The organism is Micromonospora sp. CA-248212 (assembly GCF_050948405.1).
Lineage (GTDB): Bacteria > Actinomycetota > Actinomycetes > Mycobacteriales > Micromonosporaceae > Micromonospora.
The window spans coordinates 7027501-7140330 of record NZ_CP192023.1; the positions used below are offsets into that span (position 1 = coordinate 7027501).

Genomic DNA, 112830 nt, shown 5'->3' on the forward strand with positions numbered 1-112830 from the left:
CATCCTCTGCGTCAAGGGCGAGGTCGTGCCGGTCGGCCGGGACAACGCCGCGCATGTGGAGGTGACCCGGGAGATCGCCAGGCGGTTCAACCACCTCTACGGGCCGGTCTTTCCGGTGCCCGAGCTGATCCCGGCCGACAACCCCAGCCTGGTGGGCACCGACGGCGTCGCCAAGATGAGCAAGAGCCGGGGTAACAGCATCGCGCTGTCCGATGACACGGCCACGGTGCGCCGCAAGGTGCGCGGGATGTACACCGACCCGAACCGGGTACGGGCCGACGTGCCGGGAACGGTGGAGGGCAACCCGGTCTTCGCGTACCACGAGGTGTTCAACCCGGACCGTACGGAGGTGGACGACCTGGCCCGGCGTTACCGGGCCGGGCAGGTCGGTGACGTGGCGGTCAAGGAGCGCCTGGTCGAGGTACTGGAGGCTTTCCTGAGCCCGATCCGGGAACGCCGGGCGGCGATCGAGGCCGACCGAGGGCTGGTCGACCGACTGATCGTCGAGGGCACCGAGCGCACCCGGCAGGAGGTACGCCAGACCCTGACGGAGGTACGCCGGGCGATGGGCCTGACCGGGACGTACCAACAGGTGCGCCGGCGGGCCGAGCGGAGCCGGCGCCGGACGGACGCGCCGGCCTGACGCGGACGTCTCGGGTCTTCCCGTTGTGACGGGGAGACCCGAGACGGTCCACCGAGGGCGCAGAATGCCAGGATGAGGGGAATTCGTCCGGTCGTGGTGGGTGCCACGCACCGGACGACGATGTTCGAGATCTTCTTCGACCTGGTCTTCGTCTTCGCGCTCACCCGGGTCATCGCCTTCATGGCGCAGCCGCCGACCGCGCTGCTCACCCTGGCCCAGGGACTGCTCCTGCTCCTGCTGCTGCTCTACTCGTGGGGGCCGTACACCTGGGTGGGCAACCTCGTCCGCGCGGACGTCGGCCTGGTCCGCGGAGCGACCCTGGTCGCGATGGCGGCGATCTTCGTGGCCGCCCTGGTGTTGCCGGACGCGTGGCGACAGGGTCCGGGGCTCGTCGACGCGCCGCTGACCCTCGCGCTCGCGTACGTGGTCGTCCGGGCGGTCCAGCTCGTGATCCTCGCCTGGGTGAGCGTGCCGATCCCGTCGCTGCGCCCGACGCTGCGCTACTTCCGCGTGCCCGTGGTGCTGGCGTGGTTTCCGCTGGTGGGCGGGGCGCTGCTCGGCGGGACAGCCCAGACGGTGCTCTGGACGGCCGCGCTGCTGGTGGACATCGGTGGCTCGCGGCTCGCGTCCACCTTCCACCCGTGGCAGCTGCGCAGCGTGGACCACTTCACCGAGCGGTTCGGGTTGGTGCTCATCATCGCCCTCGGCGAGTCGCTGATCTCCGCCGGCGCGGGGCCACGGACGATGACGCCGGTCGGTACGGCGGTGGCGGCCGCGCTGCTCGGCCTCGTCAGCACGGTCTGCCTGTGGTGGCTCTACTTCGATCGGCTGGCTCCCGCCGCACGGGCGGCCGTCAGCGACGTGCCACCCGACCGACGGGCCGACGTGGCCGGCGACGCCTACGGCATCGGGCACACCCCGCTGATCGTCGGCGCCATCTACTTCGCGCTCGGCATCGAGGAGGTGATCGACCGGCTCGCCGCGGACCCCTCCGACTCGGGCCCGCTGGGCTGGGCAGCCACGGGCGCCCTCTACGGGGGTGTCACCGTCTACCTGCTCAGCAGGCTGGTGCTCCGTCGACTGACCGTACGTGCCGTCCATCCGGCGCAGGTCGTCGCGGCGCTGCTGCCGCTGGCCATGCTGCCGGTCGGTCGTACCCTCGCGCCGTTGGCGGCGCTCGCCGTGCTGACCGTCCTCCTGATCGCGGTCACCTGGTACGAACGGCGGTTCGACCGGCGAGACGAACGGGCCGACCCGGCGCGGGCGACCCGTCCCTGACGGTTACCCTTCCCCGGTGACTCTGCCTCTGCCGCCCGGTGAGTTCGCCGCGTACCTGTTCGACTGCGACGGCACCATCGTCGACTCGATGCCGCTGCACTACGTGGCCTGGCAGCGAGCCCTCGACGAGTGGGGCTGCGAGTTTCCGGAGGACCTCTTCTACGCCTGGGGTGGCCGGCCGACCGCCGACATCATCATCGCGTTGAACGAGCGGCACGGCCTGGCGATGCCGGTGGCGACCGTCGTGGAGAACCGCGAGCGCATCTACCAGGAGCTGTTGCCGCAGGTCGCCGCCGTGCCCGAGGTGGTGGCGCACATCCACGAGGCGCACCGGCGGGTGCCGTTCGCCGTCGTCTCCGGCAGCACCCGGGCCGCGGTCACCGCGTCCCTGGAGGCGCTCGACCTGCTGGACCGGTTCGACGTGCTGGTCTGCGCCGAGGACTACACGCGGGCCAAGCCCGACCCGGAGGCGTTCCTGCTCGCCGCCCGGCAGCTCGGCGTACCCCCGGAGGCCTGTCTGGTCTTCGAGGACACCGACCTGGGCATCCAGGCCGCGACGGCGGCCGGCATGGCGTCGGTACGCGTGCCGCAGCAGCGCGCCGCCTGACCCTCAGGCGATCGTCAGCAGGAGCTTGCCGGAGTACGACGTCGTCAGGCGCTGGTGCGCCTCCCGCACCTTGCCCAACGGGAACTTCTCGGCCACGTGCACCACGAACGGGCCGGCCTCGACGAGTTCGTTGAGACGCCGCAACTGCCCGGGGTTGGACACGCCGTCGTACGCGCGAACCGTCATCCCGGGGCGCTCGCTCGGCTCCGGCCGCACCCCGTGGGCGTACGCCACGACTCCGCTGTCGGACAGCGTCTCGGTCAACCGGTCCAGCGTCTCGCCGCCGGCCATCGCCAGGATGCCGGCCACTCCCTCCGGGGCGGAGTCCCGGATCGTCGTGAGCACCTCGGCGAGGTCGCCGTGGCCGTCCAGGGACACGTCGGCGCCGAGCCGGGTCACCAGCGCCACGCCGTCCGCGCCGGAGGCCACCGCGATCACGTTGAGGCCCTGCCGCTTGGCCAACTGCACGGCCAGGTGTCCCTGACCGCCGCTCGCGCCGAAGATCAGGAGCCAGGCGCCGGCCGGCAGGGTGACGGTGTCCAACCCGGCCAGCGCGGTCAGCGCGTCGGTGGGCATGGCACCGGCGTGTTCGGCGGGTACGCCGTCGGGCAGCTTCGCGACGTACTCGGCTTTGACGACCGCGTACTCGGCGTAGAAGCCGCCCTTGGGCCGGGTGGTGGCGGAGGCGTAGACCTGGTCGCCGACCGCGAGGCCGGTCACCCGGTCGCCGGCCGCGATGATGGTCCCCGCGCCGTCCGAGCCCGGGACGATCGGGAGGGACGAGCCCTCCGGCACCAACAGGCCCTGCCGTTCGTACGCGTCCCACACCCCGACGCCGGCGCTCAGGACCCTGATCAGCACCTCGTCGGCGGCGACCTCGGGCACCGGGAGCTTGCGCAGGGTGATCACCTCCGGCCCGCCGAACTCGTCGAGGGCCGCGGCCTGCATCCGCTCTGGCACGTCCGCGTCAACCATGGGGGCTTCCTCTCCGGGCCGGCGTCACCGTCGCAGCATGCCGCCTCGCGGACGAATCCGAGCCGGTGCCGAGTGCCGTTCACCCACAAGGGCGACCGGGCCGGTTGCCTCCGGCTCACGGCCTGCCGCGCCGCGTCCTGCGACGCCCGGCCGTCCGCGCCGGGTGCTCAGGACGTCTGTGGCTGCGGGCCACGGAGTGCCTGCTCGACGGCGTCGCGCACCCGGGCGTCCTCGCGGGCCTTGCGCCGCGACCGGGCGCGGCGGCGGTACAGGTACGCGCCGACGACGGCGGCGATCAGCACGACGAGCGCCAACACCAGCGTCCACGGCAGGGCCCAGCCGTGTGCCGTCGCCTCGATGGGCTTGAGCGGGGTGGTGGAGCCCGACGCGTCGGTGAGCAGCGGGGTGACGGTGGCGGTCGCCGCGAGCCGGACGGCGGGCGCGACACCGTGCACCGGCACCGTGACGTCCCAGCTCTCGCCCGGGAGCAACTGCGGCGGCGCGGCGATGTCACCGGCCCGCGCGCGCAGGACGCCGAACGGCCCCGACACGGACACCGACTGCTTGGCGGAGAGGGCGGCGTTACCGGTGTTGTGGATCGTGTAGGAGACGGTCGCGTCGCCCTTGCCGATCGGGTTGGCCGATCCGTCGTACCTGACGTGGAAGTTCTCGACCGCGAGGGTCGGCTTCAGCTCGCCGCCCACCCGCAATGTGATCCGAATGCCGAGGCGACGGTCCACGTTGATGCCCTCGGCCTGGTCGGTCTGGGTCAGCGTGGTCAGGATGCCGCCGACGTGGTCGCCGGGCGTGGCGTTGGTCGGAACGGCGATCGTGAAGGGCACCTGGGCGGTCTTCCCGGGTTGGATCACGACGCTGCCGGCGCTCGGCTTGACCCAGGCGCCGACCGCCGCCGACTTCTTGTCCCTGGTCAGCAGGTCGAGCTGCCCCGCGTCGGTGGTGAAGCCGTCGGCGGCGTACACGGCGAGGGTCAGGGGCACCGGGCCGCGGTTGGCCACCACCATGGCGTCCTCGACGGTTCCGCCGGGGTTGACGTTGTAGCTGTAGCTGGACCGGGCTTCGCCGTAGCTGTTGGAGGCCGTCCGGACCGTCCAGGCGACGTTGCCGTCGGCCGCGAGGGCGGGGCCGCCGCCGACGCCGGCCGCCGCGACGGCGGCGAGCAGGGACAGCACGGTCGTACGAAGAAGTGTCTTCCAGCGCGTTACGGACGGTCGCATCTCAGGTCCTCGAAGTGATCTTGGTGGTGGGTGAACCGGCGGCGGGGTAGGCCCCGAAAGGTGCCTACCCCGCCCGGTGGAACAGGCTCGATCAGCTGCTCAGGGCAGTGATCGTGAGGGTGGTGCGGTAGCTGCCCTTCGCGATGCTGTCCGGGATCTTCAGGTCCAGGTCGGCACCGAGCTTGGCCCCGCCGCGCGGGTGACCCTGCACAGCCGCGCCCAGACCGCTGGAGACCGAGAGGCCCTTGCCCTGGTCGTCGAGGGACGACAGGACCGGAGTGCCGGCCGCCGCGCCCGCGCCGGCGTCGAGGACGTACGGGGTCCAGCCCAGGTACGAGCCGGAGAACGTCTTGTCGGCGTCGGAGAAGTCGCCGACGCTGGCCGAGATCGACCACGGGGCGAGCGAACGACGGCTGTCCGACACGAGGATCGGGTTGATCTTGCCGGTCGCCTCGAAGTAGCTGCCGTTGCGCTCCTGCGCGGTGCCCAGGTCGACCAGGCCGTTGTAGCCGTCGATGGTCCAGCCGAACTCACCCGGCGCCGGGTTGGGCACGTTGACCTGGATGGCCTGACCGTCACCGTGGTACGGGTGGATCGTGGTGCTGTCGACGATCGAGCCGACCGGCTGCCCCTCGGCGGTGTTGCCGCAGGACAGACCCTTCTCGACGGCCGCGTTCGGGGCCGCGCAGGTGCCGCTGCGGATGTTCTGGAGCACCAGCTTGTCGGCCTTGACCCCGACCTTGACGTAGCTGCGGACGTGCTCCTGGTTCTCCACCGAGTTGAACCAGTAGTTGCTCGGGTTCAGCGGGTCCGGGCCGAGTCCCTCGACGCCGGTGCCGGAGCCGTCCGGCTTCTTGATGTCGTAGTACTTCGAGCCGGAGGCCGAGTTCGCCGTCACGTAGAGGACGCCACCCGGGCCGGGGAACACGTCGGCGGCCCCCGGCTTCTCAGCCGGGTTCTCCTTCTGGCCGTTCTTGATCGAGTAGCTGCGGGTGTACACGTGGTCGTGACCCTGCAGCACCATGTCGATGCCGAGATCGGAGAACGCGGTCGTGAAGTCCTTGCGGCGGTTCTTGTTGTCCGCGTCGGTGGAGTGGCTCGCCGCCGAGTAGATGGAGTGGTGGTAGACGAGAACCTTCCACTTCGCCTCGGAGCCGTGCTTCTTCACGATGTCCGAGACGTACGCGACGTGTGCCGCGTCGCCGCCGAGCGAGCCGTCGGCCGGGTTGACGTAGCTGTTGCTGTTCAGGTCGATGAACAGCACGTCCTTGTAGACGTACCAGAAGTCACCGCCGGAGCGGGTCGACTGGTCCCCGTTGTAGTACTGGGCCGAGCGGTCCGTGTTCGGGGTGAAGTGGTGCTGCTCCCAGGACTTGCCGCCGACATCGTGGTTTCCGATGGTGGCGGCCGTCGGGTACTGCCGGAGCTGGTCCGGGGAGAGGTACGCGTTCCACTGGGACTCGTCGTTGGCGGACTCGACGTGGTCACCGCCGGAGACCAGCAGCTCGGTGTTCGGGTTCGCCGCGGTGGCGACCTTCAGGGTCTCGGCCCAACCGGCCTGGTCCCGCGCGACGTCGCCGGAGGCGCCGATCTGCGGGTCGCCGAAGAACAGGAAGTCGAAGTCGCCCTCGAAGTCCCGCGTCTTGAAGGCGTAGGTGGGCGACCAGCTTCCCTCGGCGCCGACCCGGTACGAGTACGCCGTGTTCTCACGCAGGTTGCTGATCGTGGCGTGCCGGTTGTAGCCGGTCGTGGAGGTGTTCGCGGCGCCGACGGCGTCGAAGCTGATCGCGCTGGCCGGGAACTCCCCGTTGACGATCTCGGCGGTCGGGGCGAGCTGGATCTTCTGGGCGGTGTCGGCCGAGGAGTACCAGGACACGATGCGCTGGGTCTCGTTGGCGCCGACGCCGAGGACGATGCCGGACACCGTGGTGGGGTCGGCGGCGCTGGCGGCGGTCAGCACACCGCTGCCGAGGGCCACGCCCACTCCCAGGAATCCGGCCACGACCCCGGCGACAACGCGCCGCCGCACGAGCCCGGCGGCCCGTGTCGAGGTGCTCAATGTCATCGACATTGTTCCCTTTTCGAATAGAGAAATGGATTGTTCCTCCCCGAGCACGGGGAAGCGAATCCAAAGCTTTCGTCGGCCGGTGAACCGATCATTAACGTGATCTTGCGAGCGGCTGCACTTCACGAACTGGTTAGCCGTACTCACGAGCCGGTGACGCGCTGAACAAACCAGATCAGGCCCATGATGGACACCCCTGCGGAAACCACACCGGTCGCCCAGAGACCCGCTTTCGGCGCACGGCGGCGCAGCACGAACAACAGCGGGAAGACGGCGGCGATAATCGCCAACTGGACGACTTCGATACCCACGTTGAACACCAGCAGCGACCACAGCAGCGTCCAGGACCACGCCTCGTCGATGCCGAGTGCGCCCGCGAAGCCCAGCCCGTGCACGAGGCCGAAGCAGAAGACGACACCGAGGCGGATCCACCCCCGGCGGTCCAGGCTGAGGTGACCGCGTCCGGTCGTCTCCAGATCCGTCGCGTGGTCACCACGCCGCCAGATCCCCCACAGGTGCCAGCCGGCCACGACGGCGATCGACAGCGCGATGACCGGCTCCACGACCCTCGCCGGCACGTCGACCAGGCCGAGGGCGGCGAGCAGGAACGTCACCGAGTGCGCCAGGGTGAAGCTGGTGGCCGCGAGCACGATCTCCCGCAGACGCCGCGATCCGGCGATCAGCGCCAGTAGGAACAGGATGTGATCAATCCCGGACAGCAGATGCTCGGCCCCCAACAGGAAGAACTCGCCGAACCGCTGGTAGGCGGTCTGGGCTGTCGAGAAGGACGGGTTGGCGGCGTCGAGCGCGGCACTGCCCGACCGGCCGTCGATCTGGTAGGTGACGATCGTCTTGGTGCCCTTGACGTACGCCTCGTCGTCCGGGAAGAGACCACTGCGCACCTCGTGCTCGGCGACCCGCTCGGAACAGGTCCAGTCGAGCAGCAGGTTCGCGTACGGCACGCCGTCCCGAACGCTCACCGTGGCGTCGCCCACCTGGGTGGGCCGACAGGCCGCGCCACGGGCGGTCACCGAGAGCCGGTCGGCGACGTAGCGCAGGACCGTCGGAGCGTGGGCCTTCAGCGCGGCGGCCTGAGCGTCCGGGTCCCCCGCCTCGAAGGCGGCGGTTCCGACCCGAAAGAGTGGGTCATCGTCGCCGGAGTCGGCGGCCGACACCACGAGGAGGTCGTATTCGAGGCCCAATTCGGCGCGGATGTGACCCTCGTCTCCGGCGGAGATTTTCGCGTACACGGTCGACGAAAAGCCGTGCGCGAACGCCGCTCCACCGCTGAAGAACGGAAGCACCGTCGCCGCGAATGCGACAACGGCGACGACGACGGTACGACGGATATGCCCCAGCATGCGGTTCCCCTCGGTTGGCCAGTGCACGCTGCACGTCGCGGGTGAACAAGAACCCGCCCGCCGACGAACCGATGGCGAACAAATATCCGCAGCGGCCGCTCGCGGATCGCGGGCCGCCGGATCTGGGATAGGAATACGAGTCGTACCCGCACCTGCCTCAGTCATCGGAGAAGGACGATCACCTTGCGCCCCCCGTTTCGGGCCGTCGCCCTGCTGGCCACGACCGCCGTACTCCTCGCCGGCTGCGGCTCCGGCGACGACTGGTCCCAACCCCGTCCCACGCCGAGCGCGCTCGGCACGCTCGGCCCGGGATTCGTCGACACCGCCGCGACGCCCGCGCCGGAGGCGACCATCACGCCGAAGCCCGGTTCGTGGGCCGACGTGCACCCGTCGAAGGACTACCGGGTGGTGCTGCTGACCGCCGGCACGGACGCGCCCACCAAGGCCCTCGTGACGGCGGTACGGAGTTGGGCCGACGACGAGCACCTCGACCTGCGCACGGTCGTCGTCGGCGATCCGCACGAGGCCGTCGCGGGCATCAGCAAGGCGATCGGCATGAACGCCGACCTCATCGTCACCGCGGGCAACGACCTGATCGACCCGCTGGCGTTGGTCACACCGAACCACCTGGACGAGAGGTTCCTGGTCGTGGGCGCCGAGCTGGCCGAGCCCACCCACAACGTCACCGCCGTCGACTGGGAGGGCGCGTCGTTCCGCGGTGAAGGGCTCGGCATGTCCTCGACGTACGACGCGGGCTCGTTCACCGCCGAGCGCTGCGCGGCCGCCATCCGGGCCGGCGTGGCCGCCGTGCTCAACGGCCTGACCGGCATCGTCGTCTGGCTCTGACCTCCCGCTGTGCTCGCCGCGGCAGGTTGTTTTCGCTGCGACCGGTTGTTGAGGTGGCGTGACGAGCAGATGTTATCGATAACAGCGACGGCACCCCGTCATCCGCTCTGCCGACCACCCGGTCCGCAGTGGCCGGTGCCCGCACCCTGCCCGGCCGGCAACCGTAGCCACCTGCTGAAGCCCTGGTCAGCGAGGTGATGAGGTCGTTTACGTGTCGGCGAGACATCGAGGTTGATGGTTTGGGAGCGCTCCCGTAACATACTCGAAGCGGCTGTTAACGCTCACCTAACAATCACTCCCACGAATGTGGAGGCCGCCGTCCCGTCAGGAGGGTGCTCGATGACCATATTCAGACCGACCAATCTCGGGGTCGTCTCGGCCGGTGTCGCGTTACTGGCGTCGGCGACGGTTGCCGTGGCGCTGCCGGCCGGCGCGGCCGCGGCGGGCTGCTCGGTGAACTACGCCGTGTCGTCCGACTGGCCGGGTGGCTTCGGCGCCAACGTCACGATCACGAACCTCGGCGATCCCGTGAGCAGTTGGACGCTGACGTGGTCGTACAGCGCCGGGCAGACGATCACGCAATCGTGGAACACCACCCTGACGCAGAGCGGGGCGGCGGTGACCGCGCGGAACGTGAGCTACAACGGTTCGATCGCGACCAACGGCACGGCGTCGTTCGGGTTCAACGGCTCCACGACGGGCAGCAACCCGGCACCGACGAGCTTCGCGCTCAACGGCGTGACCTGCAACGGCGGCACCACACCCACCACGCCGCCGCCCACCACGCCGCCACCGACCACTCCGCCGCCGACGACCCCGCCGCCCACCACGCCGCCACCCACCACGCCGCCACCGACGACGCCGCCGCCGAACACGTGCAACCTGCCGTCGTCGTACCGGTGGTCGTCGACCGGGGCGTTGGCGCAGCCGAAGTCGGGCTGGGTGTCACTCAAGGACTTCACCGTCGCCCCCTACAACGGCCGCCAGCTCGTCTACGCCACCACCCACGACTTCGGCACCCGCTGGGGCTCGATGAACTTCGGTCTGTTCACCAACTGGTCGGAGATGGGCTCGGCCAGCCAGAACACCATGAACAGCGGCACCGTCGCGCCGACCCTGTTCTACTTCGCGCCCAAGAACATCTGGGTCCTGGCCTACCAGTGGGGTGGCACCGCGTTCTCCTACCGCACCTCCACCGACCCCACCAACGCCAACGGCTGGTCCGCTGCCCAGACCCTGTTCACCGGCAGCATCACCGGCTCCGGCACCGGCCCGATCGACCAGACCCTGATCGCCGACGACCAGAACATGTACCTCTTCTTCGCCGGCGACAACGGCAAGATCTACCGCGCCAGCATGCCGATCGGGAACTTCCCCAGCAGCTTCGGCTCCAGCTACACGACCATCATGAGCGACTCCACCAACAACCTCTTCGAAGCGCCCCAGGTCTACAAGCTCCGCGGCCAGAACAAGTACCTCATGATCGTCGAGGCCATCGGCGGCCAGGGCCGCTACTTCCGCTCCTTCACCGCCACCAGCCTCAACGGCAGCTGGACCCCCCAGGCCGCCACCGAGAGCAACCCCTTCGCCGGCAAGGCCAACAGCGGCGCCACCTGGACCAACGACATCAGCCACGGCGAGTTGATCCGCACCAGCGCCGACCAGACCTTCACCGTCGACCCCTGCAACCTCCAACTGCTCTACCAGGGCCGATCGCCCTCCTCCAACGGCGTCGACTACGGCCTGCTGCCGTACCGCCCCGGCCTGCTCACCCTGCAACGCTGACCTGATCCACCACCCGCGGGGCGGGCCCGGCACAGCCGGGCCCGCCCTCGTGGCGGCGCAGCTCACGAGGACGACTTCCAGCGCGGGCCGTCGCGCACCAATCTGGCGCTGAGCAGGACGAGTCCGAGCAGGCCGACGAGCCACGCCGCCTCGACGAGCGCGGGTCGTACGCCCACCGCCTCGGGGAAGTACGACGTGGTCTGCAACAGCGCGATGACGCTCCCGTTCGGGTGGATGACGCTGATGGTCCGGTACGGCTGCGGGAGGAGAGCGGTCGCCACGGCACCGCCCGAGGCCGCGTTGCCGATCGCGATGAAGATCAGCCACGTCGGGACCACCGCCCACCGGCCGATCAGGATCACCATCAGCGTGCTGAACAGGCCGGTGACGGCGATCTGGGCGGCCAACGTACCCCAGAGGGCCGGCAGGGGCGCCGGAAGCGCCCCGAGGATCGGACCCACGGTGACCGCCAGCGCGATCCCGCCCACGACGGAGAGGCCGGCGAGAATGGCGAGCCAGGTCCGCAGCGGCACCCGGCCGACGTTGATCCGCAGTTGCAGGGCCGTCAGGAAGCCGAGCAGGGTCGCGGCGATCATCACGTAGAACGCGGCCAGACCCGAACGGTCGGTGTCGGGCAGCGGCCGGACGTCCGTCACGAGCAGTTCCCGACCACCCTGCTCGTTGAGCTGTAGAGCGGCGTTGCGCAGCACCTGGGCGAGTGTGTTGCCGGCGGCGCTGGCGACCAGCAGCCGCGACCGGCCGGGTTCCACCACCAGCGCCGCGTAGACCCGTTGTCGCTCGATGGCGCGCTGGGCTTCTCCGGCGGTCGGGTAGCTCTGGTACCGCAGCGCGCCGCGCATGCGCGACCGCAGCTCCTGCGCGACCCCCGCGTCGGCAGTCGCGTCCCCGACGAGCGCCGTCGGGATGCGGTTCGGCGGCGGTCGGTCCAACGCCAGGGTGTACGAGGCCACGAAGGCCACGGCCAGCGCGATCCCGACGGCCACGACGGTCAGCACCGTGCTGAGCTCACCGGGTTTGTGCTCCCCGTCAGCCGTGTTCTCCGTCAAGAGAGTTCCCCCTGGTTCGCTTCGCGGTAATGACGAGCATGCCCTCGTCCTGTCGCACCCGTGCCGCGAACAGGGTGATCACCTGCGAATCGAATGGGGAAAGGCGAAACCAAATGTCCACCGTACGGCTCGACGCAGGTGCCGATGATCTGAATTCGGTGCGCAGGACAGCGCGACCCATCGTCGACAAGGGATACTCTCCGGGCCCACGCCGATGGTCAATTGACCTCGCGAGCAAGGAGAACCCCACCTCACCATGCCTAGAAGACTGCTCTGCGTGCTGATGTCCGCCAGTCTCGCCGTTGGTACGGCGCTCGGCGTGACACAGCCGGCGCAGGCCGCCGATCCCTCCGTCGACGGTGGTGGCCGGGCGAACGCCGGCATCGCCCCGGGCGCGCGCAGCTCCGCGATGGCCAAGAGCGCCGCCATCCCAGCGGGTTACACGGTCCGGGGAATCGACGTCTCCAGCCACGACCACAACCTCGGCCCGATCAATTGGCCGGCCGTCGCGGCAAGCGGCGTCAAGTTCGCCTACGTCAAGGCTACGGAAGGTCGGACGTACCTCAATCCGTATTTCGCCGAGGACTACGCGGCGGCCAAGGACGCCGGGCTTCTCGTCGGCGCGTACCACTTCACCCGGCCGGACAAGCGCGACCCGATCAACGAGGCCAACTTCTTCGTCGACAATGCGAAGTTCGCCAAGGACGGTCAGACCCTCGTGCCGATGGTCGACATCGAGTGGCCGTACTGGAGCGGAGCGCCCACCTGTTACGGGCTCACCCCGACCGAGATGTCGAACTGGATCAAGTCCTTCACCGACCAGGTCAAGGCCCGCATTGGCCGGCCCCCGATGATCTACACGAACACCAACTACTGGAACCCCTGCACCGGCAAGAACGCGTTGTTCGGCGCGAACCCGTTGGACATCGCCGGCTACACCACGGCTCGTCCGCCGCTGCCGGCGGGTTGGACCACGGAGGCCATCTGGCAGTACGCCGCCGGCAACCCGAGCCAGCCCGGCAACTACAGCCAGAACGTCTTCAACGGCACCTACGCGGCGCTCACCAAGCTCACCAGCACGCCGGTGGCCGCGCCTCCCGTCGCCCTCCGCTCGCGGGCGAACAAGCGCTACGTGGTGGCCGAGAGCGCCGGCACCAAGCCGCTGATCGCCAACCGCACCACCGTTGCCCGGTGGGAGCAGTTCGACGTGATCAGTGCCGGCGGCGGTTACGTCGCGCTCCGCTCGCGGTCCAACGGTCGGTACGTGAGCGCGGAGAGCAAGGGAACGAAGCCTCTCATCGCCAACCGGACCAAGGTCAGCACGTGGGAGAAGTTCACCATCGTCAACAACTCGGACGGCACGATCAGCCTGCGCGCCGCGGCCAACGGCAGATATGTGGTGGCGGAGAGCAAGGGCACCAAGCCCCTCATCGCCAACCGGACGTCGATCAGCAGCTGGGAGAAGTTCGACCGGATCTCCCTCTGATCGCCGCCGCCTGCCCGGTGCCCTGATCGCGGGGGCGCCGGGCAGGCGGTTCCGGGGCTACCGCTGCCCGCCGTCGAGGTAACGCAGCACCGCGGTGACCCGACGGTCGGCGCGGTCGTCCGGCGGCAGCTGGAGTTTGGCGAAGATGCTCCGGATGTGCTTGTGCACCGCGCCGTCGGTGACGAACAGCCGCTCGGCGATCGCGGTGTTACCGAGCCCTTCGGCCATCAGTCCCAGCACCTCGCGCTCGCGGGGCGACAGCTCGCCCAGCGCCGTGTCCGTCCGCCGGTTGCGGGCGAGCAGTTGGGCCACCACCTCCGGGTCGATAACGCTGCCGCCGTCGGCGACCCGGCGCAGCACGCTGAGGAACTCCTCGACCCGGCCCACCCGTTCCTTCAACAGGTAGCCGAGGCCGACGGCGCCCACCGAGAACAGTTCGGTGGCGAACGCCTGCTCCACGTACGCCGAGAGGACCAGCACCGCGAGGCCCGGGCGACGTCGCCGGGCCTCCACCGCGGCCACGATGCCCTCATCGGTGTGGGTCGGCGGCATCCGTACGTCCACGATCGCCACGTCCGGCGCGTGCTCGTCGACGGCGACCAGGAACTCGCCCGGCGTACCCGCCGTGGCCACCACGTCCAACTCCTCCGCCCGCAGCAGCAGCGCCAACCCCTCGCGCAGCAGCGGGTCGTCCTCCGCGATCACGATCCGCACGGCAGCTCCACACGCATCCTCGTCGGTCCTCCCGGTGGGCTGGTCAGTGCCATCCGCCCGTCGTACGCCTCGACCCGCCGGCGGATGCCGGTGAGCCCGGAGCCACGCGCCTCGGCGGCGCCGCCGCGCCCGTCGTCCTCGACGGTCACCAGTAGCTGGCCCTGCTCACGACGGACGGCGACGTCCACCCGGCTCGCGCCGCTGTGCCGGACGACGTTGGTCAGCGCCTCGGCCACCACGAAGTACGCGGTGGCCTCGACCGATGCCGCGCAGCGGACGGCAACGTCAACCGTGAGCCGGCAGGGCACCGCGCAACTCGCGGCCAGGCCCGCCAGCGCACCGGCAAGACCTCGATCGTCAAGCACCGGCGGCAGGATGCCCCGCACCACCGTACGGAGTTCGCCGAGGGCCTGTTCCGCCGCGTCCTGCGCCTGCCCGAGGATCTCGTCGGCGCGGTCGGGGTCACGCCGCACGGCCCGCCGCGCCGCCCCCAGCAGCACGTTGACCGCGACCAGCCGATTCTGCGTCCCGTCGTGCAGCGACCGCTCGATGCGGCGCAGCTCCAGCGCGTGGGCGTCCAGCGCGGCGGCCCGGGTGGCGGTCAGCGCGGCCACCCGCAGCGACAGGTCGATCCCCGGCGGCGGAGGCAGCAGCAACCGGCCGGGCCAGGCCTGGACCCGGGCCAGCGCCGGACCGAACCCGATCGCGGCGACCAGCCAGCCCACCCCGAGCAGGCCCACCAGGAGCGCTTCGGACAGCTCGTCCACGCGCCACCAGACGATCCCCGGAGCGCCGTCCTCGGGTGCGACCAGCCGGTACCAGAGCGGAAAGGTGATTTCCTGGAGGGCGTTGAGCGGCAGGGCGAGGCCGACCAGCCCCGACAGCAGTCCGATGACCGAGTGCAGCATGATCCAGCCGACTTCCCGGCGGACGAACGGATCACGTGCCGCCTCCCGCAGCCCCTCCTGCACCGGCCCCGGTGCCGGGATCGGCGCGCCCCAGCGGGACAGCCGGGCGCGCTCCCGATCGGCCACCGAACGCACCGCGCGCAGTGCGCCGGGCACCAATCCTCGGCCCAGTCCGGTCAGGCAGACAAGCGCCACGACCGCCGCCCACAGCAGCGCGCCCAACGCGAGCAGGGCGGTGCCGAGCCCGCCGACGAGGTGTTCGAGGGCGTCGACGGATGCCCGGAACCGGCCTCGCACGTACGCCATCGCCGCCCACCTCCCGCGCCAACATAGGTCACGGTGGGCACCCTCGGCAGCGTCCGCGGCGGAAAGTGCAGCCTGCTGTACCAGCGGTTGTCGAGCTGGGGGGATCGTCGCCGTGGGTTACCGCTTCGCCGCCATCCCGCCAGATCTGATCGGCCGTTCACGCCGAAGGCGTACCCGAATTGGTTCTAGCCGGTGGCGACCGCCGCCCGTCGGACGGACCCGGCGCGGGCCGCCCAGCGCCCGTCCTCGTGGCGTACCTCGATGGGGTGCGCGAAGGCCGCCGAGACCTGCGCGGTCGTGACCGTCTCGTCGGCCGGGCCGGCGGCGACCACGCTGCCGCCGTTGATCAGCATGGCGTGGGTGGTCGTCGCCGGAAGTTCCTCGAGGTGGTGGGTGACCATGATCGAGGCGAGGCTGGGGTGGGTCTCGCGGAGCAGGTCGATGGTCTCGAGCAACTGTTCGCGGGCCGCGACGTCGAGACCGGTCGAGGGTTCGTCCAGCAGCAGTAGTCGCGGCTGGCTGATGAGCGCCCGGACGATCAGGGCACGGCCGCGCTCGCCCTGCGAGAGAGTCGGCCAGCGCTCGTCGGCCCGGTCGACCAACCCGAACATGCCCAGCAGGGAATCCGCCCGGTCACGGTCGTCCCGGGTCGGCTGCCAACGCGGCGGCAGGTCGATCGACCCGACGAGCCCGGTCAGGACGACCTCCCGGATCGTCAAAGGTGACCGCAGCGGATGACGGGGGTTCACGTGACCGATCGCCCTGCGGAGCTGCTGCAGGTCGACGCGGCCGAGTCGTTGACCGAGGATCCGTACGGTCCCCGAGGTCGGGTGGGTCAGCGCACCGCAGAATCCCAGCAGCGTGCTCTTGCCCGCCCCGTTCGGGCCGAGCAGCGCCCAGTGCTCGCCTTCGCCCACGGTGAGGTCGATGCCGTGCAGGATCTGCTTGCCGTTCCGCCGGAACGTCACGTCGCACAGTTCGACGACGGGAGACGGCGGGTGGGGCTCGGCGGTCCTGGGGAGCATGGGCCCTCTATCGGTACGGCGACGGTTGCCCTGCACCGTGCCACAGACCGGTCGTACGGGTCAGTGACCAGGGCCACCGCCGTCGTACGCGCCCCATCGGCGGTATCCCTCGACGGGCTCACTCGTTGGTAGCCGTGTGCCGCGCGCCATTCGGTCCGGATGTCCGGCGTCGTCGCGGCGGTGTGGGCCAACGACGGCAGCGGGGGCGGCGAAGCCATGACGAGGGCGGACCCGACCGGGCCACGACGCAAACCCAGCTCGTCGGCTCGGGCCACCCTCCTGGAGTTGTTCTTCGACGTCTTCTACGTGGCCGTGTTCGCGCAGTTGTCGATGCAGTTGGCCAATGATCCGACCTGGGCGGGGCTCGGGCAGCGACTCGTCCTGCTGTTGGCCGCCTGGTGGACCTGGTCGGTGACGGTGAACACCACCGAGTTCTACGAGCCGCAGCTCCGGGCGGTCCAGGGTGTGGTCGTCGGCACGATGGTCGGCGTGTCTCTGCTCGCGGTCGCCCTACCGGGGGCCTACGACGGGCGGGGCCTCCTCTTCGCCGCCGCGTACGTCGGCCTCCACCTGGCCCGGGGAATCATGCTGATCGTCGCGCTGCGTCCACGCCGGGCGCACGCGCGGGAGGAGCGCTTCCTCTTCTGGTTCGTCGTGTCCGGCGTGCTGTGGGTCGCTGGCGGCCTCGCCGAGCCGGGTTGGCGTACCGGCCTCTGGATCGGCGCGCTCGCGATCGACTACCTGGCGGCGGCGCTGCGCTATCCGACGCCACTGCGCGGACGGATACCGCTGGAGCAGTACAGCCAGTTGAGCGTCCATTTCGGCGAGCGCTATCAGCAGATCGCGATCCTGGCGCTCGGCGAGCTGACCCTGATGACCACGCTGACGTTCGGCAGCACCCCGTACACCCCGGCCCGCGCCGTCGCGTTCGCCGCCGCGATCCTCACGGCGCTGTTGTTCTGGCAGATCTACGTGTTGCAGAGCAACAAGCTCGTCGACCGCTCGGCGCACTCGCGCCCACGCCACTCGGTGTACCTCGCGCCGTACGTCTACGCCCTGGTGGTGACCGGGGTCATCGCCACGTCGGCGGGGGTGGACCTCGTACTCCACGAGCCGCTGCGGACCACCCCGGCGAGCTGGGTGGTCCTCATCGCCGGTGGGCCGGTCCTGTTCGTGATCGGGCGGATGAACTCCGAGTACGTACTCCTGGGCCAGCTACCGAAGTCGCGCCTGGCCTGGCTGGCGCTGCTGGTGGGCGCGACGCCCGTGTTGATGCTGCTCGACCCCGTCCTCGTCACGGTCGCCGCGGCGGGCGTCCTGGTCGGCATCACGCTCAGCGACACCTGGCGGCTTCGCGCCCGCGCCCTGGCGAGCTGAGGGCGCGGCTGCCGTCGAGGTAGACCAGATCGGGCCAATGAATCTACACTCATCTCTGTTAGCGCTCACACTCGTCCCAGTGCTGAGGCAGAACGCCGTGCCGATCCGACGATCGGCGCGAGCCGGGCCACGCCCGGCAGCCGGCGGCTGCTCGGTCCGGCCGGCCCCCTCTCGGATGTCGACTGCCCCGGGCGGCCCTACCGATCGGCCAACGCCCTCGGCCAGCTCTACCAACCAAGGGGAGATCCATGCGAACGAGGGCACGATGGCTCGCGACACTCGCCGCGCTCGGTGTCGTGATCGCCGGGGTGGTGGCACCCACCAGTCCCGCCAGCGCAGAGTCCAACGGTGGGGTACGCGTGATGCCGCTCGGTGACTCCATCACCGAGGGCACGCAGGTGCCCGGCGGATACCGCATCGGGCTCTGGCAGCGGCTCGCCGCCGGCCGGTACACGGTGGACTTCGTCGGATCGCAGTTCAACGGGCCAGCCAGCCTAGGCGACCACGACCACCAGGGGCATCCCGGCTGGCGGATCGACCAGATCGACGCGAACATCGTCAACTGGCTCAACACCCAGCGGCCGGCGACCGTCCTGCTGCACATCGGCACCAACGACATCCTGCAGAACTACAACGTGAGCACCGCGCCGAACCGGCTCTCCACGCTGATCGACAAGATCACCACCACCGCGCCCACCGCCGAGGTCTTCGTGGCGCAGCTCATCCCGCTCTCCAACAGCAACCAGGAGAACGCCGCCCGGACCTTCAACGCGGCCATCCCCGGCATCGTGCAGAGCAAGGTCAACGCCGGTAAGCGCGTACACCTGGTCGACATGCACAGCGCCCTCACCACCGCCGACCTGATCGACGGCATCCACCCCACCTCCGGCGGATACGACAAGATGGCCGCCCGCTGGTACAGCGCGTTGCAGTCGGTCCCCGGCAGCATCGGCAACCCGAGCAGCGGCGGCGACCCGACCACCACCACCACCACCCTCGTGGGTACGCTGTCCGGCCGGTGCGTCGACGTCCCCGGCTCCTCCACCACCAACGGCACCCAGGTGCAGCTGTGGGACTGCCACGGCCGCACCAACCAGCAGTGGACCTACACGTCCACCAAAACCCTGACGGTGTACGGCAACAAGTGCCTCGACGCCGCCGGCTACGGCACCTCGCCGGGCACCCTGGTCACCATCTACGACTGCCACGGCGGAACGAACCAGCAGTGGAACGTCAACGCCAACGGCACCATCACCGGCGTGCAGTCCGGCCTCTGCCTGGACCCCTACAACCAGGGCACCGCCAACGGCACCAAGCTCGTCCTCTGGACGTGCACGGGCCAGACCAACCAGCAGTGGAGCCGTCGATGAAGCAGCCGACACGATGGCTGACGGCCGGGCTCGCGGTGGTCCTCGGCCTGGCGCTCGCCACGACGACCCGGGACGCGGCGGTCGCGGACAGCCCGTACCAGCGAGGCCCGGACCCCACCCTGGCCAGCGTGGCCGCCACCCGAGGTCCGTTCGCCACGACGCAGGCGACCGTGCCGGCCGGAAACGGCTTCAACGGCGGGTACGTCTACTACCCCACCGACACCAGCCTGGGCACCTGGGGCGCGGTCGCGATCGTTCCCGGTTACTCCGCGCTGTTCGCCAACGAGGAGGCCTGGATGGGCCCCTGGCTGGCGTCCTTCGGATTCGTGGTGATCGGCATCGAGACCAACAGCCGTACCGACGGCGCCGACGCGCGGGCCACCCAACTGCTCGCCGCGCTGGACTACCTCACCCGGACGAGCCCGGTCCGCAACCGGGTCGACCCGAACCGGCTGGGCGTCATGGGCCACTCGGCGGGCGGCGCGGGCACCCTGCTCGCCTCGCTGCGGCGGCCCACCCTGAAGACGGCGGTCGGTCTCGCGCCCGGCACCCCCGGCAACAACCTGAACATGTCCAGCACGCAGGTGCCGACCATGCTCATCTCCGGCCAGAACGACGGGACGGTCACGCCCTCGTACGTCCAGGGCATCTACAACAGCCTGCCGGCAAGCGTCGAACACGCCTGGGCCGAGCTGGCCGGCAACGACCATCTCTCCTTCACCAGGTCGAACCCGACCGAGATGCGGCTCCTGATCCCCTGGCTGAAGACGTTCCTCGACAACGACACCCGCTACACCCAGTTCCTCTGCCCGCTGGCGGACAGCCGGGGCGTGTCGCGGTACAGCGCCACCTGCCCCCTGGTGCCGCCGGGTGAACCGACACCACCACCCACCACGGGTACGCCCACCACACCGCCGCCCACTACACCGCCGCCCACGACGCCGCCTCCGACGACGCCCCCACCCACCACGCCGCCACCCTCCGACGCTGCCTGCACCGCGGCCTACCACACGGTCAACTCGTGGTCGGGCGGCTTCCAGGGTGAGGTCACGGTGACCGCGGGCACGACCGCCGTCAACGGGTGGACCGTCCGCTGGACGCTGGGCAACGGGCAGAGCATCAGCCAGGTCTGGAACGGCACGCTGAGCACCAGCAGCTCGACAGTGACCGTCCGCAACGCCACCTACAACGGCTCGCTCGCCCCCGGCGGCACGGCCACGTTCGGCTTCCTCGCCACCGGTACGCCGACCAACCCGTCGCCAACCTGCACCAGCCCGTGAACAGCCGCGTGGCGGTCGTCGGCCTGGAGTCCGCTGACGACCGCCACGCGGGTCCGAGCAGTTGCCCGGTCAGCGCCGTCATGCCCAGCGGCGCGGTCAGCGATCCTCGTCGTCGAGCGGAACCGGTTCGAGCGCGGGCAGGGGCAGCCAGAAGACGGGGATCATCAGGGCGTAGATGACCAGCCCGGCGGCGGGGGCGACCGTACCGACCGCCGCACCGAGGAGAGTCAGCACCGGTCCCGCCAGGAAGCGTCTCCCCACGAGCCTGCCCGCGTGCGCGCTGACCCGCGGATTCAACAGCCTCGGCGCGCGCATCGCGTACCACCAGAGGGCGTTGAAGAAGATCGCGCCCAGGCCGAAGGAGCCGCCGAAGAACAACACGGCGAGCGGCTCACCCGACCCGTTGCGAAAGGCCGCCGCGAGTACGGAGGCCGCGAACGGCAGGAACGCAACGGTCATCAGCAGCACGGTGTTGAGCAGGAGCACCCCTCGATCAGCGGCGACGACCTGGTCGAACATGACATGGTGGTTGGTCCAGATCGACGCGATCAGGAAGAAGCTCAGCACGTACGCCAGGAACGAGGGCCACAGCTCGACCAGACCCCGACCGAGGTTGGAGGTGTCCTCGGGCGGGTGGATCTCCAGCACCAGGAGCGTGATGGAGATGGCGAAGACGCCGTCGCTGAAGAACACGGTCCGGCTGGGGTCCCGGAGAGCGCTGTCCTGTAGCGCAGCCTCATCCCCCGGTCGTGTCCGCCGCCGGAAGCGCCACCGCCTGGCCATCAGCCTGCCCGGCCGAACGGACAAAAAGCCATAGATTGGAGCATAGTCGGGAAATCGTCCCGTCAACCTCCGACGTCGGGTGGAGAGGGCTGCTCGGGGGGTTTACCCATCGCGCGCATCGCGTCCGAGATGGCGATGCCGGCCAGGACGGCGACGGCGGTGCCGGCCACGGCCAGCGGCGGCACGAGGATCATCGCGGGCGCGACGGCGACCAGCAGGAGGGCGCCGATCAGCCGGGAGCGGGACACCCGCGCGAACACCGCGTGCTCGACCAGCATGCGTCCAGCCAGGAACAGCACCGGTCCGCCGAGGATGGCGATGATCCAGGAGGCACCGGTGGGCCCGAACGGATGGGTGATCACGATTTCGTAGCCGACGGCGATCGCGACGGTGCCGACGACCATGAGCATGTGGGCGATGAACGCCTCCCGGATGAGGTGCGCCGGGTCACGGGCGGCCGTGAGCGCCCCGGGCAGCAACTGGCCCGCCTTGAAGAGGTACACCCGGAACAACAGCACGGTCGTGGCGAACGAGACGGCGAACGCCGCAGCGGCGCCGCCCTCCTGGAACGACGTGTCGCTGTAGGCCGATCCGGTGGTCAGGATCAGCTCACCGAGCGCGATGATGAAGAACTGTCGGTACCGCTCGGAGATGTACTCCGCCGACACCGGCCAGCCCGGTCGGCTGGAGATGTTCCACGGCGCGGGGTAGAAGAGCAGCAGCGCCGTACCGTCGATGGCGAGGGCGAGCGCCCACAGCACCGTCCGCGCCGCACCCGGCAGCAGCGCTCCGACGATCCACGGGACGGCGGACATCGAGAACCACAGGAGCACCCCCGCCGCTCGACTCTGCGCCTTCAGACCGCGCAACGCCGGCACGATGACGAGGCCACGGACGATGTGCACCGCCACGTACGAGCCGGCGAAGACCAGACCCCCGGCACCGAACGCCTCCGGCACCGCGACCGCCATCATCAGGGCGCCGAGCATGGCCGTGTAGACCACGAACTGGACCTGCGGCCGCTCGGAGTTGTAGAGATCGGTGACCCACGCCGTGACGAACCAGAGCGACATGAAGGCCATCAGCAACAGGAACGTCTCGCCGACCTCGGCGAGGACCATTCGCCCCTCGGTCAGGTCCTCGACGAGCCGATGGGAGACCCGGTTGAGCGCGAAGACGAACACCAGGTCGAAGAAGAGCTCCAGGAGGCTCGGCCGCTGCGGCTGCTCCGGCTTGCGAAGCAGCGTTGCTGCGCCTGTCGACATCCCGCCGCCCGACCTTGCCCGGATTCTTCACCTGTTGGGAATTGATACCACCTTCGGCGGCCCATCGGGGCCGGTACGACATACCGCCGCCCTTTGGCGTCACCACCCGAGGCGTCCGGACCACGGAGACCGGCTTCCGCTCAGTCGTAGAACACGATGAACGCTGATGCGGAGTCGTTCGGGATCTCGTCTCCGCCACCCCTGAAATCCACTCCACTGTGCGCGGGAACGAACGTGATCCTGCCGCCGCCACTGCCGGCGGCGAAGCCGTGCTCGAAGACACCGATCGTGTGATTACTGCCGTTCCACACGGAGGACGCTGAATCGTTCAGGTTTTTTCCGTTGGTGTACTGGTACCAGCGGAAATCGGCGAAGCTGGCACCGGCATCGACGGTCCGGAACGCCATGGTCGAACCCGTCCAGCCAAAGTTCTCGTAGAAGCAGACCTCCACATACTTCTCGGCGCACCTGTACACCGCCTGTGCGGCCGTCGGGGCGACCGTCACCGAGACCACGACGGCCGCGGTGGTAGCGAACGTAGCCGCGAGAGCTTTGCGCTTCTTCACGTCATCTCCAACAAGAAATAGCCGGCAGAAATTTGCCACGAACCTACGGGCCAGTTCTTGATTCCTTCTGAACATCCCGTTCAGACGAGCTGCGGCGTTCTGCTCCAGGGCTCCGGCAAGAGCCCGAAAGGCCCCGGGCTCGAACGGCTCGCCCCACGGGAACGTCCCGGTCGTGCAAGGCCCGGAGAGCCCCGCAGACGCTCGCCGTACGCCACCGGTTCCAACCCCGCACCGGTCCCGACGGCGCGCTATCACGACCAGGTCCGGTACGTCGTCGCGAGTGATCAGGCGGCAGCGCCCGCCTTGAGGCGGGCGGTGATGTCGACGACCCGTCGGGCCTGATGGCGGGCCGCCTGGAGGACCACCTCGCCGGGCGGGCCGTCGCCGACCACGTGGGAGGTGCCGTAGGGGTTGCCGGCCTGGAACTGGACGGGGTCGGTGTAGCCGGGGGGCACGATGATGCCGCCCCAGTGGCAGAAGGTGTTCGCCAGCGCCAGGAGAGTGGACTCCTGGCCGCCGTGCGCCGTGTTGGATGAGGTGAACGCCGAGTACACCTTGTCGGCGAGCTTGCCCTGAAACCACAGCGGGCCCGTCGTGTCGATGAATGCGCGTAGCTGGCTGGCCGGGTTGCCGAAGCGGGTCGGGGTGCCGAAGAGCACCGCGTCGGCCCAGTCCAGATCGTCGTGGCTGGCCTCGGCGATGTCCGCCGTCTCCTGCAGGTGCCGGTCCCACTCCGGCCTGGCGCTGACCGCCGCCGCCGGTGCGGTTTCGAGCACCTTGCGCAGTCGCACGGTGGCGCCGGCCTTCTCGGCGCCCTCGGCGGCGGCCTGCGCCAGCGTGTGGATGGTGCCGGTGGAGCTGTAGTAGATGATCGCGACATGCACGGGTTCCACGGTCGATCTCCTCCCTCTGCGGTTCTGACCGGTACGACGAGACAGCGCGAGAAGATGTGAGGCGACCTGCGACCGCACAATTCGCGGCGACGGTTCGTCGTAAGGGGTGAGCCAGATCGTTCGAAGGAGTCGGTGAACCCATGGCCCACCCACCCGAGCGGCTGCACGACCGGCCCGATCCGAGCCTCAGCGCGATCATCAGCGAGCGCCGTCAGCTGACCAACCTGGCGTACCGACTGCTGGGCTCCCTGGGCGACGCGGAGGACGTCGTGCAGGAGACCTACGCCCGCTGGTACGCCATGTCCCCCCGACAGCAGGAGGGCATCGACGCTCCCGGCGGCTGGCTGACCACAGTTGCCAGCCGCATCTGCCTGGACCTGCTCCGCTCGGCGCGGGTCAGGCGCGAGCGTTACGTGGGCGAATGGATCCCGGAGCCGCTCCCCGACCGGGCCGAATGGATCAGCGGCCGGTCAAGCGGCGACGCCGACCCCGCCGACCGGGTCACCCTCGACGAGTCGGTCAGCATGGCCTTCCTGGTCGTCCTCGACGCGATGACCCCTGCCGAGCGGGTCGCGTTCATCCTGCACGACGTCTTCGGCTACCCCTTCGCCGAGGTGGCCGCGATCGTCGGCCGTACCCCCGGAGCCTGCCGTCAGCTCGCCACGTCGGCCCGCCGCCGCATTCACGTGCCGCGGCCCGATGCGGGCTCGTCGGCACGACGTGCCGATCTCGTCCGGGCCTTCAAACGCGCGTGGGAGGCCAAGGACATCGACGCGCTCATCGGCCTGCTGGCGTCCGACGCCACGGCGACCGGCGACGGCGGGGGGCACGTCACCGCCGCGCTCCGCCCGATCGAGGGAGCCGAGCAGGTAGCCCGCTTCTTCGTCGACCGGCCCACGGCGGCGGCCGGCGTGACACTTCAGGACTGCACGGTCAACGGCCAGCCCGGTCTGGTGGCTCGGCGGTACGGCGTCCCGGTGTCGGTGATGGCGTTCGACGTCAGCGACGACCACATCCACCACATCTGGGCCGTACTCAATCCCGACAAGCTCCGCTCCTGGAGAGCGACCTGTTGACCACGGGTCCACTGTGGAGGTTTTGGGCGAGTGTCATGAGACTGTCATGTTTGGTCACCCGGCCGGGGGATACTTCAATCACGTTCGACTATCCACGGGGGATAGTGGTACGGGGGATCGGCTCAGCGGCCGAGTCAGTGCCGCCCGGCCACCGCCGCGCCGCAATGCCGGGTGAGATGATGATCAGGCCCGGTGTCTCCATGAGTTGCGGGGGACGACAGGACGTGCAGTCGCACACGCCAGGGCAGCAGTTCACGCAAGAAGGCGCTCAGGCCGGCTCGGTCGCGGGCTCACCGCAGGCGCCGGAAGTCGCCATCGATCGGCTGGCTCAGCTTTCGCAGGACCTGGAACAATTGGCCGAGGCGATCCTCGACCAGTGCGCGGATGTCAGCCAGCAAGATACCGAGTCCGATGCGGTTGAGCTGATCACCAAGGTGCTGACGCTGCAGACGCGCTCGGTCACCATGGTGGAATGCGCCGTCGCGCACGCCCGCTACCGAGGCGTCAAGTGGCGGCAGATCGGGGATCTGCTGGGCGTGAGCCGACAAGCAGCTCACGCCCATTTCAGCAACATCGTGCAGCAGCACCGGTGTCCCACGTGATCAGACCAGCAGGCGTGCGCCGGCCATGGCGAACAGGCCGGCGCCGAACGACCACAGGAACCGTCCGAGGCCCATGATGATGGCGACCGACACGTGCATGAGGATCGCGCAGACCATCCAGGCGATGAGCGGCCATCCACCGAGAATGAGGAAGATCGGGCAGGAGACCTCGATCAGGATCACGCTCCAGGCGGTGAGCCGCGTGATCGTGGGCCGGTTGAGCATGTGCCAGGCGATCTGCGCCGAGCCGAACCGCGGCGAGTTGACCGCCAGAGCGACCTGACGTCCGTGCCGCCACGCCGGCACCCGGAGCTTCGCCACGCCGCTCCACAGGTAGGCGAGGCAGACGTTCAGGGCGACCAGCCACGCCGCCCAGTCGGTCAGGGCGGTCGACGGCACCAGCCAGAGCACGCCGAGGCCGGCCAGCACGATCATGAGCATGATGTCCGCGCCGTCACCGAGCGGTTGGAGTGCGACCATCAGGTAACCGAGGATCAGAACGGCCGCCAGCCCTCCACCGGACAGGCACGCTCGCGGGTCGACGAGGAACCAGCCGCCGAGCAGGGCCGGCAGCAGGGCGATCATCCGGTGCGCGAGCACCCACCGCGGGCCGGCGGCGGCGTCCGGGCGCCGCCAGCGGGCCAGCCCGGGGAGCGCGGCGGTCAGCTCGGCGCCGGTCACCAGCAGGGCGATGCCGGCCACCCGGGCGGCCAGCGGGAACAGGTCGTCGGCGAAAAGACCGCTCGGGAACCATTCAGCTGTCATGACGGACCTCCGATCGGCTGCTTGCTGCGGGGAGGACGGGTTCGCGGGCGGACACGAAGATCGTGCGAGGCGGCGATGTGGTCCAGTACCCACGGGTCAGCACCAGCCGGAACTCGGCCCGGTCCGCAGTTGTGGGGTCGGCGGTCTGCAGCGCTGAGCGGCGTACCGACGCCATGACCCGCCGGTATGCGGGGTCGTCACGCATGTCGCGGCCGTCGGCCGCACCCCCGCTGATCAGCCGGTACGCCAGGATCTGCGCGCTCTGATCGGCGCGCTGGCTGGGCCGCCACATCGCGGACCACCAGCGCCAGCGGTTGCTCGTCAGCGGTGTCCAGGGGTGCTCGTCCGCGTCGGCCGAGGTGGCCGCCGCCGATCTGCTGTGCATCCGGTAGGACAGGTCGAGGTCGAACATGCCGAAGCGCTGAGCGAACAGCCCCCAGAACGGCAGGATCGACCGCAGCGTTGCGACCCCGATCCGGACCTGTCGCATCCGGCGGTCCACCGCCGGCACGAAGCTGATGATCGCGGCCGCGGTGTAGGCGGAGAACAGCAGCAGGAAGCACCACGCCAGGAGGTGACCGATCATCGCGCACCGACCGTGTCCGCCAGGGCCCGTGGGCCGGTGGCCTGGTGCCGGTCGCGCAACCCGGCCACGACGTCGGCCACGCGGGAGACGCCGCCGACCGCACGCAGCGCCCCCGTGCGCAGCACACCACCGATGTTGGCCTCCCCGGTGACGACGCCCCGCAGGGTGGCCGAGTCGGTCAGGATGCGGGCCCGCGGCAGGCACGGCCGGTCGCAGAACGACGCCTCGCCGGTCGCGGGGTCGATCAGCCAGGAGGACTGCCGGTCCTCGATCGTCACCAGCACGTGGTCCCGCAGGCGGTCCTGCTCGTGGGAGCAGAGCCGCGGGGCCGGATCGTCGCCGCCCAGCACGTCGGCCAGCGCAGTGACGGCAGACCGGTCCGGGCTTTCGCCCGCCGGCCCTTCGGACGGCAGGGCATTCCAGTCGGGTCCGACCTCCGGGTGGTCCAGCTGTCGCAGGCACTCGTTCATCCGCTGCATGAGGTCGGGCGGGATCAGGTGGATCGGTACGCGTCGTCCCGTACCCACGCTGTCGGCGGAGACCCGGTCGGTGAACGGCAGCTTGTGGTCGCCGGCGCCGATGTCGTGCTGTCCGGCGAAAGCCGACCGGGACAGGCCGGGGACGTCCTCGACGCCCAGGAATCCGGTCAGCCGGCGCAGCTCGCGGTCCGGGTCGCGGGCGAGGTCCTCGTACCGGACGCGCACCGTGCGGTCCGGGTTGCGTCGCTCGTAGCTCAGCAGCGCCTCGGTGTGATCGCACCAGTACCGCACGAGCGCGTGCACGGTGTTGCCGGGGGACTTCTGGACGTACTTCTCGAAACCGTACGCGGCGAAGCCCCAGCGGCTCGCGTCCAGGCCGGACATCACGAAGTCGAGGCAGTGCCGGTGCAGGGCGACGAAGCGGGCCTGCGGAAAGACGTCGGAGAGCAGCGGTGCCAGCCAGAGGTTATCGAGCGACTTGTCGCACCAGAGGCGCTTGTCGCGGGCCCGGGCGTACGCGCGCATCGGCCGGTCCACCGCCGTGCGGATCTCGTCGATCACCTCGGTCGGCAGCGGACCTCGACCACCGGAGAGGCAGACCTGCCGCCAGGCTCGTTCGGTGGTCTCGCACACCCGGGCCACGCTCGTCTCGGGTGGGCTCGCCAGCTCCGGATGGGCGTCCAGCAGAACCCGCAACAGGGTCGACCCTGACCGGGCGAAGCACAGGATGAAGACCGGGCCGTCGGTGCTGGTGCGCGGCTCGCTCGTCATGGCGTTACCTCCAGTCTGATCAGTTGACGGCGCTGACGTCGGTGAGGGACCGCGGGCCACCCGGGACGACCGTGAGCGGGGTGAGATCACCCGCGGTCATCCGCAGCGCCCGATCGCAGGCGCCGAGGACCGGCGCCGAATGGGCGACCACGATCCGGGTACCGGGCATCATCTGCAGCGCGGTGAGCACGGTCTGCTCGGTGCCCGGGTCCAGGTGGCTGGTGGGCTCGTCGGCCACCAGCAGGTCCGGCCGGGCCAGGAAGGCGCGGGCCAGGGCGAGGCGTTGCCGCTGCCCGCCGGAGAGGTGCATGCCTCGGCTGCCGATCGGAGTGTCGAGCCGCAGCGGCATCGCCGCGACGTCCTCCTCGACAGCGGCGAGCTCCAGCGCCTCCCATACCGCCCGGTCGGGCACGCCAGCGCGCCACGCCAGCACGTTGTCGCGGATAGTGCCAGAGAACAACTCCGGGTCCTGCGGTACGTAGGCATAGGACAATTCGCCGGGCGTCCGCCGGCCGCCTGCGTCGACGCGCACCCGGGTCACGGTGCCCGATCGCGGCTGGTACAGGCCGAGGAGAAGGTGGATGAGGGTGGTCTTGCCCCCACCGGTGGCCCCACCGATGCCGAGCAGTTCGCCGGGGCGCACCTCCAGTGACACGTCGTCGACCACATCGGCGCCGTCCTGGTGATAGCGATAGCTGACCCGCTCCAGCCGGATCGCCGCTCGGGCCGGCTGCCGGTCGGCGCCGGTGACGTCAGCGGTGTCCTGGCCGGTAGCCGTATCGCCGGCATGCGCGACCGGCGCCGGCGCTGCGCCGTCGATGATGTCCTCCAGCCGCTCCAGCTGGCCGCGGACCAGGAAGATGCCCTGCGCCCCGGTCACCAGGCGCCCGAGGGTAGCCAGGAACATGCCCGCAACGGTCAGCATGGCCAGGACGGAGCCGAGCCGTACGGTGCCGTCGGCCGCCAGCCAGACGCCGGTTAGCACGATGGTGATGGGGACGGCGAACTGCACGAGGCCGGTGAAGGCTTGCAGGGTCTGCAGTTCGGAGTCGCGCTTGAGGCCCCGGGCGGCCGACGCCGCGAAGGTCCGCAGCCAGCGTCCGGTCACCCCGGCTTCCAGCCGCATCGCCTTGATCACCGCGTAGTTGTTCACCGCGTCGACCGAGTTGATCTGAAGCTCGGCATCGGCGCGGAGTGCCTCCCGCTGGGCAGCCTCCACCCGCCGACCGAAGGCGACTGCGGCGCCCATCTGCAACGCGGCGCCCAGCAGCGCGATCACCGACAGGGCCGGCGAGACGGCCACCAGGGCGGCCAGATAGATCAGGGTCAGGGGCAGGTGCAGGCCGGCGGCGAGAAGCAGCAGGGTCAGGGAATCCCGGAGGGCGGCGTTGGCGGAGATCCGGGAGAGGATGTCCCCCGCCGCACGCTGCTCGAGGAATTCCAGGTCCTTGCCGAGGAGGTGGTGGACGAAGGCGGTCATCAACCGCGCGTCGATCCGGGCCCGTAGGCGCAGGACCAGTCCCGACTGCAGCAGAGTGCCCAGGAACTGCAGGCCCAGACAGCCGGCCGCCGCGACGCCGACCAGCCAGGGCGACAGGTGCCCCTCGCGGGCCACGGCGGCGTTGACCGCCTCGCGGGTGAGCAACGCCGGGCCGAGAGTGGCGGCGACCATGATCGCGGTGGCGGCGATCAACTGACCGCGCAACCCGCGAGAACTCCGCGTGATCACTCCCCGCAGGGACAACCGCGACGCGACGTCCGGCGACGAATGCTGCCGCCCGTCACCGGCAACGCCGAAGACGATCAGCGGCCCGGACATCCGCCGCGCAAGGGCCTCCGCATCGCAGCGTTGCCGGCCCTGCCCCGGATCGACCATCTCGACCTGGCCACCCCGCACACGGGTGAGCACCACGAAGTGGTTGCCGTCCACGTGCAGGACTGCCGGCATCGCGGTCGAGGTGACCGCGGCGCGCAGATCCTGCACGGCGTACGCCCGCGCGGTCAGTCCATGGGCGGTGGCCGTCGCTAAGATCCGGGCGACGGACGTACCGTCCCGGCCGCTACCGAGAGCGCGCTGCCAGAAGCCGGTCGAGGCGCTGCGGCCGAGAGCGCTGCCGACCATCGCCAGACAGGCCGCGGCGCAGTCCGACTGGGACATCTGCAGGATCGTCTGAACCCGTTTCGCCATCGCTGCCGCTACCTCCCGATCCGGTCCACGACCAGCACCAGCACTCCGAGCGCGAGCAGGATCCACACCGCGAGCGCCACCCACAGGCGGGTGATCGAGCGCTGCGCGGCCAGCCCACACAGCGCCGCACGTTCCACCCCGGCGGCGGACGCCTCGACGCCTTCGTACGGATCGGTGACGCTGTCACGCATCGCCCCGCGCTCCTTCCTCGACGGGCCCCTCCGGCGACCGGCAGCCGGCCGGCAGGCTGAGCGTCACGACGCGCGGAACGGCGCGTGGTTCCAGATGCCGCAGCAGACCAAAGCCGACGCCCGCGACGCCCGTGAACAGGCCCGGATCCGGCAGCGGCCGCGGCAGGCCCGTCCGCCAGCCGTGCCGCTCAGCGGCCGCGAGGAGTCCACCGAGGTGGACGCCGTACTCCTGCTCGCATCCGGCGGCTCGCAGCAGCTCCAGTGCTCCCATGGCGCCGTGGCAGAGGCTCTGGTCGTACCCGAAACCGTGCTCGACGGTCAGCCGGACCGCCAGGTCGATGTCGCGCTTCTCCTCGCTGTCGATCAGTGCGCCACCGCCGGCCGCCTCCTCGCCGAGTGCCAGTCGGACCAGTCCGATCCCGGCCCCGCCACGGCACCAGCTCTGCCGCTTGCCCTCCTGCGGCACTCCCTCGCGCGCCAGCAGGGCGTCGTGCCAGCCACCCGCGTCGGGACGGCGCTGCGAACGCTCGGCGTCGATGCACACCCGGGCGGCGGTGTCCCATCCGGCGCCGGGAAACAGGCCGGCTCCCCGACCGAAGGCGAGGGCCGCGCCGGACATGCCATGTGCCACGCCCGCCGGGATCTCCTCGGCACGCAGGACGGATTCCAGCTGCATCGCGGTCGATCGGAGGAACCGGTCGGCGGCCGCCGCGTACACCTCCGGGCCGAAGGCCGTGGCAAGCTCGGCCGCCGTGGCGGCGATTCCGGCGGAACCACCGAGCAGGTCCCAGCAGTCGGTCGGCAGCGGGGCCGGTGCCAGCCGGCCAGCGACGTCGCGGGCCCAGCGAGCCAGGCCGGGATCCCCGGCGGAGTGGCCGAGGCACGCCGCCACGTACACCGTTCCCCAGAGCCCGTTCAGCACGCCAAGCTGACGGTTGCGGGCCAGCTGCTCCAGCGTGCTGTGCTGCAGCACGGACTCGGCATCGACCAGCATCGCCGACCGGGCGGAGGTGGCCAGCCGGCTGCGTGATCCGGTGATCAGGTCCAGGTACCCCGCGAACAGGGCGATCCCGGCGACGCCGTCGTAGAGACCGAAGGGGCTCGGTCGCACGCCGAACATTCCGCTGGACACCTCGACACCGCCCAGCCACCAGGCTCGGCCGCGATTGTCGGCCATGTCGGCGGTCAGGGCGTCCCTGATGTCGGTCGCCGCGCGAAGGACGGTGTCGCTGTCCGGCGTTGCAGCGCGGACCGGGGAGTACGACTGCCGGTGCCGTGCATCGGCCGGGATGCGCAACAGTGACAGGGTGGCTCGGATGATCCCGGTCTGCACCCGCAGATCCTCGGCGGACAGCGAGCGCAGCCGCTGGCGGACCAGGTCCAGCCCGCTGACCAGCAGAGCCGACGAGTGCACCAGTTCGCCGTTGGAGAGCAGGTCGACATCACCCGCGCGGCGCTCGAACGTCGGTATGCAACCGTGCAGTAATCCGCGGCGTTCGCTGCCGAACAGATGGAGGGCGAGCTGCCGCTCGTGGGCGTTCGCCGGCCAGATCGTGTTGACGACTTCCTCTTGCTTGAGTGCCGACCGGGCGGCATCGGGATGGCCCAGCTCGTACAGCAACTTGCCGTACTGCCAGCTCGGTCGCACGATGTGCCGCACGCGGGCCCCGGCGAACCCGGCCAGGAGCTGGTCGAGGTGATCACGGTCGGCCAGGAACATTCGGTACGCAGCGACGAAACCGTCGGCGACCGTGTCCTCGTACCCGACCACCGGCACCACGCGGCCGTCGAGCACCGGCATGTGCGTCGCGTCCTCCGCCGGCAGGGACCGCATCACGAACTCGGACCGGCCGTGCTCGTCGACGCGCAGCTCGCGGATCTGCCGGGGCTGCCGCCGTTCGCCGACGGCGCCGAGCATCGAGAGGTCCAGGGCCGTCGGCAGGTCGCCGCGGTGGCCGGGTTCCGGCAGCAGACCGGAGTCCAGGACGGTGGTGGCCTTCACCCCACCCATCTCCTCGACACCGTCGCCACGGGTGCGGAAGGAGGTGGTGAACAGGCACTCGGGATCGACCAGGACGGGCGACCGGCCGTCACACAGCACGTTCTCGTAGTGCAGATCGGTCGCCCGCATCAGGTACGCCAGCGCAACGAGCGCTCCCGAGCGGCGATAGAAGGCCCGCACCTCGTCGGCCGAGCGAGCCGGCGACCACGCGACGAACTCCTGCCACCCGTAGCGACCGCGGTCCACCGATCGGGGAACCCGGGGGGCGAGTCCCGGCTCGTGGCTGTCCAGCCACTGCAGAACCGTGGTGAGCTGGACTTCCAGGGCGAGGCTGCGAGGCTTGTAGAGGAGCTGGGTGTCGTCGGCGAAGGTGAGCAGCAGCACCGCGCCCGGCTCGTGCAGGTCGCCCACGGCGCGTACGGCTCGCATCTGCCCGGCCTCGACCCCGCCGAGCAGCGGCGTGATGAGCGGACCGTCCGCGCGCAGCCTTTGCAGCATCTCGGTGAACGTGCGCAGGTATCCGTCGAGGATGTGCTTCACCTGGCGAAGCAGAGGGGCGTAACGGTCGGCGAATTCGGCTGCGGCGGGGCGGGCCGCGTACCGGACGGCCAGCGTCTTCGCCGCTTCCGCCTCGGTCCGCCGGGCAGTCGGCGCTTCTCCGGCCTTCCCGGCTTCGTCGACTGGGGCGTCGAGATCTTCTGCGGCCGCGCGACACGCGAGCCGGCGAACGTCGCCCAGCAGACTGCGGAGGTAGCGATCGGCCACCGTGGCCGCCGCCCCCTGACCCTCGGCGCGTCCCGCCTCGGTGAGGGCCCTGTGCAGGTCGGCGAGCCGGGGCCACAACGGCAGCAGTGGCCAGAGAACCGGCTCCTCGGTCATCCAGCCGACCGGCGACTCCGCCAGCGTATGCGGCAGCTCCGCAGGCCCGGATCCAGGCGCGTCACCCGCAGGTGGTGGGCTGCCGCCGACGGGAAGGGAGAGTCGGGTACGCAGTGCGTCCTCCGGCAGCGTCCGGAACGGCGGCACCGTGGACCAGCGCCGCATCAGGTCAGTCGACATGGAGCCTCCCCGCGTCATGGATGAGGACGGCCGCCCGCCCCGGTCGGGCCGGGACGGGCGGCCGGTGCACCGGACTACTCGGCGCAGCGCTTCCGCGCGATCAGGCGCAGAGGTTCGACGTCGTCGGGCAGACGACCGTCGGCGGGACGCTGCTGCTGCAGACGAAGGTGAAGAAGTCGAGGCTGTCGGCGGCGCCACCGACGATCGACTCCAGGTACATCTCGTCCAGCGGAGAAGCACCCGCCGGAACGGCCGGCATCGTGGCCTCCTCGGACCCTCGGTTCTGCCAGGCGTCCGTCATACCCTTGATGATCATTGCTCGTCCTCCCTTTCGTTCGTGCGAACAACGGAGACCCCAAGATATCCACAACAGTGACGGGCAACACCCCTTTGTGAATTACTCGGCATCCGCTCGACCGTCTGTCAAATTGGCATTGACGGACGCCTCTGGACACCTTGTCAAACAATTCTTGACAGAGCGGATCCGGCCCTCATTCCGAACGAGGCGCCCACAGATCCGGCCTCGCGTGCGAGCAAGCGGGGCGCGACGTAGGATCGTCCCTATGGGACTTGCCGGAGCAGGGATCGTACTGGGGGTGGCCGCAGTGGCGGCCTTGGCAACGATGCTGGCCAACGTGATCACCCGACACCGCCGACGGCGCCGCTGACCGCCGGCCTGCCCTTCTGCGGGCAGCGCAGTGTCGGAATCCGCGATACCCTTGGACGATGACGATCGTCCTTATCGTTGGATTGTTCTCACTGGTGGCTGGCGCCCTTCTGGCATGGCGCCCGATCGGGATGGCACGCCTGGTCGGCCACTTCGGCATGGTAAAATTCGACCCCGCAAGAACTACCGAGTACCGCACCGCCGGAATGGTGATGGCAGCACTCGGCCTCATCCTCGCCGTGATCGCATTGTTCGCCTGACCCGAGGCGCCTGCCCGCCGTTGCGGGCGCGATCCGGAAGGGTCGCCATTATCGCCTACTACTCCAACGTCACCTCCCCTGCCTGTACTTGTGGTGGGTTCGTCGGGCGCGGCTTGAGGATCTTCGTCGCCAGATCGACCAGGGGCAGGGTGCGCTCTGATGGGGAGCGCCACGGCGAGGACGGTAAGGACGGCCAAGGCGAGCATGGCCAGGGTGATAGACCGGTGCCAGCCGATCCGTAGGCGTCCCCTGTGGACAAGTTCTACTGACCAGCGGAAACACATGATCGAGAGCACCAAAACCCGCCGGGATTAGCGGGTCTGAACCGACCCCACCCGAGACCCTGTACGGATCTGAACTACAGAGATCCCTTCACCCTGCGGGCCGAGGTCTTCCCCGAGCCCTTCCGGACGGGCGCAGGCTCCCTACGGACCGGGGAGGCCGCCGGACGGGGCGACGGAGCGAGCTTCCGGAGACCGGCGGGCTGGACGAAGAGTTGCCGCCGGGCTACCGCATCTCCCCGGGTGTCCAGCTCGTACCCCTCGATCCAGGCCCACCCGTCGTACGTGATCCGGTCTTCCAGTACGCGGATGAGCCGGAAGTAGAACGGCCGGGAGAACTGGACGCTGGCCGCCTGCGTGAGGTGCAGCAGGTCACCACCCTTGAACGGGCGCACGCCCCACCGCCCGTCGCCACGCCCCGATCCGCGCTCGGGCCACCGCGACCCTCGGACACCAGCCGTCCGGGTGGCAGCGGCTACATCTCTGCATGCGGTGGTAATCGATCACCGTCCAGGAAAGCTCGACCTCGAACGGCACCGCGCTCACCGCGACCCCTCCCGCTCCGGGTGGGGTGGAGCAGGACGGGCGAACGGCCAGAGCTTCACGAGGTGCCTCCTACCTGGGCGAAGGTCTGACCTCAATCTAGTTCAACTTGTACAGTTCGTATAGCTGTTTCTATAAGTACAGAACGTTTGGTAGGTACCCAACGGCCCGCCCGTGCTAGGCGTCCATAAGGTGTCGATCATGATCGACGAGATGAGTCCGGTAGCGCTCTACATCCAGCTCGCGGATCTCCTCGCCAAGAAGATCGAGTCCGGAAAGCTCAAGCCCCGTCAGCCGCTCCCCTCCGAGGCCCACCTCCAGCAGGAGTACGGCGTGGCTCGCGGCACGGTCCGAGCGGCTATCCGCCTGCTGCGGGAACGGGGTCTCGTCGTGACGCTTCCAGCGCGCGGGACGTTCGTCGCCGAGAAGCCGTAGCCAGCACCACCATCACTCACCGAGGCGTCAGCCAGGTGCGCGGTCACCGATCGGGCGTACCGGTAAGCGGTCCCCAGCACGGCGGCGAAGCCGATGAGCACGGTGTAGGACCAGGCATCGCCGGGACCGGTCAGCTCGCCGTAGCGGTGCGCCAGGAAACCGACGAACGTCGCCGCGCCCAGCGCGGTCACCGCGACCACCGCGCGAAGGTCGGCCACCATCGCGGCGATGGTCGGGGCCGCCTCCGCTGGGGCTGGTCGGGCCGTCCGCTGCGTACGCCGCGGTGGTCACCGCACTTGTGGTGGTCAACTTCTCGCGCGTCGCCGGCGGGTTGCGGACAGGGCGGATGGTGAGACAGCACGGTCGAGCGGGGGCGGAATCGAGCAGGGAGCGACGGTGGGGATGGTGGTGGGTCCGGCCGCGGATTCGGGGTGTTGGTGACTCGACCGGGTCGGCAGTACCGCCAGCGCGATCAGCGCGCCGAGTAGGCCCGTCGCGGCGAAGCCCCAGGCTGGCACGGTGGCATCGATCACCGCCCCGGCCAGCGGGGCGCCGAGCGCAACCCCTACCACCATCGCTGAGCCGTGCAGGCCCATCGCCTCACCCCGTACGCTCGCCGGCACCAGCCTGCTCACGGCGTCGGCGGTGGCCGCCACGGTCGGCGCGGTGAAGGCTGCGGACGGCAGCAGCATCAGGGCCAACAGCCACCACTGGCCGCTGCCCAGGCCGACCGGAACGGTGACCAGACCGAGGACCAGGGTGAGGATCAGCGACGGCACCGGGCGGGACAGCGCGCCGTAGGTGAAGCCACCGATCAACGAGCACGACGCCCAGAGCGCCAGCACCACACCGGTCCAGTCGAGCTGGCCAGCATCACGCAGCACCGCCACCACCGACACATCGATGCCGGCGATCACCAACGTGCCCGCCGCGCCGCCGGCGAGCAGTCCGATCAGCCGTGGGGTCAGCCACTGCCGGCGCGGCAGTGCCGGTGCCGGCGTCGTCGCCTCGTCACGCGCCCGGGTCGGCGGGTTCAGCACCAGCAGGGTGAGTCCGGCCAGCACGATCCCTGCGCCGACGGCGTACATGGTCAGGGTGGGCGAGACCCTGGTGGCCAAGGCCACCGCCCCGGCTGGCCCGATCATGAAGCTGAGTTCGACCGACATCGAGTCCAGCGCGTACGCCTGACGGCGTTGGGTTGGCGGGACCAGCGCGGCGATCGACTGCCGGACCACGGAGAAGACCGGGAGGGTGAGCAGCCCGCCGACGAACGCGGCACCGAGCAGCACCGGGTACGGCAGAACCGGTGCCGTAGCCCAGAACAACGCCGAGACCGCTGTGGTCAGCAGCAGCATCGGCCGCAGGCCACGTCGGTCGACCAGCCGGCCGAGCAATGGCGCGCCGAGCGCCGAACCGACCGTCATCGCGGCCCCGACCAGCCCGGCTGCGAAGAAGCCGCGGCCCAGATCGAGGACGTGCAGCGTCATCACCACGGCGGTGGCCGCCACTGGCACTCGGGCCAGGATCGCTACCAGCAGCAGCGGCCGCAACCCTGGCAGCGCGAGCGCGTCCCGGTACGGCTTCACATCCAACACGGTCCGCACCTCCCGGGCCGCCCTTGCCTAATACGGGTAGTTCCTAGTTACGGCTTCGGCCGGGTGACCTCACCGATCCAAGGCGATCCAGTAGCGCCTTACTGGACCGTGCTCGGTGTCGCGGATGCCCTCGAGGACGCCGCCGTGGTGTTCGATCGTCCGGGCCGACGCGATGTTGTCGGCCAGGCAAGGGATGAGGACGCGATCTAGGCCCAGGACGACGCGAGCCTCTGTGAGCATCTCGCCGAGTGCCCAACTCGCCAGTCCTCGGCGGCGCGCGGACGGCCGGACGCCGTAGCCGATCTGGCCGATCTCGTCATCGAACTTGTGCCGGAGGGCGATACCCCCGAGTACGTGGCCGTTCTCGACGATCCACCGGGGTGAGCCGTGCTGTTCGTCCGGACACGGATCGCCGGCCGGATGGACCATTCGGACCCGCGCGTGCACCCAAGCGGCGAAGCCTTCGGGCGAGTCCACATCGTCGTCAGCCCTCAGGCCGAAGCCGTCCTCGTGAAGGCCAGGGCCCCAGTCGTCGCGGCATTTCAAGAACGCGGCGTGCAGGCGGACAGTCGGCAGAATCAACTCGGGCATGAGGTCACGTTATTAAGAGCCGGACCGCCGGGCGAGCCGCGTCTTACCAGAATTGATCATGCCCAGAAGGCGATCCAGCTCCATATAGTCCATGTGCTTCGACAGCAACCAGAAGGTGCCGTGCCGCCCTCCTGGGCAATGTCAGCCTGGTCAAGGACGCAACCCAGATGACGAAAGCCAGGCACTTGGTAAGCCCCACGGACGGCCATTTTGTGACTTGCGTCATACCCGAGTGGCCGTAACCGTCGGCGATCCTCCGACTCGCCGCCCGCGTGCGGTCAGCAGTTCGGCGGCCTGGGGTTTGTAGAGCCGCTGCTGCGGGCCTTCCCGACCAAGCCAGCCCACGCCACCCTCCGCTTCGGCGAGCCAGACGACCCGACCGCCGTCGAGCGGCGCATCGATATATGACCGCCCGATAACCCTCCTCAGAACAGAGTTCCAGACCGAACGTCAAGCATGTCCTGGGACGTATTCGTCAAGCGGGTGGTCGGACCAGACAATCACCGGTGGCGATTGTCCGCCGCCGACTGCCGCGCGCCACATGTCCGCCAGCTGATCTGCCACACCTCGGCGCACTGATCGCGGCAGAAGGTGAACCCGATTTCGCTTGCGCGTCCGCCGTGCACAGCGGCACCACGCGGGCTTGGCCGAAACGTATACATTGACCAGCGCCGGTTTGCTGTCGATGGATCGAGACGCCATGAACTACCCGACGCCGCCACCGTTTCCCCCGCCGCCACCGCCTCTTCTGCCCCCACCGCCACCGCCACCGCCACTGCCGCCGCAACCGGCACGGCCGCGACGGCTTTTGCTGCTGTTTGGTGGCCTGGCCCTGGCGTTCCTGCTGATCTGCACGATCGGCGCGCTTGTCGTGGTGCCCCGCTTCACCGGCAACCCGGGTGGCAAAAAGGAACGGGCCACTGAGGCGCAGGTGGCGGTGAATACCGCCGATCAGGAGTTGAGGCAGGCGGCTGAGCGGCTGCTCACCACGCCGGCGGTCCGCTACCAGGGGTCGTTCTCCGGACCGGACGGCGACCGCATCAGCATGGACGCCCAGGTGACAAACGAAGGCACGGTGCGGGGCAAGCTGATCACTGACGGCCAGACCGCCGAGATCCTGGACCTTGGCGATCGTACGTTCCTCAAGGTCGGCGAGGCGTTCTGGCGTAAGGCCGGGATCACCGACGGGCGCGAGAAAAAGTTTGCCAACCGGTGGGTGCGGGTCGCGGGCGACCTCTTTGGATTCGACTTCGGTGACGTCCTGGCGCCGGCTCTGCTCGCCACCGGCATGGTGCCGAGCATTGAGGAAAACGGCTATCCGCAGCAGGAGGAGTCACTCGGACTCGGCGTGGTCACCTCGGTGGATGGCGTCGAGGCACGAGCGGTGGTCCTCGACGGTGTCACGTACCTGATCAGTACGGCCGAACCGAAACGGCTGTTGGGTATGAGCACCACCCCGGTGGCCGAGTCGGGGAGCGGCTTTCAGACGATCGCGCACCGGGTGAGTGACGTCGAGTTGCGCGCCAAGCTGCAGGTTCTCACCGACGACCAGCGGCAGTTGCTGTTCGACGAGGTGAAACGTCAGATGGGCGTACTGGCGCAGTCCCTCGACAGCATCGTCCAGGTGTCGCTCACCGGCGACGCGAGCCTCAGCCCCTGCACCACCAACGGCTGCACCGCGAACCTGAAGCTCCGCAGCAGGGTGACGTCGGCATCCAAGTACGTGACGATCGACAAGCAGGTCACCGTCGAGGTGAACATCACCATGACGTTGGACGGCAGGCCGGTGCAGACCTGCCCGGAAGTCCTGATCATGAAGCCGAAGGACACCAAAACGGTACGGTGCCGCGCGTCGTACTACATCCCGCCGGCCCGGAAACCCAAGACCCACCAGGTGTATGCCGCGTACACGGCGGTCGCCCGGGCGGTCACCACGGCGGATGCCAAGAAGATGGCCGCTGACCTCGCCGACGAGATCAAACGCAACGGCACGTTGGGCGTCAAGCCGGCGGACAAGCCTCATGAGTACCTGCCGACCGGCGCGAACCCGCCGGCGCTGAACACCCGTCAGCAGCAGGCGAGGACCCGCGTCGAACAGCTCGCGAAGCAGGCTTGCAAAGACGTGCAGCGGTGGCCCGGAGAGTCCCCGCAGCACTGGGGCGACCGGGTGCACAAACGACTCGCCGAGCTCGTCGGTGCGGAACCGGCATCGGCCAACCTGTTCGCGGAGGTCGGCTACCGCAACGGTCTGCTCGCCAGGAGGTGGAAGAATCCGGTCACCGCACGAGAGGGCTGGGAGAAGGGCGCCAAGGCGCCGGATGTCGTGCTCGGCGTGGACGAACTGCGACCGGAACTCATCCTCGACCTGAAGACCGGCGCCAAGGGGCTCGAAACCAAGTGGTACGGGGACCTACAGAACCAGCTCCCGGCAAGGTATCGGAACGTTCCGGCGATCACCGTTCGATGCTGAGAAGGGGATGATCACGTGGATGTCGGCAGGTGGGAAAAGGCCGTCGACGCGTACCTGCTGCCCGCTCTGGGTGATGGCTGGCGTGCTGCGGAGGGCCGACTGGTGCGGGGGCCGGTCGGCTGGACCGCCCAGACGGTGCAACCAGTACCACCACTGCGCCGGCGGCCCAACTTCCAGGTCGAGGTGATCGTCTGGTTGCTCGCGGTGCCAGCGGCCGACGGCCACACGTGCTCACGGCGGCTGGAGGGAGTGTTCCCGGAGCCGGACGCCCTGGCCGGCTACGAACCGGTGATGGCCGACATCCGGGACGTCGTACTCCGGGAGGGCATCCCGTTCCTGGACCGCTACGGAGATGTCGAGGGCTTGCTCGCTTACCGACTGGAGTGGGAAGCCCAGGACGCGGAGCGTGGCCTGACCGACCCCGACATACGTGCAGCCGAGGAACTGGCCTACCTGCATGTGATCCGCGGTGACTGGGACGCCGCGCTGGCGGCTGCGGCGCTGGCTGAGGAGGCCGGCGAACTGAACCGTTCCCGCCCGCACCCGATCGCCTGGGAGGATGAGATCCTCGAACGCGTTCGTGCGGTGATCGCCCTCGGCCCGGACGGCGCCCGCGAGGCCCTCGCCCGCAACGCGGCCACAACGGCGGCCGCGTTGTCCCTGCCTTACTCCATGCCGCGTTGAAGCGCCAGGGCGAGCGGATGAGCGGCACCGAGGCGGATTAGAACGTTGCGGTACTTCGCCGCTGTGCGGGAACGGAAAGGGCCGTCTCGGTTTCCCGAAACGGCCCTGATCTTGTGCGCCCGAAGGGACTCGAACCCCTAACCTTCTGATCCGTAGTCAGATGCTCTATCCATTGAGCTACGGGCGCTCGTGCTCAGCCAGTGTACACACCCGGCTTTCGCGCGGAGACTCCGGGATTCGAACCCGGGAGGGGCTTTAAGACCCCAACCGCATTAGCAGTGCGGCGCCATAGACCAGACTAGGCGAAGTCTCCCTGGTGGCCCGCAGACCACCGCGCCCGAGGATACAGGTCGGCACCCACCGGGGGCAAAACGACTTCCGGGGTACGCCGACCCGGGCAGCGCGCCCCGGTATTTCACCGCTGTGCGGGGGCGTGATCGGGACTACGCTCCATCGATATGCAGGAGCAGCCGCCCAGCGAACCGACCCGCCAGGAGCCTGCTGAGCGCCCGCGTCGGCGCCCGGCGCGGGCCACGTTCACGCCGCCGCAGGCGACCGATCAGCCTGCCGAAACGGCACCGGCGGCACCGGCGAGCCCGCGTCCCCGCCGGGCCAAGGCGGCGCCGGTGATCTTCCAACCGCCGGATCCGGACCGTCCCCTGCCCCGGCAGACAGAGCCCGCCCCCGCCCACCCGGAGAGCACCCCGGTCAAGCCGCCCGCTGCCGCCAGCGACGCGCCGCACCCCACCAGGGAACCCGCCGGCACCGCGGCGCACCCCACCAGGGAACCCGCCGACGACACGGCACACCCCACCGAGGAACCCGCCGGCACCGGGGCGCACCCCACCAGGAAGTCCGCCAAGAAGGCAGCTCAACCCGCCCAGGGCGCAGCTCGACCCGCCCAGGACGAGGCGCTTCCCGGCGCGGCGGGAGAGCCGACGGGCCAGCCACCGAGGGCGCGGGCGCCCCGGCCCCGGAAGACCGCCACCAGCACGGCGGCCGTCGCACCGACACCACCTCCGCCAGCGCCGGTCATCCCGGATGCGACGCCCGTCACACCAGAGCCGACCGAGATCACGCCAACCCCTCGCAAGCGCGCCACGCCCACCCGTAGAGCCGCCACGGCGAAGGCGGGCGCACCCGCAGTCGCACCGGCACCCGCGCCGGAAGCGGCTTCCGCGATCACCCCCGAGCCGGCCGCAGCGGCGGTCCCCCCGGGCAACCCCGAGGCGGCTTCGACGCGTACCCCCGAATTGCCGGCGGTGGTCGCGCGCCTGCGCGACCATCCCGGTTTCGCTCCGGAGTTCCTGGCGATGGAGGCGGTGCGGACGCTCGGACCCGGCGCGGCCGAGTGGACGCGGCGGCTGCGGGACCGCTACCCGGACGCTCCGGCGGACGGTCTGGCCCGGCTGGCGACCCGGCGGTACGTGCGGGCGGCGGGCGCGGGAGGGGCGGCGGCGGCGCTGGCCGGTCTGTTCGCGCCGCTGGCGGAGCTGGTGTCGGTGCTCTGGACCCAGGCGAACCTGGTGCTGCACCTCGCGGCGGCGTACGGACGCGACCCGGCGCATCCCGATCGGGCCGAGGAGCTGCTGGTGTTGACCCAGGTGCATCCCGACGCGGCGAGCGCGCGGGCCGCGCTGCTCGGTGCGCGGGAGGCCGGTGATCCGGTGGAGGGGACGTGGCCGAAGGCGGCGGAGGCCGCCTGGCGGCTCGCCGCGCCGCTGACCGCGCAGGCCGGCGGGTGGGTGGCGTTGCGGTTGGCGTCAAGACTGGTGCCGGGGGCGGCGGTGGTCGCCGCCACGCTCGGCGACGCGGCGGCGGCCGATCGGCTGGCGGCGCGGGCGGTGGCCGCCTACCGGCCGCACCGACGCTGAGCGGTCACAACCAGTCGAACCACTCGCGGGGCAGCGACGCGTAGCCGACGAAGGCGACCACGTCGAGCACGGTGTGCGCGATGACCAGGGGCATCACCCGGCGGGTACGCAGGTAGAAGAGGCTGAACACGACGCCCATCACCGCGTTGCCGACGAACGCGCCGAAGCCCTGGTAGAGGTGGTAGCTGCCGCGCAGCAGCGCGCTGGCCGCGATGATCGCGGCGAGCCGCCACTGGAGTTGGCGCAGCCGGGTGACCAGGTAACCGACCACGATCACCTCCTCCAGCACGGCGTTCTGCACGGCGGCGAGGATCAGCACCGGGACCGCCCACCAGACCTTCGGTAGCGCCGCCGGCACCAGCGTCGCGTTGAGGCCGAGGTGCGCCGCCACCCAGAACAGGGCCAGGCCGGGCAGGCCGATCAGCGCGGCCAGGCCGGCGCCCCGGGCCAGATCCTGGCCGGGCCGCCGCGCGTCCAGGCCGAGGGTCCGCGCCGGGTCGCCGGGGTCCCGGCTGATCAGGTGTACGGCGAGCAGCACCGGAAGCAGCGCGAACACGATGCCGAGGAGCTGGTACGTCAGGTCCAGCCAGGGGCGGGCCGACGCGGAGGTGTTCAGGGCGGCGGTCTGCTTGGAGAGCGGGCCCTCGGCGGTCAGCTTCGCGATGATCGAGACCACCGCGTAGACGGCGGACTGGCCCAGGGACAGGCCCAGGACCAGCAACGTTTCGGTCCCCAGCAGCCGGCGGGACACCGGGCGGGTCAGCTCAACGGTCACCGCACCACTCTGCCCGACGGACCGGCCAGCGGGCAGGGCCGACCGGCCGGCATGAACCGATCGCACATTCTGTGCGACCGGTGCACACGCTCCGTGGAGATTCTATGGGTGCCCGATCCGCTGCCGTCTGGAGAAGGAGCACCGGTGGACGATGTCGCACGGTTGCTGAAGGAGAGCTGGACCCTGGTCGAGGAGGACCGGGAGCGGCTGACCGGGCACTTCTACGCTCGGGTGTTCCTGCTCGATCCCGCCCTGCGCCAGCTCTTCCCGGTGCAGATGGCCGGCCAGGGTGACCGCCTGCTGGAGGCGATCATCACGGCGATCCACACCGTGGACGACCCGGAGAGCTTCGACGAGTTCCTGCGCGCGCTGGGCCGCGACCACCGCAAGTATCACGTCGACGACCGGCACTACGCCACGATGGGCGTCGCGCTGCTCGACGCGCTGCGCAGCACCGCCGGCGACGGCTGGAACCTGGAGTACGACCAGGCGTGGCGGGACGCGTACGCGGCGATCGCCGCCAAGATGGTGGCCGGGGCGGCCGACGACGACAACCCGCCGTTCTGGCACGCCGAGGTGCTGACCCACGAGCGCCACGGCCCCGACATCGCCGTGCTGACCTGCCGGGCCCTGCAACACCCGCTGCCCTGGCGGGCGGGCCAGTACGTCAGCCTGGAGCTGCCCCGCTTCCACCCGAGGGTGTGGCGGAACTACTCGGTGGCGAACGCCCCGAACGACGACAACGTGCTGGAGTTCCACGTCCGGAGCCCCGGCGCGGGCTGGGTGTCCGGGGCGCTGGTCCGCCGGGTGCGGCCCGGACACCTGCTGCGGCTGGCGGCGCCGATGGGGTCGATGACCCTGGACCGCTCCTCCGAGCGGGACATCCTCTGCGTGGCCGGTGGCGTCGGGCTCGCGCCGATCAAGGCGCTGGTGGAGGAGTTGGCCACCTACAACCGGACGCGGTGGGTGCACGTCTTCTACGGCGCCCGGCAGGCGACGGACCTGTACGGGCTGGCCGGGTTGCAGGATCTGGTGGCCGCACATCCGTGGTTGTCGGTCACCGCCGCGTGCAGCGATGACCCGGGCTTCGACGGCGAGCAGGGCGACATCCCGGACGTGGTGTCCCGGTACGGCCCGTGGACCACGCACGACTGTTATGTCTCCGGATCGGCGCAGATGGTCCGGTCGACGCTGCGGGTGCTGGCCGCCGACGAGGTGCCGCCGTCGACCGTCCGCTACGACACGTTCGGCGATCTCTAGACGTTCCTCCCCCCACACCGGGGCGCGTGCCCCTGCCCCCTGGGGCGCGCGCCCCGGTCCCCTCGCTGTCTCAGTAGCGCCAGGGTCGCCCGGTCTCCCGGTACTCCTCGACCGGCACCAGCGGCACGCCCGGCGCCATCCGGTCCACGTAGAGCCGGCCCTGAAGATGGTCGATCTCGTGCGCGACGAGCCGGGCCATGCCGAACTCGAACGACGTGATGATCCGGCTGCCGTCCCACTGGGCGTGTTCGACGTCGAGCCGCAGCGGCCGGGGCACCAGACCGCGGTGGTCGAAGAAGGAGAGGCACCCCTCGTACTGCTCGTCGGTCTCCGGGTCGGCGTCGACCACCCGGGGGTTGAGCAGGACGACCGGTTCCGCCGAGCGGTCGGGGGGTCGGACGACGGCCGCGGCACGGCCGATGGCGAGCTGTGGGGCGGCGATACCGACCCCCTTGCTGAACGGGTGCAGCTCGTCGAGTCGGGCCAGCGCCATGATGAGGCGGTCCACGATCTCGCGGGCCGCCTGCTCCTCGCCGGGGAGGTCGAACTGTCGCACCGGCTGTCGGAGCAGGTCGTCGCCGCGCTGCACGATGCCGATCCCGCGCATGCGGTCGCTGGGGCGGACCCGGGTGGCGCCGGGGCCGGCGTCCGGCTCGGTGTCCGGCCGAGCCCGGAAGCGCCACTGCATCCGGTAGCGGGCGTTGAGCGGCGGGTCGTCGGTCTGCCAGTCGACGATCGCCCGGTCACCCTCGTCGTGCCGCTGCGGGGCCGTCCGCAGCGGGCCCTCCTCCGCCGAGAGCGAGGTCTCCACGCCCCAGATCTGCGGATCGAACGCCGCCGGCAGATCCAGGCGTACGGCGAGACGCCGGGTGGGCAGCCGGACGGCCCGCTGGAACCAGGGGCCCCACTTGTCGTGGCCGACGCTGTACGCGTACTCGATGGTGGTCCGGTCGCCGGGGTACAGCGGAAAGCGGCGTTCGCCGTTCTCGAAGAGGAGCCAGATCTCCTTGAACGCGTCCCGGTCGTGTTTCGCCCGCCAGTGCATCGGCTCGGAGTCGCCGGTGCCGTCGTCGCGTCGGGCCTGTAGTTGCAGCTCGGCGAAGGTGAGCGGGTGTTCCCGGTGGTGCCGGTTGGAGCGACCGGGATCGTTCGGGTAGCGGTCCACCGCGACGCGGACGAGGTAGCGGGTGACCGGCTCGGTGCCCGCGTTGTACAGCTCGCGGCGGATGACGCACCGGTAGCCGTCATCGGTGTGGGTGAGGGTGGCCAACTCCCGCTCCACCACGAGGCCGGTGCCGGGGGGCAGCCACTGGCTGGACAGCGGGGGTTCGCGCTGCGGTTGGCCGGAGCGGGCGTGCCGGAGGTCGTCGTACTCGCGGAAACGCTGCCAGATCGCGCCGCTGGCCTCCAGGACGGCCTCGGCGCGGCGGGCGAAGTCCTCGGTCGGGCGGTGTCGGCGCCCTTCGACGTGGCTCACGTAGGACGGGTCGAAACCCATCAGCACGGCCAGTTGTTTCTTGGAGAGGCCCCGCCCGGCGCGCTGGCGGGCAAGCTCGGCCGCAAAGGACTCGGCAGCCCGCTCGAGGGGTGAGGTCGTCATCGGCTTCCTCGCGGCCGGGAGTATCAGTTTCACGTTCCGTGGCCGAGCGCACACTCATCTGGCATGTTCCCGACACACCGCTTGACAGCTCATGTCTTGCCGCCTGTGACGGCGGCCGGCGGTGGCAACCCCCGCCGGGCGGCTGGAGTCCTTATCCCCGTGAGAGTTGATCCGAGTTTCGACAGCTTCGTCGAGCAACGGTCGGCGGCGCTGCTGCGGCTCGCGTTCCTCCTCACCGGGGATCGGGGCCACGCGGAGGATCTGCTGCAGACGGCCCTGCTGCGCACGATGCGTCGCTGGTCGAAGGCCCGCGAGGCCCCTGAGCCGTACGTCCGGCAGGTCATGGTCAACCTGTCCCGGGACCGGATCAGGGACCTGCTGCGACGCCCACGCGAGACGGCGCTGCCGGACAACCCCGACGCCTTCCGCTCCACCGATCCCGGATTCGACGGCGTCGGGGAGCGGCAGACGGTCGCCACGGCGCTCGCCCAACTTCCCGTACGGCAGCGACAGGTGATCGTGCTCCGGTACTTCGAAGACCTCTCCATCGAGCAGACGGCGGAGCTGATCGGCTGCTCAATCGGAACGGTCAAGTCGTACACCTCCCGGGCGCTGACGCGGCTGCGCGAACTACTCGGCGACCTTCACGAAACCGAAGAGGCAAGGACCCTGCGATGACCGCTCTCGACGACGAACAGCTGGGCCGCCTACTGGGCGACCGGCTCCACGAGGAGACGTACACCATGACCGCACCATCGAATCTCACCGAGACCCTGCACCGTAAGAACCGCCGTCGTACCCGGGCACTGGGTCTGGCCGTGGCCGCGCCGGTGGTCGCCGCCGTGGCCGTGGGCGCCTCGCTGGCGTTCACTCCCGGAGGCGTGGGAGGCGGCGGCGCCCCGAAGGAGGCGCCGGAGATGCTCACCGTCGGCTACGTCGCCGAGCAGACGGCCACCGCCCTGGGCCAACTACCGGGGTACGTCCAGCACGAGACCGCCAAGCACCAGGGCCGGGACGGCAAGCAGGCGAGCCTGATCGAGCTCTGGGCCGACCGCACCACCAGCCGCGAACGGCAGGACAACAAGATCTACTACGGCGACGTCCGCTCGTACACCGTGGCGCTGGACGGCTCCACCGCCGTCGAGCTGAACCATGACAAGAAGAAGTGGTGGACCTACCAGGTCTCCTCGCTCAAGCCGGCCGACACGAACCAGGTCCAATACCTACCGCCGTCGCTCAACCCCAAGGACCTCAAGCGCGCCGTCGACAGCGGGAAGGTGACGCTCGTCGGGAAGGAGCGGCTGGACGGCAGGCAGACCGTGCACCTGCAGTGGCTGGGCGGCCCGGACAGCGCCATGGACACGGCGAAGACCGCCGAGGAGTCCATGCAGATCTGGGTCGACGCGAAGTCCTACCAGCCGGTCCGGGTCGTCAACAAGGTGTTCACCGGCACCACCACCAGCGACTACGAGTGGCTGCCCCGCACGAAGGAGAACCTGGCGAAGGTCACGGTGACTCCTCCGGCCGACTACCGGAAGCTGCCGTGCACGCCCACGCCGGCCAAGGACTGCGGCTTGAACGATTAGGGCTCTTTCATAAGGGCCGGCTCTTGTGAAACAGGCCCTCAAGTCGCGTTTACGAGGCCCCGGATCGCGGTACGCGGTCCGGGGCCTCTCGGCCTGCCCGAACACGGCAGCCGCTGTCGCCCGGATTACAGAACACTCGGGTATGCCGGCGAGCATGGTTAGGCTAGCCTTAGCTCAGGACGGCATCTGACCGTCCGCCGGGGGAGGCTCCTCGGCCATCCGGACGGGGGACGGCTCAGGTGACTGCGGTGATGCCGAGGCGGGACGTGACCGCCACGCCGCTCGCCCCCGTCACGGCCGCGCTGCGGACCATGTTCGGCACCGACGACCTCCCCGGGCTCGCCCGAGGGCTGCTGGTCGACGACGAGCTGGGCTGGGCGCCCGCCACGACCCTGGTCGACGGCACCCGCCTGCCGGAGCTGCTGCGCGCCGCGAGTGTCCGCTGGGGCGGCACCCCGCACGCCTGCGCCGCGCTGGCCTGGAAGTCGTACAGCTACTGGACGGCGCTGCCGGTCGTGCTCGGTTGGGCCTCGGCCCGCCGGGTCCCGCTGCTCCACCCGTCCGACGTGCTGATCCACTTCGAGGACCACCGGCCCCTGATCACGCTGGGTCTGCGCCGCGGCACCACCGTGGCGGTCCTGCCGAGCGACCCGCTGGCGCTGTCCGGCCTGCCGGAGGTACGCGTCGTCGCGGGTGAGGCGGAGTTGCTCGCCGAGCTGCGGGCCTCCCTGCTCGACGCCCACCTGGCCCCGCTGATCGCGGCGATCCAGGCCGAGGTGCGGGTGGGCACCCGGACGCTGCTCGGCTCGGTCGCCTCCGGCATCGCGCACGGCATCCTGCGGGGTGCCGACGCGCTGCCCGGCTCGACGGTGCAGAGCATCGACACCCTGCTCGGCGCGCTCGACCTGGCCGACCTGGTCGAGCTGGTCCCCGGCCCGGCCGGCGAGCCCAGCGTCCAGCGCCGCACCTGCTGCCTGGCCTTCACGCTGCCCAGCCCCAAGGTCTGCCAGGGCTGCTGCGTCCGCCAGGGCTGACCCGCTTTTCAGTCGGTCAGCGACCGGACGTCCCACACCCACACGCCGCCGGTGAAGGTCGGCTGGATACCGGTCAGCTCGGTCATACCGCGACGTAGCTCCATCTCATGCTCGTGCGGTCCGAGGATCACCACGCCGGCCCGCCAGTAGCGCAGGTCGTCGACCGCCTTGACCCGACTCTGCGGGGTGATCGGCGGCACCGCGCCGGTACGGCGGATGGTGGCGAAGAAGCTGCTCGTGGGTCGCGGCGGCGCGGTGAACAGCGCGACCTTCGGCGGCTGGGCGCTCGGGCGGGTGTCCGGGCCGAGGAAGTAGCCCCGGGCCAGCGGCATGTCGAGCCGGGTGACGGCAGCCCAGCGCAGCGGCTCCGCGTAGGTGGTGTCCGGCAGCGGCAGGGTCACCACACTGCGCCCACCAGCCACGTACGGCCGCCAGGCCCCACTGGTCACGAAGGTGGGCACCGGATCCAGTTGGACCACCGGCAGCGGGGTGGGCAGGATCGGCAGCAGGGCCATCGTCAGCACGGTCGCGGTGGCGAAGCGGATCTGCAGCCGGGCCGCCGGTCGGGCGCGGGCCAGCTCGCGGGCGCGCTCGGCACCGTAGGCGAGCAACACCCCGATGATCGGGGTGATCGCCAGCGCCCACCGGGTCGGCACCACCGAGTGCAGGATCGGCAGGTTCTCCAGCGCCGCCCAGGGCCCCGGCACCCCGGTGCCGCGATTGTTGAAGCGGATCTCCCGGCCGAGCGAGAGCACCGCGAAGAGCAGCCCGAGCCCGGCCAGCGCGAGCACCACCGCCGAGTGCCGCAGCCACCAGACGAGGGCGACCACCAGCACCAGCAGCGACCAGCCGAAGAAGCTGTTCTCCTCGGTCGGGTTCTTGGCCAGGCCGGCGGCGGTGCGCGGGCTGCCGGCCAGCGACTCCCGGGAGTACGCGACGAACGAGGCCAGGTCACTGGAGTAGCCACGGATCAGGCTGGACAACCCGGAGTAGGCGCCGGGGCCGAAGAACTGCACGTACAGCGGGTACGCGAGCAGCGCACCGGCGACCACGGCGGCGACGGCCAGGCCGGCGAGGAAGCCTCGGGTCCGTGACCGCAGGGCGGGGCGAGCGAGGGCCAGCGCGCCGACGACCACGCCGAGCCCGATCGCGGTCATCAGCAGGATCTCCAGGTTGAGAAACGCCTGCCAGACGATCACCAGGGCGAGCAGCACGCCGTTACGCAGCCAGCGGCCGGGGTCGGCGAGCCGCAGCGTACGCCAGATGATCAGCGGGACGACGAACTGCGACACGATGTTCGGGTGGCCGTTGGCGTGCGACACCATGGCCGGCGCGAACGCGCAGAAGCCGGCGCCCAGCCAGGCCGGCCCCCGGCTCTTGACCAGGACGCGGGAGAGCAGGAAGTACCAGGCCGTGGCCGTGGCGATCATTCCGAGAGTGAGAAAGAGCAGGAATGACACACGTGGCCCGAACAACAGGGTGATCGGCGTTATTGGCAATGAAATGGATAATACGGACGTATTTGCCATGAGGTTGACGCCGTCCGGCACGTTCATCTGGTCCGAGTGGAACGGGTACGCGAATTGCGTGACCACCCGCGCACCGTGCGCCATCATCCATTCGAACTGCGACTGGTCCGAACGGTTGTCGCGCACTCCACTGCCCGGGTCCCACCAGAGACGCCCGGTGATCCAGAAGGCGAGCACCACGAAGCTCAGCACGGCGGCGAGATCGGCCCACTTCCCGTTACGGCGCAACCGATCGCCGTCGCCGGGCTCCTCCACCCGCGACGCGGTGGACGGACCGTCGCCGGGAGCGTCCGATTCGGGAGTAGTCATGACAATTCATAGGGTAGTCAGCGTATGACGGTGCCGTGACATGTTTCGAGGTACTGCCGTACTATGTGCCGGGTTCGCCGACCGCCGATCACGTGCCCACCCCCCCGACCCGCAATTCGGCCAACAGCTCCCCCGATTCCGCTGCCATCCAAGCGGATGATTCACTCTGTCGGTCCAGGCACGGGTCGAGTTCATATCGTGAGGAATCGACGCATGGCAGAAATCACTGGGGACCAGCGCGTCCAGTCCGAGGTGCTTGAGGGCCTGGCGATGGCCGTCAACCACCGTCGCTGGTTCGTCGAACTGGCGGTGCCGTACCTCGGTGACGACCCGATCGAGATCGGCAGCGGCCTCGGCGACTACGCGTTGGAATGGTCGCAGCGGCTGCCCCGGTTCACCGCCACGGAGGCCGACCCCGACCGGCTCGTGCAGCTCAAGGAGCGGCTCGCCAGCCAGGCGGGCGTCGACGTCCGGCAGATGCTGCTGCCGCACAACGATCGGGGAAACTACAGCGCCGCGGTCTCGTACAACGTGCTGGAGCACATCGACGACCACGTGGGCGCGCTGCGCAGCATGCGTGACCTGGTCCGACCCGGCGGCGCGGTGATCATCATCGTGCCGGCGTTCGAATTCGCCATGAGCCCGGCCGACATCGCCACCGGCCACGTCCGCCGCTACACGAAGAAGACGCTCGGTACGGCGATGACCGAGGCCGGCCTGACCGTAGAGAAGATCCACTACGCGAACGCGCTCGGGTTGATCGGCTACTTCATGGCCACCAAGGTCTTCCGGCTGATGCCGAAGGAGGGCCCCATGGTCAAGGTGTACGACACCCTGGTCCTCCCCGCCACCAAGGCCGCCGAGCAGGTCGTCCGCCCCCCGTTCGGCCAGTCCGTCTTCGCCGTGGCCCGCGTCCCCGCCTGACCCTTCCTACCCGCGCCGATCTTGCACTTCCTGTTGCCGTAACGTCCCCTTTGCGGGGGTATGTCGGCACAGAAAGTGCAAGATCGGCGCGGTGGGGTTACTCCTTGGTCTGGTGGGTGGGGCGGATTACCGCCCGCGCCAGGGTGTGGAAGGTCAGGTTGAAGCCGACGTAGGCGGGGCTCGCGTCGGGGGTCAGGTCCAGGCGGTCGACGTCGAGGGCGTGCACCGCGAAGACGTACCGGTGGGGGCGGTCACCGGGCGGCGGCGCCGCGCCCCCGTACCCCTGCTCGCCGTAGTCATTGCGGACGGAGAACGCTCCGCCGAGATCGGTGCCCGCCGCGCCCCCGGCACCGGTAGGGAGCTGCGTGACATCGGCCGGCACGTTCACCAGCACCCAGTGCCAGAAGCCGCTGCCGGTCGGCGCGTCCGGGTCGTAGCAGGTGACGGTGAAGCTCTTGGTCTCGGCGGGGAAGTCCGACCAGGTGAGCTGCGGCGAGACGTTCTCACCGCCGGCGCTGCCGTGCGCGTGCCGGACGTCCATCGGCTCGCCGTTCTGCACGTCGTCACTGGTCAGGGTGAACGAGGGAACGGTCGGCAGCAGCTCGTACGGGTCCGGGGCGATCGGTCGTTCCAGGGTCATCGGGACGCGTCCTTCCGGAGTGGGCAGATACCAGCCCCTTCATACCCCTTTCCACGGCATGGAACGACCGATTGGTCGGGGTGTGCCGGATCACGGGAGCGGGCTAGGGTGAGGCCCCTGAAGCGTTCCACGGGGGGAATTTCTTGCTCAGCATCTGGCGGGACTTTCTGGTCGCCGTCGTCGGCGTCCTGCGCAAACCGGACGAGCGGGCGCTCGCCGAGGAGCGTCGACGCGCCGTCGAAAAACTCGCCGACACCACGATCCGCGAAGCCCGACGGGACGAGCCCGAGGGAAAGTAGTCGTCGCCGTGTCAACGGGCCCAGGAAACGAAGCGCTCGTACAGCTCGCCCGCCGGGATGGCAGGCAGTTCAATCACCGCCACCGCGTGCAGGCTGCCGACGTACATGGACAGGCCGATCCGGTCCCGCCCGTAGGCCTCGGCCAGGCGGACTCGGGCCGGCGCACACGGCCAGGGCGTGTCCTGTTCACAGCTCCGGCAGGTCCATTCCGGGCGGCGTGGCACGTGGAAATCGGCGAGCCGGCCATCCAGCGCAGCGGCGGCCCGCTCGCCCTGGGCCGCTCGGGCTCGCACCGCCGCCGTGACGGTGGTCGGCACCTCCCCGATCATCGACCCGCACCGGTTTCCGGCCTATCGGCGGACTGGTCACGAGCCTGAGCCAGCAGCCGCGCCCGCGCCGCCTCCTGCTCCGCCCGTTGGATCGCCGGCCCAATGGCCGTCCGTGGTGCGGCGAGCGACAGCCACCGGAATCTCCGGCGCAGCGAACTAAAAGGCCAAACCATCGTGGCGTCCTCCCGCCTCAGGGCGTGGCGGCCTGGCCGCTGCCCCTCCGGGTCGACGGCTGCCCGCAACACCTACTGCAATCGCGAGGACACGCTATGGAGTTGGGAGAACCGCTGAGGGTACGAGACGTACCCAGCGACAGGACGTACCCCTAGAGTTCCGGCACCGCTATCCGGCTCTCCAACTGAATCGCCTCAGCCCGAATCGCCGCTGGCGCCTCCCGAGCCAGCCTCCCCGCCAGTTCCTGGGCGGCTGGCGAGTATCGAACGGTCTCCGGAGACGTGGTCTCGGCGAGACCCAGCAAGTGAAGTGTCGCCTCCTGCGCTCCCTCAAGATCAGCGGATCGGGCAAGCTCGACATAGTGTCGGCCGCGCCGCTCAGTCGACGGGATCGACGCCGGATCGAGCGAATGCGCACGCCTTTGGGCCTCATCCGGATCCCCTAGGTCCACTGCGCACATCACGGCGTACACGTCGACCAAGGGCCGCGACACCCGGGTGCGAAGGCCGATGAACTTCGCTGGTAGCGCCTGCTCGACCACCCGACGGGCGGCATCTAGATCCGACCACGCGCCCTGGTCACCGGTGCGGGCCCTCGTCAAGGCGGTACAGAGGAACAGGTCCGCTAACATCTCCGCCCACTCGGTGCCCCCATCGGCGACCCGGGGTTCGATCAAGGCGCGAGCCTCCCGCAAACGCTCCAACGCTTCGTCACCGCGGCCGACCGCCCGCAACAGGTGTGCCGCGTACCAGGTCGACTGAGCGATGGCGAGAGGGTCGTCGGCGTCAAGGGCCGCAGCCATGCCTCGATCAACGGTCAGCCAGCACAGCTCACGGTCACCGTGCCAGGCGAGGTATGCCTGTGCGAGATGATGCGCCTGGGCGAGCAGCGCGAGGCTTGCGCGCCGGTCGTCGCCGGTGTGCAGCCGAGCGGCGCGCTGGGTGGCGTCGAGTAGGCCGGGCAGGATGACGCTGACCTCCGTGCGCTGATGCCGCGAGGTGTGCCAGGTCTGCCACGCGGCATCCACGGCACCTCGCAAATAGTCAGGGGAGTCTGGCGTACCGGAGACGGTGATCTGCCAAGCGGTCAGTGCGCGACGAACGTCGCCGATGGCGGGATGGCTTGGGCGTCCGTCGAGCGAGAGGGTCACCTGCGGGCCGAACAGGTCGCCGAGGTCCCGCACGCCAAGGTGTGGAGCAAGCTGCTGAGCGGCCCGCAACGTCAGGCTTCGACGCCCGTTCTCCACGAACTTGACGGTGGTCGGAGAGAGCCCGGCAAGGCCGGCGAGTTGTTCGCGGGACAGGCCAGCAGCGCGACGAAGCCGCTCGACGCGCTGGCCGGGAGTGAGTTGCTGATCGGACATGGAGGCACCTCGCAGCATTGGGTACATCGCGTACCCCCGACCGTACGCCGCAATGAGGTGTCCGTCGATGGCCCGAGGATGCGGGTTACTAGCCCAGGACAACATCGCCACCTTATCGGCCTCAAGATCTGGCCAATGCGGCCATGGCCAGGCAGAACACTATCCAAGCCATCGACCGCCCAACGACACAGATGCGGCACAGGGATCGCTCGGCCAGGGCGCTGGCGTCGCGCTCGCGGAGCAGCCTTGTCGCACCCTCCTGCCACTCTCAGAAGGCGGGTTGGACACTGCTGCATGGGCGGCACTCCTAAGACCCCAAGCCGGTAAAGGCGTTTCGGGCAAAAGGACGGAAAGATGACCAACGGGGGCGATCGAGAATTCGAATCCTTAGACATCGTCCGCGCGGAGCTCGACGTTGAACGGACTGCGCAGGAGAAGCGCGCCGAGACTGTCGACAGCCGAGCCGGCCAAGTTCTTGGATTCGCCGGCGTGTTGGCCGGACTGGCACTCAACAGCAAGTCAGGATGGGCGCTGCCCGGCGCGGTGGTCGCAGCCGCTGCAGCGACCTTGGCGGCTTCGATCCTCCGGCCACGAATGCAGGCAGGGATATACCCACGGGGCCTCTACCTGGGCTACATCAACAAGAAGCCAGACTGCACGAAGCGCGTGGTCCTCGATACACGGATCGCAGATTACGAGAGCAACAAGGACCAGTTGGACATAAAACTCAACCGCTTGGATTGGGCAGTCCGGCTCCTAGTCCTCGCCATCACCCTGGTGGTGTTGGCACTCTTAGCTGTGATCCTCAGATGAGAAGGGGGAAAGAGATGTCCAATGAAAGACAAGATCAACAGGGTGGGAGCGGCACCAACGACTCGCCGAAGCCTGCGGATCCTCCCGTCGTCATTAAGCCGGACCCAACCATCAGTGAGATCGGCAGGCGAGACGACGACCGTCCGAGGCACTTCAAGACTCGATAACAGGAGCCCCGACTTCCATCTAACTGAATTGTCAAAGGTGGTTAATCGCATGTCGACAGGCTACGCAGAGGGACGGGACGGCGAACTAGTAGAGGCTCTCATCGCAGCCCTTGCAGAAGGCGGGGATGTGAGTCGGGAATGGCTATACAACGCAACTGCACCGCTGGCTCTTGCCTTCTATTTCGGCGAGGAATTCGATCGCAACCACGATCCGGCATTGAACCTCTCAGTGTTGCGGCGGAGGCTTGGCGAAGTGCTGCGTGTCGGAGTTACCGAAGATTTCTTGGTTAAAGCGGTCCGAAATGGGATAACCGAATTCTTCGAAAGATTCGCGGACACGGCGGAAGCCGACAAGAACCGGCAGGAGATCCGCAACAAAATCGACCGGGCGCTTACAGACCCGGCACAGTTTCAGGACTTGAAGGCATACATGCCAGGCGCGAGCCTCCTGAGTGATGAGGAGTTCCGGGAACGCCTAGGCAGTCTCGCCAATAAGATATCCCCTACCAGCGCCGATGAGGCCGTCGGACACTGGCGCAATATCGAGCTATGGACGGGACTGACGGAGAAGCACCTCCCTGACAAAGCTTTCGATTCATGGAGCAGTCAGAGGGTGCGCAAGTCGCGCCGTCAGACAAACTAATCGAGAAGGATGCCAAGCCCTTGATCCCATGGAGGGATTTGATGACCTTTACTCCAGACCTAGGTGACGTGCCGGGATGGATAAGTGCCTTATCCACCGTCAGCGCATTAGGCATTGCTGGCTACGCCGCGAAAGCTGCTTTCCATCAAGTGAAAGAGGCTCGAAATCTTCGGGAAGCTCAGGCGCAGCCCTTCGTAGTCATAGACTTTGAGCCCACGCGAGGGGTGGGGCACCCCTTCATGGACTTGGTGATCAAGAACGTGGGCCAGACAATGGCCCGCGATGTACGCTTCAAGTTCTCGCCAGAACTGCTGAGCACGCTGTACGAAGATCCAAGCGCGCCAACCAAGCTATCCGACCTTTCCGTATTTACAAATGGGATCGCTTCAATTCCGCCAGGCAGAGAGTACCGGATTCTCTTTGACAAGATGCCGGATCGATTCGCGAATCCCAAGATGCCACGCCAGTATGCAGTAGAGATTTCGTTTGGCGACTATAAGGGCGTGCCACAGGAACCACTGACCCAGATCCTTGACCTTGAAGTGTATTTCAGTGCTCTGATGATCTCAGAGCACGGCACTCACCACATCGCAAAGACCCTGCGGGCGTGGGCAAAGAAAAACGGAGTCACCCACTTTTAGCTCGGCCACTCCCGACGCGATGACATATCTGCGATAAAGCCCGGCATTCAGCCGCTTTCCCGGCCGATCAGCACAGCGGCTATCTCTCCCATGCTGGTGACCACCGCGCCCGCCCCGGCGAGCCGGAAAACTTCGACCTTCGCCGGTCGATTCGCGTAGCCGACCACCGCGACCCCGGCGGCTCGCGCTCCCTCGATGTCGGAGAGGGAGTCACCGATCAGCACGCACCGAGCCGGTGGCTCGCCGAGAGCGCGCACGGCTTGCAGAATCGGTTCCGGATTCGGCTTCATGCGGCCTGGCTCGGCGTACGCCCGCCCGACCACCGGCGAGACGTACCCCGCAATCCGGTGCGCTGTCAGGTAGGCCGCCACCGCGCCGGCCGAGTTGTTGCTGACCGCCGCCACCTGCATCCCCGCCTGGCGGGCAGCCACAATAACTTCCCTGCCGTACGGCGTGGGCTCGGCGGTCTCGACGGCCCTGCGTTCGGCCGCGCAGAGCGCATCCTCCACGCCCAATGGGCCGGGCACAGCGTGCATGTGCTGCTCAAGGTCTACGCGTCGTGCATCGACGGACAGGACGAGGCCGCACGTAGGCGGATCGAGGGAGCGCTAGGCACCGAGCCGACCGAAGGGCCGGAGAGCGCCGACACGTAGACGACACAACCAGTGAGACACGGCAGTCCCAAGCGAGACGAAGTGAGACTTACTCACGATCTATAGACATGCCCCCTGACCGGCGTTCGCGCTGGTCAGGGGGCATTTTTGCTGTCCAGATGGGCGGAGGGTGTGGGATTCGAACCCACGAAGACATCGCTGCCTTACCGGTTTTCAAGACCAGCGCCATCGGCCACTAGGCGAACCCTCCCGGACCGGCACCCGTGGGTGCGCGGCCGTGAACAGTCTGCCACGGCACCCGGCGGCCGGCTCGGCGTCCCTCCCCGAAAAGCGCCGGCCAGGCGGCAGCTCCAGCGTCCACTGTGGCGCTGATCGACTCGGGTCCCCGGAAACCGGGGCGTCCCGCGCGCCCGGATGCCCCGGTTTCACGGAAGCCGAGTTGACCAAGCCCGCGGACCGCCCGGTTTCCCGCAAGCCGGGGAACCAAGCCCGCGGGCCGCCCGGTTTCACGGAAGCCGGGGAACCAAGCCCGCGGACCGACTGGTTTCCCGCAAGCCGGGGGGACCAAGCCGACAGGGACCGCGTCGCCGCGAGGGGTGCGTCTGCGGCGGCGAGCGCGGCGGGTGAGACTGGGGATATGCGAGCCATCACCGTTCCGCAGCCTGGTGGACCCGACGCGCTGGTCTGGGCCGAGGTGCCCGATCCCGAGCCCGGCCCGGGTGAGGTGATCGTCCGGGTGCGGGCCAGCGGGGTCAACCGCGCGGACCTGCTGCAACGGCAGGGGCACTATCCGCCGCCGCCGGGCGCGCCCGCGTACCTCGGTCTGGAGTGTTCCGGGGTGATCGACGCGGTCGGCCCGGAGGTGACCGGGTGGGCGGTCGGCCAGGAGGTCTGCGCGCTGCTGGCCGGTGGCGGGTACGCCGAGCGCGTGGCGGTGCCCGCCGGCCAACTGCTGCCGGTGCCGGCCGGCGTGGACCTGGTCGACGCTGCGGCGCTGCCGGAGGTGGCCTGCACGGTGTGGTCGAACGTGGTGGGGGTGGGTCGACTCACCGCCGGCGACACGCTGCTGGTGCACGGCGGGGGCAGTGGGATCGGCACGTTCGCGATCCAGTTCGGGGCGGCGCTCGGCGCCACGGTCCTGGCGACCGCCCGGACGACGAAGCACGCCCGGCTGCGCGAACTGGGCGCGGCGCACACGATCGACTACCGGGACCAGGATTTCGTCGAGGAGGTCCGTGAGGCCACCGACGGCCACGGCGCGGACGTCATCCTCGACATTCTGGGCGCTTCCTACCTGGGGCGGAACGTGGAGGCGCTGGCCACCGGCGGCCGGCTCGTGGTGATCGGGATGCAGGGTGGCCGCAAGGCCGAGCTGGATCTTGGCGCGTTGCTGACCAAGCGGGCCAGCGTGTCGGCGACCGCGCTGCGCTCCCGGCCGCTGGCCGAGAAGGCGGGGATCGTGCGGGGCGTACGCGATGAGGTGTGGCCGTTGGTCGCGGCTGGCGCGGTCCGCCCGGTGGTGGACCGGCGGCTGCCGATGGCCGAGGCGGCCGAGGCGCATCGGCTGGTCGAGTCGAGCGACCACGTCGGGAAGGTGCTACTCACCCTCGGGTGAGGCGGGCGGCAGCATGAGGCGGGCGCCGGGGCCCTGGGCGGCGAGGGTGTCGCCGGGGTTGTAGAGCATGCAGCGTTGCAGGGACAGGCAGCCGCAGCCGATGCAGCCGTCGAGGTCGTCGCGGAGCTTGGTGAGCAGCCGGATCTTCTCGTCCAGCCGGCCGCGCCAGCTCGCGGAGAGGCGCTCCCAGTCCTGCGGGCTGGGGGTACGGCGCTCGGGCAGCGATTCCAGCGCGTCGCGGATCTCGTCGAGCGAGACGCCGACCTGCTGGGAGATCCGGATGAAGGCGACCCGCCGCAGCTCGGCGCGGGCGTAGCGGCGCTGGTTGCCGCCGGTGCGGTCGGCGCGGATCAGGCCGAGGCGCTCGTAGTAGCGCAGCGCGGACGGTGCCACGCCGGAGCGGACGGACAGCTCACCGATCGTCAACGCGTCCTGCATCACCGGGTCCTTGAGTTGAAGTGGACTTCAACTCAAGGTTACCGGCGATCAACGCGCGGAGGAGACCGCCGGGCGACGGCGGGCGCGCTCGCGACCGAGGATCCAGATCGCCTCGACGCCGTCCTTCCAGGTGATCTTCTTGCCCTCTTCGCGGCCCCGGGCCCGGTAGCTGATCGGCACCTCGTACGGGCGGATCCGGCGGCGCAGCAGCTTGCCGGTCACCTCGGCCTCCATGCCGAAGCCCCGCGAGCGCACCTCCAGCGACCGGTACAGCTCCACCGGCATCAGCTTGAAGCAGGTCTCCAGGTCACCGATGTACGAGTTGAAGAGGACGTTCGCCGCCATCGTGACGCCCTTGTTGCCCATCACGTACCAGAAGCTGTAGGCGCTGTGGCTGCCGAACGTGCGATTGCCGTAGACGACCGTGGCCCGCCCGTCGAGCACCGGGGCGAGCAGCTTCGGGATGTCCTGCGGGTCGTACTCCAGATCGGCGTCGAGGATGACCATGTATTCGCCCTCGGCGCTGTCGACCGCCGTCTTGATGGCCGCGCCCTTGCCCGCGTTGCGCTGGTGGGTGATCACCCGCAGGCGCGCGTCGTCGGCGCGACCGAGGACCTCGCCGGTGCCGTCACGGCTGCCGTCGTCGACCACGACCAGCTCGATCTCGCAGGGGTAGTCCACCGCCAACGCCTGCTTGAGGGCATCCGCGATGCGTTCTTCCTCGTTGTAGACCGGCATGAGGATCGAGAGCTTCACGGGAATCTCCACGGTGGCGACAACACGTCGGGCCTAGCCTAGCCTGGCTGGTCAGCCCAACGGTGGCCGCCACCGTCGGACAGCCGGCGTGGCGGTTTCAGCCCGATGGTGTTTACTTCCCGCCATGTCGGCTGCCGGCCCCCTGCTCGCGGTGCTCCCCGCCGCCTCGGTGCTCCTGCTCACGATCGCGTCGAAGCCGCGCGGGACGTCTGCGGTGGCCCCGTCCCGGCTCGCCGCGGTGCGCGCCGCGCTGCTCACCGGCGCGTACGCGGTGCTCGTCGTCGAGGTGCTCGGCGCGCTGCACGCCCTGACCCGGCCGGCGTTCGTCGCCGCCTGGCTGCTCTTTCTCCTCGCCGCCGCGACGGCGGTGGCTCTGCGCCGGCGACGCGACACCCCGGCCACACCGGCCGCCGCCGCGACGCCGCAGCCGGTGCCGGTGGGCGCGGCGGTGCCCGCCGGCGCCGCCCCGGACACACCCGCCCCGGCCGTCGACCACGGCCCGGTGGGCGGGCGCACGGCCGCACCGATCCAGCCCAAGGGAGTACGCGCCAGACTGCTCACCCGGGCGACCGAGAGTTGGCGTACGGCGGGTCGGGGCGAACGGCTGCTCGCGGGCGGCATCGGCGGCCTGGTGCTGCTGGAGCTGCTGATCGCGCTCTTGGCCGAGCCGAACAACTTCGACTCGCAGACGTACCACCTGCCGAAGGTCGAGCACTGGGTGGCCCAGGGCGACCTCGACTTCTGGCCCACCGCCATCCACCGGCAGGTGACCATCCCGCCCGGCGCGGAGTACCTGCTGCTGCACCTGCGCCTACTCACCGGCGGCGACGCGCTGCACAACCTGGTGCAGTGGGCCGCCGGGGTGCTCTGCCTCCTGGTGGCCGCGCGGATCACGGCGCAGCTCGGCGGCGGCCGGCGAGCCCAGTTGATCACCGCGTTCGTGCTGGCCAGCACCCCGATGGTCGCGCTACAGGCCACCAGCACGCAGACCGACCTGGTCTGCGCGGCGTGGGTGGCGTGCGCGGCGACCCTCGCTCTGGACGGTCTGCGCCGACGCACCGGCTGGGGAACCGTGCTCGGCCTGGGGGCGGCCACCGGGTTGACCGCGGTGACCAAGACCAGTGGTCTGATCGCGGTGGGCCCGCTGCTGGTGCTCTGGGGTCTGGCCCAGCTCCGGCTGGCCCTGGCGGCTCGGCCATCAGCCGCCGAACCGTCGGGTCGGGCGGCGACCGCCGGAGCGGCGGGTCGGGCGGCGACCGCCGGGGCGTCGGCGGGGCGGGCGCGGCCGGTGTTCCGCGTCGTCACCGGTTCGGTGCTGATCCTGGCGGTGGCGGCGCTTGTCGTCGGCCCGTTCCTGGCCCGGGTGACGGCCGAGTTCGGGCACCCGTTGGGCCCGCCCCGGCTGCGTGAGTCGATCCCGATGGAGCGGCACGACCCGGCGTCGATCCTGGTCAACGCGCTGCGCATCGGGCACACGGCCTTCGACACGCCGGTCGCGCCGCTGCGCACCGCCGGCGCGGACGCGATCATCGGCGGCGCGGAGGCGATCGGCGTCGACCCGCAGGACCGGGCGATCACCTTCGGCCGGGAGGTGTTCCCGGTGCCGGCCTGGTACCCGGACGAGGATCGGGTGGCGTTCCCGATCGCCGGGTCGGTGGCGCTGCTCGGCGCGCTGGTCGCCCTCGTCCGCCCGCGCCGGATCGATCCGGCGCAGGCGGGGCCGCTGCGGGCGTACGCCGTGGTGGTGCTGGCCGCCGTGCTGCTGCACACCTCAATGATCAAGTGGCAGCCGTGGGGCAACCGACTGATCCTCTACGCCCTGGTGCTCGCCGTCCCGCTCGCCGGCCTCTGGCTCGACGCGCTCCTGCGCCGCCACGCCGACCGGACGCCGGAGCCCGCCGACCCGGATCGGAGGCGACGCTCGGTGGCCGCCGTGGCGGTCGTCGTCGTGCTCGCCACCTCGGCGCTGGCCGGAGTGCTCGCGCTGTCGTACGGCTTTCCGCGCCGGCTCGTCGGCTCGGGCTCGGTCTTCACGACCTCGGACTGGGACACCCGGTTCCTGCGCCGACCCGAGTGGGCCGACGAGTTCCGCTGGGCCGCGGCGGCGGTCCGCGAGAGCGGCGCGCGCCGGATCGGTCTGGTCGAGCGGAACGACGACTGGGAGTACCCGTGGTGGCTGCTGCTGCGCCAGCCGGACGGCAGCTCCCCGGATCTGGTGTCGTTGCAGTCGGTCCTGCCGGAGCGACCGCCCGCCGACCCGGCCTCGGTGGACGCGATCGTCTGCACCGGTAGCCAGCCGGCCTGCGCCGAGCTGATCCCGGCCGGGTGGCGGTTGGAGTTCCGCGACTACGTCGGTTACGCCCTGCCCCCGGGACGCTGACAACTACGGCAGGCGAGGGCCCCGCACGTACGACGTGCGGGGCCCTCGCTTTCGGCTACTTGGCGCGAGGGATGAGGACGAGCCGGGCGACGCCCTTGTCCCCGTCCTTGGTGCCGGCGACGCCGACCGTCGTGCCGACCTTCACCTCGCTGGGCTGCACCGTCGACCGCTTCTCGACGACGCGCAGGTCCTCGCCGAAGGTCCACGTCATCGTGAAACCGTCGGTGGACTTGACGGTCATCGAGTCGCCGTCGACGGCGGTCACCGCGCCACGCTGGACGGCGACGGTCTGCGTACCGTTCTCCTTGGTCTGCACCACCGCCTCGCCGTGCAGGGTGTTCTTCCGCAGCAGCACGCGGGCCTGGTGGCGCTTGCGCAACTCCTCGCCGCGCTTCTGCTTACCCTTCTCGGCCGCCGTGGGAGAAGGTGCGGGCGTCGCCGGGGCGGCGAGGGTCTGCACGTCCAGGTCGTTGGCGTCGAAGCCCATCGCGGTGAGCGCCTGGCCCTCCACACCCATCGCGGCGGCGACCTCGACAGCCGCGTCCCGCGCGGGCTGGCTGGCCACCTCGGCCGCGCCGCATCCGCTGACGCCGAGCGCCACCGCTGCGAACAGTGCCGTGGTGCCGGTGACGAATCCCCAACGTGGCATGACTCTCCCTCTCGTCCGTGGAGCCTTCAGCCTTCCCCGCGAGGACGAGCGGACCGTCAGGCCGATGTACGGGTCCGGTAAGGATCACCGGGCAGCCGGACCGTGAAGGCAGCGCCACCCTCGGGCGCGTGACCCGCGACAATCTCCCCGCCGAGCCGGCGCACCAGCCCGGCCGCGAGCGCCAGCCCGAGACCGCTGCCCACCTTGCGCACCCCCCGGTACCGCTCGTGCAGCGCCCCCCGCTCGAACGCCACCGCCAGGTCGTCGTCGGTGAAGCCGGGCCCGCCGTCGCGGACCTCCAGCACACCGCCGGCCGCCGGGTCCGGACCGACCGGCCGGACCGCGAGCACCACGGGCGCACCCGGGGGTACGACCCGCAGCGCGTTCTCCAACAGCCCGTCCAGCACCTGCCGGATCCGACCCGGATCGGTGTACGCGGACACCGGCGCGCCGGGCGTCTGGAGGTGGAACGGCACCCCGACCGCAGCGCAGCGGCCGGACCAGGTGGGCTCCGCGTCGGCGGCCAGTCGGGTGAGGTCGACGGGTACCGGCTCCAGCGGGAAGTCGGCGGCCTCCAACCGGGCCAGCGCCAGCAGGTCGCCGATCAGCCGGTCGAGGTGCTGGGCCTCGGCCAGCATGGTCCGGCCGGTGTCGGCGGTGCCGTCCGCGTCGATGACCCCGTCGGCCAGCGCCTCGGCGTACCCCCGGATCGCGGTCAGCGGGGTGCGCAGCTCGTGCGAGACGGACAGCAGGAACTCCCGCTGCCGGCCCTCGCTGGTGGTCAGCGCGGCGGCCAGGCCGTTCAACGCCTCGGCCAGGTCGGCGACCTCGTCCGGCGACTCGACCGGCACCCGCACGGCGCGGTCGCCGGCGCGCAACCGGGCGGCGGCGGTGGCCGCAACGCGGATCGGTCGGGCCAGGCGGCGGGCCAACAGGAGACCGGCCACCACACCGGCGGCCAGGCCGGCCAGCAGCGGCAGCCACAGGCTGAGCAGCACCTGCGCCCACAGCCCGTCCGACGTGGCGCGGGAGAGCACGACCCCGTTGCCGTCGGGCAGCGCCCGGCCCTCCACCAGGGCGCGGTGCCCGTTGACCGACCGGCGGGCCGACACGTTGCGGCCCTGCCCGATCCGCTGCACCACGCGCGGCGGCAGGCCCGCCCGGTCGACGGTCCCGCGCCGGATCAGGTACGCGTCGATGCCCTGGTCACGGAGTTGCTGGATGAGCTTCTCCTCGTCGGCGGCGCGTCCCCGGTCCAGCCGGGTCCGCAGCACCTCGGCGGCGAGTCGCGCCTGGGCGGCGAGGGCGTCCTGATCGCGTCGCTCCGCGCCCCGGATCGCCAGCGGCACGGCGACGATCGCCGTGACGAGCACCGACACCAGTGCCACCGCACAGGTGACCAGCACCGCGCGGGCGGTCAGGGTCCGGCCGAGCCGGTTACGCCGGGGGGCGGCCGACTGGCGGTCGCCGACCACTGGCAGCGCCATGGTCGGCGACTCGACGCGTACCGGCTGCTCAGGCATCGACCGCGTACCCCACGCCGCGGTGGGTGCGGATGACGCTGGCCGGGCCGAGCTTCGCGCGTACCTGCGCGACGTGCACGTCCACGGTGCGGGTGCCGGCGTGCGCGGCGTATCCCCAGACCCCGGCCAGCAACTCCTCGCGGGTGAAGACCCGCCCCGGCCGGGCCATGAGATGGGCCAGCAGGTCGAATTCGGTCGAGGTGAGCTGCACCGGCAGCCCCCCGGCGGTGACCGTCCGGCGGGCCGGGTCGAGGGTCACCGGGCCGACGACGCGCGGGCGTTCCGCGCCCTCGGGGCCACCGGCGGTGCGACGCAGCACGGCGCGTACCCGGGCGACCAGCTCGCGCGGGCTGAACGGTTTCGTCACGTAGTCGTCGGCGCCCAACTCCAGCCCGACGATCCGGTCGACCTCGTCGTCGCGAGCGGTGAGAAAGATGACCGGCGTCCAGTCGCCGGCCTCGCGCAGCCGTCGGCAGATCTCGGTGCCGGGAAGGCCGGGCAGGGCGATGTCCAGGACGCAGGCCACCGGGCGCAGCCGGCGGGCCGCGTTCAGGCCGGCCTCACCGTCGCGTTCGAGGTGGACGCCGAACCCGTCGCGGCCCAGGTAGAGCCGTACCAGGTCGGCGATGGCCGGCTCGTCCTCGACCACGAGGACGAGTCCGCGGTGCGGCGGTTCCGAAGTCACCGGCCCATGATTCCCGACCCGGTGGCTCGGCGCGATCGGTACGTGTTCGAGTTCGGTAAAGGCGCTCGTCGTACGGCGTCAGCGTGCGACGGCGGGACGGAACACGCTGGGCCGTACGGGGGCGGGCGTGTCGCCGATGGTGGCGAGAACCCGTTCGCGGGGTGCCCGCAGACGGGTCCGAAAGGCGTGGTTGAGCAGCGCGTCGAGCTGCCACACCTGCTTCGGGTGGGTGGTGCGGATGAGGAACCGCTCGCGGATCCCGTCGATCGCGGTGGCGGCCAGCTCGACCGAGTGCAGCCGCGGGTCGGGGCTCCACGTGACGTTGCTCAGCTCTCGCAGCTCGGTGTTGAGGTGCAGGCGCAGTCGGTGCAGGAGTCGGGTCTGCTGGGTCACCACCAGTCGGCGGTGCGTGAGCAGCAGCAGGTAGTCGCCGGTGACCGGACGGTCGGGGCGGCTACAACGGGTGACGAGGATGGTCGCGTCACCGGAGCCGACGCAGCGGCGGAACACCGGCATGTGCCGGCTCACGGTCTGCACGGCGAGGCCGGCCTCGGTGGCGGCCGGGAGGAACGTTCGGGAGAAGACGTCCATGACCTGCCCAACGACCTGCCCGGCGGGGTGACGTGGGTCACGGCGAATTTTTGGAAGTTCCACGCCGGCCCGTCGCACTGCCTGTCCGATTTCCGACCTGGACGGATGCCGGTCAGCTTTCGGGCTGAAGCGGGGTAGCGGCGAACAGCTCGGCGAGCCACCCGGGCACCGCCTCGGCGTACTCAGCGCGGGCCGGGTCGGTCGTGTCGAGGGCCCGCCGCCAGGAGAGCGACCGGCTCACCGCGCCCAGGTTCATCGCCAGGCCGGCGGCCTCGACGAGGGTGCGGCGGTCGTAACGGTCGGTCCACGCCTCCAGGTAGGCGTCGCGCAGCCGGGCCAGGCTGGCGTCGTCGGCGGACAGCGCGGTGGCGTACCGAATGGAGCGCAGGGTCACCAGCAGCGTGCCGAAGGGGTGCGCCACCGAGGCGTCGCCCCAGTCGAAGTAGCGGTACCCGGCCGGCCCGGCGAAGACGTTGCCGTCGTGCAGGTCGTCGTGCTGCACGGTTGGCTCAATGCCGATGTCCGCGAGCCGACGGCACCGCCGCGCGTACGCCGGAACCTCCGCCCGCAACCGCTCGTACGTCTCGACGGTCAGTCCGCCCTCCGCGCCGACGCGCAGCGACTCGGCATCGTCGAGCAGGTCGGCGAGCAGCCCGGCCAGCGCCTCCGGACGGTGGTCCGGCACGCCGAGGGCGACCAGTTCATCGGCGCGCGACGCGGTGGCGAGTTGCAGCGCCGCGTACCCGGGCAGGGCCCGCTCCCAGTGCGTCAGGTCGGGGTCGCGGCCCAGCACGTCGCGCAGCGTCTCCCCGCCGTCGGGGAGCAGCGACCAGCCCCGCTCCCGGTCCACCCCGATCGGGGCCAGCACCCGCTCGGGCGTCAGCGCGGCCAGCGTCGCGATCAGGACCGCCTCGTGCGTCGTGCCGGAGTTGTTGGCCTTGAACCAGACCGGTCCGTCGTCGGTCGGCACCCGCCAGACCAGCGACCACGGCCGGACCCGGGGCTCGACCGGCCCACTGACCCGCCGGCCGGTGCCCGCGAGTCGCTCGTCGACCCAGGACCGGGCCTGCTCCTGCCACTGCACGCTGGACCAGTCGGGAGCGCGCTCGTCGGCGATCGTCGTCACGATGGGCACCCTAGGCGGCGTGCCCGACCTCGGCGAGAGCATTTCCGGGGCGGATCAGACCAGCTCGACGATCGTGGCGTTGGCCATGCCGCCGCCCTCGCACATGGTCTGCAGGCCGTAGCGGATTCCGTTGTCCCGCATGTGCGCCAACATCGTCGTCATGATCCGGGCGCCGGAGCCACCGAGCGGATGCCCGAGGGCGATCGCCCCGCCACGCGGGTTCAGCCGCTCCGGGTCCGCCTCGGTCTCCGCCAACCAGGCGAGCGGTACGGGGGCGAACGCCTCGTTCACCTCGTACACCCCGATCTCCTCGATGCCCAGCCCCGCGCGGCGCAGCGCCTTCGCGGTGGCCGGGATGGGCGCGGTGAGCATGGTGACCGGGTCGTCGGCGGCGACCACCGCGGTGTGGATGCGGGCCAGCGGGCGCAGGCCGTGCCGGCTGGCCCAGTCGGACGTGGTCACCGCGAGCGCGGCGGCGCCGTCGGAGATCTGCGACGCGGAACCGGCGGTGACCACACCGTCGGCGCGGAACGGGGTGGGCAGCTCGGCGAGCCGGTCCAGCGAGGTGTCCCGGCGGATGCCCTCGTCGGCCGCGACCGTGCCACCGTCGTCGAGGGGCACCGCCGCCAGCTCCGGGTCGAACGCGCCGGCGTCCTGCGCGGCGGCGGCCTTCTCGTGGCTGGCCAGGGCGAACTCGTCGAGCTGGGTACGGGAGAAGCGCCAGCGCCGGGCGATCAGCTCGGCCCCGACGCCCTGGTTGAAGGGGAGCGGCGCGTCGTCCGCGAAGCCCTCCACACCCCGGTAGCGGGCGCGGAGCTGGTCGCTGAACGGCAGGCCGTCCGCCACGCTGGAACCCATCGGCACCCGGGTCATCGACTCCACCCCACCGGCGACCACCAGGTCGGCCTGGCCGGAGAGCACCGTCGCGGCGGCGAAGTGCAGGGCCTGCTGGCTGGAACCGCACTGCCGGTCGAGCGTGGTGCCGGGCACCGCCTCCGGCCAGCCGGCGGCGAGGACGGCGTTGCGGGCGATGTTCCACGACTGCTCGCCGACCTGGGACACGCAGCCCCAGAAGACGTCGTCGACCTGCGCTGGGTCGAGCCCCGTACGCTCGGCGAGGGCGCGCAGCACGTGCGCCGACAGGTCGACCGGGTGGACACCGGCGAGACCGCCCTTGCGCCGCCCGACCGGGGTGCGTACCGCGCCGACGATGACCGCGTCACTCATGTTTACTCCCCGGTAACTTGGGCTGTCCCGATCCTACGCTGACGCGGCGGGCCGCCGCCCGCCCCTCTCCGGCGTCGATCATGGAGTGGTGGTGGGCAGAAGCGGGAGGCCATGACCGCTGGCATGCTGGGCGGGTGGATGACATTCCCGGAACTCGGCAGTGGCGGGTGCCGTCGACCCTGCCCACGGCGAAGCTCGCCGGTGCCGTTCTGCTGATCGCACTCGGGTTGCTGTTCGCCGACGGTGACCCGGTGCGGCTGGTCGTGGCCGGCGTGGCCGCCGCCGCGCTGGCCGTCTGGGCGGTACGCGACCTGGTGGCGCCGGTCCGGCTGGCGGTCGACCCGGCGGGGCTCACCGTCATCCACGGCTTCGCCGGCCGGCGACTGCTGCCCTGGTCGACGGTCGAGGCGATCAGCGTGGACCGCCGGCAACGGCTCGGATTGACCGGCGAGGTCCTGGAGATCGACGCGGACGAGTCGCTGCACCTGTTCGGCAGGTACGACCTGGGAGCCACCCCGGAAGAGGTGGCCACGGCGCTGCGGGCCGCCCGCCCGGTCAGCTGAGCAGTTGCACGGTTCGGAAGATCACCGCGGCGAGCAGGATCAGCACGATGACCGAGCCGCCGACGACCTGCACCAGCGTGCGCCGCTCCCGTGGCGCGTACGCGAGCACCGCCGCCATCGCCCCGCCGACCACCAGGCCACCGATGTGCCCGGCTTTCGAGATGCCCGGCACGGCGAAGGTGAATACCAGGTTGATGACGAGGAGCGGAACGATCGCCGAGGTGTTCAGGCCGAGACGACGCATGATCACGAAGATCGCGGCGAAGAGCCCGAAGGTGGCCGTCGACGCGCCGACAGTCAGACCTTCGTTGGGAGCACTGGTCAGGAAGACGGCGACATTGCCCCCGATCCCCGCGATCAGGTAGAGGGCGAGGAAACGCACCCGCCCGAGCGCGCCCTCCAACTCCCGCCCGAGCACCCACAGCGCCCACATGTTCAGCAGCAGGTGGAACACGCCGTAGTGCAGGAACATGGCGGTGACCAGGCGGTACCACTCACCGGCCGCGACACCGTGCACCGGGCCGAAGGCAACGTACGAGGCGTAGCCGAGCACGCCACCCCAACGGGTCAGCGGCGTTCCGTCGCCGGCCAGCCCGCCGAAGCCGGAGCCGCCCAGCACCGCGGTAAAGGACCGGGCGGAGGCGACGGAGAGCAGGAAGAACAACACGTTCAGGGCGATGAGCGCCTTGGTGACGTAGCCGTGCCGGCCGGCGGCACCGCCACCGAAGGCGGTACGCGCCGGCCGGACACTACGACGACCCTCGTTGACGCACTCCGGGCACTGGTGCCCGACGGACGCCTCCCGCATGCACTCCGGACAGATCGGCCGGTCGCAGCGGGTGCACCGGACGTAGGTCTCCCGACCGGGGTGCCGGTAGCAGACCGGGGTGGTCGGCGGAGACTCGCTCACCGGGCCGACCCTCCGTCCGCCACCGCGCGAGGCACCGACGCCGGCCGGCGTGATGCTCCGGAGCGCTCAATCATGCGAGCAAAGGTACCTCGCGATGTCGTCAGGAAGCGGATCGCTCGATCTCGACCCGCTCGATGACGACGTCCTGCAGCGGACGGTCGCTCGGGCCGGTCGGGGTGTTCGCGATCGAGTCGACGATCTTCACCGACTCCTCGTCGGCGACCTGGCCGAAGATGGTGTGCCGGTTGTTGAGGTGCGGCGTCGGGGACACGGTGATGAAGAACTGCGAACCGTTGGTGCCCGGTCCGGCATTCGCCATCGCCAGCAGGTAGGGACGGTCGAACCGCAGCTCCGGGTGGAACTCGTCGGCGAACTTGTAGCCCGGCCCGCCCCGGCCGGTGCCGGTCGGGTCGCCCATCTGGACCATGAAACCGCTGATCACACGGTGCGAAATGGTGCCGTCGTAGTACGGCCCGTTGCCCGGCTGACCGGTGCGCGGGTCGGTGTACTCCCGGTTGCCCTCAGCCAGGTCGACGAAGTTGCGGACGGTCTTCGGCGCGTGGTTCGGGAAGAGCTCCAGCCGGATCGGGCCAGCGTTGGTGTGCAGGGTGGCGTAGACAGCCTCGGCCACGGGTACTCCTCACTTGTTGGTCAGTTCCATGCGGATCCTCCCATGTGCCCGATCTGGCATCGCGGAGGCATCCGAAGGTGGAGGATGACGAAGGAACAACTCCCAGGAGGTAGGACCGTGTTTGGAATCGGGCGGCGTAAGTCCCAGGGCCAGCTCGCGAAGGCAGAGCTGAACCAGAGCATCAGCCACCTGATGCAGGCAGCCAACCACGCCGCCAAGGGCGCCGGCTCCTCGGTCGGCCCGCGGGTCCAGGTGGCCCGGGGCTACGTCGGGCCGGCCGCGGTGAAGGTGCGCGACCGCGCGTCGACCGGTTGGGGTACGACACTCACCACGCTGGCACCGCTGGCCGCGGCGGCTCGGGACGGCGCCGCGCAGGCAGGGCCGCTGACCAGGAAGGCCAAGTCGAAGACCATGCGGATCACGGGGAAGAAGAAGCAGCCGCGCCGTCGCGGTTCGAAGATGACCGGCCTGCTGGCCGCGGGCGCCGTCGTCGGCCTGGTCGGTGCGGTGGCCCTGCGCCGCCGCCGCGAGCAGCAGGAGTGGGCCGAGTACGACCCGACCCACACCCTGGAGCCGATGCGCGACGAGGTCGACTCGATCGAGGTGCGTACCCCGGCCGCGACCAAGGGCTCCGACGGGTCCGCCATCTCCGGGATGACCGGCGCGGGCAGCTCGGCGGTGACCGGCGGCGACAGCGCCAGCACCACCGCCACGGCCAAGCCGACCGCTGTCCGCCCGACCGACAAGGTTCCGTCGGTCGCCGAGGGCGCCAAGGACGTTTCGGGACGCCCGGCCGACGACCTCACCAAGGCGCTGGGCAAGGACACCGCCCGCACCAACGGCCGCCGCTGACCCCTGACAGCAGCGCGACGAGCGCCGGCGACGCGGGCTTGCCCCCGCGCACCGGCGCTTCGCGCGTCTGCCGGGCCGGTCAGAGCCAGCCGTTGCGGCGGAACCAGCGGTAGAGGGCCAGCGAGACGCCGAGCATGAGGGCCAGGGCCACCGGATAGCCGTAGGTCATCTTCAGCTCGGGCATGTTCTCGAAGTTCATGCCCTCGACCCCGGCGATGGAGGTCCAGACGGCGGCGATGGCCGCCCACGCGGCGATCTTGCGCATGTCGTTGTTCTGGTCGACGGACACCTGGGCCAGCCGCGCCTGGAGGATCGAGTTCAGCAGGTCGTCGTACGAGTTCACCTGCTCGACCGTACGACTCAGGTGGTCCTGCACGTCCCGGAAGTACTTGCGGATCTCCTTGGGTACGTCCCGGTTGACCTGCGAGGTCAGGTTCATCAGCGGCCGCTGCAAGGGGACCACCGCCCGCTTGAACTCCACCAGCTCCCGCTTCATCTGGTAGATCCGCTGGATGCGCCCGTGGCTGTTGCGGTCGAAGACCTCGGCCTCCAACTGGTCCAGGTCGTCCTCGAGCTGCTCGGCCACCTCGAGGTAGAGGTCGACCACCCGGTCGGTCACCCCGTACGCCACCGCCCACGGGCCCTGGAGCAGCAGTTCCTCTTTGGTCTCCAGATCCGCCCGGACCGGGGAGAGCCGGCAGGCGTCACCGTGCCGGACGCTGATCAGGAAGTTCGGGCCGATGAAGAGCATCACCTGGCCGGTCTCGACCACCTCGGAGGTCTCGGTCAGCTCGGTGTGCTCGCAGTATCGGGCAGTGCGCAGCACCAGGAAGCTGACGTCGCCGAAGCGCTCCAGCTTGGGCCGCTGCTCGGCCTTCACGGCGTCCTCGACGGCCAGCTCGTGCAGGCCGTACGTCTCCGCGATGGCGCTCATCTCGGCCAGCTCGGGCTGGTGCAGCCCGATCCAGACGAAGCCGTGCTCCTCGCGACGTGCGGCCTCCAGCGCCTCGGCGTACGACCAGTCGCCGGGCTGCCGCCTGCCGTCGATGTACAGCGCGCAGTCGACCACTCCGCTGCGCCCGGCGCCGCTGGGCGCCGGGGTGGGTGGTGAGCCGTCGGCGTTGAGCATCCGGGTCATCGCCCGGACCGGGGACGGCCAGGCTCGGGGTCGCAGCACCCGAGATGTGTTCAACGGCGCCGTCCGGCCCCGCTCCGCCCGATCCGTCATCGCGACACCTCCCCGCGCTCGCCTGCGGCTTGCAGGCTACGCCGATGGTGGCCATCGGCAGGTGTGACGGCGGTCGCGGGTGCGGCGCCGGGCGGGCCGGGCCGCATCGGGGGGTGAAGGGACGACACGGCCCACCCGGCGCCCGTGGGGGCGGGGGTTGTGCTGCACGCGTGATCCGAGGTGGGCGGGCGGTGATCTCCGCTACACCTGACGGATGACGCTCGCAGCATTGTGGGCCGCCGGCCGCCCGCTGGGGAGACCTGAGACGGCCGGCATCGTCCTTTTGTCGGAAACCCGACAGATTTTCAGCTTCGGCTGGCCTCGACGGCCTCGGCGAGCCGGCGGACGCCCTCGTCGATCCGGTCGGCCGTCACCGCGGAGAAGGCCAGCCGCAGGGCGTGCCGCCCGCCGTCGAGGACGAAGTCACTGCCCTTGACGACGGCGACGCCACGCTCGGCCGCCGCCGGGGCGAGCCGGTCCACCAGCACGTCCTCGGGGAACTCCACCCACAGGAAGTAGCCGCCGTCGGGCTCGACGAACCGCGCCTGCGGCAGGTGCCGGCGCAGCGACTCGGCCAGCACCTGGGCCCGCTCGCCGAGCGCCGCCCGGACGGTCTCGATCGAGCGGTCGATGTCGCCGGAGACGCAGAACTGGTGCACGATCGCCTGCGACACCATGCCGGGCGAGATGTAGAGGCTCGTCGCGTTCTTGGCGATGTCGGCGATCAGATCCGCCGGACCGACCAGGTAGCCGACGCGTACGCCCGGGCAGACCGTCTTCGTGAAGCTCGACGCGTGCACGACGACGTTGCGGGTGTCCATCGAGAGCATCGACGGCAGCGCCTCGCCCCGGAAGCGGATGTCCGCGTACGGGTCGTCCTCGAAGATCGTGAAGTGGTATTCAGCGGCCAGGTCGAGCAGCTCGCGGCGCTTCTCCAGCGACAGCGTCACGCCGGCCGGGTTCTGGTAGTTCGGGATGACGTGCGCCAGCCGGGGGCGCACCCCGGACTCCAGCAGCTTGCGCAGCTCGGCGGTGTCCAGGCCGTCCGGCTGGACCGTCACACCGTGCAGCTCGCCGCCCATCCGCTGGAGGTTGAGCAGCGTGCGGTCGTACGTGGGGCGCTCGACGACCACCGCGTCGCCGGGGCGGATCAGGTGATCGAAGAGGAACGCGTCGGCCTGCAGCGACCCGTTGGTAACCAGCACCTGGTCGGCCGCGACGCCGTGCTTCTCGGCGATCCACTTGCGCAGCGGCACGTAGCCGACGGAGGTGCCGTACGCCGTGACCCCCGCGGGATCGGCGTCGAAGGCGCGTACGGCGGCGGCCTTGAGCCCTTCGACATCGACGATGTCCAGCGAGGGGGCCCCACGGGCAAAGGAGATCAGCTGCTCGGCGGTCATGGATATTGAGCGTACGGGCGGCGGCGGGGGACGCGCCGACGGCACGGCGATGTCCGCATCCTGAGCCACCGGGACGGGTGACCCGGCCGGGCCGGACGGCGACAGATCAGACCGGAAGTGCGAGCGAGTCGTGCTGCGCCGCCCGGGAGAGGCCGTCAAACTGCACGCCGAGCGAGTCGAGGAGCTGGCTCCAGTCGAAGTAGGAGCGCCACGCGACGATCCGACCCCGGCGTGCCCGGACCACGTCGGCGACCTCCCAACTCACCGAGCGACCGGTCGGGGCGACGGTGCCGTACGGCGAGTGCAACGTGCCGGTGTGGGTGCCACTGAGACGCAGCTCCACGGCCGCGCCGCTGGACGTGCGCACCGTGCCCAGCGGGTCGACCAGCAGGTCCGGAAAGGCCCCCGTCCAGGTACGCAGCAGCGCCGGCAGCTCGATCGGTCGGACCGTGAGACCCGGCATGGAGTAGAACGCCTCCGGGGCGTACAGGTCCGGCAGTCGGGCCACGTCCCGCCGCAGGAGCATCGCGTACTGCTGCTCGACCAGGCGCTCCGCGTCACGCATCGGGCCCTCCCCCACGGGCCACGGCATCTCCGCGCCCGCGAGGGATCCTTACCCGTCGATCCGACCCGGCACACCTGCGCGGTTCAGGTCGTGGCGGCCACCTCGCTCCGGGCCCAGACACGCATGATGTCCCGCACCGAGATCACCCCGGCCACCTCCCCGCCGTCGAGCACCACGAGGTGCCGGAAACCACCCCGGGCCATCGCGGCGGCCGCCTCGGCGACCGTCCACTCCGGCGCCGCGTACACGACGTCCCAGGTGAGGTGGGCGCCGGTGCGTTCGGTGTCGCAGTCGAGACCCGCGCCGATGGCCTTCAACACGTCGCGTTCGGTCATGATGCCGACCCCCTCGGACTCGGGATCGATCACGACCGCCGACCCGACACCGCGGGCCGACATCATCCGGGCCGCCTGACGGAGCGTGTGCTCCGGACCGACGACGAGGACCTGGCTGGACATTGCTTCCCGTACCTGCATCACGCATCACCCCTTTGGGACCGTGGCATTCGGTACGGACATGGTCGTCCGTGGATGTTTCCAGGACAAGACCGGACATCGTCGGGATGCGGCGACGCTCGCTACTGTCGACGCGTGTCCACCCAGCCCCTGCGCTGCGCCGGCGCGTTGATCGTCGACCGCGACGGGCGCATCTTCTTCCAGCGCCGCTCACCACACCGACGCCTGTTTCCCGACTGGTGGGACATCGTCGGCGGCCTGATCCGGCGGATCACGGAGGAGGGCTTCGCGCTCCTGCGGTCGATCGGCCGGTGAACAGCGTCGCGCTGCCGCCGCACCGGATCGCCGGACTGCTCGCCCCGGCCGTGGACCGCACCTTCCGCGCCACCATGCTCGCCGGCCACCACGGCGGTGGGGCCGAGTTGTCCCAGCGTTACGGCGGGGCGGCGGCGAGCGGTTTCCTCGTCGACCTGCGCACCCGACTGGCCGCGCCCGGTGGCGCTGTCGACGGGGCGGGGTTCGCGGCGATCACCAGGTACCGGGATCCGATCGCCTGCCGACGAGCCGTGGACAAGCAGGTGGCCCACGCGATGATCCACCGGAGCCCGGACGGCGCCCTCTCCGCCACCGAGCGCGGTGCCGCCTTCCTCGGCGAGCTGTACCAGGTGCACGCCGAGGTCACCGAGGAACTGTGGTCCGGGCACGACGAGCGGGTGGCGCGACTGGTCGCCGTGCTCGGACGGCTGGTGGCGTACGCCCTCGTGCTGGCCGACGAGGAGGGGACCCGGAGCGGCTCCGCCTTCGCCGCGCTCGCGCCCCCGCACGAGCCGGACGGCACCCCGCCCGGTGTGCTGCTGCTCAACCGCCTCGGCGCGCTGCGCTACCACCGGGCGGACGCGCACGCCGCCGCCTGGACCGCCGCCGGGCACACCGCGTCCAGCGTCACCGCCCTGCCACCCGGCCCGGAGCGGCTCGCCATCGAGCTGGAGACCGACCGCCGGGCCGCCGGGCCGTACGCCGTGCTCGCCGCCGAGGAGCGGCTGACCATGCTGGCCGACCTCGCGGCGCTGCCCGGCTGACCGGTTGGCCGGAGTCGCCGGGCTCCCCGGGGCTATCCTCCACCGGTGACGGCAGCAGGACGAGGGAGGATGTCGCGATGATCGGAATGGTGCTCGCGGCCGGGGCGGGGCGCCGGCTGCGCCCGTACACCGACACGCTGCCGAAGGCGCTGGTGCCGGTGGACGGCGAGATCACGATCCTGGACATCGCGTTGGGCAACCTCGCCGAGGTCGGGCTCACCGACATCGTGATCGTGGTCGGCTACGCGGCGGACGCGGTCCGCGTACGGCAGGCCGAGCTGGAGAAGAAGTACGGGGTCACGCTCACCCTGGTGCACAACGACAAGGCCGAGGAGTGGAACAACGCGTACTCCCTCTGGCTGGCCCGGGAGCACTTCGCGCGCGGCGTGCTGCTGGTCAACGGCGACACCGTGCACCCAGTGAGCGTGGAGAAGACCCTGCTGGCCGAGCGCGGACCGGGCATCCTGCTCGCGGTGGACACCCTCAAGCCGCTGGCCGAGGAGGAGATGAAGACCACCTTCGACGCCGCCGGCCAGCTCACCCGGATCACCAAGATCATGGATCCGGGCGAGGCGTACGGGGAGTACATCGGCGCGACGCTGATCGAGCCGCAGGTCGCCGACGCGCTCGCCGACGCCCTCGAGGCGACCTGGCGGCGGGACCCGAACCTCTACTACGAGGACGGCTACCAGGAGTTCGCCGACCGTGGTGGCGAGGTCCGGGCCGCGCCGATCGGTGACGTCCCGTGGGTCGAGGTCGACAACCACGCCGACCTGGCCCGCGCGCGGGAGATCGCGTGCCGCTACTAGCCCGGAGCGTCCTCACCCCGCTGCACATCGACGTGCGACGCGGGGCGGTCGCCGACCTGGCCGCGATCCTGGCCGACGGGCGGATCTCCTCCGGCGGCGACGTCGCGGTGGTGCTCGGCCCGGGTCAGGGCGCCCAGATCGCCGAGCTGATCCAACCGTCGCTGCGCTCGGCGGACGTCTTCACCGTCTCCGGCGGGACCCTCGAGGCCGCCGACGACCTGGGCGGCAAGCTCCGCACCCGCTCGTACGACGCGGTCGTCGGCATCGGCGGTGGCAAGACGATAGACGTCGCCAAGTACGCCGCCACCCGCCGAGGGCTGCCGATGGTGTCGGTGGCGACCAGCCTCGCCAACGACGGGATCGGCTCCCCGGTGGCCAGCCTCATCACGGACGGGATCAAGGGCTCCTACGGGGTGCACATCCCGATCGCGGTGATCGTTGACCTGGACTTCGTGGAGAGCGGCCCGGACCGGCACAACCGGGCCGGCATCGGCGACGTGGTCAGCAACATCAGCGCGCTGGCCGACTGGGAGCTGGCCCGGCAGGTACGCGGTGAGCCGGTCGATGGACTGGCCGCCTCGCTCTCCCGGGCGGGCGCCGAAGCGGTGCTCAACCACCCCGGCGACATGAGCGACGACTCCTTCGTGACCGTCCTCGCCGAGGCGTTGATCTCCAGCGGCCTGGCGATGGCGGTCTGCGGCACCAGCCGTCCGTCCAGCGGCGGCTGCCACGAGATCATGCACGCGGTCGACTCCCTCTTCCCCGGCACCGCCTCGCACGGCGAGCTGGCCGGGCTGGGGGCGTTGTTCTGTACCTGGCTGCGCGGTGACCAACGCCGCTTCGCGGAGATGTCCGCCTGCCTCGCCCGGCACGGTCTGCCCCGGCTCCCCGCCGAGGTGGCGCTCACCGACGACCAGTTCGTGGAGGCGGTGCAGTTCGCGCCGCGTACCCGCCCGGACCGGTACACCATCCTCGAGCACCTGGCCCTGTCGCCTACCGAGACGCGGGAGCGGCTGGCAGACTACGCCGGTGCAATCCGCGACCAGCTTGGCTGACCCCCGTCCCACCGTCGCCGACTTCCACCGGGTCAACCGGGGCGGCGGCCTGTTCAGCGAGTCGATCAGCCAGTGGCTCGGCGCGGTGTTCGCGCTGGTCGCGCAACGCCTCGGGCTGCGCCCGACCGCGCTGACCCTCACCAACCTGGTGCTCGGGCTGGCCACCTCGATCTCCGTGGTCGCGCTCGCCGGTCCGGTCGCCGACGGGGACGTACCGGCCTGGGTCGTCGGCCTGATCGCCCTGGTCGGCTGGCAGGTGGCGTACTCCCTGGACTGCGCCGACGGGCAGCTCGCCCGGGTGACCGGCCGGGGCAGCGCGGCCGGGGCCCGGATCGACGTGCTCTGCGACGTGGCCGCGCAGATCGCCCTGGTGGCCGCGCTGGCCGCCACCGCCGTCGCGCAGGAGCCGTCCACCCCGACCTGGCTGGTGGCCACCTTCGCGGGCACCTGGATGGTCAACCTGGTCACCTCGGTGATGCAGGCCGGCCCGAACGCCGCCAGCATGGTCACCTCGACCTCGCTGCCCGTACGCCTCGTGAAGCTGGTCCGCGACTACGGCGCGGTCGTCTTCGTGGCCGCCCTGGTCCTCGCCGCAGCGCCCGCGCTGGCGCTCTGGGTGCTTGTCGCGTTCACCATCGTCAACGGCGGCTTCCTGCTGGCGAGCATCGCCTTCTCCGCCCGCGCCTCGCTGCGCTGACCCCACCCCCGCCGCGTTCCGCAAGATCCGCAGCCTCCCTGCGCTGACCCGCCCGCGGCTGCGTTTCACAAGATCCGCACAACTTCCCCGAAACTGCTGCCTCCTGGATGTGGGAGGCAGCAGTTTCCCTGATGTCGTGTAGATCTTGCCGCGCCCGTGCGCCCGAAACGACCGCAGTGGTGTCCTGACCCGACGCCCGCCGACAAGATCGTGCTCGAACCAGGAAACAGTGCCATCCGGCCGCCCCGAGGCCACTAGATCCTGGATCAAGCACGATCTCGCGGGGGCGCGGGGTGTCGGCGTGTGGGTTGAGGGAAGGCAACCCGTTGGCATCGGGGCGTCTCGTCTTCGCCGTCGGCAGCGCTGCCCTCACGGTCCCGCAGGCGGTTCAGAACCGCGGTCTTCCGCGCGTTGTTGGCGGAGTTGTTCGAGGATGGCGGTGTCGGCTTCGAGGTCGGGGTGGTCGACCTGCCGGTCGAGGTCGACGACCTGTTCGAGTTCCCGGATCGCCTGGTCGAGGTCACCCCCCGCCCGGTGGGCCATCGCGATGTTGTACCGGGTGACGGCTTCGCCGGCCCGGTCGCCCACCTCCCGCTGGATGGGCAGGGCCTGGTGATAGTGGTCCAGAGCCCGCTGCCGATCCCCTGAACCGGCGTACACGTGGCCGATGTTGCTGAGGGTGGTGGCTTCGCCGGCCTGGTCGCCGACCTCCCGCGTAATGGGGAGGGCCTGGTGATAGTGGTCCAGGGCCTGCTGCCGATCCCCTGAACCGGCGTACGCGTGGCCGATGTTGCTGAGGGTGGTGGCTTCGACGGCCCGGTCGCCGACCTCCCGCGTAATGGGGAGTGCCTGGTGGTAGTAGTCGAAGGCCCGCTGCCGATCCCCCAACCGGCTGTACACGTGGCCGATGTTGTTGAGGGCGGTAGCTTCGCCGGCCCGGGCGCCGACCTCCCTCAGGATGGGCAAGGCCTGGTGGTAGTGGTCGAGGGCCCGCTGCCGATCCCCCAACCGGTTGTAGACGCTGCCGATGTTGTTGAGGGCGGCGGCTTCGCCGACCCGGTCGCCGGCCTGCTGGTACAAGGTCAGGGCCTGCTGGTAGTCCTCCAGTGCCGGCCAGGGCCGACCGGTCGACGACCGGGCCCAGCCACGCTGATAGAGGGCATCGGCGTCCGGGCCGAGGGTCAGGGTCGCGGTAGCCATGGCCTCGACCGCGGCGAACCGCGACGTATCCAGCCACACCTGACACACGCGGGCACCGAGGTCCCGGGCGATCGCCGGCAGCCGACCAGCGACAGCAAGCCGATGCACCTCCACGTGTCGGGCGACGGTGGTCGCCGCAGCGGGGGCGACGGGGCGCGGTCGCGGCGTTCCCCGACCCGCCATGCCCGACCCACCTCGCTCCTCCTGCTGCTACCGGTTGCCGACGCGGCGGTTGCCGAGGGTCGGACCGCGACACCACCGGCATGCGGCGGTGGCATCGGCCGTCATTGTTCTTCCCACGATGGCCGGGATGCGCTAAGCGCGTCGGAAACCCGTCACCTGAGGCGGACTCATCGAGCGGTCCCGGGAAGCGGATGAAACGTACAGTAGCCGCCAAGGTCCGCCCGTCGATCACTTAGCCGAGGCCGGACGTGGGCGGTCCTGGGCCGGCTTGACCGGGCGTACCGGGGGAGGGCGCGGGCGATGGGAAACGCCACGGTGCAGGTGTCCGGGGCGCAAGCCGCGAGCTGGGCGGCGGAGCTGCGGGCCGCGCTGGTCGGGGCCGTGGGGCCGAACGACAGCGTCGCCCCTTCCGATGGCCACTGACCCGAGGGACCTCGCCCGATGGGTCGAGGTGCATCGGCTTGCTGTCGTCGGGCGGCAGCCGGCGATCGCCGGGGATGTCGGTGCCCGGGTGTGTCAGGTGTGGCTGGATACGTCGCGGTTCGCGGCGGTCGAGGCCATGGCCACCGCGACCCTGACCCTCGGCCCGGACGCCGACGCCCTCTATCGGCGTGGCTGGGCGCGGGCGTCAACCGGTCGGCCCTGGCCGGCACTGGAGGACTACCAGCAGGCCCTGACCTTGTACCAGCAGGCCGGCAACCGGGCCGGCGAAGCCGCCGCCCTCAACAACATCGGCAGCGTGTACGACAAGCTGGGGGATCGGCGGCTGGCTCTCGACCACTACCACCAAGCCCTCCCCATCCTGAGGGAGGTCGGCAACCGGGCCGGCGAGGCCGCCACCCTCAACAACATCGGCCACGTGTACAACCGGTTGGGGGATCGGCGGCAGGCTCTCGACCACTACCACCAAGCCCTCCCCATTGGTAGGGAGGTCGGCGACCGGGCCGGCGAAGCCGCCACCCTCAACAACATCGGCCTCGCGTACCACGGTTTAGGGGATCGGCAGCAGGCCCTCGACCACTACCAGCAAGCCCTCCCCATCCAGCGGAACGTCGGCAACCGGGCCGGTGAAGCCGCCACCCTCAACAACATCGGCAGCGTCCACAACAGTTTGGGGGATCGGCAGCAGGCCCTCGACCACTACCACCAGGCTTTCGGCATTGCGCGGGAAGTCGGCGACCGGGCCGGCGAAGCCACCATCCTCAACAACATCGGCCACGTGTACGACGGTTTAGGGGATCGGCAGCAGGCCCTCGACCACTACCAGCAGGCCCTCCCCATCCAGCGGAACGTCGGCAACCGGGCCGGCGAAGCCGTCACCCTCAACAACATCGGCAGCGTTCACAACCGGTTGGGGGATCGGCAACAGGCCCTCGACCACTACCACCAAGCCCTCTTTATCCAGCGGGAGGTCGGCGACCGGGCCGGCGAAGCCGTCACTCGGTACAACATCGCGATGGCCCACGGGGCGGGGGGTGACCTCGACCAGGCGATCCGGGAACTCGAACACGTCGTCGACCTGGACCGGCAGGTCGACCGCCCCGACCTCGAAGCCGACACCGCCCTCCTCGAACAACTCCGCCAACAACGCTCCCTGCCCAACACCTGAGCGGTGATCAACCTTTCGGCAGGTTCGGGGTCAACGGCGGCGGGCCACGTCGGCGTAGATGTCCAGGTGGCGCTTGATGACCACGTCGGGGTGAAACGTCTGCTCGTACCGCAGCCGGGCCGGTGCGGCGAGCGCGGCGGCGCCAGCCCGCGCGACCGGGAGCGCTGCGGCCAACGCGGCCGGGTCCGGCGGGACCACCCAGCCGGCGGTGCCGGTGACCAGGCCGGCCGGCACCGCAGGCGGACCTGCCGGCGGCGGGGAATGGCCGGCGACGGCGGAGGCGATCTCGGCGGGCCCGGTGCCGGCGGGCTCGTGCGGGGCGTCGGCCCCGACCAGGTACGGAATGCCGCCCAGCGCCGTCCCCAGCACCGGCCGGCCGCTCGCCAACGCCTCGATGATCACGGTGGGCAGCACGTCGTGCCACATCGCGGCGGCGATCACCACCGCGCTCGCCTCGACTGCGGCCTGCACGCCGGCCCGGTCGAGCTGACCGAGGTAGACCACGTCGGGTCGTTCGGCGGCGGCTGCCTCCACGAGCGGGCGCAGCTCGCCGTCACCGGCCACCCGCAGCGTGCCCAGCGAACCCACCGGATGCCGCCGCCAAGCGTCCAGCAGCAGGTCGACGCCCTTCTCGGGGGAGAGCCGGGCCAGGTAGAGGAACCCGTCACCCAGCGGCGACGGTCGGCCCGGGTCGGGGATCGCGTTCGGCTTCACGACGATCCGGTCGTCCGGGATGCCGTAGTCGCGGAGGTGGTCGGCGATGGCCGTGGTGAGCGCGATGTACCGGTCCACGGAGCGCCAGGTGCCCCGGTGCACGGCCAGGGTGGTCGCCATCAGCGCGCTCTGCGCCGCCGAGTCGCGGTAGCACCGGTGCCTGATCGCCGGCACGCCCAGCGCCCGGCCCTTGCAGTCCTGGCAGATCACCCCGTCGCGGAAGTAGATCCCCGAGGAGCAGACCTGCCGGTAGTTGTGCACCGTCTGCACCACCGGCACGCCGTGCCGGTGCGCGGTCCGCACCACCCAGGGCGAGATCAGAGGGTACGGGTTGTGCAGGTGCAGGACGTCCGGTCGGTGCTCGGTGAGCAGCCGGCTCAGGTCCTGCTGTGCGCGGGGCGCCCAGATCGGTGAGATCGGCAGCAGCGCCTTGGCGGCCTTCGACATCGAGGGGATCTCGTCCGAGCTGCGGATGAAGGGCAGCACCTCGACACCGGCGGCGGTGAGCTGGGCGATCTCCGCGTCGACGATGGTGTTCTCGCCGGAGGGCTGAGCTTCCCGGTACCGGTTGTGCGCCACCACGATTCTCACGGGAAAGAAGGCTACCGTTGGCTGGTGCCCGAACTACCGGAGGTTGAAGCGCTCGCGGGTTACCTGCGGCAGCGCGCGGTGGGGCGGCGTGTCGACCGGCTGGAGATCGCCGCGATCAGCGCCCTGAAGACGTACGATCCGGCACCCACCGCCGTCGCCGGCAAGGCGGTGGTCGACGCCCGTCGGCACGGCAAGTTCCTCGACGTGGTGATCGAGGGTGACCTGCATCTCGTGGTTCATCTGGCCCGGGCAGGCTGGCTGCACTACCGGGAGGCGTTCCCGGCCACCACCCCGTTGCGCCCCGGCAAGGGCCCGATCGCCGTGCGGGTCCGGCTCGACGACGGCTCCGGCTTCGACCTCACCGAGGCCGGTACGCAGAAGAAGCTGGCCGCCTACCTGGTCACCGACCCGGCGGCGGTACCCGGGGTGGCCAAGCTGGGGCCGGACGCGCTCGCCGCCGACCTGCCCACCTTCGCCGAGCGGCTGCGCAGCCGACGCGGGCAGGTCAAGGGGGTGCTGACCGACCAGTCGGTGCTGTCCGGGGTGGGCAACGCGTACTCCGACGAGATCCTGCACGCCGCGAAGCTGTCTCCGTTCGCGATCACCGATCGGCTCACGGACGCCCAGCTCGCCACCCTGCACGCGGCGACACGGCAGGTGCTCGGGGACGCCGTCGAGCGGTCCCTCGGTCAGCGTGCCGCCGAACTCAAGGGCGAGAAGCGATCCGGGTTGAAGGTGCACGCCCGTACCGGCCTGCCCTGCCCGGTCTGTGGCGACACCGTCCGGGAAGTCTCGTTCGCCGACTCGAGCCTGCAGTACTGCGCCACCTGTCAGACCGGCGGCAAGCCGCTGGCTGACCGACGGTTGTCCCGTCTCGTACGGTGAGTAATCCCACGAGGCGACTACAGAGCGGAATCGACCCGAGTGAGCCGAACCTCCGGTCCACCGTTCTCGCCACAGGCGTATCCATCGGTATAGTGGCCCGGTCCCCGGCTTCTGAAATGGTGCGGAGCCGGCCAGATCCCGCCGACACCATCGGTCGCCAATCTCCTGCGGGGCGGCGACCGGCCGGAGCCCGCGTGGGAGACTGGGACGGTGGGCGACCCGGGCCCTCACGGCGAGTGAGCGGCACGTGTCATGCGGGAGGACATGGGTGAGGTGACGGCAAGCCTCCAGCGCCCGGTATCCAACGAAGGCCGGAGCAGACTCGTGCGGCACGTCGACAGCTTCGAGATCCAGCCGCCGACGCCGCCGTCACACAACGGCGTCCCTCGGTCGGCGTGGGCCAGGGCGCGACGACGTGTCTCCCGTTGGCACCGCCCCTACACCGCGATCCTGCTGCTGCTCGACTTCGGCGCGGCGGCGTTCGCCAGTTGGATCGCGATCCAACTCTTCGACCAGGCCGCCTCGGGTTTCTCGGGCACCAACCAGGACCCGACCTGGTTCCACACCATCTCCTACCTCCTGCTGCCGCTGGGCTGGGTGGTCATCCTCTGGAGCAACCGGGCGTACGACCGGCGCTATCTGGGGCTCGGCCCGGACGAGTTCAAGCGGGTCATCAGGGCCGCGGTCACGGTGGCGGCCAGCGTCTCCTTCCTCGCCTTCGCCACCAAGACCGCGCTGTCGCGGTGGACGGTGGGCACGGCGCTGCTCGGGGCGCTGCTGCTGATCCTGTGGGGCCGTTTCGTGGCCCGCTGGGCGCTGCACTACATCCGTCGGCGGGCCGGTCAGGCCGCGCACCGGATGGTGCTGGTCGGCACCCTGCCGGAGTGCCTGGAGGTCTACGCGGCGGTCACCCGTAGCCCGGCCGCCGGCCTGATGCCGGTCGCCATCCACATCACCGACGGCTACGCGGCGGCCCGCGGGGTGCCGACACCGGTGCCGGTGCACTCGGGCCGGGACGTCCTGGCCCTGGTCCGCGAGGTCGGCGGGGACACCATCGCCGTGTGCGGGTCGGCCAGCGCCGAGCCGGGCGAGCTGCGCCGACTGGCCTGGCAGCTCGAAGGCTCCGGGGTCGATCTCGTGGTCGCCCCGCAGTTGACCGACATCGCCGGCCCGCGTGTGCACATCCGGCCGATCGAGGGTCTGCCGCTGCTGCACGTCGAGGAGCCGACGCTCTCCGGGCCGGCGCTGCTGGCCAAGAACCTGATGGACCGGGTCGCCGCCGGCCTGGGCCTGCTGCTGCTGATCCCGCTCTTCATCTCGATCGCGGTGGCGATCCGAATCTCCGACCGCGGGCCGGTCTTCTTCCGCCAGCCCCGGGTGGGGCACGAGGGACGCACGTTCCGGGTGTGGAAGTTCCGGACGATGTACGTCGACGCCGAGGACCGGCTGGCCAGCCTCACCGACCAGAACGAGACCGACGGCATGCTGTTCAAGATGAAGCAGGACCCCCGGGTCTTCCCGGTGGGTCGCTTCCTGCGGGCCTCGTCGCTGGACGAGCTGCCGCAGTTGATCAACGTGCTCTGGGGTGAGATGTCGCTGGTCGGACCGCGCCCGCTGCCCGCCGACGACGGCGACTTCCTGGGCGACGTGCGACGCCGGCTGCTGGTGCGCCCCGGCATGACCGGGCTGTGGCAGGTCTCCGGCCGCTCCGACCTGTCGTGGGACGAGGCCGTCCGGCTCGACCTCTACTACGTCGACAACTGGTCGCTGGCGTACGACCTCAGCATCCTGTGGCGGACGGTCGGTGTGGTGCTCGCCCGCAAGGGCGCCTACTAGCGCGGGCGGCGGCGAGCCGTCAGGATCGCTGCGTGGGTGGCAACCTCTCCGCCGTCGTCGGCGTCGTCTCGCTGGTCACCGCGCTGACCGCGGCTCTGCTGGCGGTGCTGCGACTGCGCGCCCGGCGCGGCATCGCCACCGCCACCCAGCGGGCCACCTACGAGGTGCTGCACACCGCCGGGCTGGCCGCCGAACCGCTCCGGGCGGGGCTGAGCGCGGCCGGCGCGGCGAAGGCCGTACGCCATCTGCGGGCCCTGGTGGGCGCGGTCGGGCTGGCGCTCACGGACGCCGACAAGGTGCTCGCCCTCGACGGACGCGGCACGCACCACGGCGAGCAGCTGCTGGCGGCGGCCCAGCGGTCGATCAGCTCCGGGCGGTCGACGGTGCTCGGGGAGTCCGACCTGCGCTGCGACCGGGTGGACTGCCCGATCCGGGGTGCGGTGGTCGCGCCCCTGCACGGCGCCGACGCCCGGGTGGTCGGGGCGCTGGTGGCGATCGCCGACAACGCGCCGGCGCCGGGGCTGGTGCAGGCGACCCTGGAGACCGCGCACTGGGCCGGCAACCAGCTCGCCCTGGCCGAGCTGGACTCGTCCCGGGAGCGGCTGGCGCGGGCCGAGATCCGGGCGCTGCGGGCGCAGATCAGCCCACACTTCATCTACAACGCGTTGACCGCGATCGGCTCGTTCGTCCGCACCGACCCGGAGCGCGCCCGGGAGTTGATCCTGGAGTTCGCGGAGTTCACCAGGTACTCGTTCCGGGCGCACGGGGAGTTCACCACCCTCGCCGAGGAGCTGCGGTCGATCGACCGGTACCTGACGATCGAGCGGGCCCGCTTCGGCGACCGGTTGCAGGTGCGGTTGCAGATCGCGCCGGAGGTGCTGCCGGTGACGCTGCCGTTCCTGTGCCTCCAGCCGCTGGTGGAGAACGCCGTCCGGCACGGGTTGTCCCGCAAGCCGGGCACGGGCATGGTGAGCATCGAGGCCCGGGACGCGGGCGCCGAATGCCACATCACGGTGGAGGACGACGGGGTGGGTATGGATCCGACCGCGCTGACCGCCGGCATCGCCGAGCTGGCCCGCAGCACCGGCGACCCGGGTGACGACACGGGCCAGCACGTCGGCCTCTCGAACGTCGACGAGCGGCTGCGCTCGGTCTTCGGTGATCGTTTCGGGCTGGTCGTCGAGACCGGGCTGGGCTCGGGCACGCGGGTGAGCGTGCGGGTGCCGAAGTTCCACCCGGGCGTAAGGGCCGGCTCGTGACCACCGGGTTCCTGCGGGTGTTGGCGGTGGACGACGAGCCGCCGGCACTCGACGAGTTGGCGTACCACCTGCGGGCCGATCCCCGGGTGGCCCGCCTGCACACGGCCGGGGACGCCACGGAGGCGCTGCGGCTGCTGCGCGACGGCGACGTGGACGTGGTCTTCCTGGACATCCGGATGCCCGGCCTGGACGGCATGGAGCTGGCCCGGGTGCTGCGGCGGTTCGCCCGGCCACCGGCGATCGTCTTCGTCACCGCGTACGACGACGGCGCGGTGGACGCCTTCGACCTGGGCGCCACGGACTATGTCCGCAAACCGGTACGCGCCGAACGGCTGGCCGAGTCGCTGCGGCGGGTGATCGGTTCGCGGGTGGTGCCGTCACACCCGGCGGCGCTGGCCCGCGCCGAGGAGGATCCGACCATCCCGATCGAGCTGGCCGGGACGACCCGGATGCTGCCGCGCTCGGCGGTGCGGTGGGTGGAGGCGCAGGGCGATTACGCGCGGCTGCACACCGCCGAGGGGTCGCACCTGGTACGGGTTTCGCTCGCCACGCTTGCCGAGCGTTGGGCGGACGCGGGTTTCGTGCGGGTGCACCGGTCGTACCTGGTGCAGTTGAAGTTGATCGCGGAACTGCGTCTGGTGAACTCCGGCTACGTGGTGGTGGTCGACTCCACCGAGCTGCCGGTGAGCCGGCGGCACACCCGCGAGCTGAAGGACAAGCTGGTCAGGGCGGCGAAGCAGGATTGGAGTCGCTGAACCGGGAATGCGCCCGACCATCCCGTACGTTGTACGCTAGGCCGTACGACAACCCGGGAGGCCGCCGTGCACGAAACTCCGTTCAACGCCGAGACCGAGTTCGACAGCCAGCTCGACCGCCTGCTGGAGTTGGGTTACCCGACCCTGGCCGGGATGACCGAGAGCGCCTTCCGCGACCTGGTCGCGCCCCTGCGGGCGCGAGCGGTCGACGGTGCCGCCGGCCTGCCCGCGCCCACCGACGCCCGGGTGCCGTTCCTGCTGGTCGTCACGCGCGACCTGATCGGCGTGGAGCCCCGACTCGAACTCACCACCCTGGCCGGCAAGCGCAAGCCCGGGTTCCTCGACCGGCACTACGCCGAGGACGACCTGCCGCGCTTCGACCCCATCAAGGAGCTGGAGGCACCCGCCGGGCCGGCGTACCTCCTCTTCGACGTCGACCGTGGTGAGGAGTTCCGCAACCTCGCCCCGGCGGCGGCCATGGAGGGTATGACCGCCCAGGATCGGCTTCCGCTCACCATCGACGAGGGGCTCGCCTTCATCACGCTGTACCCCGAGGCGCTGGCCAGCAACAGGTGCTTCTCGCTGGTCGGATCACGGTGCGGCGACAGGCGGGTGCCGGCGCTGTGGATCAGCCAGGGCGCGCCGAAGCTCGGCTGGTGCTGGTACGGCAACCCGCACACCTGGCTCGGCTCCGCCTCGGCCCGCCCCGAGCGCGTCGGCCTGGACTGAACCCGGCAACCACCGAGCAGAGGCCAGGTCAGAAGATGTCGGCGAGCGCAAGCGTGAGCGGGAACGGCTGCTCACTGCGGTAGACCTCGCCCGCTGGCATGGCGACCTGCTCCCGGTAACCGCCGGGCGCGTTCACGAGCACCGTCACGGTCTGCTTGCGGGGCTCCACCAGCCAGTAGCGGGGAATGCCGGCCGCCGCGTACTCGTGCCGGTTGAGCACCAGGTCGCGGCCGGCGTTGCTCGGCGAGATCACCTCGACGACGAGGAGCACGTCGACCGGGTCGAGCGCGGCGCCACCCCGATCCATCGCGCTCTCGCGCGCGACGAACAGATCCGGAACGAAGTACGACGAGCGCTTCGCACTGACGCCGATGTCCTGCCCGACAAGCAGACCAGCCGGTGCCTGCCGGTCGAGGATTCGGCGGAGGCGGTTGGCGACCGCGCCGTGGAAGACGTCCGCATGGGGGGACACGAGCAGGCTCCCGTCGAAGATCTCGTAGACCTGGTTGTCCTCGGGGAGGGCCTGGAGGTCGTCCACCGTCCAGGCGTCACCTCGGCCGGGCCGGGCAGGGTTGGTCACCGTCACACCTCCTCTCTACCGGTCCACCCTGACAGCTCGGTTGGTCGTCCACAACGAGCCTCGGACGTTCGGGGAGGCCGGCGGCCATTGCCGCCGAGTTATCCACAGGGCTGACCGGTTCTCCACAGGTTGTTCACAACGCCACCCACTGATCTCCACGGTGGCTCCCTACAGTCAGACCCCATGAAGGAACGCCGCGTCCTGGTCGTCGAGGACGAACGCACCATCGCCGAGTCGGTCGCCGCCCGACTCCGCGCCGAGGGTTTCGCGGTGGAGATCGCCACGGACGGCCCCAGCGCGGTTGAGCGGTTCCGGACCGGGCAGCCGGACCTTGTCGTCCTCGACGTGATGCTGCCCGGGTTCGACGGTCTGGAGGTGTGCCGGCGTATCCAGGCCGTCCGGCCGGTTCCGGTGCTGATGCTCACCGCCCGCGACGACGAGACCGATCTGCTGGTCGGGCTCGCCGTCGGCGCGGACGACTACCTCACCAAGCCGTTCTCGATGCGCGAGCTGGCTGCCCGCGTCCACGTGCTGCTGCGCCGGATGGAACGGGCCGCGACCCCCGCGCCACCCGCCATCCGCCTCGGCGACATCGAGATCAACGAAGCCGAACGGCGGGTTCGCCGGGCCGGCGCGGACGTGCACCTCACGCCGACCGAGTTCGACCTCCTGCTGCACCTCGCCGGCCGACCCCGGACGGTGCTTCCCCGGGAACGACTGCTCGCCGACGTCTGGGGCTGGGCCGACGGCACCGGCACCCGCACGGTGGACAGCCACGTGAAGGCCTTGCGCCGCAAACTCGGCGCCGACCTGATCCGGACCGTCCACGGCGTCGGATACGCCCTGGAGGTTCCCGCGTGACCGGCCGGCAGGTGGACTGGCTGAACCGGGTGCTTCCCCGCCCCCTCGACCCGGTCCGCTCGATCAAGATGAAGCTCGGTGTCCTGCTGGTCGCCTCCTGGGCGGTGGCCATCGGCTACTTCTGGTACGGCATCGGCTGGCTCCCACCGGGCACGGCGATCACCGCCATCTGCATCGCGCTGGTCACCTCGCAGGTGCTCGCCCACGGGATGACCTCGCCGCTGCGCGAGATGACGGCCGCCGCCGGGGTGATGGCCCGCGGCGACTACACCCGTCGGGTACGCGCCACCTCCCGGGACGAGGTGGGCGAGCTGGCCCAGGCGTTCAACAAGATGGCCGAGGACCTGCACGCGGCGGACCAGCGGCGGCGTGAGCTGATCGCCAACGTCTCCCACGAGCTGCGGACGCCGATCACCGCGTTGCAGGGCGTACTGGAGAACATGGTGGACGGGGTGGCCGAGCCGGAGCCGGCGGCACTGCGCGCGGCGTTGTCCCAGACCGAGCGGCTCGGTCATCTCGTCGCCGACCTGCTCGACCTGTCCCGTCTCGACGCCGGGGTGGTGCCACTGCGCCGGGTCACCATCGACGTGGGGGACTTCCTCGACGAGGCGGTGGAGCACGCCACCGCCAGCGCGGCCGGCGCGGGGCTGGACGTGGACTTCCGGCTGCACGAGTTGGCGACGCCGTTGACCGTGCACGCCGACCCGTGGCGGTTGCACCAGGTCTTCACCAACCTGCTCGACAACGCGGCGCGACACAGTCCGCCGGGCGGCACCGTGCGGGTGAGCGCCGAGGAACACGCCGGCCAGCTCCACTTCGAGGTCAGCGACGAGGGACCGGGCATCCCGACGGCCGAGCGGTCGCGGGTGTTCGAACGATTCACCCGCGGCGACCGCGCCGCCGGGGGTGGAACCGGCCTCGGCCTCGCCATCGCCCGCTGGGTCGTCGAACTCCACGGCGGCCGGATCGCGGTCCTCGACCCGGTCAGCGCCGCCAAGGGCGCCCGTCCGGGCTGCCGCATCCAGGTCACCATCCCGAACAACGGCCCAGACCGAGGAGAGGTCGCATGACCACCCCTGGCAGCACTCCGCCGCCGACCAGCGGCCCGGCGACGCGAGTCGCCGAAGCACCGGCACGGCCGACCGCCAACCCGTCGGCACCGCCGACCGGAGGCCCAGCGGCACCGCCGACCGGTCGCCCAGCGGCACCGCCGACCGGCCCCGCCGGACGGCCGCTTCCGGCCTGGCCCCAGCCGATGGCGGCTGTACCCCGGCCACCGTCGCTGATCGAGCGGCGCTGGCCAGGGCCATCGGGTGCCGCGCGCCCGCTCGTCCTGGCGGCCCTCACGGCGGCTGCCGTCCTCGGCGCGTCGACGATCACGATGGTTCGTCCCGGACTCGGCTGGCTGGTGGCCGTGCTGGCCGGCACCGCCGCGCTGGCCGTCGCCGCCGTCGTTCGGGGGAAGCCGTCGACCACTCCACCCGCGTCGGCGACACCGACGCCACCGACCACCTCACCCAGTCCGACGAGTCCGGCGACCCAGCCCAGCGCAACCGGCCAGCCCAGCCCGGCTACCCCGGCCGCCCCGACGGCCCAGGTCACCTCGACCACGCCGGCCACGGCGGCCGGTCCGGCCGGTCCGGCCGCTCCGACCACGCCGGCAGCCCAGGCCACGCCGACGGCCCAGGCCACGCCGACGGCCCAGGCCACGCCGACGGCCCAGGCCACGCCAACCACCCCCACCACGCCGGCGGACCGGGCCACGCCGACGGACGGGGTAACCCCGGCGGCCATCGCCCGTCCCGATGCCACGGGGGCATCGGGGCGGGCGGCGCAGGTCGTCTGGGCCGCCGCGACCGTCGCGTTGGTGGGCGTGGGTACCCTCCGGGCAGCCGGCTGGCTCTTCGCGCTCTGCCTGCTCGCCGCCGTGGTGACCGGGACGCTCGCGGTGACCGGCGGGCGGAGCCCGCTCGGGATGCTGCTGGCCGCGACCCTGCCGCCGGCCGCGACGGTACGGGCGCTCCCCTGGGCGGTACGCGGGCTGCGCGACACCCGACCGGCCGGCTCGGGGATCGCCGTCGGACGGGTCCTGACCAGCGTGGCGATCTCCGCCGGTCTGCTGATGCTGTTCGGCCTGCTCTTCTCCTCCGCCGACGCGGTCTTCGCCGACCTGGTCAGCGGCTTGTTGCCCGACATCTCGGTTCCCGGCACCATCGGGTGGACGTTCCGTCTGCTGCTGATCGGTGGCGGTCTGCTGGGTGCCGCGTACCTGGTCAGTCGACCGCCCAACCTCGACGGCCTGCGGCCTGGGCCGGCGCGGCCGGCGCACCGGCTCGAGTGGACGCTTCCGCTGGTGCTGCTCGACGCCCTGTTCGCGGCGTTCGTACTGGTCCAGTTGACGGTGCTGTTCGGTGGCTCGGGGCACGTGCTGCGCACGGCAGGGCTCACCTACGCGCAGTACGCGCGCGGCGGCTTCTGGCAACTGCTCGCCGTCACCGGGCTCACCCTGCTGGTGATCGCCGTCGCGGCCCGTCGGGCACCGAAGGCCACACGGACCGACCGGCTGCTCGTCCGCGCGCTGCTCGGGGCGCTGACCGCGCTCAGCCTGGTGATCGTCGCCTCGGCGCTCTACCGGATGCAGGTCTACGCCGACGCGTACGGCGCCACCCGCCTGCGGCTCGTCGTGGCAACCGTCGAACTGTGGCTCGGGCTGCTGTTCGTGCTGGTCGGCGTAGCCGTGGTACGGCTGCGGGCCACCTGGCTGCCCCGACTGGTGATCGGCACGGCGGTACTGGCGCTGCTCGGGCTGGCCCTGGTCAACCCCGATCGGCTGATCGCCGACCGGAACGTCGACAGGTATCTGCAGACCGGCCGGTTGGACGTCGACTACGTGTCCGGTCTCTCGGCGGACGCCGTACCCGCCCTGGCCCGGCTGCCCGAGCCGATGCGGATCTGCGCTCTGTCCCGGCTCGCCGTCGAACTGCCACGGGACGGTGTCTGGGCGACGAACCTCGGACGGGAGCGCGCCCGCCCCGAGCTGGACCGGATCCCGGTGATCGGCCCGGCCTCGCACTGCCTCGTCCCGCGTGGCTGGTGAGCGTCGACGCTTGACAATCCGGCGAGGCGGGCAAGACTGCCGGGGTGGCCAAGCAACTCCCTGACGTGGGGTCGGGCGGTGCGGTTCCGCCGCCCCGCCGGGCCCGGATCGTGTTGGCCGACATCACCCGGCGCGACACGCGCTCCGAGCGGACCCGCGCCGAGCTGGCCCAGCAGACCCAGGTCGGCGAGGCGCTGGTCCGTGGCCTGGTCCGGGCCCAGCTCGCGCTGGCGTTGCGGTTGTCGCTGGTGGTCGTCATTGGGCTGGGCGGGTTGCCCTGGCTGTTCGCCATCGCGCCGTCGCTCGGCCGGACCACCGTGGCCGGCGTCAACCTGCCCTGGCTGCTGCTCGGGGTGGCGTCGTTCCCGTTCCTGATCGCGGTGGGCTGGGCGTACGTGCGGCTGGCCGAGCGCAACGAGCAGGACTTCACCGACCTGGTGCAGCGGCCGGAGCACTGAGGTGGGCAACGACTACGTGGTTCCGGCCATCGTCGCGGTCACCCTGGTCACCGTCGGCATCGGCTTCTACGGGCTGCGACTGGCCCGGACCACGTCAGATTTCCTGGTCGCCTCGCGGGCGATCAGTCCGACCTGGAACGCTGCCGCCATCGGTGGGGAGTACCTGTCGGCCGCGAGCTTCCTCGGCATCGCCGGCCTGGTCCTCAAGTACGGCGTGGACGTGCTCTGGTACCCGGTCGGCTTCGCCGCCGGCTACCTGGCTCTCCTGCTGTTCGTGGCCGCGCCGCTGCGCCGCTCCGGCGCGTTCACGCTGCCCGACTTCTGTGAACTACGGCTCGGGTCACGCCGCCTGCGCATCCTCGCCACCGCCTTCGTGATCTTCATCGGCTGGCTCTACCTGGTGCCGCAGTTACAGGGTGCCGGGCTCACGCTGGCCACGGTGGCCGGCTCCCCGTACCCGGTGGGTGCCCTTCTGGTCGCGGCCGTGGTCACCGCGAACGTGGCGCTCGGCGGGATGCGGGCCATCACCTTCGTCCAGGCGTTCCAGTACTGGCTCAAGTTGACCGCTCTCGCCGTACCCGTGATCTTCTTGGCGCTGCAGTGGCAGGCCGATGCCCGCCCGGCGGTGACACCGCCGGACGGGCCGACGTTCCGGGCCGCGACCACCGTCGTGGTCGAGCACCGCGCGACCCTCACCCTGGCCGACGGTGAGATTCGGGAGGTACGCCCCGGCGACGAGCTGTCGTTCGCCGCCGGTGACCCGGTGCCGGAGGTGTCCGGGGTGGCCACCGACGCGGCGGACTGGTTGCTGCCCAGCGCCGCCGGCGCCGACGACCGGGGCCTGTTCGGCACGTACTCGCTGATCCTGGCCACCTTCCTGGGCACGATGGGTCTCCCGCACGTGCTGGTCCGCTTCTACACCAACCCCGACGGCGCGGCGGCACGCCGCACGACGCTCGTGGTGCTGGCCCTGGTCGGCGTCTTCTACCTGCTACCCACCCTGTACGGGGTGCTGGGCCGGATCTACACCCCGCAACTGCTCGTTAGCGGGCAGACAGACGCGGTGGTGGTCCTGCTGCCCGGCGCGGTCCTCGGTGACGGGCTCACCGGGCGGCTGCTCGCCGCGCTGGTCTCGGCGGGAGCGTTCGCCGCCTTCCTGTCCACCTCGTCGGGCCTGCTGACCAGCGTCGCCGGGGTGATCTCGACGGACGTGCTCGGCCGCGGCTCGGTACGCGGCTTCCGCTGGGCGACCGTCATCGCCGGGGGCGTACCGGCGGTGCTGGCCCTGCACGTCTCCGGCCTGGACGTCTCACAGGTGGTCGGGTTGGCCTTCGCCGTCGCCGCGTCGAGCTTCTGCCCGCTGCTGGTGCTGGGCATCTGGTGGCGCGGTCTGACCGACCTGGGCGCGGCCGCCGGGGTGCTGGCCGGCGGCGGGGCGGCGATCGGCGCGGTGCTGGTGACCGTCCTCGGCCCGCCGCTGTCCGGCTGGCCCGCCACCCTCACCGCGCAGCCGGCCGCCTGGACGGTGCCGCTGGCCTTCACCGTGATGGTCGCGGTGTCGATGGCGACCCGCCGCCGAGCACCGGCCGACGTAGCGGCCACCATGCTCCGCCTCCACACCCCCGAAGCCCTCCGCCTGTAGCCCCCCGCGCCCCCGCCCCCTCCGCCCCCCGCCCCCCGCGCCCCGGCCCCGCGCCCCGCGCCCCGCGCCCCGCGCCCCGCGATCTTGCAGTTTCTGTGGCGACAAAGACGACATCTCACGCTTATGGACAACCGAAACTGCAAGATCGGCGCCGCGAGGGCGTTGATCCACTCGGGATCACTGAAATAGGGGTGTCCGGGCGAGGGGATACCGCAGCATCACGAAACACGAGTGGATCAAGCCGGGCGGCTACGCCTCCGGAATGATCGTGCGTCCGCCTGTCGCCGGACGGCGGATCTGGCGGTCGGCGGATAACGTCGGGCCATGACTGGTGAACATCCCGCGCTCGTGCTGCGTGGTCTGGCTAAACGGTTCGACGGCACGGTCGCGGTCGCCGGTGTCGACCTGGACGTACCGGCCGGGTCCTTCTACGGGCTGCTCGGCCCGAACGGGGCCGGCAAGACCACCACCCTGTCGATGGCGGTCGGCCTGCTACGGCCGGACGCCGGCTCGGCGTGGGTGCTCGGCCAGGACGTGTGGCGCGACCCGGTCACGGCCAAGCAGTTGCTCGGCGTGATGCCCGACGGTGTCCGGCTGTTCGACCGGCTCAGCGGCGCGGAACTGCTGGCGTACCACGGGCTGCTGCGGGGGATGGACCCGGCGGTGGTCGACCAGCGGGCTGCGGAGCTGCTGGACGTCCTGGCGCTCGGCGACGCCGGCCGGACGCTGGTGGTGGACTACTCGGCGGGCATGAAGAAGAAGATCGGCCTGGCCTGCGCGTTGCTGCACGCGCCCCGGGTGCTGGTGCTGGACGAGCCGTTCGAGGCGGTCGACCCGGTGTCGGCGGCGCTGATCCGCGACATTCTCACCCGGTACGCGGCCGGCGGCGGCACGGTGGTCTTCTCCAGTCACGTGATGGAGGTCGTCGAGCGGCTGTGCTCGCACGTGGCGATCCTGGCCCAGGGCACCATCAAGCGGGTCGGCACGATCGCGGACGTCCGGGGCGACCGGTCGCTGGAACAGGTCTTCGTCGAGGTGGTCGGCGGGCGCACCGCGACCGGTGACGAGTTGTCATGGCTGTCTCGGTGAACCGGGCCACCGCGGCCACCGCACCCGCCGCTCCGGCGCGACGGGTCTCCGCGCGGCACTTCGTACGGCTCAAGCTCCGGGTGATGGGCAACAACTTCCGGGGCCAGGGCTGGCGGATCGCGATGTTCGTCGGCGGGGCGCTGGTCGGCCTCTGGCTCGCGGCCAGCGGCTTCTTCCTGTTCGCCGCGCCGGGCATGACGGGCAACGGCCGGTACGCGGTGCTGGTCGCGGCGGCCGGCGGGGGCCTGCTGGTGCTCGGTTGGCTGCTGCTGCCGCTGGTCTTCTTCGGGGTGGACGAGACACTGGACCCGGCCCGGTTCGCGCTGCTGCCGCTGCCGCGCCGCACCCTTGTCGTCGGCCTGTTCGCCGCCGCGCTGGTCAGCGTGCCGGTGCTGGCGGCGTCGATCGCCTCGCTGGGGCTGGTACTGACCGCCTGGGCGCTGGGCGGCTGGTCCGCCGGTGTCGTGGCCGTGCTCGGCGTACTCGCCGGGTTGTTGCTCTGTGTGGCCGCGAGCCGCGCGGTGACCAGCGCCTTCGCCAGCATGCTGCGGTCCCGTCGGGTACGCGACCTGGCCGCCGTGCTGTTGGCGGTGACCGCCGCGCTACTCGGCCCGTTGCAGGTGTTCGGCCTGGCGGCGCTGCGCCAGACGGACTGGACCCGACTGACCGGAGCCGCGTCGGTGCTCGGGTGGACGCCGTTCGGGGCGCCGTGGACCGCCGGCATCGACGTGGCACAGGGACGGGTGTGGGCCGCCCCGCTCAAGCTGCTGATCACGCTGGCGGCGATCGGCGCGCTGCTGGCCTGGTGGTCGCGGTCGCTGGAGTCGGCGATGGTGGGCTCGGCGACCGCCGGCCGGGCACCGGCGCGACGCGGCGTCGACGGCGGCGCGGTCGCCCAACTCTTCCCCCGGGCCGCCACCTGGGCGCGGCGGGACCGGTTCGGCGCGCTCGTCGCCCGGGAGGCCCGCTACTGGTGGCGGGACGCCCGCCGCCGAGCCAACCTGATCACCATCGCGGTGGTCGGCATCTTCGTGCCCGTCCTGATCAACGTCATGGGCGGCGACTTCGCGGCCGAGAACGCGGGGTTCACGGCGGCCGCCAGCGACAGCTCACCGGTCGTGGTCACCATCTCGCTTCTCTTCGTCGGCGTACTCGCCTCGGTCACCCTGGCCAACCAGTTCGGCTTCGACGGCAGCGCGTACGCCGCGAACGTCGTGGCTGGCGTGCCGGGTCGCGTCGAGCTGCGCGCGCGGATGACCGCCTTCTCGCTGTACGTCCTGCCGATGCTGGCGATCATCGCAGTGGTGCTGTCGGCGCTGCTCAGCCGACCGGAGTGGATCGGGCTGATGGTGGGCAGTCTGCTCGCCACCTACGGTGCGGGATTGGCGGTGAACAGTTTCGTCTCGGTGCTCGGGGCGTACTCGCTGCCGGAGACGAGCAACCCGTTCGGGATGAACAGCGGTGCGGGCATGGCGAAGGGGCTGCTCACCCTGCTGGCCATGGTCACCTCGGCGGCCGTCGCGGTGCCGATGGTGGTGGCCGCCGCGCTGCTCGGCGAGGCCTGGCTGTGGCTGGCCCTTCCGGTCGGCACGGCGTACGGGCTGGGTGCGGCCCTGCTCGGCGCTTACCTGGCCGGTGACGTGCTGGACCGACGTCAGCCGGAACTGCTCGCCACCGTCACCCCACGCCGCTAGGCGGCCGGGCCGCGAGACGCGTGGGCAGCGAGGAATCCGGTCCAGGCCGACGGGCTGAACGTGAGCACCGGCCCGGACCGATCCTTGCTGTCCCGCACCAGGACGACACCCGGCAGATTGTCCGCCACCTCGACGCAGTTGCCGCCGGAGTCGGTCGACCGGATAGAGGTGCGCCAGCGCGGCTCAATCATCGTCACGGTGTCACCTTCAGCTTCCGAATCAGGTCCATTGACGCACCTGTGGACAGTGCTTCGCCGAGCAGACTATCCCATTTGCGATCAATCAATCGGAGCGTCTGCGGTTCATCCATGACGTGTCCGCGAGCGGCATTCTCCAGGTAGAGCACCCCTTCCCCGTCAGGCAGATCGGCGAATACGAAGCCGCCACCGAACCCGACATGCTCACCGACGCTCAATGGAATGACGTGCAGCCGCACGAACGGAAGGTCCGCCACCTCAAGCAGTCGACCGAGTTGGGCATTGAGCACGGCGTGACCCCCCACGGGGCGATGCAGGCCCATTTCATCCACCACGAAGACGCAGTGCGGCGGCACCTCCCGGGACAACAGCCGTTGACGTTCCAGGCGAACCGCGACAAGTTCGTCGACCACGGCCGGCGGCTGCAATCCACCCGCCGAGATGACAGCGCGGGCATACTCCTCGGTCTGCAACAGGCCGGGCACCAGGCATGCCTCGAAGGCTCGGAGGCGCGTCGCCCGCTGCTCGTAGCCGCGCCACGGGACGAACCAGGATGGGCCGTGTTCCTGGTCCGCAGCCTTGAGGAGTTCGGCGAGGAGGCCGCCGGTGGCCAGGGCTTCGTCGGCGGCCACCGCGAATTCCATCGTCGGTCGGCGACGGCCGGTCTCGATGGCGGCCACCGTGGACGGACTCCACCTGATCAGGGTCGCCAGAGCTTCCTGGGACACGTCGGCACCGGCGCGGGCGGCCTTCAACGCCCGTACCCACATCTCGATGTTCATCCTTACCTCTCCGGTAAGTACGTGACTGCGCTGCGTAGTAAGCCCTGGAATCCTCCCGTGTCCGCGCCGCGCCGTCCAGGGTGGAGAGCACGCGGCCCGGCTGGTGGAGGCGATGACCCGGCGGTCGGTCCTGCGTCGGGGCCGTCCCGGTCACTCCCCCGGTCGGGGCGGCCCCTTGATCGAACGGGAGGAGGTCAGCCGTGCTCGGATTCATTCCTGGTCGGGGCGGGGCGCGGTGGTCGTACTCGATGAGGAACGTGGCGGCGACGGCCGTGCCGGGCGCGATCGAGCTGGCACACGGCGGTGTGGCGCGTCTCGCGCGGGCACCTGACACCCCAACGAGCGTGATGCCTGTCAGTCATCAAGATGACTCACCGGCATCACGCTCACCGAAGTGTTGCCTCCCGCCAGCCGCCGGCGGTGCGGAGTGAGTCGGCCGCACCTGCCGATGCGACCGCTGTGGCGGTGTCGCGGCTGCGGCGCGCACTGGCCCTGCCAACCGGCGCGGCTGGCGTTGCTGGCCGAGTACCGGGACGACCGCACGGCGCTGCTGTTCTACCTGGGCACGCTGATGGCGGAGGCGGGCGATCAGCTCGCCCGGCTGAGCGGGCGACCCGCCGACCTGCACGCACGCTTTCTGGGCTGGGTGCGCGGCCGGGGCGGCACAATGTTTCACGTGAATCATGAGCCGGGCGCCGAGATCCACCACACCGATCCGTTCGCGGTGCCGGCCGGGCAACGGTCGCCGGCCCGCCGGCTGCGGGGTCGGCTCGCCGCGCCGGTCACCCTCTGGACGGCGCCCGGCCCGGCGGGTCTGACGGTCGCGTCGACACTGGTCGCCGAGGGGGAGCCGGACCGGCTGCTCGGGCTGATCGACCCGGAGTCCGACCTCTGGGCCGCCGTCGAGGAGGCGGGTCGGTTCGCCGTCGCGCCGCTCGGCCCGCCACACCGGCAGCTCGCCGACCGCTTCGCCGGCCTCTTTCCCGCGCCGGGAGGGCTCTTCGCCTCCGGCGGGTGGACCGACACGCCCTACGGGCCGGTGCCGTCCGACGCCGGCGGCTGGGCGGGGTGCCGGCTGGACACCGCCCGGGAGTACGGCTGGGGCCTGCTGGTGGAGGCCACCATCGAGGCCGTCGACCTGGCCGAGGACACCACCCCGCTGCTGCACTACCGGGGGCGGTACCTCGAGCTGCCGGGCTGACCAGGGGCCTGGGAGCGCGACCGGTCACCGGGGTGACGTAGGTCACTCGGCGCACCCAGCCAACCGCTCGGCGCACTCGACGACCGGCGTCGATCTCGACCTTCCCCGGCGGGGAGCGTGCCTCCTACGGTGCGCGCAACTACCCCCGACGCCTGTGAAGGTGGTGATCCACAGATGTCCACGGACACACCCGCGCCGACCGCTTCCCAGCCGGACAAGTACCTGGCCGTACAACAGTCAGACGAGTTCGCCGGGTTGCGGCGCGCGTTGCGCGGCTTCGTCTTCCCGATGACCGTCGCGTTCTTCCTGTGGTACGCGCTCTACGTCATTCTCTCCGCGTACGCCCGGGACTTCATGGGCACGAAGCTGTTCGGCAGCAACATCAACGTTGCCCTGGTCTTCGGCCTGCTCCAGTTCGTCTCGACGTTCCTGATCGCCTGGCTTTACTCCCGGTACGCCGACCGGAAGATCGACCCGGTGGCCGACCGCATCCGTGCCGAAATCGGGGAGGTGACCCACGATGACGGTCCACGCGGCTGACCTGCTCCTCGCGGCCGACGCGACGAACCACACGGCCCGCAACCTGACCATCACGCTGTTCCTGGTGTTCGTGGCGGTGACCCTGGGCATCACCATCTGGGCCAGCCGGCAGACCAAGACGGCCACGGACTTCTACGCCGGCGGCCGCTCCTTCTCCGGTTTCCAGAACGGCATGGCGATCGGTGGCGACTACATGTCGGCCGCCTCGTTCCTCGGCATCGCCGGCATCATCGCGCTCTACGGCTACGACGGCTTCCTCTACTCGATCGGCTTCCTGGTCGCCTGGCTGGTGGCCCTCCTGCTGGTCGCGGAGCTGCTGCGCAACTCCGGCCGGTACACGATGGCCGACGTGCTGGCGTTCCGGATGCGGCAGCGTCCGGTGCGTACGGCAGCTGCCGTCTCCACCATCACCGTCTCGATCTTCTATCTGCTCGCCCAGATGGTCGGCGCCGGCGCGCTCGTCGCGCTGCTGCTCGGCATCAAGCCCGGGACGACCTTCCTCGGCATGGATGCCGCCACGGCCAAGGTGGCGACCATCATCATGGTCGGCGCCCTGATGATCATCTACGTGACCGTGGGTGGCATGAAGGGCACCACGTACGTGCAGATCGTCAAGGCGTTCCTGCTGATGAGCGGCGCCCTGCTGATGACCGTGCTGGTGCTGGCGAAGTACCACTTCAACCTGTCCGAGCTGCTCGGCGCCGCCGCCTCCGCGTCCGGCAAGGGCGACAAACTCCTGGAACCGGGCCTGCGGTACGGGGTGGAGGTCGCCGGGAACGCCACGCAGACGTTCTACAACAAGATGGACCTGCTCTCGCTCGGCATCGCCCTGGTGCTCGGCACGGCCGGTCTGCCGCACATCCTGATCCGCTTCTACACCGTGCCGACCGCCAAGGCGGCCCGTAAGAGCGTGCTCTGGGCCATCGGCATCATCGGCACCTTCTACCTGCTCACCCTGGCCCTCGGCTTCGGCGCGGCGGCGATGGTGGGTGGTCCGGCGATCATCGCGCAGGACAAGGCCGGCAACACCGCCGCGCCGCAGTTGGCCGAGGCGCTCGGCCTGGAGTTCTTCGGCGGTGACCTGGGTGGCGCGGCCCTGCTGGCGATCATCGCGGCGGTCGCCTTCGCCACCATCCTGGCCGTGGTCGCCGGATTGACCCTGGCCTCCTCGTCCAGCCTGGCCCACGACTTCTACGCGAACGTCCTGAAGAAGGGCGAGACGTCCGAGCGCCAGGAGGTACGGGTCGCCCGGATCTCCGCCCTGGTCATCGGCGCGATCTCGATCCTGCTGTCGATCTACGCGCAGAACCTCAACGTGGCGTTCCTCGTGGCGTTGGCCTTCGCGGTCGCCGCCTCGGGCAACCTGCCGGCGATCCTCTACAGCCTGTTCTGGAAGCGGTTCAACACCTCCGGAGCGGTATGGGCGATCTACGGCGGTCTGATCTCGGCCGTGGTGCTGGTGTTCTTCTCACCGGTGGTGTCGGGCGCGGCGACGTCGATGTTCCCGGACCATGACTGGCAGTGGTTCCCGCTGTCCAACCCGGGCATCCTGTCCATCCCGTTCGGGTTCCTCTGCGGGTTCGTCGGCACGCTCATCTCGAAGGAGCACGACGAGGACAAGTACGCCGAGCTGGAGGTCCGCGCCCTCACCGGCGCGGGTGCGCACTGACGCGCTAGCTGTTAGGAAGGGCCCCCTGTACAACGCCAGGCGTTAGCAGGGGGCCCTTCCTTCAGTCGGTAGGCTGACCGGCATGAAGGTTGCTACGCGCTTTGGGTCTGGTCACCGCGTTCTTGTCACCGGCGGCGCCGGTTTCGTTCCGTCGCACCTGGTCGACTCGCTGATCGCCCGCGGGTGCACGGTGGTGGCCCTGGACAACTTCGTCACCGGTTCCAAGGAGAACGTCGCCCACCTGCTGGACCGGCCAACCTTCACCCTGGTCGAGGCGGACCTCTCCGACGGCCTGCCGACGCACCACCCGGCGCTGGCCGAGCGCTTCGACGCGATCCTGCACATGGCCTCGCCGGCCAGCCCCACCGACTTCGCCCAGCTTCCGGTGGAGATCCTCCGGGTCGGGTCGGTGGGCACCCTGCACCTGCTGGACCGCGCGGTCGCCGACGGCGCCCGGTTCCTGATGGCCTCCACCAGCGAGGCGTACGGGGACCCGAAGGAGCACCCGCAGCGCGAGACCTACTGGGGCAACGTCAACCCCATCGGCGTCCGCAGCGTCTACGACGAGGCGAAGCGCTTCTCCGAGGCGGCCACCATGGCGTACCACCGGTACCGGGGGCTGGACGCCGCGATCGTGCGGATCTTCAACACGTACGGCCCGCGGATGCGCCCGGACGACGGTCGCGCCATCCCGACCTTCATCTCCCAGGCGCTGCGTGACGAGCCGATCACCGTGCACGGCACCGGCAACCAGACCCGATCGATCTGCTTCGTCGAGGATCTGGTGCGGGGCATCCTGCTGCTGCTCGACTCGACCGAGACCGGGCCGGTCAACTGCGGTACCGAGCACGAGATGTCCATGCGTCAACTCGCCGAGTTGATCGTGTCACTCTCCGACAGCAACTCGGAGGTGACGTACATCACGCGCAGCGCGGACGACCCAGAGATGCGGCGCCCCGACCTGACCCTCGCCCGTGAACTGCTCGGATACGAGCCGGCCGTGACGCCCGAAGACGGCCTGCGACGCACGATCGAGTACTTCCGGGCGCGGCTAGGGTAACCGGCTCGCGGCGGACCGCCGATCGCTGAGTGTCACCTGAGGGCGGTAGTGGCCCTCGCTACGTACTCTGAGTTGCATGTCAGCGACCCCTGCCGGCGTTCCCCACCCGTACCTGCACCGCAGCGCCGGGCGCGCCTCGGTGCCCGGCCCCGACCGGGGCGCCTCCGGACGCGCGCGTCCGGCCGAGGCGCGCTTCTACCCGTCGTACGACGATCGGCAGGTCGGCCCCGGCGGGCCGACGGGACCGGGCGGGCCGGGTGGCGCCGGCGGGTCGGGACGGCGTGGTCCCCGCCCACGCTGGGGGCGGATCGGCCTGGTGGCGGGCATCGCGGTGCTGGTGTTGGCGCTGCTCGGCGGCCTGGGCGCGTGGCTGTACGCGCGCGGCCTCAACAACGACCTGGCCCGCACCGATCCCTTCGCGGAGATCACCGGCGGCCGTCCGGCGAAGCCCGTCGACGGCGCGTTGAACATCCTGCTGGTCGGCAGCGACTCCCGGGACCCGGACGCGCCGGTCGACACCAAGAGCCAGTGGCGGGCCGACACGATCATCGTGATGCACATCCCGGCCGACCATAAGGAGGCGTACCTGGTCTCCATCCCGCGTGACCTGTACGTGCCGATCCCGGAGAGCGCGGGCGCGGACTGCGGCTCCGGCCGGCGCGCGAAGATCAACGCAGCGTTCGCCTTCGGTGGCCTGCCGCTGGCGGTCCGTACCGTCGAGTGCTTCAGCGACGTCCGGATCGACCACGTCATGGCGATCGACTTCGGCGGGTTCAAGGAGGTCACCGACGCCCTCGGCGGGGTGGACCTGAAGGTGGAGCGGACGATCACCTCGATCCACAAGCCGTACCGGACGTTCACCAAGGGCACCAACCACATGGACGGCGCGGAGGCGCTGGACTGGATCCGGCAGCGTAAGCAGTTCCCGGACGGCGACTTCGCCCGGATGCGGCACCAGCAGGACTTCCTGCGGGCGCTGATGGACAAGGCGGCCAGCACCGGCACCCTGGCGAACCCGAAGAAGCTCAACGACTTCCTCAAGTCGGTGACCGCGGCGGTGACCGTCGACCAGGGCTTCTCGTTGACCGATATGGCGGTGCAGTTCCGGAGCCTGCGTGGTGAGAACCTCACGTTCCTGACCAGCCCGAACTCGGGCAGCGACACCATCAACGGCGAGTCGGTGGTGGTGTCGGACCGGGAGAAGGCGCTGGCGATGTACAAGGCCATGTCGGCGGACACGATGGCGGACTGGGTGAAGGCCAACCCGCCGAAGAGCAACGACGGCGGCTGAGCCTCCTCTCCTGCCCCCACTCCGTAAGTGTCTTGACCGTCCATTGGGGATTGTCTTAGGTTTGGGCCTCGCACCTCGATCAATGACAACCACGGACACGGCAGGGGCCCTGGCCGGGCGAACCGCTTGCCGGGCGTCTCGATCGAGGGAGGCGCCCGGCATCGCTTCGGGTCGTTGCCCTCTGCCACCAAGGCGAGGAGAAGTCGATGACAGGCAAGCTGCACAAGGCGTTAGGGGCGACGGCCGCCGCCGCGCTCATCACGGGGGCTGGCCTGGCAGCCACCGCCGCACCGGCTCAGGCTGCCGCCCTCGGGTGCCCGTACCCCTACACGTGCCTCTCCGACCAGGACAAGGTCATCGATCACAAGTACCAGGTCGTGACCTCGGGCTTCCAGTCCATCTCGAACGGGGTCGATGTCGTGTACGGCGCCAACAGCCGCAACGACGACGTTGTGTACGTCCGGTACACCACCGGGCTGATCAAGTGCATGGCCGCCGGCAAGCCCAACACCCTCTACGACGTCGGGTACTACGGGATCCCCAACGGGATCCGCATCGACTCGGCGTCCACCTGCGCGTACGGGCCGATTCCGCCAGCGAGCAAGTAGACCCTGCGGGGGTCCGACCCATCCGGGTCGGGCCCCCTTTTCGCGCGTGCCACACCAGGTGCCGCGCCAACTTGTCAGATAGAATCGGACATTAGGGGCATTGAGGCGTTCGAGCCGATCAGGCCATCGCTGCCTCGCCTTTCTGGTCATCGAGTGGGGGCGATCGCCTGGTTGACGGTGCCTGGCGAGCGAATTGAGTCCAGATGAACTCGCAAAGTCGAATTGATGTACGTACAGTGGTGCCGCCCCCTCCTGATCACGAGCTGGAGCACGAATGCCGGTTCAGGCCAGCCGTCGCCCTCCGTCCACTACATCCGCCGCGCAGAGCGGTCGTATCGCCGCGTCCATACCGGTGCAGCCCGGCCCGTCGGGCGGCGGCCCGGGCGGTCGTCCGCCAGGTGCCGGCGACAGCCGGACAGGCGGCAAGGGGCCGGCGAAGAAGCGGCCCCGGCGCAAGGATCCGCTCTGGGCCCGCCTGACCGTGATCTTCGGTGCGGTGCTGATGCTCAGCAGCGGGGTGGCGATCGTCGGCACGAAGGTGCTGGTCGGTCAGGCCACCGGTGACATCGCCCAGCGCAACCTGCTCGGCGACGCCGGCAAGACCGACGCCGAGGGTGGCGCGAGCCTGGACGGGCCGATCGACATGCTGCTGCTCGGCGTGGACGCCCGGGAACGCTGGGCCGCCGACGACGTCCGGTCGGACAGCATCATCGTCCTGCACATCCCGGCCTCGCACGACCAGGCGTACCTGATCTCGATCCCCCGCGACACCGAGGCGCAGATCCCCCCGTTCAAGAAGAGCGGCTACACCGGTGGCACCGACAAGATCAACGCCGCCTTCCAGGCCGGTGCCCGCAACGGTGGCGGCTGGGAGGGTGGCGCCCAGCTCATGGCGCAGACGATCAAGCGCCTCACCGGCATCAGCTTCGACGGCGCGGCGATTATCAACTTCGGGGGTTTCAAGAACGTCATCGACACCCTGGGCACCGTGCGCATCTGCGTGACCCAGGAGGTCACGTCGCTGCACATGAGTTATGTCGACGGTAAGCCGATGTGGAACGCCGACGCCAAGAAGACCGGCAAGACGATGAAGCCGGTGGTGCACAAGAAGGGCTGCCAGGAGATGGAGGGTTGGGCTGCGCTCGACTACTCGCGGCAGCGCAAGACCCTCCGCAACGGCGACTACGACCGGCAGCAGAACCAGCAGCAACTGATCAAGGCGATGGCCCGCAAGGCCAACGACGGCGGCATGCTGACCAACCCGGCCAAGATGAACTCGTTGATCAAGGCAGCCGGCAAGGCCTTCGTCCTGGACACCGGCGGCGTGCCGATCGAGAACTTCATCTTCACCATGCGTGGCGTCACCGCCAACGAGTTGACCATGTTGAAGACCAACAACGGCAGCTTCAACGGCAACGGCAACAACCGTGAGGCGTTGAACGAGGAGACGATGGCGATGTTCGAGGCGGTCAAGCAGGACAAGCTCGCCGAGTTCGTCTTCACCCACCCCGAGGTGATCTCCGGCCGGAAGTGACGGCCAAGTCGCGGAAAGCCCGGCGACCGTTCCGTCACTGACCGTAGCCTGACGTGAGCAAGGTTCACGTATCGGCTGCGGGGAGGCGGTCACGTCCAGGTGGGGACGGAACGCGGCCGGCCGGGCACACCCGGCCGGGTCGCGCCGCGATCGCTGGCCACGCCTCCTGCTCGCCGTCGGACTGGCCCTAGTCCTGCTGGCCGGGCTCGCGGTGATGGGCCTCAAGACACTGACCCACCGGTACGACCGTACGGTCACCAAGGAGCAGTTGCTCGACGCCAACGCCCGAACCGACCGGACCGACCTGGACGGGGCGCTCAACTACCTGCTGATCGGCACCGACAAACGCGCCGGCGGCAGCGAGCCGGACCAGCGCTCCGACACCATCCTCATCGTGCACGTACCCGCCGGACGGCGTGCGGCGTACCTGGTCTCCATCCCGCGTGACCTGCTGGTCGCCATCCCACCGGCGAACGGCTTCGGCGGCGGCCCCGACAAGATCAACGCCGCGTACGAGCACGGTGGCGGCGGATCGGCCGGCGCCCGACTGCTCTCCACCACCCTGAACCGGCTCACCGGCATCCGGTTCGACGGCGCCGCCCTGATCGACTTCTCCGGTTTCCGGAAGGTGATCGACCTTTTGGGCGGGGTGCAGATGTGCGTCGACACCGAGGTGCGCTCGATCCACACCAACCGGGTCTTCCGGACCGGCTGCCAGCGGATGGACGGGGCACAGGCGCTGGACTACGTACGGCAGCGCTACGACCTGCCCGGGGGCGACTACGACCGGCAGCGCCACCAGCAGCAACTCCTGCGGGCGATGCTGGACAGCGCCGGCGACGCCGACCTGCGCAACAATCCGGTGAAGCTGGACCAGGTGCTCCGGGCGGTCGGCGGCTCGTTGACCGTCGACACCAACGGCGTACCCCTTGAGGATCTGCTCCTCGCGCTCCGCGCGCTGCCGCCCGACGGAATGCGCGGCGTCCAGGTGCCCTCGTCCCCGCAGACCATCGACCAGGTCTCGTACGTGGTGCTCGACAACGGCGGCAACGGGCTGTTCGAGGCGGTCCGGGGCACCCGCGTACCGGACTGGGCGCAGGCCAACCCGCGCTGGGTGACCCGGTTGTGACCGTGGCGACGGCCGGGTCGGTGCCGATCCGGCCCCCGAGGATCTAGTGTTGCTTCCTGTGTTCGGACCCCAGGTTCCCACCGTGCCCGTGACCGAGATCGCCGACGACACCTACCTGCTCGATGTGCGGGAGGCCGACGAATGGGCGGCCGGCCACGCCCCCACCGCCCACCACCTGCCGATGATGGAACTGCCCGCGCGGCTGGCCGAGGTGCCGACCGACCGGGACGTGGCCGTCATCTGCCGCTCCGGTGGACGATCCGCCCAGGTCGTCGCCTACCTGATCAACAACGGGTGGGGTCAGGTGCGCAACGCCGACGGCGGGATGCGCCAGTGGGCAGCGGTCGGCCGAGCAGTGGTCGACGCGAACGGGCAGCCCGGCCAGGTCATCTGAGGCGGCCGGGATGGGCGGGCCACTGGTCTTCGCGCACCGCGGCGCCTCGTACGACCTTCCGGAGCACACCCTCGCCGCGTACCTGCGCGCCCTCGACGAGGGCGCCGACGGGCTGGAGTGCGACGTCCGGCTGACCCGGGACGGTCATCTGGTCTGCGTACACGACCGGCGGCTGGACCGCACGAGCAACGGTCGCGGGCTGGTCAGCGCGCGAACTCTCGCCGAGTTGGACGCGCTGGACTTCGGCTCGTGGCATCCGGCCGGCGCGCCGAGCGGTGACCTGCCGCCGGACGAGTCGCACACCCGGCTGTTGACCCTGGCCCGGCTGCTCGACGCGGTGCTCGCCGCCGGGCGGCCCGTCCGGTTGCTCGTCGAGACGAAGCATCCGTCCCGCTTCGGCTCGTTGGTGGAGCGGCGGCTGGTCGACCTGCTGCGGCAGTACGGGCTGGTCGATCCGGCACCGGACGACCCGGTCCAGGTGACCGTCATGTCGTTCTCCCCGCTGGCCGTACGCCGGGTCCGGGAGTTGGCCCCGGCGCTGCCCACGGTGCTGCTGCTGGAGGTGCTTCCACCCTGGCTGCGGCTGGGCCGGCTGCCGTTCGGCGCCCGCATCGCCGGCCCGGGCATCGGCCTGCTCCGGGCCCGCCCCCACCTGCTGCCCGCGCTGCGCGCCGCCGGCAACCAGGTGTACGTCTGGACGGTCAACGAGCCGGCCGACGTGGAGCTGGTGCTGGCCGGGGAGGTGGACGGGATCATCACGGACCGACCGGCGCACGTGCTGGCCCGGCGGGACCGCTGAACGGGCCGCGACGCCGAGCCGGCCGTCCAGCGCGTCGACCGCCGGCAGCGCCTACGCCTACGCCCACCCGACAACCGGGGGTGCCGAAAGCCGGGCCGGCGGGGCAGACTCGGCACATGCCGGAGCGTATCGATTTTCCCGCTCTTCTCGCCGGCCACACCGTCGTGATCGAGATGATCAATGCGGGGGACGCGGGCCTGCCGGTCCTCACCCAACTCCTCCGGATGGCCCAACCGGCGCTGTCCGCGAGCGGAATGGCGTTCGTCGAGTTCGGTCCGACGGGCGGCCGGGTGATCGCGGCCACCGGCGCGGCGGAGTGGGCGCTCGGCCGCCCGCTCGCGGCGGACGACCCGGACACGGTCCGGCTGCTCTCCGGCCCCCGGGTGAGCCAGGTCCGGGTGACCGATCTGAGCGGCAAGCTCGCCGCCGAACTCGCCGGCAGCGGCCTGCACCGGATGGTGGTGTCCCGGGCCGAGATCGGCGGTCACACCGTCGGCAGCCTGCACGCCCTCTATCCGGGCGACGACGAGCCGGGCGCCGAGCAGCAGGGCGTCATCGCGTACCTCGCCTCGTGCGTCGCCCACATGTACGGCGACCAGAGCGGACTGCCGGTGCACGGCGACGGGCCGGTGGTGGCGGCGCTCGCCGACGGGCTGGCGGTGGTCGACCGGGACGGGCACGTCCGGCTGTGGAACCCGGCCGCCGTCCAGGTCACCGGCTGCACGACGGGCCAGGCCCTGAACCGGCCGTTGCCGCTGCCGCTGCCGCCTGCCGGCCAGGTTCGCGACCACCGGCTGCCGGACGGGCGCTGGCTGCGCATCACCTCCGGCGACCTGCCCGGCCCGGGCGCGCTGCGGGTGGTCACCTTCCGCGACATCACCGACCAGCAGCGCCGCGATCACGACCGGGAGCTGTTCGTCGCGGTGACCAGCCACGAGCTACGCACGCCGGTCACCGTCATCAAGGGGTACGCGGACACCCTCACCGACCACTGGGAGTCGCTGACCGACGGCGACCGACGGCAGGCCGCCCGGGTGATCGGGCAGCGCGCCAACGAGCTGGCCCGGTTGGTCGACCGGCTGCTCTCCTCGGCGGCCGAGACGGGGCCCGCGGACGAGCCGCCCACCCCGTTCGACCTCGGTGCGGCGCTGCGCGCGGCGGTCGTGGACCTGCCGGCGGAGCTGCGGCACCGGCTGACGCTCCGCCTGCCCGTCGACCTGCCCAAGGCGCTCGGCCACCGTCCCAGTTTGGCCACCGTCCTGACCGAGCTGGTGACCAACGCCGGCAAGTACTCGCCGCCGGGCTCCCCCATCGAGATCACGGCCGGGGTCGACGGTCAGTTGGTCGCGTTCCGGGTGAGCGACCGCGGCATCAGCATCCGGCCGGAGCACGTGGAACGGGCGTTCGACCGGTTCTGGCAGGGCGAGTCCGGTGACCGGCGCGGCTACCCCGGGGCGGGGCTGGGCCTCTATCTCGTCCGCCGGATCGTTGAACAGCAGAATGGATGGGTATCCCTACGTCCGAGGACCGACGGCGGTACGGTCGCAGAGGTGCGGCTACCGCGCGGTTGACCTGCGGGGCGCGACGTGGAGGCGACGGTGGCGACGGCGGCGAGGGATCGGGCGTGGTGCGTGGTGGTTCCCCACCACCCCGCCGGCGCACGACTGGCCCGGCATCGGCTCGCCGACGACCTGGCGGACGTCGTGCCCCCGGCGCTCGTCGCGGATCTGATCGCGGTGCTCGCCGAACTGGTGGGCAACTCGGTCCGGCACGCCCACCCGCTGCCCGGCGGCGTGGTCCGGGTGGCCTGGCGGCTGCGGCCGTCCGCCGACGGCCCACGGATCCAGTTGCGGGTGACCGACGGCGGCGCGGCCACCGGCCCACGGATCCGCACCGCCGGCCTCGACGCGGCGGACGGGCGGGGCCTGCACATCGTCGCCGGCCTGGCGACCCGCTGGGGTGTCGAGCGGGACGGTATGGGTCAGCGCGTCTGGGCGGAGTTCGACCCCACTCCCACCCCCGGCCTGGTGCCGGCCGGCTAACACCTTCATGATCAACTCGCGCTGGGTTGGGTGGGTCCGGGTCATGCCGGGGCCGGCGGGGCTCTAGGCTGTGACGCCGTGAGCAAGCGTCGAAAGAGCCAGCGAGCAGCCACCGACACCACTCCCCGTCGGGACAAGGTGCGGGACGTCTTCGTGCCGCGTCCCTTCGAGGGCCTGGTCGACGAGCCCGAGTGGATCGCGCTGCGCGAGCTGGTGCCCGCCGCGTCCGCCCCGCTGCGCCTGGCGCCCGCCCTGGTCGAGGAGTTCGGCGACCGGTCGGCGACCCTGGCCACGGTGCTGCCGATGGCCGCGCCGGCGGTGAGCAAGCCGGACGGCCAGGTGCTCATCGGTCTACAGCGTCACCAGCAGTCCGGCGATGTCTCCCGGGACCTGGCCGAGGCGCTCCTCAGCGCGCTGCGCACCGAGCCGGGCGGCCAGGTTTCCGTGCCGCCGCTGCCCGGCCCCGGGCCGCGACTTCAGGACATCCTCGTGGACGGCCCGCTGGAGATCAGCATGCACGACGGGTTCGAGTTCTGGCTCGATCCCGGCGCGACCGATGACCCGAGCGTCCAGGCGTCCCTGGAGCGGGCGAACGCCGCCATCTACCCGACGGTGCGGATGACCTCCGCGAAGGCCGCGTACTGGTGCCGGGTCCCCGAGAAGGCGCACGTGCGCTGGGTGCTGCCGGACGACGAGGACGCCGCCCTCGACGCGCTGGCCCGGCTCGGCGCGGCCGGCACGCTGACGCTCGGCGACCAGACCAAGTTCGCCGGGATGTTCCGCGCCCACGGCCGGCTCGTACCCGTCTGGGACCTGCCCGAGGAGACGCCGGCGAGCGAGTGGGAGGACCCGGTGGCGCAGTTCGCCAAGCGGTACGTGGAGGCTCTCGCCAGCACCGAGGTGTTGGACGCCGCCGGCCGGCGGGCCCGCCAGGGGTTGCTCGGCCGACAGCTCACCCTGCGCTGAGGCGTTGTTAGGAAGGGCCCCTTGCTATGCACTAGGCGTTAGCAGGGGGCCCTTCCTTCAGGGGGGCGCGGACGATCGGGCAGGACATGCAGCGCGGGCCGCCCCGGCCGGAGCCCAACTCTGAACCGGCGATCGGGATGATCTCGATGCCGGCCCGCTCCAACTGCGCGTTGGTCTCCGTGTTGCGCTCATAACCGACGCACAGCCGGGGCGCGAGGGCGAGGGTGTTGTTGCCGTCGTCCCACTGTTCGCGTTCCGCGGTCACCGGGTCCAGGCCGGTGTCGATGACCCGCAGCTGGTCCAGGTCCATCGCGTCGGCGGCGGCTCGCAGGAAGGGCGCCGGGCCGTCCACCCGTGGGTCCTCGCCGTCCGCGCCGGCGATGACGGTGTACGCCGAGAGCGTGCTGGCGATGTTCGGATACATCAGGACGGCGTCGACGTCGACCATCGTGCAGACGGTGTCCAGGTGCATCGTGGCGCGTTTCTGGGCGATCGGCACCACCAGGATGGTGTGGGCCAGGCCGGCGGCGAAGACCTGCCGGCCGAGG

Annotated in this window: 109 protein-coding genes, 3 tRNA genes and 1 pseudogene (2 of these 113 cut by a window edge); 61 read left to right on the forward strand and 52 right to left on the reverse strand. The window is 70.6% G+C overall.

Going from position 1 to position 112830, the window contains the following annotated elements; genetic code table 11:
• From trpS to ACQP03_RS33105, 3 genes are all read left to right on the forward strand, one after another.
• Positions 1-643, forward strand: the 3' portion of a protein-coding gene (trpS, locus tag ACQP03_RS33095; protein WP_357131781.1) for a tryptophan--tRNA ligase. Its footprint begins 416 nt before the window's first position; the window shows 643 of its 1059 coding nt (coding positions 417-1059); its start codon lies off the left edge, out of view; its stop codon occupies positions 641-643.
• Positions 644-715: 72 nt separating this feature from the next.
• Positions 716-1921: a low temperature requirement protein A gene (locus ACQP03_RS33100; protein ID WP_357171818.1), complete on the forward strand. Its 1206-nt coding sequence runs from the start codon at positions 716-718 to the stop codon at positions 1919-1921.
• A 16-nt stretch (positions 1922-1937) separates the two neighbouring features.
• Complete coding sequence (locus tag ACQP03_RS33105; RefSeq protein WP_357131775.1) at positions 1938-2528, forward strand: HAD family hydrolase; 591 nt, start codon at positions 1938-1940, stop codon at positions 2526-2528.
• 3 nt (positions 2529-2531) lie between these two features.
• Here the strand turns inward: ACQP03_RS33105 and ACQP03_RS33110 are convergent, their stop codons facing one another.
• From ACQP03_RS33110 to ACQP03_RS33125, 4 genes are all read right to left on the reverse strand, one after another.
• The gene (locus ACQP03_RS33110) at positions 2532-3503 is read right to left on the reverse strand and encodes an NADP-dependent oxidoreductase (protein WP_433459626.1); all 972 of its coding nucleotides are present in this window, start codon (positions 3501-3503) and stop codon (positions 2532-2534) included.
• A 167-nt stretch (positions 3504-3670) separates the two neighbouring features.
• Positions 3671-4738, reverse strand: coding sequence for a WxL protein peptidoglycan domain-containing protein (locus tag ACQP03_RS33115; RefSeq protein WP_433459628.1), 1068 nt, complete (start codon positions 4736-4738; stop codon positions 3671-3673).
• A 91-nt stretch (positions 4739-4829) separates the two neighbouring features.
• Positions 4830-6803, reverse strand: coding sequence for a fibronectin type III domain-containing protein (locus ACQP03_RS33120; protein WP_433459631.1), 1974 nt, complete (start codon positions 6801-6803; stop codon positions 4830-4832).
• 143 nt (positions 6804-6946) lie between these two features.
• Complete coding sequence (locus ACQP03_RS33125; RefSeq protein WP_357171815.1) at positions 6947-8164, reverse strand: HupE/UreJ family protein; 1218 nt, start codon at positions 8162-8164, stop codon at positions 6947-6949.
• Between the two features lie 183 nt (positions 8165-8347).
• On the opposite strand from ACQP03_RS33125, the gene ACQP03_RS33130 reads away from it, so the two are divergent.
• Both ACQP03_RS33130 and ACQP03_RS33135 read left to right on the forward strand, forming a co-directional pair.
• Positions 8348-9010: a hypothetical protein gene (locus ACQP03_RS33130; protein ID WP_433459635.1), complete on the forward strand. Its 663-nt coding sequence runs from the start codon at positions 8348-8350 to the stop codon at positions 9008-9010.
• Positions 9011-9349: 339 nt separating this feature from the next.
• A complete protein-coding gene (locus tag ACQP03_RS33135) occupies positions 9350-10795 on the forward strand; it encodes a non-reducing end alpha-L-arabinofuranosidase family hydrolase (protein ID WP_357131756.1) in 1446 nt (481 codons plus the stop codon).
• Between the two features lie 62 nt (positions 10796-10857).
• Here ACQP03_RS33135 and ACQP03_RS33140 read toward each other — a convergent pair whose 3' ends face one another.
• The gene (locus ACQP03_RS33140; protein WP_433459637.1) at positions 10858-11862 is read right to left on the reverse strand and encodes a hypothetical protein; all 1005 of its coding nucleotides are present in this window, start codon (positions 11860-11862) and stop codon (positions 10858-10860) included.
• Between the two features lie 256 nt (positions 11863-12118).
• On the opposite strand from ACQP03_RS33140, the gene ACQP03_RS33145 reads away from it, so the two are divergent.
• A complete protein-coding gene (locus tag ACQP03_RS33145; protein WP_433459639.1) occupies positions 12119-13348 on the forward strand; it encodes a GH25 family lysozyme in 1230 nt (409 codons plus the stop codon).
• 57 nt (positions 13349-13405) lie between these two features.
• Here the strand turns inward: ACQP03_RS33145 and ACQP03_RS33150 are convergent, their stop codons facing one another.
• From ACQP03_RS33150 to ACQP03_RS33160, 3 genes are all read right to left on the reverse strand, one after another.
• Positions 13406-14062 carry a response regulator transcription factor gene (locus ACQP03_RS33150; protein ID WP_357131747.1) on the reverse strand — a complete coding sequence of 219 codons (657 nt, stop codon included), beginning with the start codon at positions 14060-14062 and terminating at the stop codon, positions 13406-13408.
• Positions 14050-15276, reverse strand: coding sequence for a sensor histidine kinase (locus ACQP03_RS33155; protein ID WP_357131744.1), 1227 nt, complete (start codon positions 15274-15276; stop codon positions 14050-14052). Before ACQP03_RS33155 ends, ACQP03_RS33150 begins: the two co-directional genes overlap by 13 nt.
• Positions 15277-15461: 185 nt before the next feature.
• On the reverse strand, positions 15462-16301 hold the full coding sequence (locus ACQP03_RS33160) for an ABC transporter ATP-binding protein (RefSeq protein WP_357171814.1): 840 nt from the start codon (positions 16299-16301) through the stop codon (positions 15462-15464).
• A gap of 159 nt (positions 16302-16460) precedes the next feature.
• Between ACQP03_RS33160 and ACQP03_RS33165 the strand changes: the two genes are divergently transcribed.
• The 3 genes from ACQP03_RS33165 to ACQP03_RS33175 all read left to right on the forward strand — a co-directional run bounded on the left by ACQP03_RS33165 (position 16461) and on the right by ACQP03_RS33175 (position 20328).
• Positions 16461-17678, forward strand: coding sequence for a low temperature requirement protein A (locus tag ACQP03_RS33165; protein ID WP_357131738.1), 1218 nt, complete (start codon positions 16461-16463; stop codon positions 17676-17678).
• Between the two features lie 248 nt (positions 17679-17926).
• Positions 17927-19048, forward strand: a complete 1122-nt coding sequence (locus ACQP03_RS33170; RefSeq protein ID WP_433459646.1) for a ricin-type beta-trefoil lectin domain protein — start codon at positions 17927-17929, stop codon at positions 19046-19048.
• Positions 19045-20328: a cellulose binding domain-containing protein gene (locus tag ACQP03_RS33175; protein ID WP_357171811.1), complete on the forward strand. Its 1284-nt coding sequence runs from the start codon at positions 19045-19047 to the stop codon at positions 20326-20328. Before ACQP03_RS33170 ends, ACQP03_RS33175 begins: the two co-directional genes overlap by 4 nt.
• 96 nt (positions 20329-20424) lie before the next feature.
• On the opposite strand, the gene ACQP03_RS33180 is transcribed toward ACQP03_RS33175, so the two are convergent.
• From ACQP03_RS33180 to wrbA, 4 genes are all read right to left on the reverse strand, one after another.
• Positions 20425-21021 carry a TMEM175 family protein gene (locus tag ACQP03_RS33180; protein WP_357171810.1) on the reverse strand — a complete coding sequence of 199 codons (597 nt, stop codon included), beginning with the start codon at positions 21019-21021 and terminating at the stop codon, positions 20425-20427.
• A 152-nt stretch (positions 21022-21173) separates the two neighbouring features.
• Positions 21174-22376: a low temperature requirement protein A gene (locus ACQP03_RS33185; RefSeq protein ID WP_357131726.1), complete on the reverse strand. Its 1203-nt coding sequence runs from the start codon at positions 22374-22376 to the stop codon at positions 21174-21176.
• A 140-nt stretch (positions 22377-22516) separates the two neighbouring features.
• Positions 22517-22942 carry a peptidase inhibitor family I36 protein gene (locus tag ACQP03_RS33190; protein ID WP_357131723.1) on the reverse strand — a complete coding sequence of 142 codons (426 nt, stop codon included), beginning with the start codon at positions 22940-22942 and terminating at the stop codon, positions 22517-22519.
• 284 nt (positions 22943-23226) lie between these two features.
• Positions 23227-23835, reverse strand: coding sequence for an NAD(P)H:quinone oxidoreductase (gene wrbA / locus ACQP03_RS33195; protein ID WP_357131720.1), 609 nt, complete (start codon positions 23833-23835; stop codon positions 23227-23229).
• Between the two features lie 140 nt (positions 23836-23975).
• On the opposite strand from wrbA, the gene sigJ reads away from it, so the two are divergent.
• Positions 23976-24911, forward strand: a complete 936-nt coding sequence (sigJ, locus tag ACQP03_RS33200; protein WP_357131717.1) for an RNA polymerase sigma factor SigJ — start codon at positions 23976-23978, stop codon at positions 24909-24911.
• A gap of 224 nt (positions 24912-25135) precedes the next feature.
• The gene (locus tag ACQP03_RS33205) at positions 25136-25513 is read left to right on the forward strand and encodes a hypothetical protein (protein WP_357131714.1); all 378 of its coding nucleotides are present in this window, start codon (positions 25136-25138) and stop codon (positions 25511-25513) included.
• Here the strand turns inward: ACQP03_RS33205 and ACQP03_RS33210 are convergent, their stop codons facing one another.
• The 7 genes from ACQP03_RS33210 to ACQP03_RS33240 all read right to left on the reverse strand — a co-directional run bounded on the left by ACQP03_RS33210 (position 25514) and on the right by ACQP03_RS33240 (position 33870).
• Complete coding sequence (locus ACQP03_RS33210) at positions 25514-26278, reverse strand: hypothetical protein (protein WP_357131711.1); 765 nt, start codon at positions 26276-26278, stop codon at positions 25514-25516.
• The gene (locus tag ACQP03_RS33215) at positions 26268-26864 is read right to left on the reverse strand and encodes a hypothetical protein (RefSeq protein ID WP_433459653.1); all 597 of its coding nucleotides are present in this window, start codon (positions 26862-26864) and stop codon (positions 26268-26270) included. Before ACQP03_RS33215 ends, ACQP03_RS33210 begins: the two co-directional genes overlap by 11 nt.
• On the reverse strand, positions 26861-28114 hold the full coding sequence (locus ACQP03_RS33220) for a sulfotransferase family protein (protein ID WP_357393809.1): 1254 nt from the start codon (positions 28112-28114) through the stop codon (positions 26861-26863). Before ACQP03_RS33220 ends, ACQP03_RS33215 begins: the two co-directional genes overlap by 4 nt.
• A gap of 19 nt (positions 28115-28133) precedes the next feature.
• Positions 28134-30272, reverse strand: coding sequence for a peptidase domain-containing ABC transporter (locus ACQP03_RS33225; protein ID WP_433459655.1), 2139 nt, complete (start codon positions 30270-30272; stop codon positions 28134-28136).
• 38 nt (positions 30273-30310) lie between these two features.
• Positions 30311-30493, reverse strand: a complete 183-nt coding sequence (locus tag ACQP03_RS33230) for a hypothetical protein (RefSeq protein ID WP_357131699.1) — start codon at positions 30491-30493, stop codon at positions 30311-30313.
• Positions 30486-33554, reverse strand: a complete 3069-nt coding sequence (locus ACQP03_RS33235; protein ID WP_357131696.1) for a type 2 lanthipeptide synthetase LanM family protein — start codon at positions 33552-33554, stop codon at positions 30486-30488. Before ACQP03_RS33235 ends, ACQP03_RS33230 begins: the two co-directional genes overlap by 8 nt.
• A gap of 100 nt (positions 33555-33654) precedes the next feature.
• Entirely contained in the window at positions 33655-33870 is a 216-nt protein-coding gene (locus ACQP03_RS33240; protein ID WP_357131693.1) for a hypothetical protein, read from the reverse strand.
• 410 nt (positions 33871-34280) lie between these two features.
• Between ACQP03_RS33240 and ACQP03_RS33245 the strand changes: the two genes are divergently transcribed.
• Positions 34281-34481 (forward strand): hypothetical protein, encoded by a 201-nt coding sequence (locus ACQP03_RS33245; protein ID WP_357171805.1) that lies wholly within the window; start codon positions 34281-34283, stop codon positions 34479-34481.
• Between the two features lie 358 nt (positions 34482-34839).
• On the opposite strand, the gene ACQP03_RS33250 is transcribed toward ACQP03_RS33245, so the two are convergent.
• Positions 34840-35157, reverse strand: coding sequence for a hypothetical protein (locus tag ACQP03_RS33250; RefSeq protein ID WP_363660858.1), 318 nt, complete (start codon positions 35155-35157; stop codon positions 34840-34842).
• 349 nt (positions 35158-35506) lie between these two features.
• Here ACQP03_RS33250 and ACQP03_RS33255 point away from each other — a divergent pair, with 349 nt between their 5' ends.
• Positions 35507-35740 (forward strand): GntR family transcriptional regulator, encoded by a 234-nt coding sequence (locus tag ACQP03_RS33255; protein ID WP_357131684.1) that lies wholly within the window; start codon positions 35507-35509, stop codon positions 35738-35740.
• Positions 35741-36045: 305 nt separating this feature from the next.
• Here ACQP03_RS33255 and ACQP03_RS33260 read toward each other — a convergent pair whose 3' ends face one another.
• The gene (locus ACQP03_RS33260; protein WP_363660864.1) at positions 36046-37326 is read right to left on the reverse strand and encodes an MFS transporter; all 1281 of its coding nucleotides are present in this window, start codon (positions 37324-37326) and stop codon (positions 36046-36048) included.
• 78 nt (positions 37327-37404) lie between these two features.
• On the reverse strand, positions 37405-37926 hold the full coding sequence (locus tag ACQP03_RS33265; RefSeq protein ID WP_357131681.1) for a GNAT family N-acetyltransferase: 522 nt from the start codon (positions 37924-37926) through the stop codon (positions 37405-37407).
• 607 nt (positions 37927-38533) lie between these two features.
• Here ACQP03_RS33265 and ACQP03_RS33270 point away from each other — a divergent pair.
• Together ACQP03_RS33270 and ACQP03_RS33275 are read left to right on the forward strand one after the other, a co-directional pair.
• On the forward strand, positions 38534-40396 hold the full coding sequence (locus ACQP03_RS33270; protein WP_357131678.1) for a hypothetical protein: 1863 nt from the start codon (positions 38534-38536) through the stop codon (positions 40394-40396).
• Between the two features lie 15 nt (positions 40397-40411).
• Positions 40412-41080, forward strand: coding sequence for a hypothetical protein (locus ACQP03_RS33275; protein ID WP_357393801.1), 669 nt, complete (start codon positions 40412-40414; stop codon positions 41078-41080).
• A 114-nt stretch (positions 41081-41194) separates the two neighbouring features.
• On the opposite strand, the gene ACQP03_RS33280 is transcribed toward ACQP03_RS33275, so the two are convergent.
• Both ACQP03_RS33280 and ACQP03_RS33285 read right to left on the reverse strand, forming a co-directional pair.
• Positions 41195-41267: transfer RNA gene (locus tag ACQP03_RS33280), tRNA-Arg, on the reverse strand.
• 35 nt (positions 41268-41302) lie between these two features.
• Positions 41303-41393: transfer RNA gene (locus tag ACQP03_RS33285), tRNA-Ser, on the reverse strand.
• 313 nt (positions 41394-41706) lie between these two features.
• Here ACQP03_RS33285 and ACQP03_RS33290 point away from each other — a divergent pair.
• On the forward strand, positions 41707-42954 hold the full coding sequence (locus ACQP03_RS33290) for a hypothetical protein (protein ID WP_357171800.1): 1248 nt from the start codon (positions 41707-41709) through the stop codon (positions 42952-42954).
• A gap of 4 nt (positions 42955-42958) precedes the next feature.
• On the opposite strand, the gene ACQP03_RS33295 is transcribed toward ACQP03_RS33290, so the two are convergent.
• Positions 42959-43729 (reverse strand): CPBP family intramembrane glutamic endopeptidase, encoded by a 771-nt coding sequence (locus tag ACQP03_RS33295; RefSeq protein ID WP_357131669.1) that lies wholly within the window; start codon positions 43727-43729, stop codon positions 42959-42961.
• Positions 43730-43873: 144 nt separating this feature from the next.
• Here ACQP03_RS33295 and ACQP03_RS33300 point away from each other — a divergent pair, with 144 nt between their 5' ends.
• Positions 43874-44989, forward strand: coding sequence for a globin domain-containing protein (locus tag ACQP03_RS33300; protein WP_433459661.1), 1116 nt, complete (start codon positions 43874-43876; stop codon positions 44987-44989).
• Between the two features lie 70 nt (positions 44990-45059).
• Here ACQP03_RS33300 and ACQP03_RS33305 read toward each other — a convergent pair whose 3' ends face one another.
• Complete coding sequence (locus ACQP03_RS33305; RefSeq protein WP_433459664.1) at positions 45060-46589, reverse strand: peptide deformylase; 1530 nt, start codon at positions 46587-46589, stop codon at positions 45060-45062.
• A 153-nt stretch (positions 46590-46742) separates the two neighbouring features.
• On the opposite strand from ACQP03_RS33305, the gene ACQP03_RS33310 reads away from it, so the two are divergent.
• The 3 genes from ACQP03_RS33310 to ACQP03_RS33320 all read left to right on the forward strand — a co-directional run bounded on the left by ACQP03_RS33310 (position 46743) and on the right by ACQP03_RS33320 (position 49209).
• Complete coding sequence (locus tag ACQP03_RS33310) at positions 46743-47267, forward strand: SigE family RNA polymerase sigma factor (RefSeq protein ID WP_433461239.1); 525 nt, start codon at positions 46743-46745, stop codon at positions 47265-47267.
• Entirely contained in the window at positions 47264-48175 is a 912-nt protein-coding gene (locus tag ACQP03_RS33315; protein WP_433459666.1) for a hypothetical protein, read from the forward strand. The genes ACQP03_RS33310 and ACQP03_RS33315 overlap by 4 nt, the downstream gene beginning before the upstream one ends.
• Positions 48176-48426: 251 nt before the next feature.
• Positions 48427-49209 (forward strand): IucA/IucC family C-terminal-domain containing protein, encoded by a 783-nt coding sequence (locus tag ACQP03_RS33320; RefSeq protein ID WP_396832104.1) that lies wholly within the window; start codon positions 48427-48429, stop codon positions 49207-49209.
• A gap of 8 nt (positions 49210-49217) precedes the next feature.
• On the opposite strand, the gene ACQP03_RS33325 is transcribed toward ACQP03_RS33320, so the two are convergent.
• Positions 49218-51047 carry a hypothetical protein gene (locus ACQP03_RS33325; protein WP_433459668.1) on the reverse strand — a complete coding sequence of 610 codons (1830 nt, stop codon included), beginning with the start codon at positions 51045-51047 and terminating at the stop codon, positions 49218-49220.
• A gap of 213 nt (positions 51048-51260) precedes the next feature.
• Here ACQP03_RS33325 and ACQP03_RS33330 point away from each other — a divergent pair, with 213 nt between their 5' ends.
• Positions 51261-51971 (forward strand): class I SAM-dependent methyltransferase, encoded by a 711-nt coding sequence (locus ACQP03_RS33330; RefSeq protein WP_433459670.1) that lies wholly within the window; start codon positions 51261-51263, stop codon positions 51969-51971.
• A gap of 97 nt (positions 51972-52068) precedes the next feature.
• Here the strand turns inward: ACQP03_RS33330 and ACQP03_RS33335 are convergent, their stop codons facing one another.
• Positions 52069-52611 (reverse strand): YbhB/YbcL family Raf kinase inhibitor-like protein, encoded by a 543-nt coding sequence (locus ACQP03_RS33335; protein WP_433459672.1) that lies wholly within the window; start codon positions 52609-52611, stop codon positions 52069-52071.
• Positions 52612-52754: 143 nt separating this feature from the next.
• On the opposite strand from ACQP03_RS33335, the gene ACQP03_RS33340 reads away from it, so the two are divergent.
• Positions 52755-52910, forward strand: a complete 156-nt coding sequence (locus ACQP03_RS33340) for a hypothetical protein (protein ID WP_396832102.1) — start codon at positions 52755-52757, stop codon at positions 52908-52910.
• A gap of 11 nt (positions 52911-52921) precedes the next feature.
• On the opposite strand, the gene ACQP03_RS33345 is transcribed toward ACQP03_RS33340, so the two are convergent.
• Positions 52922-53239, reverse strand: a complete 318-nt coding sequence (locus ACQP03_RS33345) for a hypothetical protein (protein WP_433459674.1) — start codon at positions 53237-53239, stop codon at positions 52922-52924.
• 325 nt (positions 53240-53564) lie between these two features.
• Positions 53565-54776: a helix-turn-helix domain-containing protein gene (locus ACQP03_RS33350; RefSeq protein WP_396832100.1), complete on the reverse strand. Its 1212-nt coding sequence runs from the start codon at positions 54774-54776 to the stop codon at positions 53565-53567.
• A gap of 354 nt (positions 54777-55130) precedes the next feature.
• On the opposite strand from ACQP03_RS33350, the gene ACQP03_RS33355 reads away from it, so the two are divergent.
• The 3 genes from ACQP03_RS33355 (at position 55131) to ACQP03_RS33365 (ending at position 57040) form a co-directional block, all read left to right on the forward strand.
• Positions 55131-55589 carry a hypothetical protein gene (locus ACQP03_RS33355; protein WP_433459676.1) on the forward strand — a complete coding sequence of 153 codons (459 nt, stop codon included), beginning with the start codon at positions 55131-55133 and terminating at the stop codon, positions 55587-55589.
• A 216-nt stretch (positions 55590-55805) separates the two neighbouring features.
• Positions 55806-56399 (forward strand): hypothetical protein, encoded by a 594-nt coding sequence (locus tag ACQP03_RS33360; protein WP_433459678.1) that lies wholly within the window; start codon positions 55806-55808, stop codon positions 56397-56399.
• Complete coding sequence (locus ACQP03_RS33365) at positions 56354-57040, forward strand: hypothetical protein (protein ID WP_396832097.1); 687 nt, start codon at positions 56354-56356, stop codon at positions 57038-57040. The genes ACQP03_RS33360 and ACQP03_RS33365 overlap by 46 nt, the downstream gene beginning before the upstream one ends.
• Before the next feature lie 47 nt (positions 57041-57087).
• On the opposite strand, the pseudogene ACQP03_RS33370 reads toward ACQP03_RS33365, so the two are convergent.
• A pseudogene (locus ACQP03_RS33370) lies at positions 57088-57549 on the reverse strand (HAD family hydrolase); the annotation flags it as partial.
• 268 nt (positions 57550-57817) lie between these two features.
• Positions 57818-57904 (reverse strand) — tRNA-Ser (locus ACQP03_RS33375).
• Between the two features lie 387 nt (positions 57905-58291).
• On the opposite strand from ACQP03_RS33375, the gene ACQP03_RS33380 reads away from it, so the two are divergent.
• Positions 58292-59269, forward strand: coding sequence for an NAD(P)H-quinone oxidoreductase (locus ACQP03_RS33380; RefSeq protein ID WP_357171795.1), 978 nt, complete (start codon positions 58292-58294; stop codon positions 59267-59269).
• On the opposite strand, the gene soxR is transcribed toward ACQP03_RS33380, so the two are convergent.
• Together soxR and ACQP03_RS33390 are read right to left on the reverse strand one after the other, a co-directional pair.
• Positions 59252-59707, reverse strand: a complete 456-nt coding sequence (soxR, locus tag ACQP03_RS33385) for a redox-sensitive transcriptional activator SoxR (protein ID WP_357131626.1) — start codon at positions 59705-59707, stop codon at positions 59252-59254. The two genes, ACQP03_RS33380 and soxR, sit on opposite strands and share 18 nt — an antisense overlap.
• A gap of 48 nt (positions 59708-59755) precedes the next feature.
• Positions 59756-60463 carry a glycosyltransferase family 2 protein gene (locus ACQP03_RS33390; protein WP_355240514.1) on the reverse strand — a complete coding sequence of 236 codons (708 nt, stop codon included), beginning with the start codon at positions 60461-60463 and terminating at the stop codon, positions 59756-59758.
• Between the two features lie 124 nt (positions 60464-60587).
• Here ACQP03_RS33390 and ACQP03_RS33395 point away from each other — a divergent pair, with 124 nt between their 5' ends.
• The gene (locus ACQP03_RS33395) at positions 60588-62843 is read left to right on the forward strand and encodes a hypothetical protein (RefSeq protein WP_357171794.1); all 2256 of its coding nucleotides are present in this window, start codon (positions 60588-60590) and stop codon (positions 62841-62843) included.
• 55 nt (positions 62844-62898) lie between these two features.
• On the opposite strand, the gene ACQP03_RS33400 is transcribed toward ACQP03_RS33395, so the two are convergent.
• The 6 genes from ACQP03_RS33400 to ACQP03_RS33425 form a co-directional block, all read right to left on the reverse strand.
• Positions 62899-63492: a hypothetical protein gene (locus ACQP03_RS33400; RefSeq protein WP_357131619.1), complete on the reverse strand. Its 594-nt coding sequence runs from the start codon at positions 63490-63492 to the stop codon at positions 62899-62901.
• Between the two features lie 56 nt (positions 63493-63548).
• Entirely contained in the window at positions 63549-64979 is a 1431-nt protein-coding gene (locus ACQP03_RS33405) for a histidine kinase dimerization/phospho-acceptor domain-containing protein (RefSeq protein WP_433461241.1), read from the reverse strand.
• Positions 64980-65007: 28 nt separating this feature from the next.
• Positions 65008-65700 (reverse strand): response regulator transcription factor, encoded by a 693-nt coding sequence (locus ACQP03_RS33410; RefSeq protein ID WP_357393768.1) that lies wholly within the window; start codon positions 65698-65700, stop codon positions 65008-65010.
• A gap of 78 nt (positions 65701-65778) precedes the next feature.
• Positions 65779-66291 carry a hypothetical protein gene (locus ACQP03_RS33415; RefSeq protein WP_357131610.1) on the reverse strand — a complete coding sequence of 171 codons (513 nt, stop codon included), beginning with the start codon at positions 66289-66291 and terminating at the stop codon, positions 65779-65781.
• Between the two features lie 112 nt (positions 66292-66403).
• On the reverse strand, positions 66404-67417 hold the full coding sequence (locus tag ACQP03_RS33420) for an aminoglycoside phosphotransferase family protein (protein ID WP_357131607.1): 1014 nt from the start codon (positions 67415-67417) through the stop codon (positions 66404-66406).
• A gap of 54 nt (positions 67418-67471) precedes the next feature.
• Positions 67472-68644, reverse strand: a complete 1173-nt coding sequence (locus ACQP03_RS33425) for a thiolase family protein (RefSeq protein WP_357131604.1) — start codon at positions 68642-68644, stop codon at positions 67472-67474.
• Positions 68645-68778: 134 nt separating this feature from the next.
• Between ACQP03_RS33425 and ACQP03_RS33430 the strand changes: the two genes are divergently transcribed.
• Positions 68779-69207 (forward strand): PH domain-containing protein, encoded by a 429-nt coding sequence (locus tag ACQP03_RS33430; protein WP_357131601.1) that lies wholly within the window; start codon positions 68779-68781, stop codon positions 69205-69207.
• Here ACQP03_RS33430 and ACQP03_RS33435 read toward each other — a convergent pair.
• Together ACQP03_RS33435 and ACQP03_RS33440 are read right to left on the reverse strand one after the other, a co-directional pair.
• A complete protein-coding gene (locus ACQP03_RS33435; RefSeq protein WP_357131598.1) occupies positions 69200-70117 on the reverse strand; it encodes a rhomboid family intramembrane serine protease in 918 nt (305 codons plus the stop codon). The two genes, ACQP03_RS33430 and ACQP03_RS33435, sit on opposite strands and share 8 nt — an antisense overlap.
• A gap of 100 nt (positions 70118-70217) precedes the next feature.
• Positions 70218-70748 carry a peptidylprolyl isomerase gene (locus ACQP03_RS33440; protein ID WP_357131595.1) on the reverse strand — a complete coding sequence of 177 codons (531 nt, stop codon included), beginning with the start codon at positions 70746-70748 and terminating at the stop codon, positions 70218-70220.
• 84 nt (positions 70749-70832) lie between these two features.
• Between ACQP03_RS33440 and ACQP03_RS33445 the strand changes: the two genes are divergently transcribed.
• Positions 70833-71600, forward strand: a complete 768-nt coding sequence (locus tag ACQP03_RS33445; RefSeq protein WP_357131592.1) for a hypothetical protein — start codon at positions 70833-70835, stop codon at positions 71598-71600.
• Positions 71601-71679: 79 nt separating this feature from the next.
• Here the strand turns inward: ACQP03_RS33445 and corA are convergent, their stop codons facing one another.
• From corA to ACQP03_RS33465, 4 genes are all read right to left on the reverse strand, one after another.
• Positions 71680-72828 carry a magnesium/cobalt transporter CorA gene (corA, locus tag ACQP03_RS33450; RefSeq protein WP_357131588.1) on the reverse strand — a complete coding sequence of 383 codons (1149 nt, stop codon included), beginning with the start codon at positions 72826-72828 and terminating at the stop codon, positions 71680-71682.
• 305 nt (positions 72829-73133) lie between these two features.
• Positions 73134-74228: a PLP-dependent aminotransferase family protein gene (locus ACQP03_RS33455; protein ID WP_357131584.1), complete on the reverse strand. Its 1095-nt coding sequence runs from the start codon at positions 74226-74228 to the stop codon at positions 73134-73136.
• Positions 74229-74334: 106 nt separating this feature from the next.
• On the reverse strand, positions 74335-74793 hold the full coding sequence (locus ACQP03_RS33460; protein ID WP_357131581.1) for an ester cyclase: 459 nt from the start codon (positions 74791-74793) through the stop codon (positions 74335-74337).
• An 83-nt stretch (positions 74794-74876) separates the two neighbouring features.
• Positions 74877-75269: a CBS domain-containing protein gene (locus tag ACQP03_RS33465; protein WP_355048683.1), complete on the reverse strand. Its 393-nt coding sequence runs from the start codon at positions 75267-75269 to the stop codon at positions 74877-74879.
• Positions 75270-75383: 114 nt separating this feature from the next.
• Between ACQP03_RS33465 and ACQP03_RS33470 the strand changes: the two genes are divergently transcribed.
• The 5 genes from ACQP03_RS33470 to ACQP03_RS33490 all read left to right on the forward strand — a co-directional run bounded on the left by ACQP03_RS33470 (position 75384) and on the right by ACQP03_RS33490 (position 78888).
• Entirely contained in the window at positions 75384-75563 is a 180-nt protein-coding gene (locus tag ACQP03_RS33470) for an NUDIX domain-containing protein (protein ID WP_357131578.1), read from the forward strand.
• Complete coding sequence (locus tag ACQP03_RS33475; protein WP_357131574.1) at positions 75560-76327, forward strand: hypothetical protein; 768 nt, start codon at positions 75560-75562, stop codon at positions 76325-76327. The genes ACQP03_RS33470 and ACQP03_RS33475 overlap by 4 nt, the downstream gene beginning before the upstream one ends.
• Positions 76328-76404: 77 nt before the next feature.
• Positions 76405-77136, forward strand: coding sequence for a phosphocholine cytidylyltransferase family protein (locus ACQP03_RS33480; protein WP_357171787.1), 732 nt, complete (start codon positions 76405-76407; stop codon positions 77134-77136).
• Entirely contained in the window at positions 77124-78191 is a 1068-nt protein-coding gene (locus tag ACQP03_RS33485) for an iron-containing alcohol dehydrogenase family protein (protein WP_357131568.1), read from the forward strand. The genes ACQP03_RS33480 and ACQP03_RS33485 overlap by 13 nt, the downstream gene beginning before the upstream one ends.
• Entirely contained in the window at positions 78166-78888 is a 723-nt protein-coding gene (locus tag ACQP03_RS33490; RefSeq protein ID WP_363660853.1) for a CDP-alcohol phosphatidyltransferase family protein, read from the forward strand. The genes ACQP03_RS33485 and ACQP03_RS33490 overlap by 26 nt, the downstream gene beginning before the upstream one ends.
• Before the next feature lie 369 nt (positions 78889-79257).
• Here the strand turns inward: ACQP03_RS33490 and ACQP03_RS33495 are convergent, their stop codons facing one another.
• A complete protein-coding gene (locus tag ACQP03_RS33495; protein ID WP_357131562.1) occupies positions 79258-80271 on the reverse strand; it encodes a tetratricopeptide repeat protein in 1014 nt (337 codons plus the stop codon).
• Between the two features lie 300 nt (positions 80272-80571).
• On the opposite strand from ACQP03_RS33495, the gene ACQP03_RS33500 reads away from it, so the two are divergent.
• Positions 80572-80694, forward strand: a complete 123-nt coding sequence (locus ACQP03_RS33500) for a hypothetical protein (protein ID WP_357131559.1) — start codon at positions 80572-80574, stop codon at positions 80692-80694.
• Positions 80684-81880: a tetratricopeptide repeat protein gene (locus ACQP03_RS33505; RefSeq protein ID WP_357131556.1), complete on the forward strand. Its 1197-nt coding sequence runs from the start codon at positions 80684-80686 to the stop codon at positions 81878-81880. Before ACQP03_RS33500 ends, ACQP03_RS33505 begins: the two co-directional genes overlap by 11 nt.
• A 30-nt stretch (positions 81881-81910) precedes the next feature.
• Here ACQP03_RS33505 and ACQP03_RS33510 read toward each other — a convergent pair whose 3' ends face one another.
• Entirely contained in the window at positions 81911-83185 is a 1275-nt protein-coding gene (locus tag ACQP03_RS33510) for a glycosyltransferase (RefSeq protein ID WP_357131553.1), read from the reverse strand.
• Between the two features lie 24 nt (positions 83186-83209).
• On the opposite strand from ACQP03_RS33510, the gene ACQP03_RS33515 reads away from it, so the two are divergent.
• The 5 genes from ACQP03_RS33515 to ACQP03_RS33535 all read left to right on the forward strand — a co-directional run bounded on the left by ACQP03_RS33515 (position 83210) and on the right by ACQP03_RS33535 (position 88649).
• Entirely contained in the window at positions 83210-84070 is an 861-nt protein-coding gene (locus ACQP03_RS33515) for an Fpg/Nei family DNA glycosylase (RefSeq protein WP_357131550.1), read from the forward strand.
• Positions 84071-84334: 264 nt separating this feature from the next.
• Entirely contained in the window at positions 84335-85906 is a 1572-nt protein-coding gene (locus ACQP03_RS33520; protein WP_357131827.1) for a sugar transferase, read from the forward strand.
• 32 nt (positions 85907-85938) lie between these two features.
• Positions 85939-87165 (forward strand): sensor histidine kinase, encoded by a 1227-nt coding sequence (locus ACQP03_RS33525; RefSeq protein WP_363660852.1) that lies wholly within the window; start codon positions 85939-85941, stop codon positions 87163-87165.
• Positions 87162-87920: a LytR/AlgR family response regulator transcription factor gene (locus ACQP03_RS33530; RefSeq protein ID WP_053651534.1), complete on the forward strand. Its 759-nt coding sequence runs from the start codon at positions 87162-87164 to the stop codon at positions 87918-87920. Before ACQP03_RS33525 ends, ACQP03_RS33530 begins: the two co-directional genes overlap by 4 nt.
• A 66-nt stretch (positions 87921-87986) precedes the next feature.
• On the forward strand, positions 87987-88649 hold the full coding sequence (locus ACQP03_RS33535; RefSeq protein ID WP_363660851.1) for a DUF5701 family protein: 663 nt from the start codon (positions 87987-87989) through the stop codon (positions 88647-88649).
• Positions 88650-88677: 28 nt separating this feature from the next.
• On the opposite strand, the gene ACQP03_RS33540 is transcribed toward ACQP03_RS33535, so the two are convergent.
• On the reverse strand, positions 88678-89229 hold the full coding sequence (locus ACQP03_RS33540; RefSeq protein ID WP_433459697.1) for a Uma2 family endonuclease: 552 nt from the start codon (positions 89227-89229) through the stop codon (positions 88678-88680).
• Positions 89230-89412: 183 nt separating this feature from the next.
• Between ACQP03_RS33540 and ACQP03_RS33545 the strand changes: the two genes are divergently transcribed.
• The 7 genes from ACQP03_RS33545 to ACQP03_RS33575 all read left to right on the forward strand — a co-directional run bounded on the left by ACQP03_RS33545 (position 89413) and on the right by ACQP03_RS33575 (position 98070).
• On the forward strand, positions 89413-90090 hold the full coding sequence (locus ACQP03_RS33545) for a response regulator transcription factor (RefSeq protein ID WP_355048673.1): 678 nt from the start codon (positions 89413-89415) through the stop codon (positions 90088-90090).
• Positions 90087-91160, forward strand: a complete 1074-nt coding sequence (locus tag ACQP03_RS33550) for a HAMP domain-containing sensor histidine kinase (protein WP_433459701.1) — start codon at positions 90087-90089, stop codon at positions 91158-91160. Before ACQP03_RS33545 ends, ACQP03_RS33550 begins: the two co-directional genes overlap by 4 nt.
• 185 nt (positions 91161-91345) lie before the next feature.
• Positions 91346-93187 (forward strand): DUF4153 domain-containing protein, encoded by a 1842-nt coding sequence (locus tag ACQP03_RS33555; RefSeq protein WP_433459703.1) that lies wholly within the window; start codon positions 91346-91348, stop codon positions 93185-93187.
• A gap of 44 nt (positions 93188-93231) precedes the next feature.
• Positions 93232-93645 carry a hypothetical protein gene (locus ACQP03_RS33560; protein WP_355048671.1) on the forward strand — a complete coding sequence of 138 codons (414 nt, stop codon included), beginning with the start codon at positions 93232-93234 and terminating at the stop codon, positions 93643-93645.
• A gap of 1 nt (position 93646) precedes the next feature.
• Positions 93647-95287 (forward strand): cation acetate symporter, encoded by a 1641-nt coding sequence (locus ACQP03_RS33565; protein ID WP_357131532.1) that lies wholly within the window; start codon positions 93647-93649, stop codon positions 95285-95287.
• Positions 95288-95611: 324 nt separating this feature from the next.
• Positions 95612-96376 carry an ABC transporter ATP-binding protein gene (locus ACQP03_RS33570; protein ID WP_355048664.1) on the forward strand — a complete coding sequence of 255 codons (765 nt, stop codon included), beginning with the start codon at positions 95612-95614 and terminating at the stop codon, positions 96374-96376.
• Positions 96361-98070, forward strand: coding sequence for an ABC transporter permease (locus tag ACQP03_RS33575; protein WP_433459707.1), 1710 nt, complete (start codon positions 96361-96363; stop codon positions 98068-98070). The genes ACQP03_RS33570 and ACQP03_RS33575 overlap by 16 nt, the downstream gene beginning before the upstream one ends.
• Here the strand turns inward: ACQP03_RS33575 and ACQP03_RS33580 are convergent.
• Both ACQP03_RS33580 and ACQP03_RS33585 read right to left on the reverse strand, forming a co-directional pair.
• Complete coding sequence (locus ACQP03_RS33580; RefSeq protein ID WP_357131526.1) at positions 98067-98267, reverse strand: DUF397 domain-containing protein; 201 nt, start codon at positions 98265-98267, stop codon at positions 98067-98069. The two genes, ACQP03_RS33575 and ACQP03_RS33580, sit on opposite strands and share 4 nt — an antisense overlap.
• A complete protein-coding gene (locus tag ACQP03_RS33585) occupies positions 98264-99049 on the reverse strand; it encodes a helix-turn-helix domain-containing protein (protein WP_357131523.1) in 786 nt (261 codons plus the stop codon). The genes ACQP03_RS33580 and ACQP03_RS33585 overlap by 4 nt, the downstream gene beginning before the upstream one ends.
• 448 nt (positions 99050-99497) lie before the next feature.
• Between ACQP03_RS33585 and ACQP03_RS33590 the strand changes: the two genes are divergently transcribed.
• From ACQP03_RS33590 to ACQP03_RS33650, 13 genes are all read left to right on the forward strand, one after another.
• Positions 99498-100250, forward strand: coding sequence for a flavin reductase family protein (locus ACQP03_RS33590; protein ID WP_357131821.1), 753 nt, complete (start codon positions 99498-99500; stop codon positions 100248-100250).
• Between the two features lie 174 nt (positions 100251-100424).
• A complete protein-coding gene (locus ACQP03_RS33595) occupies positions 100425-100790 on the forward strand; it encodes a DUF485 domain-containing protein (protein ID WP_355048660.1) in 366 nt (121 codons plus the stop codon).
• The gene (locus ACQP03_RS33600; RefSeq protein WP_357131519.1) at positions 100771-102459 is read left to right on the forward strand and encodes a solute symporter family protein; all 1689 of its coding nucleotides are present in this window, start codon (positions 100771-100773) and stop codon (positions 102457-102459) included. The genes ACQP03_RS33595 and ACQP03_RS33600 overlap by 20 nt, the downstream gene beginning before the upstream one ends.
• Before the next feature lie 82 nt (positions 102460-102541).
• Positions 102542-103519 (forward strand): NAD-dependent epimerase/dehydratase family protein, encoded by a 978-nt coding sequence (locus ACQP03_RS33605; protein ID WP_357131516.1) that lies wholly within the window; start codon positions 102542-102544, stop codon positions 103517-103519.
• A gap of 76 nt (positions 103520-103595) precedes the next feature.
• Positions 103596-104810 (forward strand): LCP family protein, encoded by a 1215-nt coding sequence (locus ACQP03_RS33610; protein ID WP_357131512.1) that lies wholly within the window; start codon positions 103596-103598, stop codon positions 104808-104810.
• Positions 104811-105016: 206 nt separating this feature from the next.
• On the forward strand, positions 105017-105418 hold the full coding sequence (locus ACQP03_RS33615) for a hypothetical protein (RefSeq protein ID WP_357131509.1): 402 nt from the start codon (positions 105017-105019) through the stop codon (positions 105416-105418).
• A gap of 274 nt (positions 105419-105692) precedes the next feature.
• Positions 105693-106952, forward strand: coding sequence for an LCP family protein (locus ACQP03_RS33620; protein WP_363660845.1), 1260 nt, complete (start codon positions 105693-105695; stop codon positions 106950-106952).
• A gap of 214 nt (positions 106953-107166) precedes the next feature.
• Positions 107167-108081 carry an LCP family protein gene (locus tag ACQP03_RS33625; protein WP_357171779.1) on the forward strand — a complete coding sequence of 305 codons (915 nt, stop codon included), beginning with the start codon at positions 107167-107169 and terminating at the stop codon, positions 108079-108081.
• Positions 108082-108139: 58 nt separating this feature from the next.
• A complete protein-coding gene (locus ACQP03_RS33630) occupies positions 108140-108475 on the forward strand; it encodes a rhodanese-like domain-containing protein (protein ID WP_357131500.1) in 336 nt (111 codons plus the stop codon).
• Positions 108476-108485: 10 nt separating this feature from the next.
• Positions 108486-109274: a glycerophosphodiester phosphodiesterase gene (locus tag ACQP03_RS33635; protein WP_357131497.1), complete on the forward strand. Its 789-nt coding sequence runs from the start codon at positions 108486-108488 to the stop codon at positions 109272-109274.
• 116 nt (positions 109275-109390) lie between these two features.
• Complete coding sequence (locus tag ACQP03_RS33640; protein ID WP_357131494.1) at positions 109391-110845, forward strand: sensor histidine kinase; 1455 nt, start codon at positions 109391-109393, stop codon at positions 110843-110845.
• 60 nt (positions 110846-110905) lie between these two features.
• Positions 110906-111316 carry an ATP-binding protein gene (locus ACQP03_RS33645; RefSeq protein WP_433461242.1) on the forward strand — a complete coding sequence of 137 codons (411 nt, stop codon included), beginning with the start codon at positions 110906-110908 and terminating at the stop codon, positions 111314-111316.
• A 78-nt stretch (positions 111317-111394) separates the two neighbouring features.
• On the forward strand, positions 111395-112282 hold the full coding sequence (locus tag ACQP03_RS33650) for a DUF5926 family protein (protein ID WP_433459715.1): 888 nt from the start codon (positions 111395-111397) through the stop codon (positions 112280-112282).
• Between the two features lie 31 nt (positions 112283-112313).
• Here the strand turns inward: ACQP03_RS33650 and ACQP03_RS33655 are convergent, their stop codons facing one another.
• Positions 112314-112830: the 3' end of an arginine deiminase gene (locus ACQP03_RS33655; RefSeq protein ID WP_357131487.1), read on the reverse strand. It continues 713 nt past the right edge of the window; 517 of the gene's 1230 nt are visible here — the last part of the coding sequence; its start codon lies off the right edge, out of view — the gene reads right to left on this strand; it ends in the stop codon at positions 112314-112316.

Excerpts from the sequence above, each read along its gene's own strand:
- ACQP03_RS33595 (WP_355048660.1), top strand. The coding sequence starts at position 100,425 with ATGTCCACGGACACACCCGCGCCGACCGCTTCCCAGCCGGACAAGTAC.
- ACQP03_RS33115 (WP_433459628.1), bottom strand. The coding sequence starts at position 4,738 with ATGCGACCGTCCGTAACGCGCTGGAAGACACTTCTTCGTACGACCGTG.
- ACQP03_RS33235 (WP_357131696.1), bottom strand. The coding sequence starts at position 33,554 with ATGTCGACTGACCTGATGCGGCGCTGGTCCACGGTGCCGCCGTTCCGG.
- ACQP03_RS33245 (WP_357171805.1), top strand. The coding sequence starts at position 34,281 with ATGACGATCGTCCTTATCGTTGGATTGTTCTCACTGGTGGCTGGCGCC.
- ACQP03_RS33330 (WP_433459670.1), top strand. The coding sequence starts at position 51,261 with ATGGCAGAAATCACTGGGGACCAGCGCGTCCAGTCCGAGGTGCTTGAG.
- ACQP03_RS33445 (WP_357131592.1), top strand. The coding sequence starts at position 70,833 with ATGACGAAGGAACAACTCCCAGGAGGTAGGACCGTGTTTGGAATCGGG.
- ACQP03_RS33315 (WP_433459666.1), top strand. The coding sequence starts at position 47,264 with ATGACCGCTCTCGACGACGAACAGCTGGGCCGCCTACTGGGCGACCGG.
- ACQP03_RS33145 (WP_433459639.1), top strand. The coding sequence starts at position 12,119 with ATGCCTAGAAGACTGCTCTGCGTGCTGATGTCCGCCAGTCTCGCCGTT.
- ACQP03_RS33640 (WP_357131494.1), top strand. The coding sequence starts at position 109,391 with ATGCCGGAGCGTATCGATTTTCCCGCTCTTCTCGCCGGCCACACCGTC.
- ACQP03_RS33600 (WP_357131519.1), top strand. The coding sequence starts at position 100,771 with ATGACGGTCCACGCGGCTGACCTGCTCCTCGCGGCCGACGCGACGAAC.
- soxR (WP_357131626.1), bottom strand. The coding sequence starts at position 59,707 with ATGCAGGACGCGTTGACGATCGGTGAGCTGTCCGTCCGCTCCGGCGTG.
- ACQP03_RS33605 (WP_357131516.1), top strand. The coding sequence starts at position 102,542 with ATGAAGGTTGCTACGCGCTTTGGGTCTGGTCACCGCGTTCTTGTCACC.
- ACQP03_RS33125 (WP_357171815.1), bottom strand. The coding sequence starts at position 8,164 with ATGCTGGGGCATATCCGTCGTACCGTCGTCGTCGCCGTTGTCGCATTC.
- ACQP03_RS33635 (WP_357131497.1), top strand. The coding sequence starts at position 108,486 with ATGGGCGGGCCACTGGTCTTCGCGCACCGCGGCGCCTCGTACGACCTT.
- ACQP03_RS33405 (WP_433461241.1), bottom strand. The coding sequence starts at position 64,979 with ATGGCGCTGCCAGTGGTCGGCGACCGCCAGTCGGCCGCCCCCCGGCGT.
- ACQP03_RS33625 (WP_357171779.1), top strand. The coding sequence starts at position 107,167 with ATGGGCCTCAAGACACTGACCCACCGGTACGACCGTACGGTCACCAAG.
- ACQP03_RS33110 (WP_433459626.1), bottom strand. The coding sequence starts at position 3,503 with ATGGTTGACGCGGACGTGCCAGAGCGGATGCAGGCCGCGGCCCTCGAC.
- ACQP03_RS33520 (WP_357131827.1), top strand. The coding sequence starts at position 84,335 with ATGGGTGAGGTGACGGCAAGCCTCCAGCGCCCGGTATCCAACGAAGGC.
- ACQP03_RS33265 (WP_357131681.1), bottom strand. The coding sequence starts at position 37,926 with ATGCCCGAGTTGATTCTGCCGACTGTCCGCCTGCACGCCGCGTTCTTG.
- ACQP03_RS33480 (WP_357171787.1), top strand. The coding sequence starts at position 76,405 with ATGATCGGAATGGTGCTCGCGGCCGGGGCGGGGCGCCGGCTGCGCCCG.
- ACQP03_RS33255 (WP_357131684.1), top strand. The coding sequence starts at position 35,507 with ATGATCGACGAGATGAGTCCGGTAGCGCTCTACATCCAGCTCGCGGAT.
- ACQP03_RS33350 (WP_396832100.1), bottom strand. The coding sequence starts at position 54,776 with ATGTCCGATCAGCAACTCACTCCCGGCCAGCGCGTCGAGCGGCTTCGT.
- ACQP03_RS33215 (WP_433459653.1), bottom strand. The coding sequence starts at position 26,864 with ATGATCGGTCACCTCCTGGCGTGGTGCTTCCTGCTGCTGTTCTCCGCC.
- ACQP03_RS33415 (WP_357131610.1), bottom strand. The coding sequence starts at position 66,291 with ATGGACGTCTTCTCCCGAACGTTCCTCCCGGCCGCCACCGAGGCCGGC.
- ACQP03_RS33465 (WP_355048683.1), bottom strand. The coding sequence starts at position 75,269 with ATGCAGGTACGGGAAGCAATGTCCAGCCAGGTCCTCGTCGTCGGTCCG.
- ACQP03_RS33500 (WP_357131559.1), top strand. The coding sequence starts at position 80,572 with ATGGGAAACGCCACGGTGCAGGTGTCCGGGGCGCAAGCCGCGAGCTGG.
- ACQP03_RS33220 (WP_357393809.1), bottom strand. The coding sequence starts at position 28,114 with ATGACGAGCGAGCCGCGCACCAGCACCGACGGCCCGGTCTTCATCCTG.
- corA (WP_357131588.1), bottom strand. The coding sequence starts at position 72,828 with ATGACGGATCGGGCGGAGCGGGGCCGGACGGCGCCGTTGAACACATCT.
- ACQP03_RS33590 (WP_357131821.1), top strand. The coding sequence starts at position 99,498 with ATGCGACCGCTGTGGCGGTGTCGCGGCTGCGGCGCGCACTGGCCCTGC.
- ACQP03_RS33365 (WP_396832097.1), top strand. The coding sequence starts at position 56,354 with ATGGAGCAGTCAGAGGGTGCGCAAGTCGCGCCGTCAGACAAACTAATC.
- ACQP03_RS33175 (WP_357171811.1), top strand. The coding sequence starts at position 19,045 with ATGAAGCAGCCGACACGATGGCTGACGGCCGGGCTCGCGGTGGTCCTC.
- ACQP03_RS33380 (WP_357171795.1), top strand. The coding sequence starts at position 58,292 with ATGCGAGCCATCACCGTTCCGCAGCCTGGTGGACCCGACGCGCTGGTC.
- ACQP03_RS33170 (WP_433459646.1), top strand. The coding sequence starts at position 17,927 with ATGCGAACGAGGGCACGATGGCTCGCGACACTCGCCGCGCTCGGTGTC.
- ACQP03_RS33355 (WP_433459676.1), top strand. The coding sequence starts at position 55,131 with ATGACCAACGGGGGCGATCGAGAATTCGAATCCTTAGACATCGTCCGC.
- ACQP03_RS33395 (WP_357171794.1), top strand. The coding sequence starts at position 60,588 with ATGTCGGCTGCCGGCCCCCTGCTCGCGGTGCTCCCCGCCGCCTCGGTG.
- ACQP03_RS33240 (WP_357131693.1), bottom strand. The coding sequence starts at position 33,870 with ATGATCATCAAGGGTATGACGGACGCCTGGCAGAACCGAGGGTCCGAG.
- ACQP03_RS33360 (WP_433459678.1), top strand. The coding sequence starts at position 55,806 with ATGTCGACAGGCTACGCAGAGGGACGGGACGGCGAACTAGTAGAGGCT.
- ACQP03_RS33325 (WP_433459668.1), bottom strand. The coding sequence starts at position 51,047 with ATGACTACTCCCGAATCGGACGCTCCCGGCGACGGTCCGTCCACCGCG.
- ACQP03_RS33320 (WP_396832104.1), top strand. The coding sequence starts at position 48,427 with ATGCCGAGGCGGGACGTGACCGCCACGCCGCTCGCCCCCGTCACGGCC.
- ACQP03_RS33505 (WP_357131556.1), top strand. The coding sequence starts at position 80,684 with ATGGCCACTGACCCGAGGGACCTCGCCCGATGGGTCGAGGTGCATCGG.
- ACQP03_RS33575 (WP_433459707.1), top strand. The coding sequence starts at position 96,361 with ATGGCTGTCTCGGTGAACCGGGCCACCGCGGCCACCGCACCCGCCGCT.
- ACQP03_RS33570 (WP_355048664.1), top strand. The coding sequence starts at position 95,612 with ATGACTGGTGAACATCCCGCGCTCGTGCTGCGTGGTCTGGCTAAACGG.
- ACQP03_RS33545 (WP_355048673.1), top strand. The coding sequence starts at position 89,413 with ATGAAGGAACGCCGCGTCCTGGTCGTCGAGGACGAACGCACCATCGCC.
- ACQP03_RS33615 (WP_357131509.1), top strand. The coding sequence starts at position 105,017 with ATGACAGGCAAGCTGCACAAGGCGTTAGGGGCGACGGCCGCCGCCGCG.
- ACQP03_RS33345 (WP_433459674.1), bottom strand. The coding sequence starts at position 53,239 with ATGATCGGGGAGGTGCCGACCACCGTCACGGCGGCGGTGCGAGCCCGA.
- ACQP03_RS33100 (WP_357171818.1), top strand. The coding sequence starts at position 716 with ATGAGGGGAATTCGTCCGGTCGTGGTGGGTGCCACGCACCGGACGACG.
- sigJ (WP_357131717.1), top strand. The coding sequence starts at position 23,976 with ATGGCCCACCCACCCGAGCGGCTGCACGACCGGCCCGATCCGAGCCTC.
- ACQP03_RS33210 (WP_357131711.1), bottom strand. The coding sequence starts at position 26,278 with ATGACAGCTGAATGGTTCCCGAGCGGTCTTTTCGCCGACGACCTGTTC.
- ACQP03_RS33305 (WP_433459664.1), bottom strand. The coding sequence starts at position 46,589 with ATGACGACCTCACCCCTCGAGCGGGCTGCCGAGTCCTTTGCGGCCGAG.
- ACQP03_RS33120 (WP_433459631.1), bottom strand. The coding sequence starts at position 6,803 with ATGACATTGAGCACCTCGACACGGGCCGCCGGGCTCGTGCGGCGGCGC.
- ACQP03_RS33555 (WP_433459703.1), top strand. The coding sequence starts at position 91,346 with ATGGCGGCTGTACCCCGGCCACCGTCGCTGATCGAGCGGCGCTGGCCA.
- ACQP03_RS33135 (WP_357131756.1), top strand. The coding sequence starts at position 9,350 with ATGACCATATTCAGACCGACCAATCTCGGGGTCGTCTCGGCCGGTGTC.
- ACQP03_RS33225 (WP_433459655.1), bottom strand. The coding sequence starts at position 30,272 with ATGTCCCAGTCGGACTGCGCCGCGGCCTGTCTGGCGATGGTCGGCAGC.
- ACQP03_RS33425 (WP_357131604.1), bottom strand. The coding sequence starts at position 68,644 with ATGAGTGACGCGGTCATCGTCGGCGCGGTACGCACCCCGGTCGGGCGG.
- ACQP03_RS33620 (WP_363660845.1), top strand. The coding sequence starts at position 105,693 with ATGCCGGTTCAGGCCAGCCGTCGCCCTCCGTCCACTACATCCGCCGCG.
- ACQP03_RS33460 (WP_357131581.1), bottom strand. The coding sequence starts at position 74,793 with ATGCGTGACGCGGAGCGCCTGGTCGAGCAGCAGTACGCGATGCTCCTG.
- ACQP03_RS33155 (WP_357131744.1), bottom strand. The coding sequence starts at position 15,276 with ATGGCGTACGTGCGAGGCCGGTTCCGGGCATCCGTCGACGCCCTCGAA.
- ACQP03_RS33335 (WP_433459672.1), bottom strand. The coding sequence starts at position 52,611 with ATGACCCTGGAACGACCGATCGCCCCGGACCCGTACGAGCTGCTGCCG.
- ACQP03_RS33455 (WP_357131584.1), bottom strand. The coding sequence starts at position 74,228 with ATGACCGCCGAGCAGCTGATCTCCTTTGCCCGTGGGGCCCCCTCGCTG.
- ACQP03_RS33400 (WP_357131619.1), bottom strand. The coding sequence starts at position 63,492 with ATGCCACGTTGGGGATTCGTCACCGGCACCACGGCACTGTTCGCAGCG.
- ACQP03_RS33495 (WP_357131562.1), bottom strand. The coding sequence starts at position 80,271 with ATGGCGGGTCGGGGAACGCCGCGACCGCGCCCCGTCGCCCCCGCTGCG.
- ACQP03_RS33185 (WP_357131726.1), bottom strand. The coding sequence starts at position 22,376 with ATGTCGACAGGCGCAGCAACGCTGCTTCGCAAGCCGGAGCAGCCGCAG.
- ACQP03_RS33585 (WP_357131523.1), bottom strand. The coding sequence starts at position 99,049 with ATGAACATCGAGATGTGGGTACGGGCGTTGAAGGCCGCCCGCGCCGGT.
- ACQP03_RS33165 (WP_357131738.1), top strand. The coding sequence starts at position 16,461 with ATGTCCGGCGTCGTCGCGGCGGTGTGGGCCAACGACGGCAGCGGGGGC.
- ACQP03_RS33230 (WP_357131699.1), bottom strand. The coding sequence starts at position 30,493 with ATGCGTGACAGCGTCACCGATCCGTACGAAGGCGTCGAGGCGTCCGCC.
- ACQP03_RS33160 (WP_357171814.1), bottom strand. The coding sequence starts at position 16,301 with ATGCTCCCCAGGACCGCCGAGCCCCACCCGCCGTCTCCCGTCGTCGAA.
- ACQP03_RS33610 (WP_357131512.1), top strand. The coding sequence starts at position 103,596 with ATGTCAGCGACCCCTGCCGGCGTTCCCCACCCGTACCTGCACCGCAGC.